Source organism: Tepidimonas sp. HKU77, assembly GCF_049728535.1.
Classification (GTDB): Bacteria; Pseudomonadota; Gammaproteobacteria; order Burkholderiales; family Burkholderiaceae_C; genus Tepidimonas.
Window position 1 is genome coordinate 2,681,342 of the sequence record NZ_CP187300.1, and the last position, 112,412, is coordinate 2,793,753.

Consider the following 112,412-nt stretch of genomic DNA (forward strand, 5'->3'; position numbering starts at 1 on the left):
ACGCGCGCCATTCTCGCTTTCGGGACGTGCTGGCGTTGCTCAAATAAAAATTGCTAATCATGTAACCTTGACCTTGCCCCTGGAAACCGGATCCCTTGCTGAGTGGTTGAATACAGGCAAGGAGAACGGAAGTGACGAAGGCAACGAGAGCGCGCTACACGCTGGAGTTCAAGCTGGAAGCGGTCAGGCTGGTCAAGGCTGGCCAGAGCATGGCGGCGACGGCGAAGATCCTGGGCATTGCGCAACAGACGCTGCACAACTGGATCCGTGCGGACCGAGACGGTCGTCTGGCGGGGGCTGGAAGCAAGCCGGTGAGCCCAGAGCAGATGGAGATCGCCAGGCTGCGCGCGGAGCTGGCGCGGGTCAAGATGGAGCGCGACATCCTGGGAAAAGCGACGGCGTACTTCGCGAAGGAGCGGGGGTGAAGTACGCCTGGATCGAGCGTAACCGCAAGCGCTGGCCCGTGTCGGTGGCGTGCGCAGTTCTGGGGGTGAGCCCCAGTGGGTACCACGACCACCGTGTGCGCCAGGCACGACCACGACGTGGGATCAGCAACGATGCTCTGCTGGTTCATATCCGAGCGATCCATGCCGAAACGCGTGGCGAGTACGGCTGGCCGCGGATCTGGAAGGAACTGCTGGCACGCGGCATTCGGGTGGGTAAGGAGCGCGTTCGCAAGCTCATGAGCCTGCACGGCATCCGCGCCCGAGGCAAGCGCAAGTTCAAGGCTACGACCGACAGCAACCACAAGCTGCCGGTGGCGCCGAACCTTGTGGATCGGCAGTTCAAGCCGGCCACGCCGAACGCCGTGTGGACGAGCGACATCACGTATGTGGCCACCGACGAGGGCTGGCTGTACCTGGCGGTGATCATCGACCTGTTCAGCCGCCAGGTCGTGGGCTGGTCGATGCAGCCGCACATGCGGCGCGAGCTGGTGATTGACGCGTTGCACATGGCCTGGTTCCGCCGCCATCCGCCGCCGGGACTGATATGCCACAGCGATCGCGGCAGCCAATACTGCAGTGCCGACTTCCAGAAGGCGCTGACCGGCTACGGCATGCGCAGCTCGATGAGTCGCAAGGGGAACTGCTGGGACAATGCGCCCACGGAAAGCCTGTGGGGCTCGCTCAAGGTGGGCAGGCTGCACGGCAAACGCTTCAAGACCCGGCGCGACGCCATGGACGAGATCGTCGACTGGCTGACGTTCTACAACCACCGGCGGCTTCATTCGTCGTTGGGCTATGTCAGTCCGATGCAATTCGAACGGGCTTGGCTTGCCGCCCAGAAAAGGCAGGCTGCGTAACGGTCTCAGCTATGGGATCCGGAACTCGCGGGCAAGGTCACCTGGACACCCCGCGCGTGGCGGGCGTCCATTCATTGATGGTGACTATCGTTGGTCATCAATATTTTTATATTTAGGGTTTTCGCGGATGGTCGCCGGGTTTGACATGGATCAAACTATGTCGCGTCGGGTGCGTGTGCGTTGACAGGCTCGCGTTCGAATCGAAGTCGTTCTGTCAGGAGTAATGAAAATGGGTATGCCAACCAACCGACGTGCCGTGCTCAAGACCGGCACAGCGCTGGCGACGCTGGTGTCGCTGGGGATCGTGACGGCCGAGCAGGCGCTGGCGGCCAACCGCGACGCGTTTGCGGCCAAGAGCCTGGCCGATGCGCTCAAGGCCGTGGGTGGGCAGCCGGCCACGAGCGACCAGGTGCAAATCATTTCGCCCGACATCGCCGAAAACGGTGCCGTGGTGCCGGTGGGGGCGGTCAGCAAGATCCCCAACACGAGCGAGATCTACCTGCTGGTGGAGAAGAACCCGACGCCGCTGGCGGCGGCGTTCATGATTCCGGCGGGCACGGAAGCCGACGTGCAGACCCGTCTGAAGATGGGGCAAAGCACCAACGTGCTGGCGGTGGTCAAGGCCGACGGCAAGCTGTACTCGGCGGTCAAGGAAACCAAGGTGACGCTCGGCGGCTGCGGCGGCTGATCGGACACCACGCAAGGACAGACAAGGAGAGCAGACATGGCAGATCCGATGCGCATCCGGGCCAACGAGGCCGGTGGGGTGACGACGGTGCGGGTGCTCATGAGCCACCCGATGGAGCCTGGCACGCGCAAAGACGCGTCGGGCAACTTGGTGCCGGCGCACTACATCACGGACGTGGTGGCCACGCACAACGGCAAAGAAGTGCTCAAGGCGATGTGGAGCGGGGCGGTGTCGCAAAACCCGTTTCTGAGCTTCAAGTTCAAGGGTGGGGCCAAGGGCGACAAGGTCGTCGTCAAGTGGACCGACAACAAGGGCGAGTCGCGCACCGACGAGGCGACCATCGCCTGAACCGGTTTTATCTCCCCAGGAGTTCATGATGAGAAAACGTTATTGGTTGCTCGCGGTTTTGTCATCGCTAGGCATGAGCGCTGGTGCCCAAGGAGTCGATGCTTCCAAGGGCATCGAGGAATACCGCGCCATGCTGCAAGATGGCAACCCCGCCGAGCTGTTCGAGGTCAAGGGCGAGCAACTGTGGAAGCAAAAGCGCGGGCCAAAGAACGCGTCGCTGGAGCAGTGTGATCTGGGCAAAGGCCCCGGGGTCGTCAAGGGTGCCTTCGTCGAGCTGCCACGCTACTTCAAGGATACCGGGCGCGTGCAGGACCTGGAGAGCCGCCTGCTGACCTGCATGGAGACGCTGCAGGGCATCGACGTCAAGAAAGAGGTTTCGCAGCGCAGTTTCGGCAAGGGGGAGACGGCCAACGTCGTGGCGCTGGCCACGTGGATCGCGTCCGAGTCGCGTGACATGCGGTTCAACCTGCCGTTCAACACGCAGGCCGAGCGTGACATGTACGAGATCGGCAAGCGGCTGTTCTTCATGCGCGGTGGGCCGCACGATTTTTCGTGCGCCAGCTGCCACAGCGAAGACGGCAAGCGCATCCGCCTGCAGGAGCTGCCCAACCTGACCAAAAACCCCGGCGACGGCGTCGGTTTTGCCGCATGGCCCGCTTACCGCGTCTCCAACGGTCAGATGTGGAGCATGCAGCACCGCCTGAACGACTGCTACCGGCAGCAGCGTTTCCCCGAGCCCTTGTTTGCCAGCGACGTGACCATCGCGTTGGGGGTGTACATGGGCGTCAACGCGAAGGGCGCCAAGTCGATCGCGCCCGCCATTAAGCGCTGAATCGGAGACCTCGACATGAAATTCCATTGGTTGACCTGGGTGGCCCTCGCCGCTGTTGCTCTGGCTGGATGCGGCGCATCGCCGACAGCCGCCGACTATGACCGCATGACGATGGAGGTCGTCAAAAAATCCTTCGTCGAGCGCGGTATCGCCAAGCTCGATCGGCTCGAGCAAGATGAGGCACGGCTGGTGTGCTGGAAGGCCGAGGTCTCGGGCAAGGACCTCGACGAGAAAACCGCCAAAGCCATCGAGGAAGCGGCTCTGAAGTCCGTCATGTGGCCCAGCGATGGCAAGTTTCTGGGTGACTGGAAAGAGGGTGAGAAAATCGCGCAAAGCGGCCGCGGCTTGACGTGGTCCGACGATGAGAAAACGGTCAACGGGGGCAATTGCTACAACTGCCACCAGATCACGAAAGAAGAAATTTCGTACGGCACGTTGGGCCCCAGCTTGTACCAATACGGCAAGCTGCGCGGGGTGACCAACCCGAACGACCCGGCCGCCAAGCCGATCATCGAGTACACCTGGGCCAAGATCTGGAACTCGCGCGCGTTCAACGCCTGCACCAAGATGCCCAGCGCTGGCCACAGGGGCATCCTGAACGAGCAGCAAATCAAGCACGTGATGGCGTTGCTGCTGGATCCGCAGTCGCCCGTCAACAAGTGATTCCGGTTCGCGGCACCCGCCGCGACGGGTCTTGGGGGGAGGCCACTGGCCTCCTTTTTTTATCCCTGTGCCGCCGCTCGCGCCCGCTAAAATCGCCAGCATTCCCACTGCTGAGCACCACACCGCCGTGAATGCCCCCGTTTCTGCCTTGCACTTGTCGACATTCACCGGGGGGGACGCCCTTGGCCACTTTCGAGCGGGACAGTTGCTGGCGCGACTGCAGGGGGTGGACGAGCGCATCGTGGGCATCGCGGCGCGCTTCGTACACCTGGTGGCGACCGACGCCCCGCTGGACGACGCCAGCCGCCAGCGGTGGGCGGCGCTGCTGACGTATGGCGAGCCCTACCGCGGCCCCACGGAGGGTGTGCGCATCGTCGTCACGCCGCGCTTGGGCACGGTCTCGCCCTGGGCGTCCAAGGCCACGGACATCGCGCGCAACTGCGGCCTGAGCGCGCGGCGCGTCGAGCGTGTCGTCGAATATTGGCTCACCCTGCAAGCGCCCGGCTTGGGGGCCTTTCGCAAACGGCCTGCGGCGCTGGATGACGCCCAGTGGCACGCCTGCGCCGCGTTGCTGCACGACCGTATGACGGAGAGCGTGCTGCGCGACCTGGAGCAAGCCCGGGCCCTGTTCGTGCCGTTGGCCCCGCAGCCCTTGCAACGCGTCGATGTGCTCGGCCGCGGACGGGTGGCGCTGCAGGAGGCCAATGTCGCCTGGGGGTTGGCGCTGGCGGACGATGAGATCGATTACCTCGTCGACGCGTTCACACGTCTGGAGCGCAATCCCAGCGATGTGGAACTCATGATGTTCGCGCAGGCCAACAGCGAGCACTGCCGGCACAAGATTTTCAATGCCCAGTTCGTCATCGACGGGGTGGAGCAGCCGCACACGCTGTTTGGCATGATCCGCCACACGCACCAGACGGCGCCGCAGCACACCGTCGTGGCCTATGCGGACAACGCCGCGGTGATGGAAGGGCACACGCTCGAGCGCTTCGTGGCCGTGCCCGATGGCCAGGGCAGTCCTACCTATCGCCGCCGCCAGGCGCAGCACCATATCCTGATGAAGGTGGAGACGCACAACCACCCGACGGCCATTTCGCCGTTTCCAGGTGCAGCCACGGGCGCGGGTGGCGAGATCCGCGACGAGGGGGCCACGGGTCGTGGCGCGCGACCCAAGGCGGGGCTCACGGGGTTTTCGGTGTCGCGCCTGTGGGGTGGCTGGGCCGACGAGCCCGACGGCAAGCCCGCGCACATCGCCAGTCCGTTGCAAATCATGATCGAGGGCCCGCTGGGCGGTGCGGCGTTCAACAACGAGTTCGGTCGCCCCAACCTGCTGGGGTATTTCCGTGCGTACGAGCAGCGTGTCGCGTCAGACGTGGACGTGGTCAATCGCGGCTACCACAAGCCGATCATGATCGCGGGTGGCCTGGGTCAGATCGACGCCGCCCAGACGCACAAGGTGACGTTCCCGGCCGGTACGTTGCTGGTGCAGCTGGGCGGCCCGGGCATGCGTATCGGCATGGGGGGCGGTGCGGCCAGCTCGATGGCCAGCGGCGCCAATGCCGCGGAGCTGGACTTCGATTCGGTGCAGCGCGGCAATCCCGAGATCCAGCGCCGCGCGCAGGAGGTGATCAACCACTGCTGGGCGCTGGGCGCGGACAACCCGATTCTGGCCATCCATGACGTGGGCGCCGGGGGGCTGTCCAACGCGTTCCCGGAGCTGGTCAACGACGCCGGGCGCGGCGCGCGTTTCGACCTGCGCGCGATTCCGCTGGAGGAGTCGGGCCTGGCACCGAAGGAAATCTGGTGCAACGAGAGCCAGGAACGCTACGTGCTGGCCATTGCCCCCGACGCGCTGCCGCGCCTGGCCCAGTTGTGCGAGCGCGAGCGCTGTCCGTACGCCGTGGTCGGCGTCTCTACCGAGGAGCGGCAGCTCGTCGTCGAGGACGGGCAAGCTGCCGATGCACAAGCAGCCCGCCCGGTCGATATGCCGATGGACGTGCTGTTGGGCAAGCCACCGCGCATGCGGCGCGAGGTCACGCGCATCGCGCGCCGTTTCGCCGACTTCGACGGCACAGGGGTGGATCTACAGCAAGCGATCATTGGCGTGCTGGCGCACCCGACGGTGGCGAGCAAGCGGTTTTTGATCACGATCGGGGACCGCACGGTGGGCGGCCTGACGCACCGCGACCAGATGGTGGGGCCGTGGCAAGTGCCAGTGGCGGACTGTGCGGTCACGCTGGCGGACTTCTCGAGCCTGGCTGGCGAAGCGATGGCCATGGGTGAGCGCACGCCGATCGCGGCGCTCGACGCCCCCGCAGCGGGCCGCATGGCCGTGGCGGAGGCGATCACCAACTTGCTGGCCGCACCGATCGAGCTGTCGCGTGTCAAGCTCTCGGCCAACTGGATGGCCGCCTGCGGCGAGCCCGGTGAGGACGCGGCGCTGTACGACACGGTCAAGGCGGTGGGGCTGGAGCTGTGCCCGCAGCTGGGCATCGGTATTCCCGTGGGCAAGGACAGCCTGTCGATGCGCACGCAGTGGCGCGGCACGGACGGGCAGACGCACAAGGTGGTGGCGCCAGTCAGTTTGATCGTCAGCGCGTTTGCCACGCTGCCCGACGTGCGCGGCACGCTCACCCCGCAGCTCGACGCGCAAGAAGACACGACGCTGATTTTGATCGACCTCGGCCGAGGTCGCCATCGCATGGGCGGCTCGATCCTGGCGCAGGTGCTGGAGCAACCGGGCGGTGCGGCGCCCGATCTCGATGACCCGCAGGATCTGGTGCGGCTGGTGGCGGCGGTCAACGCCCTGCGCGCCGAAGGCCGCCTGCTGGCTTACCACGACCGCAGCGACGGCGGCTTGCTGGCCTGCGTGGCCGAAATGGCGTTTGCCGGCCACGTGGGCGTGACGCTCAACGTCGATTTGTTGGTCACCGAGGGCGACGGCATTCACGACAGCCGAGCCGACGTGGGCGATGCCAAAAACTGGGCCGCGCAGGTGAGCGCCCGCCGCGACGAACTCACGCTCAAAGGACTGTTCAGCGAGGAGCTGGGCGTGGTGCTGCAGGTGCGCAGCACCGAGCGCGACGCCGTGCTGCAAACCCTGCGCGCGCACGGGCTGTCCGCGTGCAGCCACGTGGTGGGCAAGACCCGTCCCGCCAGCAGCCCCATCGACGCGGGCAAGGGCGAGCTGCAGATCTGGCGCGACGCCCAGTGCATCTTCAGCGCCAAACTGCAAGACCTGCACCAGGTGTGGGACAGCGTGAGCTGGAAGATCTGCCAGTTGCGCGACAACCCGGCCTGCGCCGATGCGGAACACGCCGCCGCTGGGCAGTGCGACGACCCCGGCCTGCACGTGGCGTTGACCTTCGACCCCGCGCAGGACATCGCCGCCCCCTACGTGAACCGGCAGCGTCCGCGCGTGGCCATTTTGCGCGAGCAGGGCGTCAACTCCCACGTCGAGATGGCGTACGCGTTCGACAGCGCCGGCTTCGAGGCGGTGGACGTGCACATGACGGATCTGCTCACCGGCCGCACGCGCCTGAGCGATTTTCAGGGACTGGTCGCCTGTGGTGGATTCAGCTACGGCGACACGCTGGGTGCAGGCATCGGCTGGGCGCGCTCGATCACGTTCCACCCCAGCCTCGCCGAGCAGTTTCAAGCGTTCTTCCAGCGCGGCGACACCTTTGGTCTGGGCGTGTGCAACGGCTGCCAAATGTTTGCCGAGTTGGCCGCCATCATCCCTGGTGCCGAACATTGGCCGCGTTTTACCACCAACGTCAGCGAGCGCTTCGAGGCGCGCCTGTCGCTGGTGGAAATCACCGACTCCCCCAGCCTGTTCTTCCAAGGCATGGCTGGCAGCCGCCTGCCGATTGCCGTGGCGCATGGCGAAGGCTATGCCAACTTCGGCCAGCGGGGCAATATCGACGCGGTGGCGGTGGCCATGCGCTACGTGGACCACCACGGCCAGCCGACCGAGGCCTACCCGTTCAACCCCAACGGCAGTCCGCGCGGCATCACCGCCGTCACTACGCCCGACGGGCGCTTCACCGCCATGATGCCGCACCCGGAGCGGGTGTTTCGCAATGCGCAAATGAGCTGGACCGACCTGGCCGCCACTGGTGGCATCGCGGCCTTCAGCCCCTGGATGCGCATGTTTCGCAACGCGCGCCGCTGGGTTGGCTAGGTGCGCTCGGTACGCTCATGGGGCCGCGTGCGGTAAAACTGCAGCGGCGCTTCGCTCGCCTGGCGCTCGGCCGCGCGCACGACGTGGCGTTTGATGCGTCCGACGACGTGCATCTCGCACGGTTTGCAGTCGAAGCGCAGCGTGAGCCGCTCGTCGCCATGCACCAGCACCAGCGGCTCGGCGCGGATCGTGCCCTGCACGCCCGTCACCCCCTTGGCTTGCTTGGGGCACAGGCTCAGGCTGTAGCGCACACAGTGCTTGGTGATCATGAGGCTGGCCTCGCCCAGCGTTTCGTGGCTCTCGTAGGCGGCTTCGATCACGCGCACCCCATGGCGGGCGTAGAAATCGCGCGCCTTGTGGTTGTAGACGTTGGCCAGGTAGGTCAGCACGTCTTCGGGGTAGGGCACGGGCGGCTCCACGGCGGGCGCACGCATGGGCCGCGGGCGGGCGGCTTCGCGCCCCGTCATCAGCGCCGCGACGGCCTCGCGCCGCAGGGCGTTGACGCGTGAGGCGGGCAGGAACCAGGGCTGTGGCAGCGCCACGTCCACCGAAACGGGTTCGAACACCGTGTCGCCCAGGCGGCTGAGCCCCTCGACCAGCTTGGCCTCGTTGGCGCGCGCGTCACGCGCAACCTCGAACGGGCCCGCCACGGTGGCGGTGCCGGTGCAGCCGTCGGCGTCGGTCAGGGTCAGCTGCAGGGCGTCGCCCTGCGCGCGCAACTGCACCCACAGCGGGATGCGCCGCTGCGCCGAGGGGCGTTCCAGCAGCCGCACCCAGGCCATGCTGCGGTTGCGGTTGACCGTCGTGCCGGGCCGCAAATCCTTGAGCGTGGCCATCGGGTCTTTGGGGAAGACGCGCCAGCGCACACCGCCGTCCGTGCCCGGCCCCAGTCGCTCGACACGGTTGGTTTGCAGGCCAACCAGGTTGTTCTGCAGGTCTAGGTAGCACAGGCCATCGCCATTGGCCAGCTCGGTGCTGGGATCGTGGGTTTCCAGCTCGAGGTGGTCGGCCGCGGTGCGCACCACCCAGCCGATCGGGCGACCGGGATTTTTGGGGCTGTCGAAGGCGCCGATGTCGATCTGGCGTCCGTTGACGAAGTAATCGGTGAAGTCGCGGTTGAAGTTCTGCTCGGGGTCGGGGGTGAAGGTGTAGGTGCAACGGCCGCTGGAGGAGGGCGCCAGATCTGGGCGCTCATCCAGGATGGCATCGAGCAGACGGCGGTAGTGGGCGGTGATGTTTTTCACATAGCCCATGTCCTTGTAGCGGCCTTCGATCTTGAAGCTGCGCACGCCCGCGTCGATGAGCGCGCGCAGGTTCGCGCTTTGGTTGTTGTCCTTCATGGACAGCACGTGCTTGTCGTGCGCAAGGATGCGGCCTTGCGCGTCGAGCACCTGATAAGGCAGGCGACACGCCTGCGAGCAGTCACCCCGGTTGGCGCTGCGGCCGGTGTGGGCGTGGCTGATGTAGCACTGGCCGCTGTAGGCCACGCACAGCGCGCCGTGAACGAAGAACTCCAGCACCGCTCGCCCCGGCGCGTCGCGCGGGCCCAGCGCGGCGTCCACCGCCGCGATTTGTTCCAGCGTCAGCTCGCGCGCCAGCACCACCTGCGAAAAACCCACGTCCTGCAAAAAACGCGCCTTTTCGGGGGTGCGGATGTCGCATTGCGTGCTGGCGTGCAGCTGGATCGGCGGCAAATCCAGCTCGAGCAGGCCCATGTCTTGCACGATGAGCGCGTCCACGCCAATGTCATAGAGCTGGTGCACGAGCCGACGCGCCGGCTCGAGCTCGTCGTCCCGCAAGATGGTGTTGAGCGTGACGAAGACGCGCGCGTGGTAGCGGTGCGCGTGGCGCACCAGGCGCTCGATGGCGCTGACCGGATTGGCGGCGTGGGCGCGCGCCCCGAAGCCAGGCCCGCCGATGTAGACCGCATCCGCCCCGTGGTTGACGGCCTCGATGCCGATGTCGGCATCGCGCGCGGGTGACAGGAGTTCGAGCTGGTGGGGCCGCATAATCGATTGATTTCGTCCAAAACGCTCGATTGTCCCAAATCCCGCCATGAAACGCCATGAATTCCGCTGCTTGCACCGCCTGCGCGTGCGCTGGGCCGAGGTGGACATGCAAGGCATCGTGTTCAATGCCCACTACCTGATGTACTTCGACGTCGGCATGACCGAATATTGGCGGGCGCTGGCCTTGCCCTATGCGGAGGCGATGCAGGCGCTGGGTGGTGAGCTTTATGTCCGCAAAGCGACGCTGGAGTTTGTGGCCAGCGCGCGCATGGATGACGAGGTAGACGTGGCACTGCGCTGCGAGCGCATCGGCCACACGTCGATGACCATGACCGGCGCCATTTTTCGGGGAGAGCGGGCGCTGGTGGGGGCCGAGATCGTCTATGTTTTCGCCGATCCGGCCACGCAGACCGCGCGCCCGGTACCCGCTGCGTTGCGTGAGTTGATCCAACGCTACGAGGCGGGGCAGGAGGTGCTGCGCGTGGTCACTGGCCGGTGGAGCGCGCTGGAGCGTGATGCGGCACCGCTGCGGCGGGCGGTGTTCGTGGGTGAGCAGGGCATCCCGGAGTCCGAGGAGTGGGATGCGGCCGACGCGACGGCGCTGCATGCGGTGGCGATCAATGCCCTGGGGCAGGCCGTGGGCACGGGTCGGCTTCTGGCGGCGGAACCCGGCGTGGGCAAAATCGGCCGCATGGCGGTACACCGCGCGCTGCGCGGCACGGGCGTCGGTGCGCGCGTGTTGGCGGCGTTGATCGAGGCGGCGCGCACGCGCGGCGACCACACCCTGCGCTTGAGCGCGCAGCGCACGGCGATGGGCTTCTATCAGCGGCAGGGCTGGCAGTGCGTGGGCGAGCCGTACGACGAGGTCGGGATCCCGCACCAGACGATGGAGCGGCGTTTGTGAGCGCCCGCGGCCGCGGTCCGAGTCGCGGCACGATCGGCCAGCGTTAGGCGGCAGGCCCCAGCGTATCGATGCGGTCGGTGATGATGCCGTCCAGCCCCCAGTCCAGCAGAGTGGCGGCGCGCGCGGCGTCGTTGACGGTGTAGGTGAGCAAGCGCCAACCCTCGCTGCGGCAGTACGCGATCAGGGCTTCGTCCCACAACGTGTGGTTGAGCACCACCGCGCTGCAGCCCAGTTGGTGTGCCACGGTCCAGCAGTCCGGCCACAATGTATCGAGCAGCAGGCCCCGGGGCAGGTGCGGGCATGTCTGTTGGGCGGCTTGGAGCGCGACCGGTTGAAACGAGGTCAGCAGCGGCCAGGCGGGCCCCTGCGGCTGACCGGCGCCGTAGGTGCGCCAGAGATTGTCCACTGCCTCGGCCACCGAGCGCCCGGTCTCTGGCTCGGTGCCTGGCGTGGGTTTGATCTCCAGGTTGAGCCATGCGCCGCGCGGCAGCGCCCAATGCGCGAGCGTGTCCAGGCGCAGCAACCGCTCACCCGCGTAGGCTGGGCTGTGCCAGCTACCTGCATCCAGCGCCGCCAGTGTCGACCAAGGCAGATCGCCGGCGCGTCCGCGCCCGTTCGTCGTGCGCTCCAGCGTCGCATCGTGCAGCAAAAAGGGCACCCCATCGGCGGAGAGCTTGACGTCGCACTCGAACGCGCGCCAACCGTGCTGCCAGCCCAGCTCGAAGGCTGCCAGCGTATTTTCCGGCGCGAGCTTGCCCGCACCGCGGTGCGCGATCCAGCGCGGAATGGGGGTGGAGGGCACATCGGTCATGGGGAGCCTCCGCAGGATTCAGCCGATGCGCTGGCCGCTGTCCGGGTCGAAGGCGTGCAGCCGATCGTCCATGGGACGCACGTGCACGGTGTCGCCCACCCCGGGGTGGCAAGGGTCGGACTCGGCGATGCGCACCGTGATGGGCTGGCCGTGGGTTTGCCCGTGGATCAGGCGCTCGGCGCCCAGCAGCTCGACTGCCTCCACCTGCACCGCCCAGCCCTGGCCCGACTCGACCACCCGCAGGTGTTCGGGCCGAATGCCGAGTAGGGTGCCGGGGCGCGCCCCGGGCACGTCGCGCAACAGGTTCATCGACGGCGAGCCGATGAAGGTGGCCACGAACGTGGTGGCCGGCCGGTGATAGACCTCCTCCGGTGTGCCGAATTGCTCCATGCGCCCGGCATTCATCACCATCACGCGCTGGGCGAGCGTCATGGCCTCGACTTGGTCGTGGGTCACGAACAGGCTGGTGATGCCCAGGTCCCGGTGCAGCTTTTGAATTTCCAGCCGGGTTTGCACGCGCAGCTTGGCGTCGAGGTTGGACAGCGGCTCGTCGAACAGAAACACTTGCGGCTGGCGCACGATGGCGCGCCCCATGGCGACGCGCTGGCGCTGCCCGCCCGAGAGCTGGCGCGGCTTGCGCTGCAGCAGGTGGCCTAACTCCAGAATGCTGGCGGCCTGTTCCACGCGGCGGCGAATTTCCTCCTTGGGCACGCCGTGCAGCTTGAGCCCATACGCCATGTTGTCGAACACCGTCATGTGGGGGTACAGCGCGTAGTTCTGAAACACCATGGCGATGTCGCGGCGCGCGGGCTCCAGGTGGTTGACGACGCGCTCGCCGATGCGGATGGTGCCATCGCTGATCGTCTCCAGCCCCGCCACCATACGCAACAGGGTGGACTTGCCACAGCCCGACGGGCCGACGATGACCACGAACTCGCCGTCGCCGACGTCGGCGCTCAAGCCATGAATGGCAGTGACGGGCTCGCGCGCCCCCTCGTAGCGCTTGACGACACGTTCGAAATGCAAAGAAGCCATGCAGAGATATCCTTCGAAGACTCAACCAAAGGGATTTATTTCTCGGTATCGACCAGTCCCTTGACGAACCATTTTTGCATCGCCAGAACCACCACGGCGGGTGGTAGCATCGCCAGCATGGCTGTCGCCATCACCACGTTCCATTCGGTATAGGCTTCGCCTGCGATCAAACGCTTGATGCCCAGCACGATGGGATACATCGATTCGTCGGTCGTGACCAGCAACGGCCAAAGATACTGGTTCCAGCCGTAGATGAACTGGATCACGAATAGCGCGGCGATGCTGGTGCGCGACATCGGCAGCAGCACGTCCCAGAAAAAGCGCATCGGCCCGGCGCCGTCCACCCGGGCGGCTTCTACCAATTCGTCCGGTACGGTCAGAAAAAACTGCCGAAACAAGAACGTGGCGGTGGCCGAGGCGATCAGTGGCACGGTCAGCCCTGCATAGGTGTTGAGCATGCCCAGGTTGGCAATGACTTCGTAGGTGGGGCCGATACGCACCTCCACCGGCAGCATCAGCGTCACGAAGATCATCCAAAACACCAGATTACGCAGCGGAAAGCGGAAATACACGATGGCAAAAGCCGACAAGAGCGAAATGATGATCTTGCCGATCGCAATCGTCAGCGCCATGACCAGGCTGACCCACAACATCGGCAGGCCTGGTGCGAAGCGGCTGCCGGCACTGGTTTCGCCACCGAATAGGGCCAAGCGATAGTTTTCCCAGCCATGCGAGCCGGGTATCAGGGACAGGGGGGCGCTGCTCGCGATATCCTGCGCGCTTTGGGTAGAGGCCACCAGCGTCAGGTAGACGGGAAAGGCGACGATGGCAACGCCCACGATCAAAATGAGGTGGGACAGCGCATCCAGCCAAGGGCGACGTTCGACCATGGTATGAGGGGCCTCCGGTTCAGTATTGCACTTTGCGCTCGATGTAGCGGAATTGCACCACGGTCAGCGCGATCACGATGGCCATGAGAATGACCGACTGCGCCGCCGAGCCGCCCATGTCCAACGCCTTGAACCCGTCGTAGTACACCTTATAGACCAAGATGGCCGTGTCTTTGCCCGGACCGCCCTGGGTGGTGGCGTCGATGATGGCAAAGGTATCGAAGAAGGCGTACACCACGTTGATCACGAGCAAAAAAAACGTGGTGGGCGACAGCAGGGGAAATACGATGGTCCAGAAACGCCGCCAGGGTGTGGCGCCATCGATCGTGGCGGCCTCGATCAGCGAGCGGGGGATCGATTGCAGCCCGGCGAGGAAAAACAAAAAGTTGTATGAAATCTGCTTCCACACCGCAGCCAGCACGACCAGCGTCAGCGCATGTTGGCTATTGAGGCGGTGGTTCCAGTCCACGCCCACGTGCTGCAACGCCCAGGCCACCACACCCATGGGCGAGGCGAACATGAACATCCACAGCACTCCAGCCACCGCCGGGGCCACGGCGTAGGGCCAAATGAGCAGCGTTTTGTACCAGCGCGCACCACGCACCACGCGGTCGGCCATCACGGCCAGCAACAGCGATACCGCCAGCCCGATGACGGCCACCAGCAGTGAAAATACCGCCGTCACACGAAACGACTGCAGGTAGGTGGCGTCGTTGAACAGACGCTCGAAATTGGCCCAGCCGACGAATTCGACGTGGCCGCCGAAGGCGTCTTGCTCCATGACGCTTTGCACGAGCGCCTGACCCGCTGGCCAGAAAAAGAAAACCGTCACGATGGCCAGCTGTGGGGCGACCAACAGCCAGGGTAGCCAAGCGGATGCAAAACGGACACGTTTTTCCATGACGTCAGATCGGTCGAAAAAGACAAGCCGCCCACAGCCGTGCGGCCGGGCGGCGTCGCCTGGAGCGCCGCTACCGATTGGGGAAGCGGCGTCAGGCACGGGGAGTCACCGCGTCACAGACGCCCCTGATTGGCGCGCTGGAAGCGCTCGAGCTGCTCGTTGCCGCGGCGCACCGCGTCGTCGAGGCCCTGCTTGGCGGTCTTCTTGCCAGCCCAGACTTGCTCCATTTCCTCGTCGATGATGGTGCGAATTTGGACGAAGTTGCCCAAACGGATGCCGCGCGATTTGTCGGTGGTCTTGCGGATCATTTGTTCGACCGAGACATCGGTACCAGGATTTTGCTTGTAGAAACCCGACTTCTCGGTCAATTCGTAGGCGGCCTTGGTCACGGGCAAGTAACCGGTGCGCTGATGGCTCTTGGCCGCCACGTCGGGTTTGGACAGATGGGCAAAGAACTGCGCCACACCTTTGTATTCGTTGTCTTTCTTGCCGGCCATCACCCACAGGCTGGCACCGCCGATAATGGTATTTTGCGGCGCACCAGGTACATCGGGGTAGTAGGGCAGGGTGGAGATGCCGAAGTCGAACTTGGCGTTGCGCTTGACGTTGCCGTACAGAGCCGAGCTGCCGGTCATCATCGCGCACTCACCCGAGACGTAGGTGGCATCCGCCGCGTTGCCGCGACCTTTGTAGACGAATAGGCCTTGCTGGGCCATGTTGGCCAGGTTTTCAATGTGGCGCACGTGCAGTGGCGAGTTGAACGCCAAACGCGCGTCCAGGCCCCCAAAGCCGTTGTTTTTGGTGGCGAACTCGACATTGTGCCAGGCCGAGAAGCTCTCGAGCTGCGTCCAGCTCTGCCAGCTGGTGGTGAAGGGGCACTTGTGACCAGACGCCTTGAGCTTGGCCGCCGCCAGCGCTACCTCGGGCCAGCTTTTGGGCGGCTTGTTGGGATCGAGCCCGGCGGCCTTGAAGGCATCTTTGTTGTAGTGCAGCACCGTGGTGGAGCTGTTGAACGGGAAGCTCAGCATCTGACCATTGGGCGCGGTGTAGTAGCCTTTGACCGCGTCCACGTAGGCATTGGGGTCGAACGTCACGCCTGCCTTTTTCATGACCTCGGCGACGGGCACGATGGCGTTGCGGCTGGCCATCATCGTGGCGGTACCGACCTCGAACACTTGCAGGATGTGGGGAGCGTTGCCGGCGCGGAAAGCGGCAATCGCAGCCGTCATCGACTCGTCATAGCTGCCCTTGAACACGGGCACGACCTTGTAGTCCTTTTGGCTGGCGTTGAACTCGTTGGCCAGGTCGTTGACCCACTCGCCCAACGCGCCACCCATGGAGTGCCACCAGACGATTTCGGTCTGGGCGTGGGCGCTGGCCACGCCGGCAGCCAAGACGGTGGCAGCGAACAGGTGCTTGAGGGGTTTGCTCATCGTGACTCCTTGGGGTCGGGGTTGTTGCGAAAACAGACGAAAGCGCCCGATAGTTTCCGAATGCAATGTGAAAGTTTAGTGACAAAATGCCCCGATGGGCGAACACCTAGGGTTTGCCCGCGTGCGCGGGTGTCGCGCTGGCGTCGTGCGGCACAATTGCCGCATGAACGAATCCACGCCCACGCGTCGGCGCCGCGCCCTCAACCCCCGCCAGAGCGATCTGCTGGCCGCCGTGCGGCAGGCGGGCACGCTGCGCATCGAGGATCTGGCGCAGCGCTTTGGCGTCACGCTGCAAACCGTGCGGCGCGACGTGCGGCAACTGGAGCAGATGGGATTGCTGGCGCGCTACCACGGGGGCGTGCGGACCCCCGTGTCTACCGTCGAAAACCTGGCCTACACGCAGCGTCAGACGCTCAATGCGCAGGCCAAGGCCGCCATCGCGCAGGCCGTGGCGCGCGACGTGCCGGCGGGCTGCTCGCTCATCCTCAACATCGGCACCACCACCGAGGCGGTGGCGCGCGCGCTGCTGCAACATCGGGGCTTGCGCGTCATCACCAACAACCTCAACGTGGCGGCCATCCTGTCGGACAACCCGGACTGCGAGGTCATCATCACCGGAGGGGTGGTGCGCCCGCGCGACCGCGGCATCGTCGGCGAGGCGTCGCTGGATTTTCTGCGCCAGTTCCGGGTCGACATCGCGCTCATCGGTATCTCGGGCATCGAGACCGACGGCACGCTGCGCGACTACGACGTGCGCGAGGTGCGCGCCGCGCGCACCATCATCGAGCACGCCCGCCAGGTGTGGTTGTGTGCCGATGCCAGTAAGTTTGGCCGCCCGGCAATGGTGGAAGTCGGGCACATCGCCGAGCTCACCCGCGTCTACACCGACCGCGCGCCGCCTGCGCCGTTCGATGCGATGCTGCGCGATGCCGACGTCGCCTGCGTGGTGGCCAACCCGGCGGGTTGATCGTTGACGCATGGCTGCCCACCCCAGTTGGGCAGCCGTCCCCAACGGGGTGTCGCAGCGGTGGCGGCTGTCGGCCCCTGCTGCGGCGCATAGATCCATTCGCCGACGTGCAGGCTGCCGTCGGCCGACCAGCGTGCGATCAGGCTGCTGCGGGTACCATAGCGGCGCTGGGCCAGATAGACGTAGGGGCTGGACTCGAGGTGCGCCCGCTCGTCGTCATGGGGCACGTGGCGTTGCAGCGCTTGCAACAGCCGATCGGTCGCCGAATCCGCGTCGGGTGCAGCCAGCGCCTGGGTCAGGGCATCGCGCAGCGCCACCACTTTGGGCCAGGGGGTGTCCAGCGCGGCGTTGGACAGTCCGTAGACGCCCGGGGGCAGCTCGCCGCCCCACCAGCCCCCGACGCGTACCACGGGCATGGTGGCCGCCCGGTGGGGGGTGGGGTCGCGGTTGGTCAACCAGGCCCAGCAGCCGCGGCGCACGTCGCCCAGCACCAGGTTGCAGCCGTTGTAGTCGTGCGCCGCGTGGTGGCGGGCCATCTCCTGCCACGTCGTGGGCGCCTGGCGGAGCAGCCAGCGCGTGACGAGCTCGCCACGGCTGCGCGCGGCCGCCGCCTCCGGTGGCCAGGCGCGCACATTGGTCAGCATAGCCACGCGCCCTTGTTCGCCGAAGGCCAACCACGAGCCCCCGGCCAGCCCATCGCGGCCACCCAGGATCGTGGTGCCGTCCGACGAGTGCCAGACATCCAACGCCAGCGTGGGGCGATCCCACTGTTCGTCGCGGTTGGCGGCCACCCACAGGGGGTGTTCGGTCGATTGACCGATGGCCCAGGCCATCAGGCACATGGCGTCAGATGTCCTGCCGCAGCTCGTAGGGCAGGGGACGCAGATGCAAGGCTGGCCCGTCCATTGACCCGGCTCGCAATGGCTGCCCATCGACTGCAGAGGTTTGCAGTGCCACGATGGCGTCCCAGCCTGCCTGCGGGTTGGGCGCAGCCTGGGCGATCACGCCCACTGGCTGTTCGGGATCGGACGGGTGAAACACCTCTTGTCCTGCGGCCAATGGGCCGTCGGCATGGGCCAAGTGGCCGCGGCGCTTGAGCGTGCCGCGAAACTGGCTGCGCGCGACCACCTCCTGCCCGGGGTAGCAGCCCTTCTTGAAGTTGACGCCCCCGACCGATTCGTAATTGAGCATTTGCGGCACAAAAGCTTCGGCCACGGCGTCGCTCACCTGCGCGACGCCGCTCATGACGTCGAGCCACCGCCAATGTTCCTGGGGCAGGGTGTCGCCGGCGGGGGCGGGCGCACCGGCCGGCTGAATCAGCAGGGCCCGCTCCACGCCGGCTCCGGGCGGCAGACGCACCCAGGCGCGGTCCGCATCGCGCCAAAGTCGCCACCACTCGGTGCTCAGGGTGCCAGGCACCGACGGTCCCGCGACCCCCCAGATGTCCCACTGGTCGGATGCGTCGGCCAGCCGCACCTTGGCGCGCAGCACGAACATCGACAAGCGCTTGAGCATGGGCGCGATGCGCTCGCGCAGCGTGCACACCAGCACGCCACCCTCGGCGCGCAGCGCCAAGCCAGTCATCAACATGCGCCCCTTGGGGTTGCAATAGGCGGCCAGCCGCGCCTCATCGTCGCGCAAGCTCAAGACATCTTGCGTCAGTTGCCCGTGCAGGAAGGCAGCGGCGTCGTCCCCCGTGGCCCACAGCACGCCCCAGTCGTGCAGGCGCGTGCAACCCACCACGACGGGGGTGGGCAGAGCATGGTCGGCAGTGGTGTCTGATGCAGGTGTCATGGCTGTGACGGCTATCATGTCGGCCTCTATTGTCTGTCAGGCGGAGGAGACAATCCCCCGCGGCCCCCATTGTCCGTGAGCCGATCATTGCCTTCTTCCCTTGCCCGTTGGTCTTTATGGGTCGCGCTGGCGGTTCTCGCGGCCGCCACTGCCGTGGCGCTGTGGCTGCATCGTCCGCTGCCCCTGCGGCTCGCCGGGCAACCCTACGTGGACGTCGTGATCCAGCCGGGCATGTCCGCCCGCCAAATTGCCGAGCACTTGGTCGAGGCGGGGGTGGACACCTCAGCTTGGGGCCTGTTCGCTTGGTTTCGCCTGTCTGGACAGGCGCACCTGCTCAAGGCCGGCAGCTACGAAATCGAGCCGGGCACCACCCCCCGTGCGCTACTCGAACAGTTGGTGCGCGGCCGCCAAGCCGTGCGGCGCCTGACGCTGGTGGAGGGCTGGAATCTACGTCAGGTGCTGCAGGCGGTGCGGACGGCCGAATACTTGGTCGATGATTTGCCCCCTGGGGACGACCCGGTGGCGCTGGCGCGGCATCTGGGGTTGCCCAGCGGCCATGCCGAAGGCCGATTTTTCCCGGACACCTATATTTACCCCAAGCGCTCGACCGCCTCGCGCGTGCTGCAGCAGGCCGCCGCGGCCATGGACGAGCGGCTGGCGCAGGCGTGGGCGCAGCGCCAGCCCAACCTGCCGCTGCGTTCGCCCGAGGAGGCGCTGATCCTGGCCAGCATTGTCGAGAAAGAAACCGGCGACGGATCCGATCGCCCGCTGATCGCCGGTGTCTTCATCAACCGATTGCGCATCGGCATGCGGCTGCAGAGCGACCCCACGGTCATTTACGGCCTGGGCGAGCGCTTCGATGGCAATCTGCGTCGGCGCGACCTGCTGACCGACACACCCTACAACACGTATACCCGAGCGGGGCTGCCGCCCACCCCGATTGCGATGCCCGGTTGGGATGCGCTGCTGGCCACGGTGCAGCCCGCCTCGACGCGCGCGCTGTATTTCGTGGCCCGGGGTGATGGCACCAGCGCCTTCAGCCAAAGCCTGGAGGAGCACAACCGAGCCGTGCGGCGGTATCAGTTGGGGCGGTGACATCCATGATGGCGTTTCGATGGTGGGCCTTGGGAGTCGCGCTGCTGTACGGCGGCTGGGCGGCTGCGCGCGGCTGGGGCATCGCGGGTCTGGAGTGGGACGAAGCCGAGCAGGTGCTGCACGCGCAGCGCCTGCAGTGGGGATATGGCCCGCAGCCACCGTTGATGGAGTGGCTGGTCTGGGCGTTGCGGCAAATCGTGCCTGTCTCCCCCTTGGTCGCCTTGCTCGCGATCAAGGCGGCTTTGCTGTGGGGGCTTGCCGTTATCGCGGCATGGACGGTCGCACGAGCGGTGCGGGATGACCGCTGGGGTGTCGCCAGTGGGACGTGGTTGCTGACGTTGACCCCGTTGCTGTGGGATGGCCCGCGGTCACTGACCCACAGCCTGTTGGCAGCGACCGCCATCGGGGCGGTACTCGCGGCCGCTATGCCGCTGATGACACACCCCCTGCAGTCCATGTCGGCCCGCCGTTGGGTGGCCCTGGGGTTGGCCTGCTCGGCCGCCTTGCTGGCCAAGTACAACACGGTGCTCGTGTTGGCGGCGTTGATCGTGACGTGGATGGCGGTGCTGTGGCGCGCCACCGGCGGGTTTCGCAATAGTGCGCGACAGGGTTGGCAGCAGCATGGACGGGGCCTGGGGTGGATGGTGTTGGGGTTGATGCCCGTCGTGCCGCATGCGTTGTGGTTGTGGGGGCATCGAATGGACGTCGCGGCGGAGCTGCAGACTAAGATGCAGGGCGTCACCGGGCGCGAGTCCACCGCGTTGGAGGTGCTGATCGCATGGGCGGCGACGGCTGGGGTGTCCGTGCTGATCTGGGTGTTGGCCCGGGCGATGACGGGCCGGCAACGGGTGGCCACGAATCCTGCCGCGAGCGGCGAGCCACCCGGCTGGCCCTGGCGTACGCTCGCCTACGGCGCGGCGATCGCGGTTCTGTTGCTGTTTTTGGTCGCATCGGGGGCCTTGCAAGACGTCCAGCAACGCTGGATCCTGCCCATGGCGGTGCCGGCGCTCGTGTTGTTCGCGGTCGATCGCGGCCCCCGAGATTGGACCATGGCGCGGGCCATGACCATCGGGTCGCTCGCGCTCGTGGTGCTGGGACTCGCGCTGTTGCTGGCGCGCCCCGTCGTGCTCGAACGCCTGGGGCGCCCGTCGTGGAGTCAGTTGCCGGCGCGCGATATCGCGCACTGGGTCGATTCGATGGCGGGGCCGCAGACGGTGGCGGTCGTGCAACCGATTCACGTGGCGGGTGCGATCGCCCTGCACACGTCGGCCGTGCGCTGGGTCGCATATCCGGGATCTTCAAAACTGGCCGTTCCCACCGACGTGGACGCCTGTGACGTGCTTTGGGTGAGCGCCCGAGCCCCCAAACCCGGACCGGCCATCGCCACCGAACTCGGCTACCGCGCAGAAGGGGCACTGCAGAGCTACCGCTGGCATGCCGCGTCATCGGCATCTAGTGGGGGCACGCTCTACGCCCAGCGCTGGGTGACCGATGCGCGGCCGTGCCCGTCCTTGCGCAGCGTGTACGATCGACTGCCATGAGCGATCGACCGCAGCCCCTTTTCATCACCTTCGAAGGCATCGACGGCGCCGGCAAATCGACCCACATCGCCACGCTGGCCGAGCGGCTGCGCCACCAGGGGCGTGCGGTGACGGTGACCCGCGAGCCCGGCGGCACCGCGCTGGCCGAGGCGCTGCGCGAGAACCTGCTGCGCACGTCCATGGATGCCCTGACCGAGGCGCTGCTGGTGTTTGCCGCCCGGCGCGACCACCTGCGGCACGTCATCGAGCCGGCGCTGGCGGCGGGGCAGGTGGTGCTGTGCGACCGCTTCACGGACGCCACGTTTGCCTACCAAGGGTACGGGCGGGGCTTCGATCTCGACGTGTTGCGCACCCTCGAGCGCTGGGTGCAGTCGGGCCCGGCCGGCTGGCGACAGCCCGATCTGACCTTGTGGTTCGACGTGCCGCCCGAGGTGGCGGCAGCGCGACTGGCGCAGGCGAGGGCACCCGACCGGTTCGAGGCGCAGCCGCAGGCGTTCTTCGAGCGCGTGGCGGCCGGTTACGCCGCGCGCGCAGCCGAGGCGCCACAGCGGATCGTTCGCATCGACGCGCGGGCAGAAGTGTCCGCTGTCTGGCAACAGGTGGAGGCCGCCTGTCGCGCGCGGGGGGTGCTGCCATGACGCTTGCGCCGTGGCTGCAGCGCCAACTGCGGTCGTTGCTCGCGCTGCGGGGACACGCCGTGTTGCTGGCCGGCCCGGCGGGGCTGGGTCAGTTCGAACTGGCGCTGGCGCTGGCGCGCGCCTGGCTGTGCGAGCGGCCGAACGAGCAGGGCGCCTGCGGCACCTGTCCGTCGTGCCACGCAATCGACGTGCGCACCCATGCCGACTTGTTCGCGCTGATGCCGGAGCAGCAGGCGATCGAACTGGGCTGGCCGCTCGATCCGCTCACGCAGGAGCGCATCGAGCGCAAGGAGATCAAACCCAGCCGCCAGATTCGAGTCGAGGCGACGCGCGCCGCGGTGGCGTTCACCCAGGTCACCCATGCGCGCGAGCCCGGCAAAGTGGTGCTGATCCATCCGGCCGAAGCCCTCAATCCCGAGTCGGCCAACACGTTGCTCAAGACCCTGGAAGAACCGCCGGGCCGGGTGCGCTTCGTGCTGGCCACCGAAGCCGCCCATCAATTGCTGCCCACCATCCGCAGCCGCTGCCTAACGCATGCCATGCGCTGGCCCGACGAGCACGAGGGCCGGGCGTGGCTGAGCCGGGTGGCGGCGACCGACTACCCGGCGTTGGGCGAGGACGACTGGGCTGCCTGCTGGCGGGCGGCAGGGGCGCGCCCGCAAGAAGCGCTGAACTGGGCCAGCCTGGGCCTGACGGCGCGCTTGTGGGCGGAATTACCGCAGCGGCTGGCGCACGGGGACTGGACACCGATCGCCGACTGGCCGCTGGCGCGCCAGTTACAAGTGGCGATGATGCTGTGCCACGACGCCATGGCGCAGGCAGCGGGGGCTGCGCCGCGCTACTTTGCGGCCGATGCGCTGCCCACGGCACCCCCGCAGCGCTTAGGCGGTTTGTGGCGGGCCTTGCAGCAGGCCCGGCGCACCGTGGAGCACCCGGTTCAGGCGGGGCTGTGGACGGAAGCCTGGGCACAACGCATGCGCACGGCCTTTGCGACCGCGCGGCCGTCACGGGCGGCCGCGGCGCTACACTCGCGGGCATGAGCACGGGCCCGTCTGCGGGGGATGCGGCCAACCATCCGCGTCCCACCGTCATCCAACTGTCGATCAAGGAAAAAGGCGCGCTCTACGCCGCCTACATCCCGCTGTTTGCCGAGGGCGGCATCTTCGTGCCGTCCACGCGGGAGTATGCCTTGGGCCAAGACGTGTACGTGCTGCTGACGCTGCCCGATGATCCGCAGCGGTACCCGGTCGCGGGCAAGGTCGCGTGGATCACGCCCGCTGGCGCCACTGGCTCGCGCACGCAGGGCATCGGGGTGCGATTTCCGGCCGATGACAAATCGCGCGCGCTCAAAGCCCGGATCGAGGAAATCCTGGGCTCACACCTGGCCTCGGATCGCCCGACACAAACGATTTGACGATGCTGGCGCTGGGCCCAGCATGCCACACGAACCGACCTCATGTATACCGATTCCCATTGTCACCTCGACTTTCCGGAGCTGCAGCAAAACGTCGCGGAGGTGTTGGCCGCGATGCGAGCCGCCCGCGTCGATCGCGCGCTGTGTATCTGCACCACGCTGGAAGGGTTCGATGCGGTGCACCGCTTGGCCCTGCAAGGCGCGCAGCCCACGCCGCCGTGGTTGTGGGCGACGGTGGGCGTGCACCCGGACAACGAAGGCGTGCGCGAGCCTACGGTGGCCGATTTGACCGAGCGCGCGGCGCTCGCGCGCGTCGTGGCCATTGGCGAGACCGGGCTCGATTACTACCGCCTGGGCGAGCGCACCGTGGCCGACATGGAGTGGCAGCGGCAGCGCTTTCGCGTCCACATCCGCGCGGCGCGGCAGACGGGCTTGCCGCTCGTGATCCACACCCGCAGCGCGTCTGACGACACGCTCGCCATCCTGCGCGAGGAGGGGGGATTCACCTCGGCCGCGGCCGGGGATGGTCGTGGCAGCGTCACGGGCGTGTTTCATTGCTTCACCGAGACGCGGGAGGTCGCGCGCGCGGCGCTCGACATGGGTTTTTATATTTCGTTTTCGGGGATTCTGACGTTCAAGAACGCGGCAGACCTGCGCGATGTCGCTCGCTACGTGCCGCTGGAGCGCTGCTTGATCGAAACCGACAGCCCTTATCTGGCGCCGGTGCCGCACCGGGGCAAGACCAATACCCCCGCGTTCGTGCCGCTGGTGGCCGCCCAGTTGGCCGAGCTCAAAGGCGTACCGGTGGAAGCGGTTGCGGCCGCGACGAGCGACAACTTCGAGCGGCTTTTTCTGCAGCCGGTGTCGACGCCGATCATCGAGCAAAGCTCAGACGCGACATGAAAAACGTCACGCAATGGCTTGTCGTAACGGTGCTTTCCGTATACTGCGGATTGGCATTCGGGCAGCGCTCGTACGACCAGTTCATCACCGCCGTGGTGCGCGACGATGTGGCCACCGTGCGGCAGCTGCACGCGCGCGGGTTCGACCTCGACACCCCCGACCCCGACCTGAATCCGGCCCTGGTGTTGGCGCTGCAGCGTGATGCGCTGGCCGTGGCCCGCTACTTGGTCGATCAACCCAGCGTCAATATCGAAGCGCTCAACGCGGCTGGCGAAAATGCCCTGATGATGGCAGCACTGCGAGATCACTTGGACATTGTGCAACGTTTGCTCGCGCGCGGCGCACAGGTCAACCGCCCGGGTTGGGCGCCCCTGCACTATGCCGCTGCCAACAAGGGGGCGCACGCGCTGGCCATCACGCGCCTGCTGTTGGAGCACCACGCCTACATCGATGCCGAGTCGCCCAACCGCACGACCCCTCTTATGATGGCGGCCCGCTACGGCCGCGAGGAAGTGGTGCGCCTATTGCTGGACGAGGGGGCGGACCCGACGTTGCGCAACCAGCAAGGGCTGGATGCGATGGACTTTGCCCGCCAGGTCGGACGCCAAACCGTGGTGGATATGATCGCGGCCTCCATTCGCGCCCGCCAGCCGCGCGGGCAATGGTGAACGACCAGAACCAGGTTTGACCGAACGAGGATGCGAGATGACCAATCCGCAACAGGCAACGAGACGTGATGCCCACGATCTGCTGGGCGGGCTGCTGATGGCCATCCTGGGCTTTGCGGCGGCATGGTACGCCCACGGCCACTATGAGCTGGGTACCCCCCGCAACATGGGGCCGGGGTTTTTTCCGTTTTGGCTTGGGCTTTTGCTGGGCGTGTTAGGCGTGCTCATTGCGCTGCCGGCGCTGGTGCGCCCCGGTGTGCGCATCGCCGTGGCATGGCGTACGCTGGCGTGTGTCATCGGCTCTCTTGTGCTGTTTGCCGCGGCGCTCAAGCCCGCGGGCCTGGTCTTGGCCACGGCGGCTTCCGTGCTGCTGGCGTCGCTCGCCGATCGCAGCATGGCGTGGCGCACGCGCCTGATCGCCGCTGCCGTCATCGCGGCCTTGTGCTGGCTGGTCTTCAGCCTGGCGCTGGGCATGGTGCTGCCAGTCTGGCCGTGGAGCGCCTGATAGCGGACATCGAGGACACCCAACCATGGATATCGCACAAGGACTCTGGCTCGGGCTGCAGCAAGCCATGCAGCCGATGATGCTGCTGTATTGCTTCATCGGCGTCTTCATCGGTACCCTGATCGGTGTGCTGCCCGGCATCGGGGCGATGGCCACGATCTCGCTGCTGCTGCCAGTCACCTATCACATTCCCCCGACCGCGGCCATCATCATGCTGGCCGGGGTCTACTATGGCGCGCAGTACGGGGGCTCCACCGCATCCATCCTGCTCAATCTACCGGGTACTCCGTCCTCGGCGGTGACTTGTCTGGACGGATATCCGATGTCGAAACAGGGTAGGGCGGGCGTCGCGCTTTTCATGACGACCTTCGCGTCTTTCGTGGGCTCGATGTTGGGCATCGTGATACTGGCCGGTTTTGCACCGGCCATCGCCGAGATTGGACTGAAGTTTGGTCCGGCGGAGTATTTCGCGATGATGCTGCTGGGCCTGATCGCGGCGTCCACGCTGGCGTCGGGATCGCCCGTCAAGGGCTTGGCCATGGTCGTGCTCGGGCTGTTGCTGGGCACGGTGGGCACCGATGTCAACTCGGGGCAGGCGCGCTACGACTTCGGCATCCCCGAGCTGATGGATGGCATCAACATCGTGGCATTGGCGATGGGGCTGTTTGGTATCGCCGAAGTGGTGAGCTCCGTCAACCAGCCGCGCGAGGGCCAGATCAACGACCGCATCACGTGGCGCTCGATGTTGCCAACCCCGGCCGACTGGAAGGCGTCGATCATGCCCATGCTGCGCGGCACCGGTATCGGCAGTTTTTTCGGGGCGCTGCCCGGCACGGGTGCGTCGATCGCGTCGTTCATGGCCTATGCCACCGAAAAGAAGCTGGCGCGCGACCCGTCGCGCTTTGGCAAAGGCGCCATCGAAGGGGTGACCGCCCCTGAGGCCGCCAACAACGCCGCTGCACAGACGGCGTTCGTGCCCACGCTGTCGCTGGGCATCCCGGGCGACGCCGTCATGGCGCTGATGCTAGGCGCCCTCATCATCCACGGCATCCAGCCCGGGCCGCTGCTCATGACGAACCAGCCCGACCTGTTCTGGGGTCTGATCGTGAGCTTTGGCATCGGCAACCTCATGCTGATGATCCTGAATCTGCCGCTGGTGGGCATGTGGGTGGCGATCCTGCGCATTCCGTATAGCGTGCTATATCCGGCCATCCTCGTTTTCATCGCGCTGGGCACCTACAGCGTCAACAACAACGTGTTCGACATCTACATGGTGGCGATCATCGGGCTGCTGGGCTATGCGCTGGCCGTGCTGCGCTTCGAAGCGGCGCCGCTGATGCTCGGCTTCGTGCTCGGGCCGTTGATGGAGGAAAACCTGCGACGTGCGTTGCTGCTGTCACGCGGCGACGCGATGGTCTTCATCGAGCGCCCGATCAGCTTGGGCTTCATGCTGGCCTGTGGCGCGCTGCTGGCCTGGTCGCTGTGGGGTGCGCTGCGCCAGGCGCTGCGGGCGCGTGAGCGCGCCCGGGAATCGTGATTCAAAAGTTCTACAATTTGTATTATGTTAAGTCATCAGTCAGGGAGCTCCGCGGGTAAACCATAGCCGGCCTTCACTCTTGGTAGCCCCTACAATGCTCGGTATGTTCAACTACCCTGGTGACATCTTCATGAACCGTCGTCACGTTCTGCACGCCATTGGGCTTGCCGCAGCCTTGGCCACGGGTACTGTCCAGGCCCAGAGCAACGAGCTCAAGGTCGCCATCGATCCCACCTACGAGCCCTTCACCTACAAAACCCCCGATGGCAAGCCCACGGGCTTCGACGTCGACATCGCCGAAGCCATCTGCGCCAAGCTCAACCGCAAGTGCGTCTATGTCGAGCAGGTGTGGGACGGCATGATCCCCGGTCTGATGGCGCGCAAGTACGACGTCATCATCAGCTCGATGTCGATCACCGACGAGCGCAAAAAGGTGGTCGACTTCTCGGACAAGTATTACAACACCCCCAGCGGCATCGTCGTCAAGGAAGGCACGCCTTACAGCGGTCCCGCGTCGCTCAAGGGCAAGAAAATCGGTGTGCTCAAGGGCAGCACGCAAGAGAAATACGCCATGGGCGAGCTCAAACCCGCCGGTGTGCAGGTCATCCCCTACGAGGCTCAAGACCAGGTCTACCTCGACATCAAAGCCGGACGCCTGGATGGCACGGTCGCCGACAAGGTCGAGGTACAGGGTGGCTTCCTGCGCAAACCCGAGGGCAAGGGCTACGGCTTCGTTGGTCCCGAGCTGTACGATCCGAAATACTTCGGCTATGGGGCCGGTGTGGCGATGCGCAAGGGCCAAGACAAGCTCAAGGCCGATATCAATGCCGCGATCAAGGCGATCCGCGCCGACGGTACCTATGACAAGATCGCCAAGAAATACTTCGACTTCGATCCGTACGGCAAATAATCGAACGGAGTGAAGGGCGCGTCGCCCGGTGTCGAACCGGTGCGGCGCGTTTTTCGTTGCACCGATGCTCGACTATATTCCTCGCATCTTGGAGGGGGCGCTGCTCACCGTGGCGGTGTCTCTGTTGTCCCTGGCTGTCTCGATCGTTTTGGGGTTGCTGGGGGCGTCGGCCAAATTGTCTGGACATCCTGTTCTCTCGGCGTTGGCCACGGTGTACACCACTGTGGTGCGTGGCGTCCCAGAACTGGTGCTGATGCTGCTCGTTTTCTACGGCGGCACCATCGGCCTGACGCATTTGCTCGAGACGCTGGGCCACACTGAAGCCGTCGACATCAACCCCTTCGTCGCGGGCGTGGGCACCATCGGCTTCATCTATGGCGCATACATGACGGAAACCTTTCGCGGCGCGATGCTGGCGATTCCACGTGGCCAAATGGAGGCCGCGTGGGCATTCGGCATGGGGCGGCTGCAAACATTTTTCCGCATCACGCTGCCGCAAATGGTGCGCTACGCCCTGCCCGGCTTCACCAACAATTGGCTGGTGCTCATCAAGAGCACGGCATTGGTCAGCCTCATCGGTCTGCAAGACATGACGTATTTGGCCAAGCAGGCCTCAGCTGCGACGCGTGAGCCGATCTTTTTCTTCGTGTTCGTGGCTGCACTGTTTTTGGTGTACACGTCGGCGTCGCTGTGGGTGCTGCGGCGGCTCGATGAACGGTTCAGCCTCGGGGTGCGCCGCGCCACCTCGTGGCAGAGCTGATTTGGCCGAAAGATCCCGCCGTGAATTGGTCCGTCATTTTCGAGCCCGCCCAGCTCCAGCTTTACGCTGAAGGGCTGCTCACGACCCTGAAGCTGTTGCTGTCGTCGTTGGCGGTGGGTGGGGTGCTGGCGCTGTTTCTGGCGCTGGCGCTCAATAGCCGCTATCGCTGGTTGCGCTGGCTGGTGGGCAGCTACACCTACGTGATCCGCGGCACGCCGTTGTTGATCCAGGTCTATCTGATTTACTACGGCATCGCCCAACTGGAATGGGTACAGGCGCGTTGGGATGCCGTCTGGCCGTGGACCTGGTTCAAGGACGCGTTTTTCTGTGCCCTGCTGGCGTTTGCGCTCAACACCGCTGGCTACACCGCCGAGATGCTGGCCGGCGCCATCCGCGAAACCCCCGCCGGCGAAATCGAGGCCGCACGTGCCATGGGCATGTCGCCGCGGCAGGTGCTCTGGCGCATCGTCATGCCCAGCGCCCTGCGGCGAACGCTACCCGCGTACAGCAATGAAGTCGTCATGATGCTGCACAGCACCAGCTTGGCGAGTACGGTACCGGCGATGCTGGACCTGACGGCGGCGGCCAGCCGCGTGTATTCCGATTTTTATTTGCCGTTCGAGGCCTACCTGTTCGCGGCGGCCATCTATCTCTCGATCACTTTCATGCTGGTGGGCTTGTTCAAGTGGGCCGAACGACGCTTTTTGGCCCATTTGGCGCCCCGCCGAACCTGAATGGACGCCCGTCACCATACCCTGCCCTGCACCAGCCTCGGTAGCACGCGCACGCTGACCAGCCTGCATTACGGCGTGGCAGCAGCGCGCCCCAAGGTGTATATCCAGGCCAGCCTGCATGCGGATGAGCTGCCAGGGATGCTGGTCGCGCACCACTTGCGTGAGCGCCTGACGAAGGCTGAGCGATCCGGGCAGGTGTTGGGGCAGGTGGTGCTGGTGCCGGTGGCCAACCCGATCGGGCTGGCCCAGCGCATCGATCACCGGCCCATGGGGCGGTTCGAGCTCAACACCTCCGAGAATTTCAACCGGTCCTACCCCGATCTGGCGCAAGTGGCGTTCGAGCGAGTGGGTCGCGAGCTGGGCTCGGACCTCGACAAGAACGTGGCCATGGTGCGCGCTGCGGTGCTCGATTGGTTGTCCGAGCAGACGCCGCTGACCGAACTCGAAGGCTTGCGGCTGACGCTGTATCGCCTGGCGGCCGATGCCGACGTCGTGCTCGATTTGCACTGCGACGCCGAGGCCGTGCTGCACCTGTACAGCGAAACCGCGTGCTGGCCGGCGCTCGAACCACTGGCCTGCTGGCTGGGCGCGCAGACCGTGCTGGTGGCCGACTACGGAGCGGGTGGCCAGCCGTTCGACGAGCAGCTCTCCGGGCTGTGGTCACAGTTGGCGGCGCGGTTAGCGGCGCACGGCATCGAGGTGCCGTTGCCGCAGGCTTGCGCCAGCGCGACGGTCGAGCTGCGCGGCGAAGCGGACGTCGGCCACGCCTGGGCCGAGCGCGACGCCGACGCCATCTGGCGCTACCTGCAGCATCTCGGCATCATCGCGGGTGACCCCGGCCCGGTTCCCGAGCCTCGCTTCGTCCCCACGCCGCTGGCGGGATCGGAGCCTCTCAAGGCCCCCTGCCCCGGCGTGATCGCTTTCCATGCCGACGTGGGGGCGGTGCTGCCCCCCGACGCGCTGGTCGCCGAGATCATTGACCCCCTCTCTGGCCATACGGTCCCCTTGCGTACCGCGCAGGGTGGCGTACTGTACGCCCGTACGCGAGAACGCTACGCCCCCGCCGGTTTGACGGTGGCCAAAGTGGCGGGCCACCGGCCGGTGCGCACCGGCAATCTGTTGTCCGAGTGATGCGACGACCCACGATCGAACGATTTCCATGAGCAACGCCCCCATCAAACTCCAGGTCGAAGATATCCACAAGCGCTATGGCAGCCACGAGGTGCTCAAAGGGGTGTCGCTGACGGCGCGCGCCGGCGACGTCATCAGCATCATTGGCAGCTCCGGGTCTGGCAAGAGCACCTTTTTGCGCTGCATCAACCTGCTGGAAAAGCCCCATGCGGGGCGCATCGTCGTCGCGGGCGAGGAGCTACGCCTCAAGCCCGCGGCGGACGGCGAGTTACAGGCGGCCGATCCTGTCCAACTGCAGCGGCTGCGTACCCGGCTGGCCATGGTGTTCCAGAACTTCAACCTCTGGAGTCACATGACCGTGCTGCAAAACATCATCGAGGTGCCGGTGCATGTGCTCAAGGTGCCGCGCGATCAGGCGGTGGCCAACGCGCGCAAGTATCTCGAGCGGGTGGGTCTCAACGGCGTGGAAGACCGCTATCCCGCGCACATGAGCGGCGGGCAGCAGCAGCGTGTGGCCATTGCCCGGGCGCTGGCGGTCGAACCTGAGGTGATGCTGTTCGACGAACCCACCAGCGCGCTCGACCCGGAGCTGGTGCAAGAGGTGCTGCGCGTGATGCAGGGCCTGGCCGAGGAGCACCGCACCATGGTCGTCGTGACGCACGAAATGGGCTTTGCGCGTGAGGTCTCCAACCACGTCGTCTTTTTGCACCAAGGGCGCATCGAAGAGGAAGGCGACCCCAAGCAGGTGTTGACCTCGCCGCGCAGTGAGCGGCTGCAGCAGTTCCTCAGCGGCAACTTGAAATGACGCGAGACCTTGGGATGGGATCTGAGGGTTGCGTTCCTGATCCTTCCCGCTGCCCCCTATGCGGCCAGCCCAACGGCTGTGCAATGGTGCGGGAACGCACAAGCGGTGAGCCGCAGCCGCCCTGCTGGTGCACCCGCGCCACCTTCAGCGCCGAGCTGCTCGCGCGCATTCCCGCCGCCGCGCGCGGCAAGGCTTGTGTCTGTGCCGCGTGTGTCGGCACCGCAATGTCTGGCGCCGACGGCGAGCGCCGGGGATGAGGGGCGCGCGCCACGGGATGACTCATAAAAAGCGGTCGAGCAACCGCCGGCTGTGCCGGTCCAGCTCCTGCGGGCGGCGAATCAGATACTGCACCCCATGGCTGTCCTGGATCAGCAAGACGTCGCGGGACAGTCGTCGGATATCCTCTTCGCCTTTGAGCACAAAGCGCGTCACGCCGCGGTCGGTCTGCACGGTCCAGGTGCTCGGGGTGGCAAAGCTGCTGACCTCCAGCAGCCGCTGGATGACGGGGGTGAATTCGCGCTCTTGGAGTGCTTGCTCGACGAGCGCTCGCGTCGCCGCATCGAGCGTGTCCAGGCTGTCGATGAAGGCCACCTCACGGCCGTCGGGGCCCATGAGCGCAATGTGGTGCCGCGGCGCTTGAATCGGAAACGCCCGCACGGCGACCACGCCGCTGACCCATTGGCCGCTGGGGTCGCGCCATTCCAGCCGGCCGGCGGCATTGCGCCGCAATACGGGCTGGCTCGTTGGGGATGGGGTCGTCGTCATGGGTTTACTCCCGCAGCCAGTCGCGTTCGGCTTCCGCCTGGCGCGCCTGCGCCTGGTACAGCCGCCAATAGGCCCCCTGGCGCGCCATCAGCTCGTCGTGGGTGCCCTCTTCCACTTTGCGGCCCTTGTCCATCACCACCAACCGATCGGCGCGGCGCAGGGTGGACAGGCGGTGCGCGATGGCGATCGTCGTGCGCCCGCGCACCAAATTGTCCAGCGCCTTCTGGATTTCTTTTTCGGTCTCGGTGTCCACGCTAGAGGTGGCTTCGTCCAGAATCAGAATGCGCGGGTCGATCAGCAGTGCGCGCGCGATGCTGATGCGCTGGCGCTCGCCGCCCGACAGGCCTTGCCCGCGCTCGCCCACGAGTGAGTCATAGCCTTGGGGCAAGCGCAAAATGAACTCGTGCGCATGGGCAGCGCGGGCGGCGGCGATGATCTCCTCGCGTGTGGCGTCGGGCTTGCCGTAGGCGATGTTTTCCGCGATCGTGCCAAAGAACAAGAACGGCTCTTGCAGCACCAGCCCGATGTGGCGCCGATAGTCCGCCACGCGCAACTGCCGGATGTCCACGCCATCGACCAGGATTTGCCCTTCGGCCACGTCGTAGAAGCGGCAGATGAGGTTCACCAACGTACTCTTGCCCGAGCCGCTGTGGCCGACCAGGCCGATCATCTCGCCCGGCCGCACCTCCAGGTCGAGCCCCTGGATGACGGCGCGGTTGCCATAGCGAAAGCCGACCCCGCGCAGCTCGATGCGCCCCTGCACCGACGGCAGCGACACCGGCTGGGCCGGTTCGGGCACACTCGAGACGTGATCCAAGATGTCGAAGATGCGCTTGGCGCCCGCCGCCGCTTTTTGCGTGACCGAGACGATGCGGCTCATCGAGTCGAGCCGCGTGTAAAAACGCCCGATGTAGGCCAGAAACGCCGTCAGTACCCCCACCGTCACCGAACCCCGCGCCACCAGCCAGATGCCAAAGCCCCACACCACCAGCAGGCCGATCTCGGTCAGCAGCGACACTGTGGGTGAAAACAGCGACCACAGCCGGTTGAGCCGGTCGTTGACCTCCAGGTTGTGCCGGTTGGCGTCGCGAAAGCGTTGTGCCTCGCGCCCCTCCTGGGCAAAGGCTTTGACGACACGGATGCCCGGAATCGTGTCGGCCAGCACATTGGTGACCTCGGCCCAGACGCGGTCGATCTTCTCGAAGCCGGTGCGCAGCCGGTCACGCACGACATGAATGAGCCAGCCGATCAGCGGCAGCGGCAGCAGCGTGGCCAGCGCCAGTGTGGGGCTGATGGAAAACAAAATCACCGCCGTCATCGCGATCATGATCACGTCGGTGGCGAAGTCCAGCAGGTGCAGGGACAGAAAGATGTTGATGCGATCCGTCTCCGAGCCGATGCGCGCCATCAGGTCACCGGTGCGGCGGTTGCCGAAGTACTCCAGCGACAGGCCCAGCAGGTGCTCGTAGGTCGTGGTGCGCAGATCGGCACCGATGCGCTCCGATACCAGCGCCAGGATATACGTCTTGGCCCAACCCAGCCCCCACGCCAGCAGCGAGGCGGCCAGCAGCCCGCTCAGCAGCCAAGCGACCAAAGTCCAGTCGACCGGCGTGCCGTTTTGGTATGGAATCAGCACGTCGTCCATCAACGGGATGGTCAGGTACGGCGCCACCAAACTGGCCGCCGTGGACGCCAGCGTGAGCAGAAAGCCCGCCAGCAGCTGCCAGCGATAGGGGCGCGCAAAGCGCCACAAGCGCAACAGCGTCCGCGTCGACGGCGGTGTGTGTACCACCTGCGCACACACCGCGCACTCGTCGTCCTCCGGCTCCATCGGCGCGTGGCACACCGGGCAGTGCAGCGCGGCGGGAGCCATCGGGGGTGTCGCGCCCTCTGGGCTGTCGCGCAGCGCCTCGAAGCGCTCGATCAGGCGTTGCGCTGCCAGCTGCCGCCCCAGGGTGTAGCGCCACACCGCCAGCCGCTGCGGCTCATCGCCCGCCCTCCCCTCACGCATCAGCTCCAGCGTGGCCACGCCGTTGTGGTCGTGGCTCCACAGGGACAGACCGGGCTCTATCGACCAGCTTTGAACCGCTGCCTGTGGCGTTGCCACCCAGCACAATTGACGCCCTGCAATCCACAGCAGCCCTTCACGAAAACGCAGCTGCTCATCAAGGTCGGTCAACAACCAGACGGTATGGTCCTCGCCCCTACCCGCGGTGGCCCTCACGGCTTCGCGCCAGACGGCAGGCAGCCCTGACAACCCGGGCACAGGTGGACTCGGATACGACATGTTGCAATTTCGTTTCGAAGCTGGGGGATGGCTCGGTTCACAATACCACGTTGCGTCATCCAAGCATCCCGTTCGAAAATCGCGCATTCTACGGCTGTCATCTCCACGCTCTTCGCATCCCATGCCGCACTCGACCATCCAGATCCGCCGCATGCACTACTTGCGCGGCCCCAACCTCTGGACCTACCGTCCAGCGATCGAGGCCCTGATCGACATCGGCGAACTCGAAGACCACCCCTCCAACACCATTCCCGGCCTGTATGAACGACTGACCGATTGGCTGCCGGGACTGGTGGAACACCACTGCGGCGTGGGCGAGCGCGGCGGTTTTTTGCAGCGGCTACGCGAGGGGACCTGGCCCGGGCACATCATGGAGCACGTCGCCATCGAGCTGCTCAACCTGGCGGGTATGTCCACCAGTTTTGGTCAAACTCGCTCGACCGACGAGCGGGGTGTATACAAGCTGGTCATCCGCGCCCGCGAGGAGCACGTCGCGCGCCAAGCGCTGTTGGATGCGCGTGATCTGCTCATGGCGGCGATCGAGGACCGCCCGTTCGATGTGCCCGCCGCCGTCAAAGGCCTCAAGGCGCTGATCGACCGCCATGCGCTGGGCCCCAGCACGGCCGCCATCGTCGATGCCGCGACGGCGCGCCGCATCCCCCATATCCGTCTGACCGAGGGCAACCTGGTGCAACTGGGTTACGGCGTCAACCAACGCCGTATTTGGACCGCGGAGACCGATCGCACGAGCGCCATCGCCGAGACGATCTCGCGCGACAAGGACCTCACCAAGCGGCTGTTGGCCGAGTGCGGCGTTCCGGTCCCGGAGGGCCGCGTCGTCACCTGCGCCGAGGACGCGTGGGAAGCCGCGCTGGAGATTGGCCTGCCCGTGGTCGTGAAACCGGTCGACGCCAACCATGCGCGAGGGGTGTCGCTGGACGTGCGCACGCGCGAGGAGATCGAGGCGGCCTACACGCTGGCGCAACGCGAAGGCTCCGAGGTGATGGTCGAGCGCTTCATCCGAGGCCACGAGCACCGCGTGTTGGTCATCGGCAGCCGGGTTGTGGCGGCTTCTCGCGGTGAGCGCGCGGTGATCATCGGCGACGGGGTGCATACCGTGCGCGAGCTCATCGAGCGCGACATCAACAGCGACCCGCGCCGTGGTGAGGAAGAAGAGTTTCCGCTCGACACCATCCGCCTGCCGGAGAACCGCGACGTGATGCTGGAGCTGCGTCGCCAAGGCTTGACGCCCGACAGCGTGCCCGAGGCAGGGCGTGAGGTGCTGGTGCAACGCACGGGGTTGCTCACCGATGACGTGACCGACCAAGTCCACCCAGACGTGGCCGAGCTGGCCGCGCTGGCGGCGCGCATCGTGGGGCTGGATATCGCCGGCATCGACCTGGTGGTGGAGGACATCGGCCAGCCCCTGGCCGCGCAGGGTGGCGCCATCGTCGAGGTCAATGCTGGCCCTGGCCTGCTGCCACACCTCAAGCCTGCACGCGGGCAGCCTCGTCCCGTGGGCGAGGCCATCGTCGCGCATTTGTTTCCCGGACGAGACAACGGCCGCATTCCGGTGGTGGGCATTACGGGGACGCGCGAGACCGCGCCACTGGCGTTGCTGGTGGGGCTGTTGTTGCAGCTGTCAGACCACACGGTGGGCGTTTCATGCGGCGGACGGCTCTACTTACAGATGCAGCCCATCGACGCCAGCCCGCCGTCGGACTGGGAGGCGGGCCAGCGCATCTTGATGAATCGCAGCGTCGATGCGGCCGTCATCGAGAGCTCGCCACGCACCATGCTGGACGAGGGCTTGCCCTATGACCGCTGCCAGGTCGGCATCGTCACCGATGTACCCGATCCCGTGGGACTGGAAGACCACTACATCACCACACGCGAGCACCTGCGCAAGGTGTTGCGCACGCAGGTCGACGTGGTGCTGCCGCAGGGCTGCGCCGTGCTCAATGCCGACTGCGAGGTCAGTGCGGGTTTGGCCGAGCTGTGCGATGGCGACGTACTGCTGTACAGCACCGATCCGCGCCATGCCCGGCGCGAAGCCCATGTCGCCGATGGCCGGCGCTTCGTCACCGTCGACGGACGCCAGGTGGTGTTGATACAGGCCAGCGGCGCCACCGGCACGCTCGACCTCGATCACCCGGGCATCGTGGCCCTGTTGCAGCACATCGAGCTGCCCACGTTGCTGGCGGCCATCGGCGCGGGGGTTGCGCTGGGCCTGTCACCGGGCTTGATTCGCGCAGGTATGGAAACCGCCACCACCACCCTCCGCACGCTGCTGACGGATATCTAACCAACGCTGCATCGCCACCATGAACGTCACCCGTTTGCGGGCCCTGCGGGGCCCCAACCTCTGGAGCCGCTACACGGCCATCGAAGCCACCGTGCAATGCACCCCCGACGAGGTGGACTTGCGGCGCATGCCGGGTTTCGAGGAGCGACTGCGGCAGCGGTTTCCCGAACTGGGCATGCTGCCCGAGCCAACGGCTGAGGGCGTGCTGTCGATGGCGCATGCGCTGGAAATCACTGTCCTGGCCCTGCAAACCCATGCGGGTTGCCCTGTCAGCTTCAGCCGCACGGTCGCCGCAGCCGACCCCGGCGCCTATCAGGTCGTGGTCGAGTACAGCGTCGAAGACGTGGGGCGGCTCGCTTTCGATCGGGCGCTGGCGTTGCTGCAAGCCGCCGGTGACGATCAACCCTTCGATGTCGCCAGCACCATTGCTGAGCTCAAGGAACTGGACGAGGATTTGCGCCTGGGGCCCTCGACCGGCGCGATCGTCGAGGCCGCGGTCGCCCGTGGCATTCCGTACCGGCGCCTAACCAGCGGCAGTTTGGTGCAGTTTGGCTGGGGCAGCAAACAGCGGCGCATCCAAGCGGCCGAGTGCGACACCACCAGCGCCATCGCCGAATCGATCGCCCAAGATAAAGAGCTGACCAAGCAATTGCTGCACGCAGCGGGCGTGCCGGTGCCGCTCGGGCGCCCCGTGCGCGACGCCGAGGATGCCTGGCGCGCCGCGCAAGAGCTGGGCGGTGCCGTCGTCGTCAAGCCGCGCGATGGTAATCAAGGCAAGGGTGTCACCGTCAACATCCGCACACGCGAACAGGTGATGGCCGCGTACGAAGTCGCCAGCCGCTACGGCAGCGAGGTCATGGTCGAGCGCTATCTGCCCGGCATCGACTTTCGGCTGCTGGTCGTCGGGCGCAAACTGGTGGCCGCGGCGCGGCGCGATCCCCCGTTGGTGGTGGGCGATGGCGTGCATACCGTACGCCAACTGGTGGACGCCGTCAACGCCGATCCCCGGCGCGGCGACGGCCACGCCACACCGCTGACGCGCATCCGGCTCGACGACATTGCGTTGGAACGGCTGGCACAGCAGGGCTTGACGCCCGACGACGTCCCACCCCGCGGCATGCGCGTCGTGCTGCGTAACAACGCCAACCTCTCCACCGGAGGGACGGCGACTGATGTAACGGACGAGGTCCATCCGCTGGTGGCCCAGCGCGCCGTGGCCGCGGCGGTGACCGTCGGGTTGGACGTGTGCGGGGTGGACGTGGTGTGCCAAAGCGTGGTCGAGCCGCTGGAAGCGCAAAGCGGGGGGATCGTCGAGGTCAACGCCGCCCCGGGTCTGCGCATGCACTTGAGCCCCTCTTATGGCAAGGGGCGCAACGTCGGGCAGGCCATCATCGACCACATGTTTACGCCGGGTGAGGACGGGCGCATCCCCGTCATCGCCGTCACGGGTACCAACGGCAAAACCACCACGGTGCGCCTGACGGCGCACCTGCTGCGCCAGCGCGGTTGGCGCGTGGGCTTTACCGACACCAACGGCGTCTATGTCAACGGCCGACAAATCGACAGCGGCGATTGCAGCGGCCCCAAGAGCGCCCGCCGCGTGCTGGCCCATCCGGACGTGGACGCGGCCGTATTGGAGACCGCGCGTGGCGGCATTTTGCGTGAGGGACTGGCGTTCGATCGTTGTCAGGTCGCCATCGTCACCAACATCGGCACGGGCGACCACCTCGGTCTCCACTACATCACCACCGTCGAAGACCTCTCGGTTCTCAAGCGCGTCATCGTGCAGAACGTGGCCGATCATGGCACGGCCGTGCTCAACGCGGCGGATCCCCACTGTGTCGCCATGGCCGATTTCTGTCCCGGGCAGGTGACCTACTTTGGCCCATCGGCGCACCATCCAGTCATTGCGACGCATCGGGCCCTGGGGCGGCGTGTCGTGTTCGTCGACGGTGACAACATCGTCGCTGCCGAGGGCCAATGGCAAGTGCGCATCCCGCTGGCGCAAATCCCGCTGACCGAGGGGGGGGCGCTGGCCTTCCAGGTCGACAACACCATGGCTGCGATCGCCGCGGCCTGGGCCGTGGGCGTGCCGTGGGATGCCATCGTGCGAGGGCTGGAGAGCTTCACGTCCGATGCGGCCACGGTGCCCGGGCGGTTCAACCGCTTCGCCTACCGCGGGGCCACGGTCATCGCCGACTACGGGCACAACCCCGATGCGATCGCGGCGTTGTGTCAGGCGGCGCAGCGGCTGCCGGCGGGCAAGCGGGTGGTCGTCATCAGTGCGGCGGGTGACCGGCGCGACCAGGACATCGTGGCGCAAGCGAGGCTGATCGGCGAGGTTTTCGACGAGGTCGTGCTGTTCGAGGACGCCTGCCAGCGCGGCCGCGCCGATGGCGAGGTGATCGCGCTGCTCGAGCAAGGCCTGCGCAATGCCACCAAGACCCGGTGGCAAACCGCGGTACGGGGTGAGTTCGCTGCCATCGACATCGCGCTGGCCCGCCTGCAGCCTGGCGATCTGTGCCTGATCCTGGTCGATCAAGTGGAGGAGGCGCTGGCGCACATCGCGCGCCGCGTGGCGGAGAGCGAGCAGCCCGCCACTGCGTGAGCCAGTCCCGTCTGAATCAGCCCCAAAACAGCAGCGCGTCGCGGCCCTCCACGAGGAGATCGACGCGCCGTCCCACCGGCAGCACGACCTTGGTAGGCACATGCCCGAACGGCAACCCGGTGAGCACCGGCACGCCCGGTAACTGTGTACGCAACCACGCGACCACGCTCTCGAGGCGAAAGCCGCGGTCGTGCGGCGTGAGGGTATAGCGGTTGAACGCCCCCAGCAAGATGGCGCGCTGGCGCGGCAACACGCCAGCCAGCAGCAACTGCGTCAACATCCGCTCGACCCGGTAAGGGTGCTCGCCCACGTCTTCCAGAAACAGCAGCCCGCCCTCCACCTCGGGCAGGTAAGGCGTGCCGACCAGCCCCGTCAGTATCGACAGGTTGCCGCCCCAAAGGGTGGCGTTTTCTACCCGCCAACCGTCGGCCAGCGCAGGATGCGCGCGCACGTCGCCCGAGGGCAGCCGCCAGCCGCTGCCCTCCCCCACACCCTGCACCAAATCGTCGAAGCAGGCAGTGGTGATCTCATCGAGCGGCTCGTCTGTCCAGTCCTCCATCAGCGCGGGGCCTGCCCAAGTGACCGTACCACGCTGGGCCAGTACCGCCAGATGAAACGCCGTGAAGTCGCTCAGCCCTACCCAGGCCATCCCGCGTTGGGCGGCGCTGTCGATCGCGTCGTAGGGCAACCACGTGAGTAGCCGCGTCAAGCCGTACCCGCCACGGGTGGTCAACGCCACATCGGCCCCGCTGGCCGCCGCGCGCTCGATCGCCGCCAAGCGGGTCGCGTCGTCCCCCGCAAAGCGCTGATGGCGCGACAGGGCGTCTGGGTCGATCTCGACCTCGTAGCCGGCGGCCTGCAAGCGGCGCACGGCGCGCCGGAACGCAGCGCGATCCTGCACTGCCCCGCTGGGAGAGTAGAGGTACACACGTGGCATGGGCACCATTATCGGGCCGCTGCGGCCCAGGCCCGCTGTCCTGCGCGGTGCCCCGGATCTGGAAACGGCGCATCGACCCACTCGGGCTGCTCGGGCATCAAGTCCGCGTCTGCCACTGACAGCGTGGCCCGGATCCGCGCCCCCAGCACGGCGTACAAGGCAGGCAGCAGCCATTGCGCCCCAGGCGCCCACGCCAGCCGACAGTCAGACACATCCAGCGCGTCCAACCAGGCCCGCAGAATCTCGGCATGACGCTCGGGCGAGTGCCACGATGCTTTTTTGGGTTTGTCGCTCTGACCAAAGCCGATCAGATCTGGCACCAACACGCGCTCGCCCGCCTGCAGCCGCGCCGTCACCCAGGGCAGCCACTGCGGCCACCAGCCGCGTGGGCCGTGCAGACAGACCCAAGGCGGCGTCGATTCTGCGGGCCCCACATCCAGCCAATGCAGGCGCAGGCCCTCCAGCTCAGGCAAGTCTTGCCGCGCATGCGAATGCTGCGGGGAAATCCCCCAACGGGCGGCTTGTGCCCAGATGGCCTCGAACGCCTGCGCTGGCGCGCGCAGCGCATCGTCGCGCAGCGGCTGCGCTTGCGCGCGCTGCTCGGCGCGGCGCCGGACGAAAAACTCGCGCATCAACGACGCCGCTTCATCTGCCCGCACGCCGGCGAGCACTGCCGTATGCGCGTTGAGCGCGGGCTGCGCAAACAGATCGACCACCGACCCCGCCGCGCCCATGCGGGGCTCGGGCGCCCCATACACCACGCGCGCCAAGCGCGCGTGCAGCGCTGCCTGGGCGCACATCGCGCACGGCTCCACCGTCACGTATAGGGTGCAACCCTCCAGTCGATAGTTGCCCAGTGTCTGCGCCGCCTCGCGCAGTGCGACGACCTCGGCATGCGCCGTCGGGTCATGGGCGGTGATCGAGCGGTTGTGACCGCGCCCGACGATGCGCCCGTCGCAGACCACGACGGCGCCCACCGGCACCTCGCCCGCCCCGGCCGCCTGCCGTGCCAGCGCGAGCGCTTCGGCCATGTACTTGTCGTCGGTTTCGACGATGGCACCCTGCTCCATGCACTGCTTTCGTGTCGGGGGCGGTTTGGTGCTGGGCTGTGGCAGCCAAGCGTTCTCTGCAACGCTGGGGGATTGTAAAAGGCCTTTCAAGTCATGACTGCCAGCGCGACTTGCCCCGCGTCACCCGGGCCTTGCTGGACTGCTGCGCCACGATCTTGACGCGGCCGCCTCCCAGCAAAGCCCTTGTTCCTCTTGCACCACGAGCGCATGTCCGCCTAGACTCTGGAGCAGTCATCGAAACCCTGCGCCATCCCATGGACGACCACGCCATCGTTGCGGCCTGCGCCAAGGGCGATAGCCACGCTTTGCGAAGCCTGCATGAGCGACATGCCCGTGCGGCATATACGTTTGCACTGCGCCTGCTTGGAAACCCGGCGGACGCCGACGATGCCGTGGCCGAGGCGTTTTACGAGGTTTGGCGATCGGCCTCGAAGTTCGCCAACCGCTCCAGCGTGCGAACCTGGATTTTGGGCATCGTCCGCCACAAGGCCCTGGACCTCCTGCGTGCCCGAGGTGCACGCGCGGAGGAGGCCATCGAAGACGCGCTCACCGATACCCTGGTCGATCCCGGCCCCACGCCATTTGAATGGTTGGCCGAGCACCAGACTTGGGAAATGGTCGATCGGTGCATGCAGGCTTTGCCCGTCCCCCAGCGGGAGAGTTTGCACCTGTTCCTGCTCGAAGGTCTGTCTTTGCAGCAAATCGCCCAGCTCCAAGGGGTGCCGGACAACACCGTCGCCACACGAATTCATCACGCCAAGCGCAAGCTGAAGCTGTGCCTGACCGAAGCCCTCGGATTGAAGAAAGCCAGCCCAAAAGCCGACTCAGTGTTATGACGAACACTCCCTCTCAACCCACGGGTGAGCGGCCCAGCGCCAGTCCCGGAGAAATCCAGTGGCTCGATCGCATTCGGCAGCAGCTCGAAGTCGCGGCACCCCCGTTCGATCACGAGCGTAACTGGCAACGCGTGGCCGCCCGGATCGACGCGGAGCGCGAATGGGATCGTGCCCAAAACCGCCGCTCCCAAGGGCGAAGGCCATGGTGGTGGGCGCTGATGGCCTATGGCATGGGTGCTGCAACGGCCGCGATCCTCATGACCGTCGTCGCTCCCGAGCCCTGGCGTGCCGATACGGCCGTAGTGCCTTTGGGCGCCGAAGAAAGCACCGCCAAGGCCGCCGCACGCGTGCGGCTCCAAGTGGTGTTCTCCGATCAGGCCACCCTCGCGCAGGTGCGGGCGGCGCTGTCGCCCATCGACGCCGAGATCATCGCGGGCCCAGGGCGTCTGGGCGTCTGGACCATCGCTGTGCCCGCATCCAGCGCCGACGAAGCAGAAAAGGTTTTGCGCGCCCTGCCGATTGTCGAAAGTGTCTCGCGATGAAACGGGTCGTCACCGCGCTCCTGTTGGGGGCGAGTCTTTGCGGAACCGCGATCGGGCAGGTCGAGCCGCCGAAAGGCCAGCCCTCGCGCGGTGGTTCAGCGGGTGTCGGCATTGGCATCCAAGTCGACCTGAGAAGTCTCGTCAGCGGCGTCGCCGCGTTGCTCGGGCGTGCTACGTCCGACACGGTCTCGAACGTCGTCGCGGGCCAAGTCGTCGCCGTTTGGGCTGAAGACGAAGTCGCGCTCGCGCCGGAAGAAGTTGCGCGGGCCATGCAAGCTCGGGTCTTGGCAGACCATCCGCTGTCCTCGCTCGGGTTGCGGCTCGTCCTGTTTGCGGTGGACGAAGAGGATGCAGACAAGCTCCTGGCACAGGCCCGCCAGTCTTTTCCCCAAATTTCCTTCGCACGCAACAGCTACGTCGATACGCTCCAGACCGAGCACACAGCAGCCAGCCCGGGCGCGGCAGGCCGGCAGTACGCGCACGAACTGGTTCGCGCAACGGCCGTGCAGCGCTTGCCTCAACCCGTGCGCATCGGTGTCATCGATGGCGCACCCGACGCCAACGCCCCCTTGGACGCGGCGTCGTTCGATCTGCAGCGCTTTACGGACACCGGTCAAAGTCCGCACGCCAGCGCCATCGCCTGTGAACTGGCTTGCCGGCCCGAGACGGGCTTCCCCGGTCTGGCGCGGGGTGCCGAGTTGGTGTGGGCGGCCATTCTTTCGCCACACCAGAATGGCCATGAACGCAGCGACTTGGTGACATTGGCCCGCGCGCTCGATGGGCTGGTCAAGCGCCGCGCCGAAGTCATCCTCACAAGTCTCGGCACACCCCCCAATCCTGTCCTCACCCGCGTGCTCGACCGCGTGCTGCCGAAGGTGCGGGCTTTCGTCGCTGCTGCAGGCAATGGCGGACCCAATGGCACCGTGCCCCTGCCGGCAGCGCACCCTGGCGTCGTTGCCGTGGCCGCCGTCGATGCCGCTGCCCAACCCTGGCCGCAGGGGAGTCGCGGCCAGGCCATCCTCGTCGCTGCGCCTGGCGTGGATCTGTGGCTCCCTGTCGGTGGTGGCCGGTATTTCACCGGCACTTCATATGCCGCGCCGTTCGCCGCAGCTTGGATCGCACAGCGGCTCGCACGCGGCCAGCCCGCCGATGCTGCTGCCTTGTGCGCGACGGCTCAGGACCAGCCGCCCGCTGGGCGTGACGACGCCACAGGCTGCGGGCTGCTGCGTTGGTCGCCCTAGTGAGAGCACCATTGAAGAAAAGTGTCGGAACTGCCGACTCAGAGGTACCCCATCAACCTGAGGAGCCCCAACATGACTGTCTTCCGTCTTCTGACCGCAACCCTCATCCTCGGCGTGACCCTGTCCGCCGCGCACGCTGCTGAACGCGACGCCGCCATCGCCAGTGGTGCCAAGCTGACCAAGGCCGACGCGGCGCGGACCGCACCCGGCGGAGCGGGAACGGGCGACGCCACCGGCGCCATCGCACCCGACGCCGGGGCGCGCGGCATCGAGAAAAAGGACATCCGGCGCGGCATGGTGATCGCCAAACCCACCTCCGCACATGCTCGGGACGCCCATCAAGCACCGGGCGAATGCCCACCCTGCGGCACTTTGCCACGGACATCCAAACCGGTGCCACACGATTGAAGAATTCGCGGCAACCCTCCGACTCAGTATCGGGAGTCCGGCAACGCCGGCTGCCGATTCGATTCAAATCCTACCGAAAAGGAGATCATCATGAAAATGCAGCCCAAACTCATCGCCAGCGCCATCACTGTTGCGCTGTTGGCGGGTGCCGTTCATGCGGCCGAGAACGCCGGCGGCGGCCAACCGACATCTACGCCGACCCACACTGTGCCGGTCAAGCCGACACTCAAAGGAGAAACCGAAGACGAAACGACCGGCGCTGTGCCAGGCAGGCCGACAGACCGGCTGACGATCAAAACCAAGAGTTCACCGCCTGTTGCGCCGCCGATCGAGGACAAAAAGGTGACCCCGACTATGGGCAGTAACGCTAACGCGGGCGAATCGGCAATAAAACCCCCAACAGGGGTAGGCCATATCAACATAGGCGGGAACCCGGGTAATTCTTGGGACCCGGTCGGCCAGTGCTACGTCGGCAAGCCCCCTGCCAATTACCGATGCCCGCCTGGTCAGAAGATAGTTGACCTCGACCCATCTCCTAAGGTGTGCTGGCGCTGCGAGTTTCCAAAAGATTAATTCGGCCATCTTTCACCGAGGATCCGTGCTCGCATAACCGTAGATCAGGATTCCGTGCGGTTCAAATGGGCTGCACGGAAAGTTTAACAAATCAAGAATCCCGCTTTTGGCGGGTTGACCAAGAAAGAGAGGAGATCGCGTCATGAATCGAGTCCAATTCAAACACCGAGCTCCGCCTATGATCATCGGGACATTGCTCTGTGCTGCTGCAGCGCAAGCACAGGCGGTGCCGACCATCGTCTCTATCACCCACAGCGGCCCAGTTCCCGGCACCCCGACCATCACAGGGCAAATCCAGTGCACGTCCAACAACGTGATGCTGACTTCCTACTATCAGAAGCAGATCGCGAGCGGCTGGGGGCCGACCACCTACATCGACAGGTTCTACTGTAAGCCGCCGGCCAACACGGGGGCAGTCATTACCGTGACCAAGAGCAAACCCTTCATCCCGGTCAGTCCTGGGGAGAAATTCCGCTTCATGGTGCAACAGGGTGGCGCGATGTCGCCTTGGGTCGTGTATCAGTTTTAAGGGAGCGCAACGATGCGGAAAGGGGCTTCGCTGTACCTTGCCTGCGCGGCTATTCTGACAGGCTGTTCCACTGCGCCCATCCTGGGCGGAGATGACCCGATCGCCAAAGGCGCGGCGAGCGGCCAACAGGCGGTTGCGGCAACCGAGCAACTCGAGCGTTGTACGGAACCCTTGGGCACCGTCGGTTTTGCTGAAGCGGCGGATGATCCGTATGTGCCCATCGTGCAAATGCTGGTGCAGCAGTCCAACTGCTTCATCGTGGTCGAGCGCGGGCGCGCATACAACCAGATCGACCTGGAGCGGCAGCTCAAAGAGGCAGGGCTCACCGGACAAGCCGGTGCGGCGAATCGCAAAATGCTGGCGGCCGATTACACGATGGTGCCAACGGTAACCTTTGCAGAGCCCTCGGGATTTGGCTTGAGTACGGGCCTGGGTGGTTTGTTCGGCCGGCGCGGCAGCAACCTCGATACATCAGCGCAAGTTCAAGCCCTGGGCGCCTCCACCACATTGCGTCTCATCGACAACGCCAGTGGCGCGCAAATCGTGGCGGCCCAAGGCAGCGCCAAGAATTACAACCTGGGAGCGGGCATTGGCATCCTCGGCGGCCTGGTGGCCGGGGTCAACGCCTATGCGAGCACGCCGCAGGGAAAGATTGTCGCCGCCGCCTTCCTCGACGCCTACAACAAACTGGTTCAGGCCGCTCGTCAATATAAACCCCAGCAAACCCGCGGCGGCGCAGGGCAAGGCGGACGGCTACAAGGGCCTCAGTAGTCGTCCCTGAAAAATTCATTTTCACGCCGCCCTTAGCCGCAGCTGGGCAGGGTTGGCGCCACTGGTCTCGGTTGGCCGCCGCTGGGCGAGCCACCGGCCGATGAGGCGCACGGCCGCAATGAGGCGCAAAAAAGCTCGCCTCAAGAAGGGCACGCCCTTCTTCGTGATCATGCGCAGCAGCCAGCGGATGTTGTAGCCCGCCGCGCACAGCACCGCGTGCAGCCGGTCACCCTGCTCGCCCTTGAGATGGCACCTGTCCATGCGGTGATCCTGCTTCAAGTGCCCGATGACCGGCTCGATGGCCTGGCGGCGCTTGAGCAGCTTGCGCTCCTGCTGCGTCAGGCGCTTGATCTTGCCGCGGTGCACCAGGCGCACATCCGCGATGTCGGCTTCCACCCCGCGGTAGCCCAGATCGGCAAACGCTGTGCTGGGCTTGATGCCAGTGTCCTGCATCAGGATCGTGGCCTGCTCCAGCTGCGCTTGCAGCGTGTGCCCGTCGTAGGGGTTGCCATGGAAGGCCCGGGCTCCGACGATGAGGCTGTGCTTCAGGGTGCTGGCAATGCCGACCTTGACGCCGAACTCGTAAGGGCAGCGGGCCTTGCCCTTGTTGATGCACTCCACCTCCGGCGCGTGCCAGGCGTAGAGCTTTCGAGTCCCGTCGGCGGTCTTTCGGTTGGCAGTCTGCGCCACCAGACGCGCCGCCTTGTTGAGGGTGTGGCCAAGAGCGCTCTGGATGGCCTGCCCCAGGCGGCTGGCCTTGCGCTCGATCTCCCGCTGCAGCCTGGCCACGATCGTGCGCTGGCGCTTGATGACCCGGCGCATGCGCGCAAACTGCCGCGCGTGCGCATAGCGCCCAGCCTTGCGGGCCAGCTCCTTGCCTTCCTTGGCAAAGGTCTGCTTCAGTGCAATGCCGGCTTGCTTGGCTGCTTGCACCAGCTTGGTGCGCGCGGTCTCGAGCAAGCGGCTGTCGGTGGGGTGCGCCACCGCCTTGGGTTGTACGGTGGTGTCCACCACCACGCGCTTGAGTTCCTGCGGCTTGATGAGTCCGGTTTCCACCGCCACGTTGATCGTCTGCGCCAGGAGTTCTTCCACCCCCTCCTCGCCCAGCAGCCGGCGAAACTTCACCAGCGTCGTGGCGTCACACGGCAGCCGGTCCTCGTAGTAGGCCAGACCCGAGAAGTACTGCCAGCGCGGCGTGTCGCGCCAACGCTCCACCACCCCTTCGTCCGACTCGTTGAAGGCGTGCTTCAGATACAGCAGCGCGATCATCACGCGCAGCGGCACGCGGGGTCGGCCTGCGTTGGACGCCCGAGCTGCGCGCACCGGAGATTCGCCAAAGAGGTCCAGATCGGGCATCGCGACACCTGCGCGCGCTTTGCGCATGAACAGGTGCGACAGCCTTGCTTCCAACTCCTGCCACGGCATGCGTGAGGACAACACCGCCAGCGGATGGCGCAGGTCGATCATCTGATCGAGCCGGGCGCGGAAGAAGTCCTCGGTGGCAGGGCAGGCAAACATCGCAAAACTCCCAGAAAACGGCGCATCAGACCATCAAATCTGGGGGAAATTGTACTCGCAAACAGACAATAACACAAGAAAAATCATGAGGTTATGAATATTTCAGGGGCGACTCAGTAACGCCCCCCGCTTTTGTTTGTTGCCGTGCTCTGCGCTTCCGGTTTTCTATCGGCGACGACCAGATACCCGAATCGCACATGCCCGGCAATTGCCTTTACTCACTCCCACTCACTCATCAATTAGTCGTCCCTGAAAAATTCATTTTCACGCCGCCCTTAGGGAAGGTCTGCAAAACCTTCCTGCCAGACTGCCGGGATGGGACAATAGCGACATGAAGCAGATGAGTCTGGAGGCGCCGATGTATACGGGCTTTGAGCTGCGCGCCAAGCGCACCCGCAAGCGTGCGTTTTTGGAGCAGATGGACCGTGTGGTGCCGTGGGCAGAGTTGGTCGCACTCATCGAGCCGTATGCGCCGAAGGCGGGTCCCAAGGGTGGGCGGCCACCCTTTGCGGTAGAGAAGCTGCTGAGGATTCATTTTTTGCAGCAGTGGTTTGGTCTGTCGGACCCGGCGGTGGAGGAAGCCTTGTACGACACGCCGCTGCTGGCGAGCTTTGTTGGTCTGGACCTGGGGGTGGATGTCGTGCCGGATGAGAGCACCATCCTGCGCTTTCGCCACCTGCTGGAGCAACACGGCCTGAGCCAGCGTATCCTCGAGACGGTCAATCGCATCCTGACCGAGCGTGGCCTCATGCTCAAGAGCGGCACCATCGTGGATGCCACGCTCATTGCTGCTCCCAGCTCGACCAAGAACGCCCGCCGTGAGCGCGACCCTGAGATGCACCAGACGAAGAAGGGCAACCAGTGGTACTTCGGCATGAAAGCGCACGTTGGGGTCGACGCCGAGACAGGGCTGGTACACACGGTGGTGGCCACCGCTGCCAACGTCTCGGATGTGACGCAGGCGCATCGGCTCTTGCACGGGCAAGAGACCGACGTCTTTGCCGATGCGGGCTATCAGGGAGTGGACAAGCGAGCGGAAAACCAGGGCAAGCAAGTCGCTTGGCACGTGGCCATGCGGCCGGGCAAGCGCCGGGCATTGGACAAGCGCACTTTTCTTGGCCAGGTGATGGATGCCTTGGAACGCACCAAGGCGCGCATTCGTGCCAAGGGTGAGCATCCGTTTCGGGTACTCAAATGCCAGTTTGGCTACCGCAAGACGCCCTATCGAGGCTTGGCCAAGAACGGCGCGCAGCTCAACGTCCTGTTTGCGCTGGTCAATCTGTGGCTGGCGCGCAAAGCCTTGCTGGCTGCGACGGGATAAGTGCGCCCGCAGTGGGCTCACTGGGGCCGGATGAGGCTGCAGAGGGCCCACGAAGGGGCTTGCTGGAGCCCAAGAACCGTTCAGCATCTGTTTCGATCCCATCCTACGAAACGATATTGACCCTGAACTCGTCGCCACGAACGAGTGGGCGGGGTAGTGCAGAGGTTCCTTAGCCGCAGCTGGGCAGGGTTGGCGCCACTGGTCTCGGTTGGCCGCCGCTGGGCGAGCCACCGGCCGATGAGGCGCACGGCCGCAATGAGGCGCAAAAAAGCTCGCCTCAAGAAGGGCACGCCCTTGTTGGCGATCATGCGCAGCAGCCAGGGAACCTCTGCACTACCCCGCCCACTCGTTCGTGGCGACGAGTTCAGGGTCAATATCGTTTCGTAGGATGGGATCGAAACAGATGCTGAACGGTTCTTGGGCTCCAGCAAGCCCCTTCGTGGGCCCTCTGCAGCCTCATCCGGCCCCAGTGAGCCCACTGCGGGCGCACTTATCCCGTCGCAGCCAGCAAGGCTTTGCGCGCCAGCCACAGATTGACCAGCGCAAACAGGACGTTGAGCTGCGCGCCGTTCTTGGCCAAGCCTCGATAGGGCGTCTTGCGGTAGCCAAACTGGCATTTGAGTACCCGAAACGGATGCTCACCCTTGGCACGAATGCGCGCCTTGGTGCGTTCCAAGGCATCCATCACCTGGCCAAGAAAAGTGCGCTTGTCCAATGCCCGGCGCTTGCCCGGCCGCATGGCCACGTGCCAAGCGACTTGCTTGCCCTGGTTTTCCGCTCGCTTGTCCACTCCCTGATAGCCCGCATCGGCAAAGACGTCGGTCTCTTGCCCGTGCAAGAGCCGATGCGCCTGCGTCACATCCGAGACGTTGGCAGCGGTGGCCACCACCGTGTGTACCAGCCCTGTCTCGGCGTCGACCCCAACGTGCGCTTTCATGCCGAAGTACCACTGGTTGCCCTTCTTCGTCTGGTGCATCTCAGGGTCGCGCTCACGGCGGGCGTTCTTGGTCGAGCTGGGAGCAGCAATGAGCGTGGCATCCACGATGGTGCCGCTCTTGAGCATGAGGCCACGCTCGGTCAGGATGCGATTGACCGTCTCGAGGATACGCTGGCTCAGGCCGTGTTGCTCCAGCAGGTGGCGAAAGCGCAGGATGGTGCTCTCATCCGGCACGACATCCACCCCCAGGTCCAGACCAACAAAGCTCGCCAGCAGCGGCGTGTCGTACAAGGCTTCCTCCACCGCCGGGTCCGACAGACCAAACCACTGCTGCAAAAAATGAATCCTCAGCAGCTTCTCTACCGCAAAGGGTGGCCGCCCACCCTTGGGACCCGCCTTCGGCGCATACGGCTCGATGAGTGCGACCAACTCTGCCCACGGCACCACACGGTCCATCTGCTCCAAAAACGCACGCTTGCGGGTGCGCTTGGCGCGCAGCTCAAAGCCCGTATACATCGGCGCCTCCAGACTCATCTGCTTCATGTCGCTATTGTCCCATCCCGGCAGTCTGGCAGGAAGGTTTTGCAGACCTTCCCCAGCGGATGTTGTAGCCCGCCGCGCACAGCACCGCGTGCAGCCGGTCACCCTGCTCGCCCTTGAGATGGCACCTGTCCATGCGGTGATCCTGCTTCAAGTGCCCGATGACCGGCTCGATGGCCTGGCGGCGCTTGAGCAGCTTGCGCTCCTGCTGCGTCAGGCGCTTGATCTTGCCGCGGTGCACCAGGCGCACATCCGCGATGTCGGCTTCCACCCCGCGGTAGCCCAGATCGGCAAACGCTGTGCTGGGCTTGATGCCAGTGTCCTGCATCAGGATCGTGGCCTGCTCCAGCTGCGCTTGCAGCGTGTGCCCGTCGTAGGGGTTGCCATGGAAGGCCCGGGCTCCGACGATGAGGCTGTGCTTCAGGGTGCTGGCAATGCCGACCTTGACGCCGAACTCGTAAGGGCAGCGGGCCTTGCCCTTGTTGATGCACTCCACCTCCGGCGCGTGCCAGGCGTAGAGCTTTCGAGTCCCGTCGGCGGTCTTTCGGTTGGCAGTCTGCGCCACCAGACGCGCCGCCTTGTTGAGGGTGTGGCCAAGAGCGCTCTGGATGGCCTGCCCCAGGCGGCTGGCCTTGCGCTCGATCTCCCGCTGCAGCCTGGCCACGATCGTGCGCTGGCGCTTGATGACCCGGCGCATGCGCGCAAACTGCCGCGCGTGCGCATAGCGCCCAGCCTTGCGGGCCAGCTCCTTGCCTTCCTTGGCAAAGGTCTGCTTCAGTGCAATGCCGGCTTGCTTGGCTGCTTGCACCAGCTTGGTGCGCGCGGTCTCGAGCAAGCGGCTGTCGGTGGGGTGCGCCACCGCCTTGGGTTGTACGGTGGTGTCCACCACCACGCGCTTGAGTTCCTGCGGCTTGATGAGTCCGGTTTCCACCGCCACGTTGATCGTCTGCGCCAGGAGTTCTTCCACCCCCTCCTCGCCCAGCAGCCGGCGAAACTTCACCAGCGTCGTGGCGTCGCACGGCCGGCGATGTTCAAAGTACGCCCGCCCCGAGAAGAACTGCCATGTGGGGGTTTCGCCCCAGCGCTCGACCACCCCTTCGTCCGACTCGTTGAAGGCGTGCTTCAGATACAGCAGCGCGATCATCACGCGCAGCGGCACGCGGGGTCGGCCTGCGTTGGACGCCCGAGCTGCGCGCACCGGAGATTCGCCAAAGAGGTCCAGATCGGGCATCGCGACACCTGCGCGCGCTTTGCGCATGAACAGGTGCGACAGCCTTGCTTCCAACTCCTGCCACGGCATGCGTGAGGACAACACCGCCAGCGGATGGCGCAGGTCGATCATCTGATCGAGCCGGGCGCGGAAGAAGTCCTCGGTGGCGGGGCAGGCAAACATCGCAAAACTCCCAGAAAACGGCGCATCAGACCATCAAATCTGGGGGAAATTGTACTCGCAAACAGACAATAACACAAGAAAAATCATGCTGTTATGAATATTTCAGGGGCGACTCATGCCGGTTCAGCCTTCGGAAATGGGGTTATGCGAAGCGCCCTGCGCGGCGCCCAGCGCATGGCCGAGATCGGCGCCGGGGCCGATGCCGCCTGGAACGTGGGCGCCCTCGAGACCTTGCGCGAAGCGGTCGCCGCCCAGGGGCAGCGATCGGGCGCCCGCTGGGCCGATGCTCTGTCGAGCAGCGTTCGCCCAGTCATCACGTATTGGTTCATGGCGCTGTACTGCGCTGCAAAAACGGCCGCCTTCGTTGCTGCCATTGAGGGCGGTGCCGACTGGGGCGTCGCCATCGTCCACGCATGGACCGATGCCGACCAAGCCCTGTGGGCCGGCGTGCTGAACTTCTGGTTCCTCGGGCGCGTGTTCGACCGGGTGCGACCGTGATCGACGTACCACAAACAGCCATCGAGCTGGCCAAGCGCTTCGAGGGATTCGAACGCAGGGTCAAGCGTGGAGTCGAGATCGCCGCCGTCCCCTACATCTGCCCCGCAGGTTTCTGGACGATTGGGTACGGCCATCTCTGCGATCCAAAGCATCCCCCGATCACGGAGGCTGAAGCCGAGGTCTATCTGGTCCGCGACCTCCAATCGGCACTCGCCGCCACGCTGCGCTACTGCCCGGTGCTGGCCACCGAACCCGAGAGCAGGCTCGCCGCCATCGTGGACTTCACGTTCAACCTCGGCGCGGGGCGGCTGCAGACGTCGACGCTACGGAGGCGAGTCAATCAGCGCGACTGGCCCAGCGCCGCAACCGAGCTGCGGCGCTGGGTCTTTGGCGGTGGCAAGGTGCTGCCGGGGCTTGTCACGCGGCGGGAGGCCGAGGCGACTTGCCTGCTCCGCGCCGCCTGATAGACCGGGTCGACTCGATCAAATCCCCGGTTGCAGCTCCACACGCACTTCGCGCGTTTTGCCGGCCCGTTCCACTGACAAGACCACCACATCGCCGACCTTCCTGTCGTCTAGCCGCGCGAGCAGCTTAGCCACATCGTCTGTCGCCTTGCCATCAACACCGATGATGCGGTCGCCGGGCACGATGCCTTGCGGCGTGACTTCGACACCCGCGAGGCCGGCCTTGTGCGCTGCCGAACCAGGGGTAACACGCAGCACGAACACGCCCTTGCCTCCAGTCAGCGCCAGCAGGCGCTGATTGAGTTGTTCGTCCACCTCAATGCCCAGCGCCGGACGGATGTACTTACCAGTCTTGATGAGTTGCGGGACTACGCGCATGACGGTGTCCACCGGCACGGCGAACCCAATCCCGGCCGAGGCGCCGGAGGGGCTGTAGATCGCCGTGTTGATGCCGATAAGCCGACCGGCCGAATCGAGCAGGGGGCCGCCCGAGTTGCCGGGGTTAATGGCGGCGTCGGTCTGAATCAGGTGATCAATGGCCGGGCCGCCCGCTTCTCCCGGTAACGAGCGGTCGAGCGCGGAGACGATGCCGGTGGTGAGCGTCCAGTCCAGGCCAAAGGGGTTGCCGATAGCAAACACCTTCTGTCCCACCTTGAGGTCGGCGCTGGTGCCGACCGGCACGGCAGGCGGGCGTTTGAAGCCGACGCCGATTTTGAGTACGGCGATGTCGTGTGCTGGGCTGGCCCCCACCAGCGCGGCCTGGTAGTCGCGGCCATCGGCGAGTTTGACGGTGGCTTCGGACGCGCCCTGGATGACGTGGAAGTTGGTGACGACGTGGCCGGCGTCGTCCCAGATGAAGCCCGATCCCGTGCCACGGGGCACGGAGAAGACATTGCGCGTCCAGACGTCGCGCACCAGCTGCGCGGTGGTGATGTAGACCACCGAGGCGCGTGATTTTTCGAACAGTTCGATGGTGGCCTTTTCGTCCGCCGCCAAGTCGCCGCGCGCCGTCACGGTGCGCTCTGCCGCCTCGCGCGGACTGAACCATGCCTCGATGGCGGGCAGGAACTGCCACAGCAGCATGAGCGCAGCAATGCAGGCGGTGATGAAGAGCCAGCGCCGGATGAAGGGATCCGGTGCGGGGCGTGGGTACGGGTCAGGGTAGGCCATGAGAAGTCTCCTGTTGATAGACAATCAGCGCCATAGCCCGCTCGGGCGCCAGCGCGGCGGGCGCGGCGTCACAGCGGATTCCGGCAAGAAATGGGGCGCGTGAAACGGCAAGGCTGTTGCTGGTCCAGGCGCCAACGTCAGCAGGCGTGAGATGCGATCTTGCGTTGCCGGATGCGTGCGCAACCAGGAAGGCTCGGGATTGCCCCATCCCGGCCACAGCCAGGCACGCCAGGAGCGGCTGACCCGCTCGATTTTCGCCAGCGCGGACGCCAGCCCTTGCGGGTCGCCGGTCAGTTCCGCCGCGAGGCGGTCAGCGTCGAACTCACGCACGCGAGACAAGCCGAGCTGTGCGAGCAGGGCCAGCTGGGGCGAGGCGGCCAGCAGAAGCAGTCCAGGCCAATTGACCGCCACCGCGCCGGCCAGCAGTGCGGGCAAGCTGAACACAATAGCGATCTGTCCGACCATAGCCAGCAGGCTCGTGAGGCGACTGACGGAATCCGCCAGCCCCATGACACGCATATCCTCATTAGTCGTCCCTGAAAAATTCATTTTCACGCCGCCCTTAGCCGCAGCTGGGCAGGGTTGGCGCCACTGGTCTCGGTTGGCCGCCGCTGGGCGAGCCACCGGCCGATGAGGCGCACGGCCGCAATGAGGCGCAAAAAAGCTCGCCTCAAGAAGGGCACGCCCTTCTTCGTGATCATGCGCAGCAGCCAGCGGATGTTGTAGCCCGCCGCGCACAGCACCGCGTGCAGCCGGTCACCCTGCTCGCCCTTGAGATGGCACCTGTCCATGCGGTGATCCTGCTTCAAGTGCCCGATGACCGGCTCGATGGCCTGGCGGCGCTTGAGCAGCTTGCGCTCCTGCTGCGTCAGGCGCTTGATCTTGCCGCGGTGCACCAGGCGCACATCCGCGATGTCGGCTTCCACCCCGCGGTAGCCCAGATCGGCAAACGCTGTGCTGGGCTTGATGCCAGTGTCCTGCATCAGGATCGTGGCCTGCTCCAGCTGCGCTTGCAGCGTGTGCCCGTCGTAGGGGTTGCCATGGAAGGCCCGGGCTCCGACGATGAGGCTGTGCTTCAGGGTGCTGGCAATGCCGACCTTGACGCCGAACTCGTAAGGGCAGCGGGCCTTGCCCTTGTTGATGCACTCCACCTCCGGCGCGTGCCAGGCGTAGAGCTTTCGAGTCCCGTCGGCGGTCTTTCGGTTGGCAGTCTGCGCCACCAGACGCGCCGCCTTGTTGAGGGTGTGGCCAAGAGCGCTCTGGATGGCCTGCCCCAGGCGGCTGGCCTTGCGCTCGATCTCCCGCTGCAGCCTGGCCACGATCGTGCGCTGGCGCTTGATGACCCGGCGCATGCGCGCAAACTGCCGCGCGTGCGCATAGCGCCCAGCCTTGCGGGCCAGCTCCTTGCCTTCCTTGGCAAAGGTCTGCTTCAGTGCAATGCCGGCTTGCTTGGCTGCTTGCACCAGCTTGGTGCGCGCGGTCTCGAGCAAGCGGCTGTCGGTGGGGTGCGCCACCGCCTTGGGTTGTACGGTGGTGTCCACCACCACGCGCTTGAGTTCCTGCGGCTTGATGAGTCCGGTTTCCACCGCCACGTTGATCGTCTGCGCCAGGAGTTCTTCCACCCCCTCCTCGCCCAGCAGCCGGCGAAACTTCACCAGCGTCGTGGCGTCACACGGCAGCCGGTCCTCGTAGTAGGCCAGACCCGAGAAGTACTGCCAGCGCGGCGTGTCGCGCCAACGCTCCACCACCCCTTCGTCCGACTCGTTGAAGGCGTGCTTCAGATACAGCAGCGCGATCATCACGCGCAGCGGCACGCGGGGTCGGCCTGCGTTGGACGCCCGAGCTGCGCGCACCGGAGATTCGCCAAAGAGGTCCAGATCGGGCATCGCGACACCTGCGCGCGCTTTGCGCATGAACAGGTGCGACAGCCTTGCTTCCAACTCCTGCCACGGCATGCGTGAGGACAACACCGCCAGCGGATGGCGCAGGTCGATCATCTGATCGAGCCGGGCGCGGAAGAAGTCCTCGGTGGCGGGGCAGGCAAACATCGCAAAACTCCCAGAAAACGGCGCATCAGACCATCAAATCTGGGGGAAATTGTACTCGCAAACAGACAATAACACAAGAAAAATCATGAGGTTATGAATATTTCAGGGGCGACTCATTAGCGATGTGCGCGACCTCGTGCGCTAGCACACCCGCCAGTTCGCGCGGACTCAGGTTGCGCAGCAGGCCATCGGTGAGGGCGATCGATGCATGCTGCTTCGAGCCGGTGGCGAAGGCGTTGACGACGGCACTGGGCACGTAGTGCGGCACCGGCGTGGCGGGCAAACCGGCACGGGCGGACAGCTCGCGCAACAGGGCCCAAATTTCCGGGGCTTCGTGCGGGCGCAAAGCCCGTGCGCGGTACAGGCGCAAGGTCAAGGCGGATGCGGCTGCCGGTTCCAGCAACAACGTGCCTGCAACTGCAAACAGCGCGAGCCACAGGCCGCTTTCCCCGAACAGCAGGCTTCCTGCGGTGGCTGCGATCCCGATCAGGGTCAGGACCAACAGCCCGGTCTGCAGGCGGTTGAGCCAGCGGTGTTGCAACAACGCCGCGCGGGTCACCGGGATGATGACGGGTCATGCTCAGATGTCTCGGCGACACGGTCGTCGCGCTCGCGCATCAGCCAGTAAGTGGCACCGAGCGCCAGTGTGGCTCCTGCAAGCGCGGCGATCTTGCCAGGGCTCGCCTCGGCGTCGAGGATCACGAACTTGCGCGCCAGCGCGATCAGGCCGATGAGGATCACGGTCTTGACCTGGATGATGCTGTCCCGACGCAGCGCCACGCGCACGATGGAATGCTTGAACTCCATCGCGATCAAGAGCGTCATGATCATGCCGAACACACTCTGGAATACCTTGTGATCCAGGGGATTGAAGGCATCGAGGACCAGCAGCGTGAAGACGATGGCGATGAGCTGGAACAGCGACACCACGATGATGACGGCAATTACCGCCGACAGAACGAGGGCGACGACCTGCTCGAAGCGCTCGTAAACTGTCATCAACCGCCACTGGGAGCGCATCTCGTCAAAGGCCGTGTGGCCAGATTCTTTATGCATAAGCGTTGCGCTCCCTCTTTCAATGAAACGTTAATGGAACGGGGAGTCCGAGAAAACGACTCGATTGCACCTGAATCATCGGGGCAATTGCGAAGCCACCCAGCGCATAATGTCCTGCGCGCCCATGGCGCCCGCCTGACGTGCAACCTCATGTCCCCCTCGGAACAAAATCAGGGTTGGAATGCTGCGGATGCCGAACTGCGCGGCCAGGTGGGGTTCTGCCTCGGTATTGACCTTGGCCAGCCTGACCCTGGGTTCGAGCTGGCGCGCCGCTTGCTGGAACTGCGGGGCCATCATCTTGCACGGCCCGCACCAAGGTGCCCAGAAATCGACCAACAGTGGCAGGTCGCTGCGCTCCACGTGGCGCGAGAACGTCGCCGTGGTCAACTCGATGGGTTCGCCCGTGAACAAGGGCTGCTGGCAGCGGCCGCAGTTGGGATGTTCCGATAGTTTCGCAGTCGGTACGCGGTTGATGGACTGGCAATGCGGACAGACGAGGTGAAGATCATTCTTCATGGTTCGCCTCCTTGGACCACAGTGAGGCTGCCGCGCTTCGGGTCACAGACAATGCCGACCAATCAACGCCTTGGAGCCAATCGTTCCCGTCTTTGCTTACTCCGGCCTCTTCCAAATGAGCAGCGATGAACGCTTCGGCCTGCATGAGCCACCTTTGGACAGTATCTTCCTTACTAGGCATCAGCAGGATTTCAGAGACGCTGCTGGCATCCAGCCCATCCACACGGATAAGCAGAAAAATGCGCCGCCACAAACGCGGCATGTCCTTCAGCAGGTCGAATGCAAAAGCGAACTCGCTCGACCGATCAACTAGCTCCTCCTGTTCCGCGATCGTTGCGGCGTCGGGATGCTGACTGTCAGCGATGATATCGGCCAGCCTGAGTGTGTCGTCGGGCTGATAAAATTCGAAGACTTCCTCTTCCACCATGGCCTCGGCCACGTCCAGGGCATCGGCTTCGACCTGCGCGTCCAGAGAAACGAATTCGCCAAATTGCCGGCTGTTTGCCACTTCGTTATCCAGGATGGCGAACAGATGCTTCAGAAGACCGGTGTAAGCCGCTTTTTCTTCCGGCACGGATTGCCATTCCACCTCAGCTCGGACAATCGCTTCATCCACCACGTCGCGCAGCGTCGGATAATCGCGCGGTAAATCGCCGACGGCCCGCAGATAAGCCAGCTCACGCCTTGCGACAGCCTCAAGTTTCGACAGTAGAGGCATTCGGGTCACCTCGGCCTCATGGGCGGCTGACGCGGGTTTTGCGGCAATCCGCACCTTGAGCTCGCGCAAGCGCTCGCGTCGTGCTTTGCGCTTGATTTGGTCCTGAGCAAGCAGCCGGTCAAAATGCTTCTTGGCCTGACGGAACAACGACTGTGCGAGCATCTGCGCGAGGGGCGTCAGCTCGTCATGTGATGCAGTGACGCTGACAATCTTTTTGCCGGGCAGGTGCATATAGCCACTGGCCAGAAATTGCCGCTTGATCTTGTCGCGATCAAGGACGATTTGAAGTCGCACTGAATCTTTAGTGTGTTTGTCGAGCAATGGCTTGAGGTCGCGCTCGATCACATTTCCCAAAGCTCTCTGCCATGGCTCATGAAACTCTTTGTCGACAGCTCGAAAGCTATATTGAATCTGCATGCATGACTCCTTTGATGTCATTCCTATGGAGGCACGAACCGAAAATGCTCATATCCATAGAATTTAGTTTGACCTGCCCTTACCCCTGGCGCGTTTTGCGAAGACGCCAACTCAAGAACAAAAGCGTGACACCATAGACTGCCGCATAGAAGCCCAACAGCCAGCCTGCGGCCAGGAATGACTCGACCGGACGGGTAAAAAATATCCACAAGACGATAGCACCAAGGATAATCGAGAGCAGTCCACTGAGGGCAAGCCAGATTTCACCCTTGATTTCTTGACGCAGCCGAACGGCGGCGGATATCTCCAGCACACCGGTGAAAATCGCCCAGAAGCCCACGCTAGCCCATAAAAAAGAAGCCAAGACTATCGTGGCGACCCAAGGAGCAACCAGGACGACGACGCCCGTAAGTATGCCGACAATGCCGCTGAACAGCAGCCAGCCCCAGCGCTCTTTTTTCTGGATATGGCGCACCGCTGCAACCAAGTTGAAAGCGCCATTGACCAAGGAAAATGCGCCGAACATGATGGTCATGGCCAACAGAGCCGATTGTGGCATCCAGAACGCAAGGGCTGCGAAAATCAATGCCAAGACACCGCGCAGCGCAAAAAGCCACCAATTCTGGCTCAGCGAACACAGTGCTTTGGTGGGGTCATCCGCATTGGAATTGGCGATGGTGTCTGTGTTCATGCAATATCTCCTAAAGATCTATACGAAATGAAAAATCAAACACTCATGGGACAAGAGAGGGGGCGCTATGCGCCCCCTCTCCAGGGGTTTCAGAACAACTTGGACAGTTTTGCCTTGACTTCATCGAGCCAGCCTTTTCCGCCGCCTCCCCCAGCCGTCTTTTGCTTGACTTTCTTGAGTTCAGCATACAGGGGCTCAAAGTCCTTCTTCTTTCCATAGCCCAGCAGTTCTGCCATTTCCAACTGCTGCCGCGCTTCGTTCAATAATGTCGCCAGGCGCTCATTGGACGCTTCGCTACGCTGACCATCTTCTACCAAGGGCTCGGCGCGCTTCAGGAGCAGCTTCGCACGCAGGACGGGCAGCGGAAGCACGCTGCGCTCCTCGACCAGCGTGCTGAGCGCTGACTGCAGCGCGGCTTTGGCTTCTTCGATCTTGCCCTGATCGATCAGCGGCACGACTGCCTTCACGGCTGCGGGATAGGACGCCAGAGGGATGTTGGTGACCACGATCACGATTTCACTGGCCAGCAAAGCCAGCACGTGACGTGCCTGTTGCACCTCGCCATGTTTGAGGGCATCCAGCGCCTCGTCGATCATCGCCTCAATGGTTTCCGTGTTGGCGAACAAGTCGTGCACGATGGTGCGCACATCAACGGGGGCCAGGGCGAGCGTGGGTTCGCGCGCGACGATCAGCTCCAGCTTTCCCGTCACTTCGGCCAGCATTGCCACTGCGCGTGCAGTGTCCTTGCCGTCAAGTGCGGCCAGCGCTGATTTGGTCAGCGCCAAGGCCGAGACGGCCTCATCGAGGACTTGTTTACGTTTGTCTGCCGCCTGCGAGTCCGTTTCCTTCTGAACCTCAGGCTGTACCTCCGTGACGACTTCAGGCTTGGCCTCTGGACTGACAGGAAGGCTGCTTACCGCGGCCTGTTCGTTTATTTCTTTGTTCGTCGCATTGGGATTCGATGTTTGCTCATTCATGGTGATATGCCTCGTATGAGTTAGTGAAAATAGGTGTAGGGTTCCGGACGATTGCATAGATCCTTCGCGTCGTGCACTCTTCGTTAGTCGCGCAGTGATGCGAGAGCTGATCGACAACCTCCGGAGCGCTCAACCATGATTATTCGCCTACACAAAAACGCCACCACAACCCCCGCCACCCGCGCCTACATGTCAGGTCCCGGACGATTACGTGGTTTGAAGATGAAAAGATCGGGGCGTTGAGCGTACCACTTTTTCAAGGCCTCCAGAGGTGTTATGTGTCCGATTGCCTTCTGGGGTAAATGATGGTTGTACAGCCAAACATAACGGGTCAAGGTAGTCTCGAGGTCCTCGGCGCTGTTGAAGTGATGGGTGGCAAGGACCTCGGCAATACGGCCGTTGAAGCGTTCGACCATGCCATTGGTCTGAGGGTGTCTGGGCTTGGTGAGGCGATGCTCGATGCCAAGGGCCTGGCAGAGCTGATCGAACTCGTGCTTCCCGGACGGTGCGCGCGCGCCTGAGGCGAAGAGGCGATCCGTGAACTCCTTGCCGTTGTCGGTGAGGATGTGCGTGATTCTGACCGGGCAGGTCTTGTGCAAGGCCTTCAGGAAGCTTCTGGCCGCGGCTGCGGTCTTGTTTGGCTTAATCTGGATGAAGACCCAACGGGTGGCGCGGTCAATGGCGACGAAGAGATAACGCCTCTGATGTTCGTCGGGCATCTGCGGCAGGTACTTGACGTCGATGTGCAGGTAGCCCGGCATGTAGGTCTTGAATGGCTTGGAAGCAGGCGCATCCTTGGCTTCACTGGGCAGTTGGGATAGGCCATGGCGCTTGAGCAGACGATACAGCCCAGAACGTGAGGCCCGGGGGTTGATGAACTCCCGTGTGACCACCAGCAGATCGTCAAGGGGTAGCTGGAGGGTCTTGCGCAGCTCCACCACCAAAAGCTCCTGCGCCGGGGTGAGCGTCGTCTGCAAACGATGCGCGGTATGCGGGCGATCTTCCACAAAGTCCCGACGCTTCCAGCGGCGGATGGTGTCTTCGGATACGCCCAACTCGGCTGCCAAGGCCGCAACCGACAAGGACGAGGACTGGATGTAGGCGCGGGTGGCGGGGGTTGTGGTGGCGTTTTTGTGTAGGCGAATAATCATGGTTGAGCGCTCCGGAGGTTGTCGATCAGCTCTCGCATCACTGCGCGACTAACGAAGAGTGCACGACGCGAAGGATCTATGCAATCGTCCGGAACCCTACACCTACATCCAGTCCTCGTCCTTGTCGGTTGCGGCCTTGGCAGCCGAGTTGGGCGTATCCGAAGACACCATCCGCCGCTGGAAGCGTCGGGACTTTGTGGAAGATCGCCCGCATACCGCGCATCGTTTGCAGACGACGCTCACCCCGGCGCAGGAGCTTTTGGTGGTGGAGCTGCGCAAGACCCTCCAGCTACCCCTTGACGATCTGCTGGTGGTCACACGGGAGTTCATCAACCCCCGGGCCTCACGTTCTGGGCTGTATCGTCTGCTCAAGCGCCATGGCCTATCCCAACTGCCCAGTGAAGCCAAGGATGCGCCTGCTTCCAAGCCATTCAAGACCTACATGCCGGGCTACCTGCACATCGACGTCAAGTACCTGCCGCAGATGCCCGACGAACATCAGAGGCGTTATCTCTTCGTCGCCATTGACCGCGCCACCCGTTGGGTCTTCATCCAGATTAAGCCAAACAAGACCGCAGCCGCGGCCAGAAGCTTCCTGAAGGCCTTGCACAAGACCTGCCCGGTCAGAATCACGCACATCCTCACCGACAACGGCAAGGAGTTCACGGATCGCCTCTTCGCCTCAGGCGCGCGCGCACCGTCCGGGAAGCACGAGTTCGATCAGCTCTGCCAGGCCCTTGGCATCGAGCATCGCCTCACCAAGCCCAGACACCCTCAGACCAATGGCATGGTCGAACGCTTCAACGGCCGTATTGCCGAGGTCCTTGCCACCCATCACTTCAACAGCGCCGAGGACCTCGAGACTACCTTGACCCGTTATGTTTGGCTGTACAACCATCATTTACCCCAGAAGGCAATCGGACACATAACACCTCTGGAGGCCTTGAAAAAGTGGTACGCTCAACGCCCCGATCTTTTCATCTTCAAACCACGTAATCGTCCGGGACCTGACAAATAGGCGAATCTATTGGGGCTGACTGCGAACATCGGGAGACTGACCGACCGAACAGTCGGCCCCTTCATCACCTCAAAACAGCTTTTGGAGGCGCGTCTTCAACTCGTCGAACCATCCCTTGCCGCTTTTGCCACCAGCCGACTTTTGCTCAATGGACTTCAGCTGATCGAAGATGGGCTTGAAGTCCGCCTTCTTGCCATAACCCAGGATCTGCGCCATCTCGAGCTCCGTGCGCACGTACGCAAGCAAGGTGCTGAGCTCCTCGTTCTGCTTGGCATCGCGCTTGTCGGTCTCGGCCAGCTTTTCAGCTTTTGCTATCGCGGCTTCGGCCCGTAGCACGGGCAGAGGGAGTACAACTTGGGTGACCACCAGCGTGTTCAGTGCTCGGGCGAGCTCTGCTTTGGCTTCGTCGATCTTGCCGCTGTCGATGAGCCGTGCGGCCGACTTGATCGCTGCCGGGTACGTTGCCATCGGCAGGTTGTCGGTTTCGATCACGATTTCGCTGGCCAGATTGGCGACGATGGGCCGGGCCTTTTGCACCTCGCCATCACCCAACAATTCCCGAGACAACTTGACCGCTTTCTTCACCGATTCCACGTTGGCGTGGATATCGTGGGTGATGACGCGTACATTGACCGGCGCCAAAGCAAGTTTGGCGTCGCGTGCCAATACCAGTTCCAGCTTTCCGCTGGCCAGTTCCAGCGCAGCGAGCGCGTCCTTGGTCTTCTTTGCATCAAGGAGGATCAATGCCTCATGGGTCTTGGCCAGCGCAGTGATTGCATCTTGGGAGAGTTCGGCGCGCTTTTTCGCGGCTTCCCGGGCGACCTTGTCATCTACCTGTGGCTGCGCCGCCTTGGATGCGGCAGAGGGTGCTGCAGCACCTGGGCTAGAACCTGCCGCTGATTGGGCCAGAGCCGGTCCGCTCAGTCCGACGACGACCGCCAGGGCAAGTGCGGAGAAGATGTATTTTGGCTGTTTGATATTCATGATCTTGGGCTCCTAATTAAAGTTAGTTGACTGAGATTTCAATCTGTTTCGGTTTGGCTTGCTCGGCCTTGACAAGCCGCACTTCCAGCACGCCGTCTTTCATGGAAGCCGTCACCTTGGTCGGATCAACGTTGTCAGGCAAGACAAAGCTGCGCACAAAGCGGCCATACGCACGTTCGATGCGGTGGAACTTCTTGCCCTGCTCCTCTTTCTCCAGTTTGCGCTCGCCGCTGATGGTGAGCACACCGTTTTCCGCGCTGACGCGCACGGCATCCTTGGGGACCTCCGGCAGATCCAGTTTGAGGATGAATGCGTTCTCATCCTCGCTGATGTCCACCATTGGTGCCCAGTCCGCCGTGGTCATGGCTTCGTTGCCGGTACGGGCGCCCTGTCGCTGGGGTATTCGTCCGAACATCGTCGCCAGGCGGTTTTGCAATTCATCCAGTTCCCGGAAGGGGTCCCACGGAGTCAATGCAGACATATCGGTTCTCCTTGAACAATGCCGACGAATTGGATGACGCACCGAACAGAGCCGTCGGTTTACTCTGAATGGCACCTACTACTGTTTTCAGTTCCGAACAAGTCCTTGAGTCAATTGACGGATATCGCTTTCGTCGAGCGTTTCCCGCGCCAGCAGCTCGCGCGCGCAGCGCTCCAGCACTTCTCGGTTAATTTCGAGAATTCGGTATGCACGATCAAACACACCCATCACGATGTCACGGATGGCTTGGTCGATGCGTGTCTGAGTCGATTCGGCCACCCGGCAACCGCCGTGGGCCAGTTCAGGTGTATCGAGAAAGCGGGGCCGCTGCGCCTCGAAGGCGATGTAGCCCAGGCCCTCGTCCATGCCAAAGCGGGTGATCATGTCACGGGCGATGTCGGTGGCTCGCGCCAGATCGTCCGCCGCCCCGGTAGACAACTCGCCGAACACCAGCTTTTCGGCGGCACGCCCGCCCAGCAGTACGGCGATCTTGTGCTCGAGATCGGTACGCGTCATCAGGAAGCGGTCTTCGGTGGGGCGCTGCAAGGTGTAGCCCAGCGCGCCGATGCCGCGCGGGATGATCGATATCTTGTGCACGGGGTCGGTGCCGGGCAGCGCCAGCGCCACCAGCGCATGGCCCATCTCGTGATAGGCCACGGTTTCCCGCTCCTTGGGATTGAGCACGCGGTTCTTCTTCTCCAGGCCCGCCACGATGCGCTCGATGGCGGCGGTGAAATCCTGCAACTCCACGGCGGATGCTTTGCGCCGGGTCGCGGCCAGCGCGGCCTCGTTGACCAGGTTCGCGAGGTCTGCACCCGAAAAGCCCGTGGTCAGCGCGGCTACCTGTTCGAGGTCTACATCCTGGGCCAGCGTCACCTTCTTGACATGAACCTTCAGGATGTCCAGCCGCCCCTTCTTGTCGGGCCGGTCCACCAGCACCTGACGGTCGAAGCGGCCGGCGCGCAGCAGCGCCTGGTCGAGGATTTCGGGGCGGTTGGTGGCGGCGAGGATGATCAGCCCGACCGAGCTGTCGAAGCCGTCCATCTCCGTGAGCAGTTGGTTGAGGGTCTGCTCGCGCTCGTCGTGGCCGCCGATGGGGCCGCCGACGCCGCGCGCGCGGCCCAGCGCATCGAGCTCGTCGATGAAGATGATGGCCGGCGCCTGCCCGCGGGCCTGCTCGAACAGGTCGCGCACCCGCGCTGCACCCACGCCGACGAACATCTCGACGAACTCCGAGCCGGAGATGGAGAAGAACGGTACCCCGGCCTCGCCCGCCACGGCCTTGGCCAGCAATGTCTTGCCGGTGCCCGGTGGGCCGACCAGCAACACGCCCTTGGGAATGCGCGCCCCGAGCCGTCCATACTCCTGCGGATTCTTGAGGAAATCGACGATCTCAACCAACTCCGCCTTGGCTTCATCGACGCCAGCGACATCGGCAAAGGTCACGCCAGTGTTCTTCTCCATGAATACCTTGGCACGGCTCTTGCCGATGCTCAGGAAGCCACCCATGCCCTGCTTCTCGGCGAAGCGGCGGAACAGGAAGAACCAGACGCCGAAGAAGGCCACCGCCGGCAGAATCCAGGAGAGCACATCACGTAGCCAGGTGTTTTCCACCACCCGCGCGTAAGGCACGTCGTACTTGGACAGCCGCTCGGCCAGGTCGGGTTCGACGCGAGTGGCCACGATGGTGGTCTTGCCCTGGCTGTCCGGCGATTTCAGGCGCCCGGTGACCGTGCGGTCCGACACCAGCACTTCGGCGATGCGCCCCTCGGCCAGCGCCTTCTCGAATTCGCTGTAGGGCACGGGCTCGACGGTCTTGGCCGCCTGCCAGTAGTTCTGCAGCGTCAGCAGCAACAGGCCGGCGACGATCCAGTAGCCGATGTTCCATTGATCTTTCTTTTCCATGGGCAATGTTCCTCGCAAGTCGTGTCGCTAGAGAATGGGGGTGAACAGACGGGCCACCCCGTCGCGCAAGCGGATGGCCAGAGGGCGGGCGCGCAACGCCTTCGCCGATATCTCGCCCGACGCATCACGGGCGGCATCAAAAAGGGATTCCAGCCGCGTAGACAGCGCGGTGTCGTACACCTCCACATTAAACTCGAAGTTGAGGCGCAGGCTGCGCGCATCCCAATTGGCCGAACCCAGGCAGCACCACTGGCCGTCTATCAGCATCAGCTTGCTGTGGTCGAACGGGCCAGGCCGTTCGAAGATGCGCACACCGTGCTCCAGCACCTGCCAGTAGTGGGCGCGCGCGGCCCATTGCACCGTGGGATGGTCGCCGTTTGCGGGCGTCAGCACCTCGACGCGCACGCCGCGCAACGCGGCCGTGCTCAGCGCTGCGATCATCGGCTGATCGGGCACGAAGTAAGGTGTCCAGATGCGCACCGAATGCTTCGCCGCGCTCAAAGCGCCCATGAAGGTCCAGCGCATCCTGTCCAGGGCCTCATCGGGACCGGCCTCGATGCCGCGCGCCCAAGAGGTTCCTTGCTCATCAGCCGTTGCGGGCGGTTCGCCCCAGAAACCCTTGCTGAGCCGCTCGCCCGTGGTATCGCACCAATCGTCGGTGAAGCACCGCATCAGATGCGCAACCACCGGCCCGCGCAGACGAAAGTGCAAATCGTGACAGGCCTGCTCCGGCGCATCGGGCCGCCAATACGGGCTGAAGATGTTCATGCCGCCGGTGAAACCCGTCTCGCCATCGATCACCAGCAGCTTGCGGTGATTGCGCAGATGCGCGGCATGCAGGCGCGCGGGAATCAACGTCGGGTTGAACGCCGCCGCCGGAACACCGGCGCGTTGCAAGGCGCGGTAGGCGCTGCGGAGCCTCCAGCGGGCATAGACGTCGTCGATCAGCACCCGCACTTGCACGCCGCGCTCATGAGCCCGGCGCAGCGCATCGACGAACTGCGCCCCGATGCCTTGGCTGTCGAAGATGTACGAAGCCAGCGCGACGCTGTGCCGCGCCGACTCGATGGCAGCGAGCATGGCCGGGTAGGCCTGCTCGCCATCGACGAGCGGCTCGATGCGGTTGCCGCTGGTCAGCGACTGGCCGGTGGCGCGTCCCACCAGGTGGGCCAGACCGGCAAGCGGCGGCGATACAGCCTCGGGCATCGTGGGCGCGAGGTCCTGCCGAACAGCAGGATCTGCCCCCGGGAAGAGCCGCCGCGCGCGCCGCTGGTAACGGTTGATGCCGAACAGCCCATACAGCAGCGAACCGCCCAGCGGCAACAGCGCGATCAGCAGCACCCACAGCGTGGCCGAGCGCGGGTCACGCTTGTAGATGACCGCGTGCCCCGCTGTGGGGATAGCGACCGCCAGCGACACGAGGGTGGCTGCCCATGTCAGCCCGTTGGGGTCGGACACGACAGCCTCCCCATGACTCAAGATTCGCCGCCCGCTGACTTCTTCTTGCGCGCAGGCTTGCTCGCGTCGCTCGGCAGCGCCTCGGCCACTTTCGCGGCATCGGGCTTCTCAGGCTCGACCGGCTTCACTGGTGGCTCCTTGCGCTCGAAAACCACCCGCTCGGCCTTGTCATCCCAGCGGGCGCTGACGTGATCGCCCTTGCCGATACCGCCACCCAGCATCTCGCGCGCCAGCGCGGTTTCCAGCTCGCTGCGGATCAGCCGCTTGAGCTCGCGCGCGCCGAACTCGGGTTTGTAGCCTTCCTCCGCGAAGTGGTCGATCAAGGTCTGGTCGAAGGTCAACGTCACGCCCTGGCTGGCGGCGTTGCGGGCCACACGATCGAGCTGCAGGCCGACGATATGGCGGATCTCCTCCTTGCCCAGCGCATGGAAGACGATGATCTCGTCGATGCGGTTGAGGAACTCGGGGCGGAAGTGTCCGCGCAGCACGTCCATCACCTCGGCCTTGGTCTTCTCGTATTCCTCGCCGGCGGCGCCACGGGCCTTCAGCCGACGCTGGATGATGTCCGAGCCCAAGTTCGAGGTGGCGATGATGATGGTATTGGTGAAATCCACCACCCGGCCCTTGCCGTCGGTGAGCCGCCCGTCGTCGAATACCTGCAGCAGGATGTTGTAGACGTCGGGGTGCGCTTTTTCGATCTCATCGAGCAACAACACGCTGTAGGGTTTGCGCCGCACTTTCTCGGTGAGCTGGCCGCCCTCGTCATAGCCCACATAACCCGGAGGCGCGCCCACCAGGCGTGCCACGGTATGGCGTTCCCCGTACTCGGACATGTCGATGCGCAGCAGCGCACCTTCATCGCCATAGATGGACTCGGCCAGCGCCTTGGCGAGCTCGGTCTTGCCCACGCCGGTCGGCCCGAGGAACAGAAAAGTCGCCACCGGCTTGCTGCCTTCGCGCAGGCCCGCGCGCGACAACCGCACGGCATCGGCCACCGCGCGCACCGCTTCGTCCTGGCCCACCACGCGCTCGTGCAGCCGCTGCTCCAGATGCAGCAGCTTCTCGCGTTCTTCCACCGTCAGCTCGTTGACCGGAATGCCGGTCAGGCGCGAGACGATCTGTGCGACATGCTCGGCCTTGACTTCGGCGCTGCCCGAGGCGCGCTCGCGTTCCCATTCCTCGACGAGCTTCTTGAGTTCGGCTTCCTTGGCCTCGATGCGCTTGCCAAGTTCAGCAGCCTTGTCGTACTGCTTGCGTGCCGCCACATAGTCCTGCTCACGCCGCAGCTGGTGCAGTTCGGACTCCAGCTCTTGCACCGCCACCGGGCGGGCCGTGGCCGACAGCTTCACGCGTGCGGCCGCCTGGTCGAGCAGGTCGATGGCCTTGTCAGGCAAAAAGCGCGCGGTGATGTAGCGGTCGGACAACTCGGCGGCGGCAATGATCGCGTCCTCGGTAATGCTGACCTTGTGGTGCGCCTCGAAGGTGTCGCGCAGGCCGCGCAGGATCATAATGGTCTGCGCCACGGTCGGCTCGGGCACCATCACCGGCTGGAAGCGACGCTCCAGCGCGGCGTCCTTCTCGATGTACTTCTGATACTCGTTGAGCGTGGTGGCGCCGATCAGGTTCAGTTCGCCGCGCGCCATCATCGGCTTGAACACGTTGGCCACGTCCAGCCCGCCTTCGCCGCCACCCTGGCCGGCACCGACGATGGTGTGCACCTCGTCGATGAAGAGAATCAGCTCACCCTGGTGCTCGGTCACTTCCTTGAGCACCTTCTGCACGCGCTCCTCGAACTCGCCGCGGTACTTGGCGCCGGCCACCATGGCATTGATGTTGAGTTCCACCAGGCGCTTGTCGCGCAGCGTCTCGGGCACTTCGCCGGCGACCATGCGCTGCGCCAGCCCTTCGACGATGGCGGTCTTGCCGACGCCGGGCTCGCCGATCAGCACCGGATTGTTTTTCTTGCGCCGGGCCAGCACCTCGATGGTGGTCTCGATCTCCTGCGCGCGGCCGATGACCGGATCGAGCTTGCCCTCGCGCGCCATTTTGGTGAGATCTCGCGAGTATTTATCCAGCTCGGGCGTGTTGGTCGGCGTCTCGGCGCGGCCATCCTCGGCACCTTTGCCGACCACCTTGCTTACCTGCTGGCGCAGCGCTTGCGGCGTGAGGCCGTAACGGCGCAGCAGGTTGGCCGCCAAACCTTCGCCTTCCTCGGCGAGCCCGATCAGGAAATGCTCCGGCCCGACATAAGAGTGGCCGAGTTCGTTGGAGGCCACGAAAGCACGGCTGAGCGCGTCCTTGACCCGGGGCGACACGCCGATCTCGCCCTCGAACGGCTTATCGCCGCGCTTGGCTTCGGATTCGATCTGGCGCTTGAGGTCATCGACCTTGATCTTGAACTGCCCCAGGATGGTCTTGACCACGTCGCTGTCGGATAGCGCCAGCAGCAGGTGTTCGGTATCGACTTCGGCGCGCCCGAACTCTGCAGCGTGTCGGGCGGCCTCCTGCAATAGGGCCTCGGACTGTTCGCTGATACGGCTGGCGAGCCCACTGCCGCGACGGCGCGCGGTGCCCGTACCGGCCGGGGCGGGTTCGCCGAACGAGGCATCGACCACCTCGTCGGTATCGGCCGCCATGGACGGTGCGTCGTCACCGATGCGGAAGAAGTCGCTGCCAAGGAAGTCTTCGAACAGCCCGCTGCGCAAGCCGAACAAGGCTTCCAGCGGTGAGACGGTGCGCTTTTGCTGGCGCACCAGTTGGCGATAGTGATCGTCACACAACAGCATGGTGCTGTGGCGACCATTGAGATTGGCTTCCACCCGCACCGTGGCGGGCTGGCCGCAGACTTGGCATGAGGGTGTCAGGATTTTTGTGTGAGGGGCCTACCATGACGACTTCCAGGAGCCCCCATGCCACGCAAGAAGACCACCCCCGCCGCGAAGCCGGACGCCATTCTTCCCGACGAGCTGCTTGAGAAGCTGATCCCCGGACCGATGGACGCCGCCGGCGTCGAGGCCGTGTTCCAGAAGCTGAAGAAGGCCGTGATCGAGCGCGCCTTGGGGGCTGAGCTGGGCGTGCACTTGGCCAGCCCCGAGGGCGGCTGCGGGAACCATCGCAACGGCCGCAGCGGCAAGACCGTGCTGACCGACGGCGGGCCGCTGCGGATCGAGGTGCCCCGCGACCGGGCCGGCAGCTTCGAACCGCAGCTGATCCCGAAGCATGAGCGCCGGTTTGCCGGCTTTGACGACCGGATCATCTCGATGTATGCCCGCGGCATGTCGGTGCGCGAGATTCAGGGCCATCTGGCCGAGATGTACGCCATCGAGGTGTCAGCGGAGTTCATCAGCGCCGTCACCGACGCGGTGATGGCCGAGGTGGGGGCCTGGCAGGCCCGGCCGCTGGAGCCGATGTACCCGGTGGTGTTCTTCGATGCCCTGCGGGTGAAGATCCGCGAGGACGGCGTGGTGCGCAACAAGGCGGTGTATCTGGCCTTGGGCGTGCTGCCGGACGGGACCCGCGACATTCTGGGGCTTTGGATCGAGAACACCGAAGGCGCGAAGTTCTGGATGAAGGTGTTCAACGATCTCAAGACCCGCGGGGTCACGGACCTGCTGATCGGCGTGGCCGACGGCCTGAAGGGCCTGCCGGAGGCACTGGAGGCGGTGTTTCCGGCCACGACCCTGCAGACCTGCATCGTGCACCTGATCCGCAACAGCCTCGACTATGCGAGCTGGAAGGACCGTAAGGCGCTGGCCGCGGCGATCAAGCCGATCTACACCGCACCGAGCGCGGAGGCCGCCGAGCGCGCGCTGGACGCGTTCGAGGCAGGGCCGTGGGGCCAGCGCTTCCCGACCGTGGTCGCGGCCTGGCGGCGGGCGTGGAGCCGGGTGATCCCGTTCTTCGCGTTCCCGCCCGAAGTGCGGCGGATCATCTACACCACCAACGCCATCGAGAGCGTGCATTCGCGGTTACGCAAGATCATCAAGAGCCGCGGGCACTTCCCAAGCGACGAGGCGGCCACCAAGCTGATCTGGCTGGCCTTGCGCAACATCACCGCGGACTGGAAGCGGGCGAGCAAGGAGTGGAAATCGGCGATGAACCAGTTCGCGATACTATACGGCGACCGCTTCACCCTCGCACCACGCTGAACGACACGAGGACAGATTCAGAAACCGCCCCACACACAAAAAACAGGACATCCCCCTTGGCATTGTTTTCTGGCCATGCTGATGCTCCTGAGAGGGTTAACTGGGCGAGGCACCGCAGATCACGGTGCCTCATCTCTTTGTGGTTTTTGAGAAAAACGCGCTGCCCCGCGTCAGCCGTTGATCGGGATCGAGCGCCCCTGCTTGGGCGCACTGGCCTCGCGCTTGTCCATCGTGATCGTGAGCACGCCGTTCTTGAAAGCGGCCTTGATCGTGTCCTGGTTGGCATCGGCCGGCAGGTTCAGAATGCGCTGAAAGCTGCCGTAGGAGCGCTCCACCCGGTGGAAACCACCGTCTTTCGTTTCCTGCTCCTGACGCTTTTCACCGCGCACCAGCAGCACGTCGTTGTCGAGCGTGATCTGGATGTCTTTTTCCTCGACGCCGGGCAGTTCCAGGGCGATCTTGTACTGCTTGTCGGTCTCCTGGATGTCCAGCGCCGGTTTCAGCAGGCCCGGCCACTCCGACGGCCAGCGTGGCATGGCCAGCGTCGGGAAACCGAAGCCTCGAAACGCGTCGTCGAACAGGCGATCGATCTCGCGATGCAATTGCAGGATGGGGCTGACCGGCCCACCCGCCACCGGCAGGTCATTGCGCTGCACCGGCAGCGAGGCAGTGCTCTGTTGTTCTTCCTGCTCTTTCTTGAACCAGTTCCAGGGAGCCAACTTCTTGAAATCAATGTCCATGTCACACCTCCAGAAGAAAAATTGAAGAATCTCGCTCACTCCGTTTGCCTGCGGCCATGGATAGCGCGCCCTGGCGACACGGAGTGTTCCGCTGACTTTGGCTGCTTATCTGTGCGTATCACCTCCTTCTTTCTGCCTGCTTGGATCTGATCATTGATCCATTGATCGATTTCACTTTGACGAAACCGCCACGTCCCGCCGACCTTGAAGGCTGGAATTTCCCCGTGCGCGGCGAGCCGGTAGAGCGTCCGCTTGCCGACTTTCAAGTAGGCAGCCAACTCGTCGAGTGTGAAGATCGCCTGCTGGCGCGCTGTCATACCACCCCCACAAGTTCCGTCGTCACGCGGCCTCGCTCGAGGAAGTTCTTGCAAGACTTTGCAAGATATTGCGCCTAAACATGCCGAAAGTCAAGAGTCAACATCCAGCGACCTGCTGGCCGATTGATGTGACTCAAGGGCACTTCTCGAAACCTCCCTAACCGTTGTCGCCAGTGAGCCGGCATGATGTCGCCCATGATCACCCCGCGCATCAAGCCCTCGTCCTTCTGGCGCTCTCAGCCCGGCGCTGACCTGTTCGTGCAAGACCAACGCCAAGCCAAGCTCGGCGGCTTCATCGCCAACCTGGCAGCAATGGACGAACTGATCGACTTCGCGGCCATTGCCGCCCGGGTCGACACCGCCTGCCCTCGCGCTGACCGTAGCAAAGGCGGGCGCCCGCCGTACCCCACCGAGGTGATGGTGCGGCTGCTGTTCATCCAGTCGCTGTACAACCTCAGCGACGAGGACTGCGAGTACCAGGTGCTGGACCGCATGAGCTTGCCGCACTTCTGCCGCCTGGACGCAGCACTGCACATCCCCGATGCGCGCACGCTGTGGAGTTTCAAGCAGCGCTTGGCCCAAGGCGGTCTGGGCGGCCGCGCCATCTTCGAGGCGGTGAGCCTGCAGTTGCAGCAGCACGGCTACATCCCGCGCGGCGGGCAGATCGTGGATGCCAGCATCGTGCAGGCACCGCTCACCCAGGCGAACAAGGACGAGCGCGAAGCGCTCAACGAAGGCCGCAGGCCCGAGGGCTGGAATGCCAAGCGGCTGCAGCACACCGACCGCGACGCGCGCTGGACCAAGAAGCACGGCAAGAGCTTCTACGGCTACAAGGTGCACGCCAACGCGGACGCGCGCTACAAGCTGATCCGCCGGGTCAAGGTCACGCCGGCCAATGTCGATGACGGCCAGACGCTCAAGGAGGTGCTGGACCGCGCCAACACCGGCGCGCGGCTGCTGGCCGACCGAGGCTACGACGCGCAGACCAACCGCCAGTTGCTGCAGGCCCACGGGCTGCGCGACGGCATCGCGCGGCGTGCCAAGCCCGGGCAGGAGCGGCGCGTGCGACTGGACGCGCGCAACAAGGCGATCAACCGCGTCCGCGCCAGAGGCGAACATGTGTTCGCCGGCCTCGAGCAGTTGGGCGGCAAGTGCGTGCGGGCGATGACGCTGGCGAGAAACGAACTGGCGATCCTGCTGAAGTGCGCGGCGTACAACGCCAAGCGGCTGGTCTGGCTGGTGCGCCATGACCCGTGCGGGTGTGCGCGATGAAGGCAGAGGTGCGCCCGCTGCAGCCTGCAAACGCCGTTTTGCAGGGCCTCGGGCGCCCGCCAAGGCTGCGATGACGGGGCCTGAGCGGCACCGAGAACCCCGAACTGAACGACGCGAGCGCCCTCATGCCGGTTCAGCCTTCGGAAATGGGGTTATGCGAAGTGCCCGTAGGGCTGTGTGACCCCCATCCTGCAGCGTGACCTGATGGCTCTTCGTCATTTCGTGTGGAACACAACACTCACAATGCTCCCCTGGTTGTTGAGCCCGGTGGGCATGTGTGCAGGCCGCTGGCCGGCCTGTGCACATGTCCACCGGGCGGGTTTGATCAGGAGGATGAGTCCATGGGCATTGCCGTAGAAGCTCTGTTCACCAGCGCGCTGGGCTTGCAGCCGCCGTGGGTCGTCGATGACGTCAGGCTCGACACCACCAAGCGGCGTATCGACTTCGAGATCGGCTGCCACACCAGCAGGCTCGCCTGCCCGGCATGCGGTGCGGCCACGCAACCGGTGCACGACCGGCTGCGCCGATCCTGGCGGCACCTGGACTTCTTCCAGTTCGAGGCCTGGCTGCACTGCGACGTGCCGCGCGTGGCCTGCGGTGCCTGCGGCAAGACCACGCAGGTGGCCGTGCCCTGGGCGCGTCCGGGCTCGGGCTTCACCGCGGCGTTCGAAGCGCTGGCGCTGACCTTGTGCCTGGACCTGCCGGTGCGCCAGGCCGCCGAGTTGCTGCGCTGCAAGGACAAGCGGCTGTGGCGGCGCATCGAGTTCTACGTCGCGCAGGCGCGTGCGCTGGAAGACTTCTCCGGCGTACGCACGGTGGGCATCGACGAGACCAGCCTGCGGCGCGGGCAGCACTACATCACCGTCGTGCACGACCTGGATCGCAAGCGGCTGCTGTTCGCCACCGAGGGGCGCGAGCACCGCACGGTGGTGGAGTTCGCCGAGGATCTGAAGGCCCATGGCGGCGATCCCGCCCAGGTGCGGCACGTGTGCATGGACATGAGCGCAGCCTACGCCAAGGGCGTGGCGCTGGCGCTGCCCGAGGCGCAGATCAGCTACGACCGCTTTCACGTCGTCTCGATGGCCATCGAGGCGATGGACCAGGTGCGCCGCGCGGAGATGGCTACCGACGCGCAGGCGGTGCGAGCCGCGCTGGGCGCTGGCCAGCGTAAGACGCTCAGGCAGCTGCTGTGGGGCATGCGGCGCAACCCCAGCACCTGGAGCGCCCGCCAGCTCGATGCCATGCACTGGCTGCAGCGCTCGACGCTCAAGAGCGCGCGGGCGTGGCGGCTGAACTCGGCGGCCTGGCGCACCGGCAGGTCCAGGCACAAGGTCAGCGCCAGCGCTTCGAACGCCGCGGTGAAGCCCGAGCCCGGGCGCGCCCAGGGCACGGCCACCTGCGTGGTCTTGCCGCAGGCACCGCAGGCCACGCGCGGCACGTCGCAATGCAGCCAGGCCTCGAACTGGAAGAAGTCCAGGTGCCGCCAGGATCGGCGCAGCCGGTCGTGCACCGGTTGCGTGGCCGCACCGCATGCCGGGCAGGCGAGCCTGCTGGTGTGGCAGCCGATCTCGAAGTCGATACGCCGCTTGGCCGTGTCGAGCCTGACGTCATCGACGACCCACGGCGGCTGCAAGCCCAGCGCGCTGGTGAACAGAGCTTCTACGGCAATGCCCATGGACTCATCCTCCTGCTCAAACCCGCCCGGTGGACATGTGCACAGGCCGGCCAGCGGCCTGCACACATGCCCACCGGGCTCGACGACCAGGAGTCATTGTGACTGTTGGGTTCCACACGAAATGACGAAGAGCCCCTGCGCCGCGCCTGGCTCAAGGATGACCACGCCCGCGTCGCCCAGCGCGTCGGCGCGCTGGACCGCTACGTCAAGTTCGGCGGCAAGGTGCTGGAAAAGGGCATAGAGATGTACCGCGACCCCACGCTCGGCATGGTGCTGGCGCGCGAGGGCAGCGAGATCGTGCGCGAGCTGGCCGGCGCGCTCAGCCTGTCCGACGATCCGCCGACCGTGCTCAAGGGCCGGCTGGGCGTGAGCAAGCGCGTGGCCTGGGCCGAGCCGCTCGCACTGGAAGAGGTGAAGGCCGTCGGCCGGGCTTGCGGCTGCACCGTCAACGACGTGCTGCTTGCCTCCGCGGCCGGTGCGCTGCGCGGCTATCTCATCGACCGTGGCGAAGCCGTGGACGGCCTCACCCTGCGCGCCACCGTGCCGGTGAACCTGCGGCCGCTCGAGCATGCGAAGAAGCTCGGCAACCACTTCGGCCTGGTCTTCCTCGAACTGCCGGTGGGCGAGGCCAATCCGGTGCGCCGGCTCGAGCGCGTGGCCGCCAGCATGCGCCGGCTCAAGAAGGGCCGCCAGGCCGCCGCCACCTTCGGCGCCCTGGCCGCCGTGGGCATGGCGCCGGCCGGTGTGCAGTCCCTGGCGCTGGACCTGTTCAGCCGCAAGGCCTCCGCCGTCGCCACCAACGTGCCCGGTCCGCAGATGCCGCTGTACCTGGGTGGCAGCGAGATCCGCGAAATGATGTTCTGGGTGCCGCAGACCGGCTCGATCGGCCTGGGGTTGTCGATCCTCAGTTACAACGGCCGTGTCCATTTCGGCCTGATCGGCGACGCCCGCCTGCTGCCCGACCCGGACGCCGTCATCGGCCGCTTCCGCCCCGAGTTCGAAAAGCTGCTGTACCTGGCGCTGATGGCCGACTGGCAGCATCCGGTCGGCGCGCCCGATGCCGAGGCGCTGCTCGACGACGACGTCGCGGCCTGACCGCGGCTGAACGGCGGGGCGGTTTCGCGCACCCTTGGCTGTGGTATCCTTGCGGGACCCGGGGCGTGGAAATCTTCTCCATCCAGGGCCGCCGGCCCGGCGCAGCGCTTCCGCCGGCGATGCCGCGCCCCCGAGGAGCCCACACCGACCCGAGGATCCGACCACGACCATGACCCACTGCGACCTTGCCGGCAGCGCACTGCGCGTCGCCCCCGACCATCTCCCCGATCCGCCACTCGACATCCCGGCCACCGCCACGCCGCAGCAGGCCGTGCTCGCCGGCGGCTGCTTCTGGTGCGTCGAGGCCGTCTACCGCCGCCTCGACGGCGTGCTCGACGTGCGCTCCGGCTACGCCGGCGGCAGCGCCGACAGCGCCAACTACGACGCCGTTTGCACGGGCCGCACCGGCCACGCCGAGGCCGTGCTGATCCGCTTCGACCCCGCGCGCATCAGCTACGGTCAGCTACTCAAGGTGTTCTTTGGCGTCGTCCACGACCCGACCCAGCACAACCGACAAGGCAACGACATCGGCTCGCAGTACCGCTCGGCAGTCTTCTACGCCGACGACGCACAGCGCCGCGTCGCCGAGAGCTACATCGCGCAACTGGACGCGGCTGGCGTATACAACGCGCCCATCGCCACCACCCTCGAACCGCTGCAGGCATTCCACGAGGCCGAGGCGTACCATCAGGACTACGCCGCGCGTCACCCGACCCAGCCCTACATCGTCCACGTCGCCGCGCCGAAGGTGGAAAAACTGCAACGCCACTTCCGCGACCGCTTGCGCAACGACAGGAGCGACGTCACATGAGCGCTCATGCCCCGCGCCGCTCGGCCAGCGGCCACGACCTCACCCCGCCGGACCCGCAGACCCGCGAGCGGCTGATTGCCGCTCTCAGCCCCGAGGCGCGCCGCATCCTGCTCGACCATGGCACCGAGCGCGCCTTCTGCGGCGGTCTGCTGCACGGCCAGGGGCCCGGCACCTACCACTGCCGCCTCTGCCACCTGCCGTTGTTCCGCGCCGAGGACAAGTTCGACTCCGGCACCGGCTGGCCCAGCTTCACGCAGCCCTTCGACCCCGAACACATCGCCGAATACCGCGACAGCAGCCACGGCATGATCCGTATCGAAATCCGCTGCGCCCGCTGCGACGGCCACCTCGGCCACGTCTTCCCCGACGGCCCGCCACCCACCGGCCTGCGCTACTGCCTCAACTCCGCGGCGATGGCCTTCGTGCCGGCGGGCGGGTAGGCCTCGGGGTATAGGAAGTTCAACCGCCCTTTTTTGCGAGTCTGGCGGGTAGGAAGCGGCCGCGCAAGCGCCGCTTTGGGCACAGATCGGGCACAGATCGGGGGTTCATGCGTGGGTTTTCGACATCGCGGGGCCACGCAGCGGCTCAGTGCGTAGCCATTTCTCACCGAATCCCGGCACAGGGCCGAGCGCAGCCCTGCGGGGTCGTGGCCGCATTGGATCGGACTCTGGCTTGGCTGCCGGCTGTGTGGCCGGCGCCTCATCACGCGGCGGGCGGCGGGGCGCGCGCTGCGGGCCGGTAGTGCGCTTGCTCCAGCGCGCCGTGTTTCTCGAAGTGGGCGAGGATGGCGCGAATGGCCTTGGGGTCTTCGATGCTGGCGACGATCCGCACCGCGCCGCCGCAGTGGGCGCAGGTGGTGACGTCGATGGAAAAGACCCGCTTGAGCCGTTGCGCCCAGCTCATCGCACGGCGCTTCTGCTCGGGGCTGCGCGGTTCGTCGTGGGCGCTGACGTCCACCGGCACTGCATCGCTCGCAGGCCGCTTGCCGCGCCCCGAGGGCGTCAGCTGCGCGCGCAGGTTTGCATTCGGGGCGAATACGCCGTGGAAGCGGGTGAGATGCGCGCGAGGTGGCGGGACCAGTGCCGCCAGCTTGGCGATGAAGTCAACCGCATCCCATTCGACATGCGTGGTCCCATTGCGCCAGCTGCGCCAGACTGACTGGAAGACCCCACACCGGAAAGTCCCATGGACAGCTACCGACCAATCGACTGCCATCTGCACGACTACCTGGAGATCGCCTGCCTGTACCGTTACCGACTGCTGCTCGAACTGGTTGACGGCGGGCGACTCGAAGCCGATGCCATCAGCACCGAGACGCGCCCCAGCAAGGAGGAATTCCTGCTTGTGGCAAGCGAAAGCGGCCAGCAGGCCCTGCGCCTGGATCTGCTGCTGGCCATTACCCCGCTCACACCCGGTGCGCGCTTCGGCCGGGTACTGTTGGGCAACCGCCCGAAAACCTGAAAGAACCGCCCCTCCGGCGCAGACAAAAAACCGGGCAATGCCCGGTTCTTTCCTACCACATCAGGTCGTCAGGAACCTGATAGGCGGCGTACGGATCATCGGCATCCGGGGGTATAGGAAGTTCAACCGCCCTTTTTTGCGAGTCTGGCGGGTAGGAAGCGGCCGCGCAAGCGCCGCTTTGGGCACAGATCGGGCACAGATCGGGGGTTCATGCGTGGGTTTTCGACATCGCGGGGCCACGCAGCGGCTCAGTGCGTAGCCATTTCTCACCGAATCCCGGCACAGGGCCGAGCGCAGCCCTGCGGGGTCGTGGCCGCATTGGATCGGATTCTGCTTTCGCTTCCGGTTGAGTGGCCGGCACCTCGTCACGCGGCCGGCGGCGGGGCGCGCGCTGCGGGCCGGCAGTGCGCTTGCTCCAGCGCGCCGTGTTTCTCGAAGTGGGCGAGGATGGCGCGGATGGCGGTGGGTTCCTCGATGCTGGCGACGATCCGTACCGCGCCGCCGCAGTGGGCGCAGGTGGTGATGTCGATGGAAAAGACCCGCTTGAGCCGTTGCGCCCAGCTCATCGCACGGCGCTTCTGCTCGGGGCTGCGCGGCTCGTCGTGGGCGCTGACGTCCACTGGCGCCGCATCGCCCGCAGGCCGCTTGCCGCCCCCCGATGGCGTCACCTGCGCGCGCAGGTTTGCATTCGGGGCGAATACGCCGTGGAAGCGGGTGAGATGCGCGCGAGGTGGCGGGACCAGTGCCGCCAGCTTGGCGATGAAGTCCACCGCATCCCATTCGACATGCGTGGTGCCATTTCGCCACGGCGTCTTGAGCTGATACCGCACCCTACCCTGCGGTGAGATCGACAGCCGCTGCTCGCTGATCGCCGGGCGCGTGATGTAGCGGCACAGCTTTTCGAGCTTGTGGCTCTCGTGTGCTTCCGCGGCCACGCCGGCATGCAGCGAGAAGCCGCCGACCTTGCCGGCGTCGCCGTCCAGAGAACCCGCATCACCGGGTAGCGTTTTCAGGGTGACGACCTTGCGGCCAGCGTCGCGACCGGTGGCGATGCGGTAGGTGATCGAACTCATCCGCAGCGCGTCCATGCCGTCGTCGCTACCCGCGCTGTCGGACAGAAACACGGATTCGTCCTCGCCTTCCAGCCAGCCTTTGCGCGTCAGGTGCCGGCACACGCGATGCGCGATGGTGCCGGCCAGTTCCGTCAGTTGCGCCGATGTGGGCCGCTGACCATCCCCCTGTCCCCAAGAACGGCGAGCCGCGTGCTCGCCGTTTTGGCATGGACGCGTGCGGATTGGCGAACCCGAAGTTTGCGCGTGGTTCGCCATTGCGTCCCTCGTATGTTCGCCACCCGAAGCCTGCAATGACACCTGTTCCTCAACAGCGTCATAGGAGGCTTCCATGCCGACAACGGCAAGCACCATCACCCGGTCGCCGGTCGATGCGATCAACGGTCTGTCTCCCGGCGATCGTCGGGTCCTCAACGAGAACGAGCTCGCGCAGCGCTGGGGCCTGAGCCCCAAGACCCTGCAGCGCTGGCGCAGCGAAGGGCGTGGCCCGCGCTACCTGAAGCTGTCCAAGCGCGTCAGCTACCCCCTGGAGTCGGTCATCGAGTTCGAGCGTGGTGCCCTGCACGACTCGACCTCCGAGCGCGCGGCGCGCTGAAGGGGGATGCGATGAGCGATTTGACCCTCTACCCCGCCGACATCGCCGCGATGTCCGTCGGCCAGCTGGCTCAACTTCCGCCCGCCCAGAAGGCCGAGATCAGCCGCCACCTGGACGAAGCGCTCGCCTGGCTCAAGCAGGCCCGCGCCAAGTTCGACGCTGCGCTGGAGGCCGCCTACGGCGAGCAGGCCCGTGCTGCCCGCCTCGAGGCGGGCAAGGACTTCGGCGTCGTGCACCTGAAGGACGGGCTGCTTCGCGTGACGATCGATGTCCCGAAGCGCGTGTCCTGGGACCAGGCGCAACTGGCCGCCATCGCCCGGCGCATCGCCGCCGCCGGCGAGAAGGTCGAGGACTACCTGGACGTCGAGTACTCCGTCTCGGAATCGCGCTTCTCCAACTGGCCGCCGGCACTGCGCGCCGGGTTCGAGGCCGCCCGCACCGTCAAGCCCGGCAAGCCCACGTTCCGGCTGGCCCTCGTCTCGGAGGAGTGATCCATGAGCACCGAACTGATCCCGTTTGATTTCGAAGGCCGTCCGGTCCGGGTCGTCACGGATGCCCAAGGCGAACCGTGGTTCGTCGCGGCGGATGTGTGCGCGGTTCTTGAACTGCCGAACACCACCCGCGCCCTGGCGCGACTGGACCCTGACGAGCAAGCCCTGATCTCAATTCAGGGCATCTCGCGCGGCAATGACCAGGTCAACGTCGTCAACGAGCCCGGCCTCTACAGCCTGGTGCTGGGTAGCCGCAAGCGCGAGGCCAAGCACTTCAAGCGCTGGGTGACACACGAGGTGTTGCCGGCGATCCGCAAGACGGGCAGCTACACGGCGCCAAGTGCACGCCCGACCCTGCCGGCACCCACCCAGGACCGCATCGCCGCTCTGCTGCTGATCGGCGAGGCCGTGGCCAAGGTGCCGGGGGTCAAACCCGGCATCGCGATGGCGGCCACGCTCACCTGCATCCAGGAGAACACGGGCCTGGCGGTCGAGACGCTGCGCCGCGCCCTTCCTGCCAGGGACACTGCGGCGAACGAGGCGATCTGCTCGCTCAACGCCACCCAGCTCGGCAGGCTGCTGGGCCTGTCGGCCAAGGCCACCAACCAGCGTCTGGCCGCGCACGGCCTGCAGTTGCGCAACGAACGCGACGAGTGGGAACTGACCGAGGCCGGCGAGGCCTGGGCCGAGGCGATGCCGTACTCCCGCAACGGGCACAGCGGCTACCAGATCCTCTGGAACCCCGCCGTCGCTGAAGTGCTGAAGGAGGTGGCGTGATGGCCCTTCCCATCATCACCGCCGATGAGCGCCTCGCCGAGAAGCAGGGCGTCAAGCTCGTGCTTCTAGGCAAGAGCGGCATCGGCAAGACCAGCCAGCTCAAGACGCTGCCGGAAGGATCGACCCTGTTCGTCGACCTCGAGGCTGGCGACTTGGCCGTCAAGGACTGGCGCGGCGACTGCGTGCGCCCGAGCACCTGGCCGGAGTTCCGCGATCTCGTGGTGTTCCTCGCCGGCCCGAACCCGGCGTTGCCGGCGGATGCGCCGTACTCCGAGGCGCATTACCGGCATGTGTGCGAGCGCTACGGCGATCCCGCGCAACTGGCCAAGTACGACACCTACTTCGTCGACTCGATCACCGTGCTCGCGCGCCTCGCCCTGATCTGGGCCAAGACCCAGCCGCAGGCCTACAGCGAGCGCACTGGCAAGCCCGACACCCGGGGCGCCTACGGCCTGCTCGGCTCGGAACTGATCGGGGCGCTGACCCATCTGCAGCACGCGCGCGGCAAGCACGTCGTGTTCGTGGCCATCCTCGACGAGCGCTTGGACGACTTCAACCGCAAGGTCTTCGTGCCGCAGATCGAGGGCGCCAAGACCGCGGCGGAACTGCCCGGCATCGTCGACGAGGTGGTCACCTTGGCCGAGATCAAGGCCGAGGACGGATCAATCTACCGCGCCTTCGTCTGCCACACGCTGAACCCCTACGGCGCCCCGGCCAAGGACCGCTCCGGCCAGCTCGAGTTGCTGGAGCCGCCGAACCTGCGCGCGCTGATCGACAAGTGCGCCGCCGCCACCCGCCTTCCGCCATCCGCTACCGCCTTCGAGGAGTGATCCATGACCGCCTGGAACGACTTCAACGACGCCGAACAACAGACCAGCTTCGACCTCATCCCCAAGGGCACGCTCGCCCGCGTGCGCATGACCCTCAAGCCCGGGGGCTTTGATGACCCGGCCCAGGGGTGGACCGGCGGCTACGCCACGCAGAGCTTTGAGACCGGCTCGGTGTATCTCGCGGCCGAGTTCGTCGTGCTGGAGGGCGAGTACGCCCGGCGCAAGCTCTGGAGCAACATCGGCCTGCATTCCCCGAAGGGCCCGGCTTGGGGCCAGATGGGCCGCAGCTTCGTGCGCGCGATCCTCAACAGCGCCCGCAACGTCCATCCCCAGGACAACGGGCCGCAGGCCGCCGCCGCGCGGCGCATCCAGGGCTTCCACGAGCTCGACGGCATCGAGTTCCTCGCCCGCATCGACGTCGAGAAGGACGGTCGCGGCGAGTTGAAGAACGTCGTCAAGAGCGCCGTCGAGCCCGACCACCCGGAGTATGCCCGCCTGATGGGCGTGCCGCCGAAGAACCCTGGCAGCGGCTCCAGCGGTGCGCCGGCGGCGCTCACCCCGCCCCGTGCGATGTCTGCGCCAGCCGCCCCGCAACCCCCCGCCGTGCCGGGTAAGCCCGCCTGGGCGCAGTGAGAGGAGGGCCAGTGAAGTGCTGGGTCTGCAAACGACAGGCGCGCGGCTACGGCCACTCGGACCTTCGGCATCCGGTGGGCGATGCCCGGCGCTATCCGATCGACTGGGTGTTCTGCTCGCGGCGTTGCCAGCAGGCGTTTCACGCGCTCTACGGCCAGTGGCTGCGCGTGCAGGAAGGACGCACGTCCAAAACGGAGGTGGCCATGATCGATCCGTCTGACGTCGAACTGGCCGCGATGAGGAAGTGCCTCAAGGCCTTCGGCGCGGCGGCAGAAAGCATCGGCTTCGACAAGCCGCTGGGCGAGTATTCCGAGGCCGAGGCGCTCCAGGTGATCGACGCCATCGTCACCTGCTACACGGACGCGATGGTCGAGCACCACGAGGCGACCAAGTACCCGCCGGTGCGCGGGCTGAAGCGCCCGGTGTCCGATCCCTTCGCCGATCTGGAAGACGACCTGCCGTGGGAGGAGCCGAAGGCTCAAGCGCAGACGGCACGCACGGCAGCACCCAAGGAGGCGCGGCGATGATGGACTTCAACGCCTCCAAGAGCCTGTCGGGTCAGATCACGGCGCTGATCGACGCCGGGCTGCAGCAGTCTCGCGCGGCGCAGCCTCGCCGCACCTACCTGGGCGCCTCGCGCCTCGGGGTCGCCTGCGAGCGCGCGCTGCAGTACGAGTTTGCCGACGCCCCGGTCGATCCGGGTCGCGAGACCGACGGCCGCCTGCTGCGCGTCTTCGATCGCGGCCACGTGATCGAGGACTGCATGGTCGGATGGCTGCGCGCGGCGGGCTTCGATCTGCGCACGCGTAACGACGCGGGAGAGCAGTTCGGCTTCTCGGCGCTGGAAGGGCGCCTGCAGGGCCACGTCGATGGGGTGCTCGTCGCCGGGCCCGACCTGGGGTTCGGTTCCGGCTACCCGGCGCTGTGGGAGAACAAGTGCCTGGGCGCCAAATCGTGGCGCGAGTTGGAGAGACATCGCCTCGCGGTCGCCAAGCCCGTCTACGCCGCCCAGGTCGCGCTCTACCAGGCCTATCTCGAACTGCACGCGCACCCGGCCCTGTTCACGGCGGTGAACGCCGACACCATGGAGATCCACGCCGAGCTGGTGCCGTTCGACGCCCATCTGGCGCAGCGCATGTCCGACCGGGCGGTCAAGGTCATCACGGCCACCAAGGCGGGCGAACTGCTTCCACGCGCCTTCGCCGATCCCACCCATGTCGAGTGCCGGATGTGCCCGTGGCAGGACCGGTGCTGGAGGGCTGCGGCATGAACGAGACACCACTGCACCCGGTGCTCGGGGAGCGCCTGATCGACGCACGCGAGGCGGCACTGGCGCTCAATCTGCCGCACTACTGGCTCACGCACGCGAAGGAGCGCCGGCGTCTGCGCCTGCCGCACTACCGGGTGGGCAAGCTGCTGCGTTTCAAGCTCTCCGAACTGATGGCGTGGATGGAGGAACGTCAAGCCCTGCTCACGGCCGACGCAGTGCACGAGGAGGAGGCGGATGCTGGACTTCAATGACACCGCGCCCGTGCCCGAGATCCCGGCGTCCGAGCGCCGCGAGGCCCTGCGCGCCGCGCTGCTCGCGAGGCTGGAAGCGGTGCTGTTCTCGCTGTTCCCCGCCGGTCGGACGCGCCGCGGCAAGTTCGTCATCGGCGACGTGCTCGGCAGCCCGGGCGACAGCCTGGAGGTCGTGCTCGACGGCGACAAGGCGGGGCTCTGGACCGACCGTGCCACCGGCGACGGCGGCGATGTGTTCCACCTCATCGGCGCTCACTTCGGCGTGGACGTGCACGGCGACTTCGCCCGCGTCCTCGACCTGGCCGAGGACCTCGTCGGCCGAGCGCCCACGGCGCCGCCGCGCAAGGCGGCCAAGAAGACCCCGGTCGACGACCTCGGCCCGGCCACCGCCAAGTGGGACTACCTCGACGCACAAGGGCAGCTCATCGCCGTCGTCTACCGCTACGACCCGCCCGGGCGCAAGAAGGAATTCCGGCCCTGGGACGCGCGCCGCCGCAAGATGGCTCCGCCCGAGCCGCGGCCGCTCTACAACCAGCCCGGGATCCACAACGCCGCCCAGGTCGTGCTGGTCGAGGGCGAGAAGTGCGCCCAGGCCTTGATCGAGCTCGGGATCGTGGCCACCACCGCGATGCACGGGGCGAATGCGCCCGTGGACAAGACCGACTGGTCGCCGCTGGCGGGCAAGGCCGTCCTCCTCTGGCCCGATCGCGACAAACCCGGCTGGGACTACGCGATGGCCGCGGCGCAGGCCGCACTCGCCGCCGGCGCCGCCTCCTGCGACGTGCTGCTGCCGCCCGACGACAAGCCCGAGGGGTGGGACGCGGCCGACGCCGTCGCCCAAGGCTTCGACGTCGCCGCCTTCATCGCCTCGGGCCCGCGGATGAGCATCAAGCCAGCACTTGGGCAGCCCACGCAGGAGCCTTCCGTCTGGGCCACCGACGACGCGCTGGCGCTGAGCTTCACCAGCCGCTACAGCGAAGACTGGCGCTACTGCGCCGCCTGGGGCAAGTGGCTGGTGTGGGACGGACGGCGCTGGCAGGCGGACGAGACGCTGTTGGTGCACCACCTCATCCGCGCGATCTGCCGCGAGGCCGCGCTCAAGGCCGACTCCCACCGGCTGGCGGCCAAGCTCGCCGCGAGCAGCACGGTCGGCGGCGTGGAGCGGCTGGCACGCACCGACCGGCGGCACGCCTCCACCTCGCAGGAGTGGGACGCGGATCTGTTCGCGCTCAACACGCCGGGCGGGGTGGTCGACCTGCGCAGCGGGCGGCTGCGCCTGCACGACCGCGCCGACCGCATGACCAAGCTCGCCACCGCCACGCCCCGCGGCGACTGCCCCCGCTGGCGGGCGTTCCTGGCCGACGTCACCGGGGGCGATGCCGACCTGCAGGCCTACCTGCAGCGCATGGTGGGCTACTGCCTCACCGGCTCGACGGCGGCGCACGCGCTGTTCTTCCTCTACGGCACCGGCGCCAACGGCAAGTCGGTGTTCGTGAACACCTTGGCCACGATCCTCGGCGACTACGCCACCAGCGCGCCGATGGACACCTTCATGGAGGCGCGCGGCGACCGGCATCCGACCGATCTGGCGGGCCTGCGCGGGGCGCGCTTCGTCTCCTCCATCGAGACCGAGCAAGGCCGGCGCTGGAACGAGTCCAAGGTCAAGGCCATCACCGGCGGCGACAAGGTCTCGGCGCGCTTCATGCGCCAGGACTTCTTCGAGTACACGCCCCAGTTCAAGCTGGTCATCGCCGGCAACCACAAGCCCGCGATCCGCAACGTGGACGAGGCGATGAAGCGCCGGCTGCACCTGATCCCCTTCACCGTGACCATCCCGCCCGAGCGGCGCGACGCCATGCTGACCGACAAGCTCCTGGCCGAGCGCGACGGGATCCTCGCGTGGGCGGTCGAGGGGTGTCTGGCCTGGCAGCGCGAGGGGCTCCAGCCCCCGGCCAGCGTGGTGTCGGCCACCGCCGAGTACTTCGACGAGGAGGACGCCGTCGGCGACTTCCTGGACGAGGAGGCCCAGCGCCACCCGCAGGCCCGCGTGGCCGTGGCCGACGTGTTCCAGCGCTGGCAGGACTGGGCCGGCCGGCGCGGCGAGTACGTGGGCACGAGCCGCTGGCTCGCGCAACAACTGGCCAACCGCGGCTTCGAGCGCACGCGCATCCACGGCGGCGTCAAGGCCCTGGCGGGCCTGTCGCTCAAGCCCAAGGACTACGGCGTACGGCTCCCGTACCGCGACGACTGACCACCCACGGTGACCGAAGGTGACTGGCCCAAGGATTGAGTCTCTTTACGCGCGTACGCGCGCGCGGGCGGAAGGACGATTCCCCATGGCGGTCACCTTCGGTCACCCGATGCTGACAAGGACCGACACGATGCACACCACCCTCCTCGCCCTCGACCTGGGCACCACCACCGGCTGGGCGCTGCGCGGCAGCGACGGCCACATTACCAGCGGCGCCGAGAGCTTTCGGCCGCAGCGCTTCGAAGGCGGCGGCATGCGCTTCCTGCGCTTTCGGCGCTGGATTTCTGAAATTCAGCAATCCGTTTCTGAAATTCAGTTTTTGTACTTCGAGGAGGTACGCCGACACGCTGGCGTCGATGCCGCGCACGCCTACGGCGGGTTCCTGGCCACGCTCACGGCCTGGTGCGAGCACCACGGCATCCCCTACCAGGGCGTGCCGGTGGGCACGATCAAGAAGCACGCCACAGGCCGTGGCAACGCGCGCAAGGACGAGATGCTGGCCGCCGCCCGCGCTCGCGGCCACAGCCCCGCCGACGACAACGAGGCCGATGCGCTGGCCTTGCTGCATTGGGCGATCGAGCGCCACGACGCGGCGCAGGAGGTCTGACATGCACATCCCGACCCCTCGCTACCGTGGCCCGCTGGCACGCCTGCAGCCCGAGCCGATGGACGTGGAAGCCGTCAAGCGCCAAGGCTGGCGCGAGCAACGCCTGCTCGTCGTCTCCCTCGACGACGACCGGCTCGACTGGATGGAACGCGAGTTGATCCGCCGAATCGGCGAGCGGCTCTACGGTGCACGGGAGGCGCGCCATGGCTGAGTGGACCGTCGAGCGTGTGGCCGAACGCTTCCGGGAGGCGGCCATCACCGCCCACCGCTTGCCGTCCGTGCGCGTGCAGGGCTACTTCAACACCTGGCCCGCGATCCGGCGCATGCCCTGGGAGACGCTGGGGGCCGAACCCACGATCCGGCGCTTCCCACCCAGCCCTGAGGCTATCGAGCGCATGCTCGAGACCATGCGCTGGGTCTTGTGGCTGGAGGAAGAGGAACGGCATCTCGTGTGGATGCGCGCCGAGCGCCACCGCTGGCGCGACATCTGCGCCCGCTTTGGCTGCGACCGGACCACCGCCTGGCGGCGGTGGCAGCGGGCGTTGCAGACTGTCGCGAACCACCTAAACACCACGCAACAAGGTGCCAGCGCAGCGGCAGGACGAAGCACCACTCCCAAAGCCATGCGCAACGCCGATTAACGCCGCACTCGGTTGCTCGCGGCGATGTCCCGTTCGCTGTTGAACGAGACCGTGTGACGGCTCCTCATTCGTGATGCTACGCGGCTTTGAGTTCGGCGGGCTGCGTGGCGGCGATGCGCTTGTCCAACGCGGCGATCAAGTGCTTCATGTCGCGGTGCCCGCGCAGCTTGCGGAAGCGATCCTTGGCGTCGCTGAGTGCGCTGGCGACCCAGCGCAACGTCATCTGTCCGTCCCGCCATCGCTTGACGTTGCGCGTGTAGTGCGCGATCGAGCCGTTGAGGTTCTCGATCGGGTTGGTGGTGCGCAGCGTGCGGTACAGCGCGCCCGTGATGCCCAGAGCCTGCACGGTGAGCGTCTCCTCGAGTCCCTCGCGCAGACTGGCCGCAGCGCCGGGATGCTTGGACTGCAGCGACGTAGCCAGGCGCTGCAGCTGCTTCTTGACCAGCTCGGCGTTGGCGCTGTCCCAGGCGTCGCGCATCGCGCGGCCCACGCTGGCGTGCAGCTCTTCGGGCAGGTGCTCGATGACGTTGCGCCGCTTGTGCTCCTGGCAGCGCTGGATCAGCGCCGTGGCCCCGAAGGTCTCGACGATCGCCTTGCGCAGCGCCTTGCCACCATCGATCACCCACAGCCGTGCGCGGTCGGCATCGAGACCGCGCTCGATCAGATCGCTCAGCAGCGAGCGCACGACCCGCGTGCTCTCGGTGGAGCCTTCGCGCAGCCCCAGCACGTGCTTGTTCCCCTGGGCATCAATGCCCAGCGCCAGCAGGATGACGCGGTCTCGGAAGTGGATGCCGTCGACCATCACGACCGGCAGGTCCAGCTTGCCCAGCGAGCGCGACAGCCACTGCAGCAGTTGCTCTTCGCTCAGCGCCACGAAGCGCCGCGAGGTCGCGCTCTTGGACACCGACAGCGCTTGCTCGGGCGGCGGCAATTCCTCCAGCGTGCTGGCGTAGCGGCGCATGGACACGCCCGCAGCAATGGCGGCCATCGTCGCGGTGTCCAGCGGGTCGGTGCCGGCGGCCCAGGCGAAGCTGGGCAGCTCCAGCTCGCCCGCATCGACGCCGCGTGCACGTGGCCGCTTGATGCCGATGCGCTGCCCGCCGAGAACAACGGCGCTGCGCGTGCTGCCGCCACGTACCGCGCGGCGATCGGCATCGGGCACGCCCTTGGGGCCGCACAGTGCGATCCTGTCGGCCTCCATCATGGCTGCCAGCACCTGCTTGCCGGCGTTGATGCACAGCCCATAGAACGCGTGCTTCACGTCCTGCAGCACGCCCTGGATCGGCAACGTCAGCTGCACCTGCGCAGCCGGAACAACCCGCAGCGCGGGCTTCGTGCGAGACTTCATGTCGGTGGCTCCTTTGGTTGCTTGCTAGGCAACCCGCATGGTCACATGCGGGTCAAAGGAGCCGCCACCTTAGCTCACCCGTTCAACAATCCGCGGGACATCGCCGGGCCAACCCTCCCTTCTCGTCGCAGAAAACCAGCGCGCCCGCCAAGGCCAACGCGGTGGTTTCTCGGTCGCTTCACAAAAGGCCCAGGCATCCGGCCGAGGGCTGGTCACGGTGCCGATGTTCCTGCTCGTCCCCCAAGTGACCCTGAAGAAGAAATTCGATATCGACCGCAGCGCGCGTCGCTGGATCAGCACGCTGACAGCCGACTGCGTGAGGAAGAGCTGCGTGGCCGCGGCACTGAGCTTGCGCAGCTGGTACACGGCCACAAAGGCGCGCAGCTGCTTGAGCGTGGGGGAGAAGTGGCGTTCGCTATTCATTAGTCGTCCCTGAAAAATTCATTTTCACGCCGCCCTTAGCCGCAGCTGGGCAGGGTTGGCGCCACTGGTCTCGGTTGGCCGCCGCTGGGCGAGCCACCGGCCGATGAGGCGCACGGCCGCAATGAGGCGCAAAAAAGCTCGCCTCAAGAAGGGCACGCCCTTCTTCGTGATCATGCGCAGCAGCCAGCGGATGTTGTAGCCCGCCGCGCACAGCACCGCGTGCAGCCGGTCACCCTGCTCGCCCTTGAGATGGCACCTGTCCATGCGGTGATCCTGCTTCAAGTGCCCGATGACCGGCTCGATGGCCTGGCGGCGCTTGAGCAGCTTGCGCTCCTGCTGCGTCAGGCGCTTGATCTTGCCGCGGTGCACCAGGCGCACATCCGCGATGTCGGCTTCCACCCCGCGGTAGCCCAGATCGGCAAACGCTGTGCTGGGCTTGATGCCAGTGTCCTGCATCAGGATCGTGGCCTGCTCCAGCTGCGCTTGCAGCGTGTGCCCGTCGTAGGGGTTGCCATGGAAGGCCCGGGCTCCGACGATGAGGCTGTGCTTCAGGGTGCTGGCAATGCCGACCTTGACGCCGAACTCGTAAGGGCAGCGGGCCTTGCCCTTGTTGATGCACTCCACCTCCGGCGCGTGCCAGGCGTAGAGCTTTCGAGTCCCGTCGGCGGTCTTTCGGTTGGCAGTCTGCGCCACCAGACGCGCCGCCTTGTTGAGGGTGTGGCCAAGAGCGCTCTGGATGGCCTGCCCCAGGCGGCTGGCCTTGCGCTCGATCTCCCGCTGCAGCCTGGCCACGATCGTGCGCTGGCGCTTGATGACCCGGCGCATGCGCGCAAACTGCCGCGCGTGCGCATAGCGCCCAGCCTTGCGGGCCAGCTCCTTGCCTTCCTTGGCAAAGGTCTGCTTCAGTGCAATGCCGGCTTGCTTGGCTGCTTGCACCAGCTTGGTGCGCGCGGTCTCGAGCAAGCGGCTGTCGGTGGGGTGCGCCACCGCCTTGGGTTGTACGGTGGTGTCCACCACCACGCGCTTGAGTTCCTGCGGCTTGATGAGTCCGGTTTCCACCGCCACGTTGATCGTCTGCGCCAGGAGTTCTTCCACCCCCTCCTCGCCCAGCAGCCGGCGAAACTTCACCAGCGTCGTGGCGTCGCACGGCCGGCGATGTTCAAAGTACGCCCGCCCCGAGAAGAACTGCCATGTGGGGGTTTCGCCCCAGCGCTCGACCACCCCTTCGTCCGACTCGTTGAAGGCGTGCTTCAGATACAGCAGCGCGATCATCACGCGCAGCGGCACGCGGGGTCGGCCTGCGTTGGACGCCCGAGCTGCGCGCACCGGAGATTCGCCAAAGAGGTCCAGATCGGGCATCGCGACACCTGCGCGCGCTTTGCGCATGAACAGGTGCGACAGCCTTGCTTCCAACTCCTGCCACGGCATGCGTGAGGACAACACCGCCAGCGGATGGCGCAGGTCGATCATCTGATCGAGCCGGGCGCGGAAGAAGTCCTCGGTGGCGGGGCAGGCAAACATCGCAAAACTCCCAGAAAACGGCGCATCAGACCATCAAATCTGGGGGAAATTGTACTCGCAAACAGACAATAACACAAGAAAAATCATGAGGTTATGAATATTTCAGGGGCGACTCATTAAGAAAAATCATATTTGATTCTGAAAATTTCGATTTACGCAAGAATCAGATTTGATTCAAATCAAAACGACGCGGGCATCCGACCCACGCATCCAACGAGGAGACACCATGACATTCGCAACACGACGCATCGCCGTGCTGGGCGCGCTGCTGGCCACCCTGCTGCCGGCCGCCGGCTGGGCCCAGAAATCCGATTACCCCAACAAACCCATCCGCGTGGTGGTGACCTTCCCGCCCGGCGGCAGCTCGGACGCCATGCTGCGCCTGCTGGCGCCGCGGGTGGGCGAGAAGCTGGGACAGCAGATCGTGGTGGAGAACAAACCGGGGGCCGGCGGCAACATCGGCCTGACGCAGGTGGCCAAGGCACCGGCCGACGGTTACACCCTGGGCCTGGGTGCTGCCGGGGCGCTGGCGGCCAATGCCAGCCTCTATCCGCAGATGCCCTTTGATGTGCTCAAGGATTTCCAGCCCATCACCATGGTGGCGGCCATCCCCTTCGTCATCGTCGGTTCGCCCAACCTGCCGGCCAAGACCCTGCAACAGGTGATTGCGCAGGCCAAGGCGCAGCCGGGCCAGCTGTCGATGGGACATGGCGGCAACGGCACGGCCATGCACCTGTCCACGGCGCTGTTCGAGCAGATGGCTGACATCAAGCTGGTGCAGGTGCCCTACCGCGGCACCGGGCCGGCAACGCTGGATGTGCTGGCCGGCCAGGTGCCGCTGGCCATGTCGGATCTGCCGGCTGCGCTGCAGCACATCAAGGCAGGCAAGCTGGTGGCCTATGCCGTGACCACCCCGCAGCGCCTGCCCATGCTGCCCGACGTGCCGACCGTGGCCGAGGCCGGGCTGCCGGGCTACGACTCCACCGGCTGGTTCGGCCTGGTGGCACCGGCGGGCACGCCGACTGCCATCGTGGCGCGACTCAATGCGGAGTTCGGTGCCGCGCTGCGCGACCCCACCATCCAGGCCACGATCCGCGGCATGGGCATGGAGCCGGTGCCGGGCACGGTGGAGAGCTTCGACGCCTACATCCGCAGCGAGACGCGCAAGTGGGCCGGCGTGATCCGCAAGGCCAACATCAAGCTGGACTGAGAGAGGCAAGCCCCATGACCACTTCCTACGACACCCAGGTGCTGATCGCCGGCGCCGGCCCGGTGGGCCTGACCATGGCCATCGACCTGTCGGGGCGCGGCATCCCGGTGACGGTGATCGAGCAGCGCCGCTACGCCGAGCCGCCGCCGGTGAAATGCAACCACGTGTCTTCACGCACCATGGAGCAGTTCCGCCGCCTGGGCGTGGCCCACAAGCTGCGCGCCGCCGGCCTGCCCGAGGACTACCCGAACGACGTCGTGTTCCGCACCAGCATGACGGGCATCGAGCTCACGCGCATTCCCATTCCCTGCCGTCGCGACCGCTACACCGCCACCGACGGGCCGGACACCTGGTGGCCCACGGCCGAGCCGCCGCACCGCATCAACCAGATCTACCTGGAGCCGATCCTGCTGCACCATGCGGCAGCGCTGCCCGGTGTGACGCTGCGCAACCGCACCGAGCTGCTGCGCTTCGAACAAGACGCAGACGGGGTGCAGGTCTGGCTGCGGGACCTCGACACTGGCGCCGAGTTCACGCTGCGTACGCGCTACCTGATCGGCGCGGACGGCGGCAGCTCCACGGTGCGCAAGCAGATGGGCGCGCAACTGGAGGGCACGCCCGTCATCCAGCGCGTGCAGTCCACCCACATCCGCGCGCCCGGCCTCAGGGCCCTGATGCCGGGCAAGCCGGCGTGGTGCTACTACTCGGTCAACCCGCGCCGCTGCGGCACGGTGTTTGCCATCGACGGCCAGGAGAGCTGGCTGGTGCACAACCACCTCAACGCCGAGGAGCCGGACTTCGACTCCGTCGACCGCGACGCCTCGATCCGCCACATCCTGGGGGTGGGCGACGACTTCGAATACACCGTGATCTCGAAAGAAGACTGGGTGGGCCGGCGTCTGGTGGCCAACCGCTTCCGCAACGGCAATGTCTTCATCGCCGGCGATGCCGCCCACCTGTGGGTGCCGTACGCAGGCTATGGCATGAACGCCGGCATTGCCGACGGGCTGAACCTGACCTGGCTGCTGGCGGCGCACCTGCAAGGCTGGGCGGATGCGTCCATCCTGGACGCCTACGAGGCCGAGCGCCAGCCCATCACCGAGCAGGTGTCGCATTTCGTGATGAACCATGCGCAGAAGATGATCAAGGCGCGCCGAGCCGTGCCTCCCAACCTGGAGGCCGCGGACGATGCCGGCGCTGCCGCGCGCGCGCTGATCGGCCAGGAGGCCTACGAGCTCAACGTGCAGCAGTTCTGCTGCGCCGGGCTGAACTACGGCTACTTCTACCAGGGATCGCCCATCATCGCGGCGGACAGCGAGACGCCACCGTCCTACACCATGGGCAGCTTCACACCCTCCACGGTGCCGGGCTGCCGCGTGCCCCACTTCCGGCTGGCCGACGGGCGCTCGCTCTACGACGCCTTCGGCCCGGGCTACACCCTGCTGCGGCTGGATGCACGCGTTGACGTGACCCCCCTGCTCGACGCCGCGCACGCACGTGGCATGCCCGTCGAACTGCTGGACCTGCAGGACCAGCCCGACCTGCCCGGGGCCTACCGCCACGCGCTGGTGCTGTGCCGCAGCGACCAGCACGTCGTCTGGCGCGGCCAGGTCTTGCCGGGCGACTTGCAGGCGCTGGTGGCCATGCTGTGCGGGGTGCGCCGCACGGTGCCGTCACGCCAGCCGGTCGCTGCCTGAACCCGGCTGCCGGGCACCGGGGGGCCCCTTACTCGCCAAGCCAGAAGCGTTCGCTGCGGTCGAGGAAGTCGTGCACGTGGACGGTGACGGTCTCTTCACCCAGCAGCACCACGCCGTACTGTGGCGGCTCGTGGCTGCCGCCGATCTTGGGCGTGTCATCCAGACGCAGCGCCACCTGGTGGTTGGTGCCGCGCAACGTGGAGTACGGGATGCCGAGCCAGGAGCCGAAGATGGGCCGGTGCACGTGGCCGAAGAACAGGTGGCGGATGCGCTGCTCCTGCCCCTGCAGGGCGCGCCGCAGCGGCGCGGGGTCGAGCAGGGCGATGCGGTCCATGGACGGGATGCCGAGCGCGAAGGCCGGGTGGTGCATGAAGAGGAGCACCGGCTCGTCGCTCTGCGCCAGCCGCTCGGCCAGCCACTGCGCGCGCTGTTCGCACAGCACGCCGTGACTCACGCCGGGTTCGTTGGTGTCGAGGAAGAGGCCGCGGTAGCCACCGATGGCCACCTCGTACTGCACGAAGCCGTTGGCGTCCACCGGCACCTGCGGGAAGTGCGCGCGAAAGCGCTCGCGGCTGTCGTGGTTGCCCAAGATGGGGAACACCGGCATGGGCAGGCGGCCGAGCTGCTGCGCGAGCTGGCGGTAAGCGTCCGGGTGGCCGGTGTCGGCCAGGTCGCCGGTGACAACACACAGCGCGGCGTCGCCATGCTCTGCGATCACGCTGTCAATGCAGCGGGCCAGGCGGCGGTACGGGTCGAGCCCGTAGAGTGCCTGCCCCTGCGCCACCAGGTGCGTGTCGGTGATGTGGATGAACTTGAACACGGTGAGGTTTCTCCAGTTCAGCGCGGCAAGAGGGCCTGCACGTCGCGCGTCATGTTGGCCAGCGCCTGATCCGGCGTCACGTCCTTGGCAACCACGGTCTGGATGTGGTCCTTGATGACGTCGGTAATCTTCAGGCCGTTCTCGCCCGGAAACGCATACCAGCCGGTCAGCACCGGCAGCTGCTTGATGGCCGTGAGGTGGTTGGGATTCTGCTCGTAGAAGGGCTTGAGCAGGGTTGGATCGTTAGCCGGCAAGGTGTTGGCCGGGAAGTAACCGGTGGCCTTGACCATGGCGGTGGCACCCTGCGGGCCGGTGGCGTACTTGATGTATTCCCACGCGGCCTTCTGCTTGGCAGGATCCTTGGCAAACATCATGGCCACGTTGCCGCCAGCGGGCAGGCGGCCGTTCTTCTCGATCGGCATGCGTGCGGTGCGCAGGTCGAAGCGCTTGCCGACCTGCTTCGTGATCAGGCCCAGGCGCGCGGTGGAGGTCACTAGGACGGCCAGGTTGCCGGAGATGAAATCCTGATTGGCGCTGTTGAACGAGACATTGCGCATCTCGCCGTCACTCACGGCCTTGGCGAGGGTCTGCATGGCGGTCTTGCCGGCGGCGCCGTCGAAGGCCACCTTCTTCTCGTCAGGCGTCAGCATGGTGCCGCCGTTGGAGAAGACCAGTGCCTGCCACATCCAGTTGCCGGTGATCTCCCAGTCCATGTGCAGGCTGTGGGTGCCGGGGTTGGCGGCCTTCGCTTTCTTCGCCAGCTCAATGATGCCGTCCCAGGTGGCGGGGAACTGCTCGGGAGTGACGCCGGCCTTGCGCACCAGGTCGGCATTGAAGTAGACGATGGGGGTGGAGAGCGAGAAGCCGATACCGACCTGCTTGCTGCCGATCTGGCCCAGCGACAGCAGCGCCTTGTCGTAGCCCATCTTGCCCCAGTCCTTCTCGGCCTGGATGAACGGGGTCATGTCGACGGCGATGCCGCGGTCGACGAACACGCGCTGGCGGTTCAGGCCCTGGTAGGACACGTCGGGCAGCTGGTTGGTGACAGCCTGGCGCAACGCCTGCTGCGTGGCTTCCTCATAGTCCGGGGTGGGCGCACGGAAGACCACCTTGTACTGCGGATACTTCGCCATGAAATCCTTGGCAATCTTTTCGTGCACTTCCTTGAAGATGGCCGGATAGGGGTAGTCGACGACGATTTCGAGCGGTTGCTGCGCGTAGCTCCAACCGCAAGCCAGCAGCACGCCGGCTGCGATGGATTTCAGGACAACTCGTTTCATGGGATGCACTCCTTGGAGGATGAGGAAAGTGGAAAGGGAAGCGGAACGGATCAGCCCTTGACGCCTGTCAACGTCACGCCTTCGATGAAGCGTTTCTGGGCGGCAATGAAGAGCAACAGCAGCGGCGCGGTGATCAACACGGTGCCGGCCATGAGCGGGCCGTAGTTGATGCCGGCCTCCTCGTTGCGGAAGAACATGATGCCCAGCGGCGGCGTGGCCAACTCGGGCGAAGAGATGACCAGCAGCGGCCAGAAGTAGTCGTTCCAGTGCCAGACGACCGAGAAGATGGCAAAGGCAAACAGCGCCGGCATGGCGGTGGGGAGCATCACGCGCCAGACCAGCTCAAACTCGCCCATGCCGTCCAGGCGCGCGGCGTGCACCAGATCGTCAGGCACCGTGCGGAAGAACTGTCGCATCAGGAAGATGCCGAAGGCCGAGATGGAGAACGGCACGATCAGCGCCGACAGCGTGTTGAGCAGGCCCAGGTGATGCAACAGCACATAGGTGGGGATGGCTGTCGCTTGATGCGGAATCATCAGCGCCAGCAATACCAGCCGCCAGGCCCAGGTCTTGCCGCGGAACTGCAGCTTGGCAAAGGCATAGGCCGCCGGCAACAGCACCACGATCTGCAGCACCAGGATGGCGGCGCAGACCAGCAGGCCGTTCCACAGATAGCGCAGCAGGGGCACGCGGGTCAGCGCCTCGGTGTAGTTCTCCACCAAGGCCAGCCGCGTGGGCAGCAGCGACAGTTCGCGCGTGAACACCTCGTCCACCGGCTTGAGCGAGGTCAGCACCATCCAGATGAAAGGCGCCAGAAAGACCAGTGCGCCAGCCATCAGCAGCAGATGGCGCAGGGCGCGGAAGAGGATGGCGCGCGTGAGGCGGGAGGACAACATCATGCGTTTCTCAGGCGTAGTGGGTCTTGCGTTCCATGGCGCCGTGCTGCACCTGGGTCAGGAAGAAGATGCCGGCGATGAAAACCACCGTCATGGCGCTGGCATAGCCCATGCGGAAGAAGCTGAAGCCCTCGGCGTAGATGGTGTGCAGCAGCACCTCGGTTGCCTTGTTGGGCCCGCCACGCGTAAGTACGTGCACGGTATCGAACACCTGTAGCGCGCGGATCGCGCAGACCGTGACGACAAACAGCGTCGTCGGCCCGAGCAGCGGCCAGGTGATGCGGCGGAAACGCTCCCACGGGTGGGTTACACCGTCGAGCGCCGCCGCGTCGCGCACGTCCTGCGGAATACTCTTGAGGCCGGCGAGGAAGAGCACCATGGCCAGACCGGCCATCTGCCACACGCCGATAGCTGCCAGCGAATACAGCGCCAGCCGGCGGTTATTGAGCCAGTCCTGCGGCTCCAGACCGACCCACTGCAGCATGTGGTTTACCAGCCCGGCACTCGGGTGCAGCAGGAACTGCCAGACCACGGCCATGGCAATCAGTGTCGACGCCACCGGCATGAAAAAAGCCGTGCGGTAGAAGCCGCGCAACTGGGTATCGGCTTCGATGAGCAGTGCCGCTCCGAGGCCAATGACCACGGAGCCTACGGTCACCAGCACCAGGTAGAGCAGCGTGTTGGCAAGCGACTGGCGGAACACCGGATCACGCCAGAGTTCGGCGTAGTTGGCCAGGCCGACCCAGTTCAGCGTGGCGGAGCCAAACTGCCAGTCAGTCAGCGACAGTACGGCCACAACAACCACCGGGCCGAGCAGGAACACGAGCAGCAGTACCGTCGCGGGGGAAAGCAACAGCAAGGCATGGAACGAATGCGCGCGCATGACCCGTCCTCAAGCAGCCGCGTCCAGCTGCGCCGTGCGGGGCTGGAACGCCAGACGCTGGCCATCGGCCCCAAACACATGGAGTTGCGCCAGCGGAACTGATATCTCCAGCGGCTCACCGACGCGCAGGCCGGCTTGCTGCGCGGGCAGGCAGATGGTGACCTGCTCCTGTGTCTGCGCCAGCTTGACGGTAACGATCATGTCGGCGCCCGTGTATTCCACGCCACTGATGCGCCCGTGCAGTGCCAGCCCCTCGCTCTTGTCTCGCAAGCCCACCTGCGGCCGGAAGCCAACCAGACAGGTAGCGACCTCCTGGCCCTGCGCCACGCGGCCAATCTGCCAGCCCTGCACCCAGACGCCGGTGCCACGGATCTCGGCCTGCAACAGGTTGATGCGCGGCGCGCCAACAAAGCGCGCCACCTCCACGTGCGCCGGTTGGCTGTAGATCTCATCCGGCGTACCCAGCTGCAACACGCGACCTTCGCGCATGACGGCCACGCGGTCAGACATGGACATGGCCTCGTGCTGGTCGTGCGTGACGTAGATGAAAGTAACGCCCAGCTGGTCGTGCAACTGCCGGATCTCGGCGCGCAGCGCCTGGCGCAGATTGGCGTCGAGGTTGGACAGCGGTTCGTCGAACAGAAACACCGCCGGGTGCCGCACCATGGCACGCGCCAAGGCCACACGCTGGCGCTGGCCACCCGACAGTTGCGCAGGCTTGCGCGCCCACAAGGCATCGATGCCCAGGCTCTGTGCCACCTTGCGCGCGGTGGCCGAGGCCAGCGCGTGCTGGCGACGCACTGCCGGCGACAGCCATCGCATGCCTGGCAGGCGTTGCCAGAAATTCAGACCGCGCATCAGCAGGGGCGTGCAGATGTTCTCGCCCACGGTCATGTGGGGGTACAGGGCATAGCTCTGGAACACCATGGCACAGTCGCGCTCGCCCGGCGACAGCGGCAGCAGGTCGCGCTCGCCCAGGTGGATGGTGCCGGCGTCGGGCTGGTCCAGCCCGGCGATCAGGCGCAGCAGTGTGGACTTGCCGCAGCCCGAAGGGCCGAGCAGGGTGAGAAACTCGCCGTCACGCACAGTGAGGTCCAGACCCTCGAGCACGTGGGTGGCGCCAAACTGTTTGCTCAGGCCGTGGATGCGAATGTCAGGCATGGCAGGTCTCCGGTGAAGGGGACAGGCGGTTAGACAGTTGGCTGAGCAGCCAAGGGGCGAACTCGTCGTAGCGATCGAAGCCCGTTACCTGGGGCCAGAGGTCGCCCGGCTGGCTGGCATAGCCCATACGGTGGGCCGCGAAGCGCACGCCAGCGGCTTCGGCACAGCACGCGTCCATCGCCGAGTCGCCCACGAAAAGCACCTGCGATGCCGGTATGCCAAGCTGCTGCAGCACGCGCAGCAGCGGGTCCGGCGCCGGCTTGGGCCGCGCAGCATCACCCAAGCCGACCACGGCGTCGAAGCCGATGTCGAGCCCCGTGCAGGCCAACAGGGCCTCGATGGAAGGTCGGTCGCGGTTGCTGCACAGGCCAAGCAGCAAGCCCTGTGACTTGAGTTCCACCAACAGGGCCGGCACACCGGCGTAAGGTGCAGCTTGAGCCAACCAGTGCTGCGCATAGCGGGTGAAGTAGCTGGCCTCCAGGGCTTTGCCTCGGTCGGCCGCAGACGCTTCGGTCTGCAGGGCTAATGCATATTGGAACATCGGCCCCAACCCCTCGCTGAGCGCCGACCGAAGCCGGTCCGCCGGCACCGCGCACAGCCCGGCTTCGGCCAGCACCTCATTGGCAGCCGCGGCCAGAGAAGGCAGGGTGTCCAGCAGCGTGCCATCGACATCAAAGACGACTGCTCGAATATGATCGTTTCTGTTCATGAAATCGATGTTATCAACAGAAAGTGTCATTTTGATGACTTGGTCTGAACCTATAGTCGCTGAACGCCTGTGTGCTTCTCGTCTGATTTGCCCTGCCGCCCATGCTCAAAGCCGCCCGTCACAAGGAGATCGTCGCCCTGGTTCAGGGCGGCGGCATCGTCGAAGTCAACGCCTTGGCGCAGCGTTTCCAGACCTCGCCCATCACCATCCGGCGCGACCTGATCGAGCTGCAGGAACGGGGACTGCTCGAGCGCACCCGTGGTGGCGCCGTCTCGGGCGAGGTGATCGCCGAGGGTTGGGCGCGTTATGAGAGCATCAGCTACGCGGAACGCGAGCGCGAGCAGTATCGCGAGAAGCGCGCCATTGCCGAACTGGCGGCGCAGTTGGTGTCAGACGGCGACTGCATCCTGGTCAACGGTGGCACCACCTCGCGCCACCTGGCCGAGGCGCTGCGCGGCCACCAGAACCTGCACATCGTCACCAACGGCCTGACGGTCGCGATGGAGTTCGCGCGCAGCCAGAACGCGGCGGTGTACCTGCTGCCGGGCATGGTGGACTTCAGGAAGATGGCCTCGGTCAGCCGACCGGCGCCCGGCAGCCTGGATGACATCACAGTACGAGCCGCGTTTCTCGGCGTGCACGGCATCTCACCCGCCGGCATCGGCATGCTGTCGCCGGAGGAAGCAGCCATGAATCGCGCCTTCATCGATGCCGCACAGACCGTGAACGTGCTGGTGGATTCGTCCAAGTTCAATTCGCAGGCCATCTTCCGCATCTGTGAAATGAACCGCGTCACGCGCGTCGTGACCGACACCGGCCTCGCGCCGGAGGTGCGTCAGGCGCTGGAGGCGCAGGGGGTGGAAGTGCTGCTGGCCTCGCCGGAAGAAGCCGCGGGCTGACGCCGGCACCGCCGCACAATGGCGCCATGACGCGCCCGCTGATCCTCTTCGGTGCCTTTGACCGCCACAACCTCGGCGACCTGCTGTTTGCCCCCGTCGCTGCCGCGCTGCTGCCGGGGCGTGCGCTGATCTACGCCGGGCTGGCAGCGCGCGACCTGCGCGCCCATGGCGGCCATGCGGTGCGCGCTTTGAACGAGGTGCGCGCCACACTCGGCGAGCAGCCGGTGGACCTGCTGCACGTGGGTGGCGAGATCCTGACCACCACCGCCTGGCAGGCGGCGGTGATGCTGCTGCCGCCTGAAGAAGTACACACCACGCTGGCCTACCTGCATGACCGCCCCACCGAGCAGGCGACCTGGGTGCAGCGCATGGTGGGCAGCACCGCCGCTGCGCCCTATCTGGCCGATCGTGCCGCGTGGCCGGCGCTGCGCTTTGTGGTCCACACCGGCGTGGGCGGGGCGCAGCTGGCTGCAACCAGCCCGGCGCTGCGCACCGAGGTGCTGGCCCAGCTGCGGGGAGCCGATGCACTGGCCGTACGCGAAGCGCGTACGCAGCGGCAGCTGCAGGCCGCCGGCATTCGAAGCACGCTGCTGCCCGACCCGGCGGTGCTGGTCGCCGAGCTGTTTGGCGAGCGCATCGCCCAACACGGCACAGCCGGCGAGGTGGCGCAGCTGCGCCAAGCCTTTGCGCACGGCTATCTGGCGGTGCAGTGCAGCGCCGAGTTCGGCGACGACGTGACTCTGGATGCCCTGGCCGCGCAACTTCGGACAGTGGCCACCGCACACAAGCCGTTCACGAAACGGCGCGCGACCTGCATCGCCTGGGCTTCATCGACAAGCGCAAGATGCGCAAGTACGACGCGCTGTGCCTGGAGCCGGTGCATGAATACGACGCTGAGAAAGTGCGCGCCTTGCGCGAACGCCTGCACTTGAGTCAGGCCGTGCTGGCATCGGTCCTCAACACCAGCGTCTCGACCGTGCGCAAGTGGGAAGTGGGCGACAAGAAGCCCAGCGGTCCCTCGCAGAAGCTGCTCGACCTCATCGAACGCAAGGGGCTGGAGGCGGTGCTCTGATGGGGTAGCTCTTCCAAACCCATGCGCAACGTTGATGAACGCAGGGCGCGCTGACAGACAGTTTCGGACTGGATGCAAATCCGGGGTCGTTCAGGGGTGCAACAAAGCAGGCCGATCAGGGGTAGTATCTCGGCTAACTTCTGGACAGCGGTGACGGTCGAGGAAGCCGCCCGGCCATTCACGGGTCCTTCCTGGCGACCCAGCCATGCGGGGGGCGCGAGCGCGGCGCTTCGATAGCGTCAGGGTGCAAACCGAGGTTTGCAGGGTTTGCGGTTTGCAGGCCAGCGCTGCCGCCACGGCCAGCGACCGGAAGGACGGCCAGGGTACGCAGGTCGTGCGTACCCCAAGGGCCGGACCTGAACTCCGACCCCTTGCGGCGCGGCTGACCGTCAGCCGATGCGGTCACCCGCTCTCCGGCTGCGTTGTGCGTCAGCACCACGTTCAGGCCCAGGCGCTTGCGCAGCAGGCCCGAGATCGCGCCGCGCACGGAATGCGGCTGCCAGCCGGTCGCCAGCATCAGTTGCAGACTGGTTGCCCCCTGCGGGCGGCGCAGCGCTACCACCAGCGCGGCGAGTTTGGTGCCAGGGCGCACCGGGATGCCCTCCAGAAGTTGGAGGCCGTCGGTGGTGTCGCACTTCGCGACGCCATCCGGCGGCACAGGCCGCTGTTGGCCGATGGCCGCGTAGCCCGCGTCGGTCAGCACGTGGTCGCCGTCGGCGGGCTCGATCCAGCCACGATCGAGCAGCGCAGTCAGCACCTTGACCCGTGCGCCACCGCGCAGCGTCTCAGGCGGAATCACTTGTCCATCGGCGCGGTGGGCGGCAGTGCGTAGCAGCAGGGTTTGAGTCGGGGTGAGCTTGGGGGTCGTGTCCATGGGGGCCTCCGGAGTGATCGCTACGCCCCGATTCACGCGCAGCTCCGCCCCGAAGCCAAGCTTGGGAGCGCATTTCCCAGCTGATAGACTTTCATCCGGTTTCATCCATTCGAGTCGCTTCCAGTGGGCAAGCGCGGGCACCATGACTACTACAGAACCCTGGGTTTCCGTCGAGCAGGTCGCGCAACATCTGGGCGTGGCCAAGGACACCGTTTACCGCTGGCGCGAGCACCGCGGGCTGCCCGCGCACCGCGTGGGGCGGCTGTGGAAGTTCAAGCTGCCCGAGGTGGATGAGTGGGTGCGAGCCGGGGGGGCGGATGAAGGTTCATCCTCGGAAGGGGGCGGGGGAGCCGACGCATGACGGCGACAGAAGCGCAAACCAGACAACAACGCATCGATGCCGACCTGGCTCGCGCAGGCTGGGCCGGTCGTCGCCGCAACCTTCAGGAAGAGGTGCTGCTTCGCGTCGCAGAGCCCACACCTGAATACGGGGGCGTCGGATTCGCCGACTACGTGCTGCTGGATGCCTCTGGCAAACCCATCGCGGTGGTCGAGGCCAAGCGCAGCGCGCGCGATGAGTTGGCAGGGAAACGCCAGGCCGCTGAGTACGCGGACGCCATTCGAATCAAGACGGGCACCGACCCGTTCATTTACCTGACCAACGGCCGTGACATCCAGTTCTGGGATCGCGAGCGCTACCCGCCGCGCAAAGTGGCTGGCTTTCACTCACCCGAAGACCTCGAAAGGCTGCTTCACCAACGGCGCTATGCGCAGCCGCTCGATGCGGTGACCATCGATGCGCGCATCGCCGGGCGCGACTACCAGGCCGAGGCGATTCGCCGCGTGGCCGAGGGAATCCAGTCCGCCAAGCGCCGCTTCCTGCTGGTCATGGCCACCGGTACTGGCAAGACTCGCACCACGATCGCCCTGGTCGACTTGCTGCTGCGTGCCAAACGGGTGCAACGCGTGCTGTTCCTGGCCGACCGGCGCGAGCTGGTGCGCCAGGCCATGACCGAGTTCAAGAACCATCTGCCCAACGAGAGCTTGGCCCGGATCGAGAGCGGCGAGGCCCCGTCTGCGCGCATCCACTTCGCCACCTACCCCAGCATGATGCAGGTGTACGAGCGGCTGTCGGTCGGGCATTACGACCTGATCATTGCCGACGAAAGCCACCGCTCCATCTATCAGCGCTACAAGGCGCTGCTCGATCACTTCGACGCCTTGGTGCTGGGCCTGACGGCGACGCCGACCGACTACATCGACCACAACACCTTCCAGCTCTTCAGCTGCGACGATGGCGTGCCCACCTACCTGTACAGCTATGAGCAGGCAGTGGCGGATGGCAACCTCGTCAACTACCGCGTGCTCGATGCCCAGACGCAGTTCCAGATCCAAGGCATCCAGGGTGACAGCCTGCCCGAGCCGCTGCAGCAGTTGGCCCGTGATCAGGGCGTCGATCTCGAGGAGCTGGATTTCGAAGGCACTGACCTCGAAAAGTCCGTCGTCAACCAAGGCACCAACGACGCCATCGTGCGTGAGTTCATGGGCCGTTGCCGCAAGGACGCCCAAGGCCTGCCGCACAAGACCATCGTCTTTGCCGTCAGCCATGCGCACGCCAAGCGGCTGTACGAGAGCTTCAATCGCCTGTACCCCGAGCTGCAACGGCAGGGCATGGCGGAGATCATCGACAGCCACATGGAGCGCGCCGACGCCGTGCTCGACGACTTCAAGTTCAAGGCCATGCCTCGTGTGGCCATATCGGTGGACATGCTCGACACCGGCGTCGATGTGCCGGCCATCCAGAACCTGGTGTTTGCCAAGCCGGTGTTCTCAAGGGTCAAGTTCTGGCAGATGATCGGTCGCGGCACGCGGCTATACACCGACCCGCGCACCGGCGAGAGCAAGCGCGACTTTCTGATCATCGACCACTGGAAAAACTTCGCTTACTTTCAGCTCCATCCCGAGGGCGAGATCGATCGGCCCAGCGAACCCTTGCCGGTGCGCCTGTTCCGCGACCGGCTCACCCGCTGGCAGCTCGAAGTGGCGCAGGCGCGGCCGACAGAGACCACGGTGCGCCGCCTGCAGGCCATGCTGGCCGCCTTACCGCGCCAAAGCATCGACGTGCGGCCGCATCTGGAGCTGCTGGACCAACTCGCCCAGTCCTGGCCAGCCCCCGATGCGCCCCACATCGAACGCCTGTCGCACACCCTGGCGCCCTTGCTGCGCCTGGTGCCCGGGCAGAGCCTGGATGAGCTGCAGTGGCGCCTCTGGTGTGAACGCACCGCGCTGGCGCTCTTGCAGGGCGATGCCGAGCAAGGGCAGCGGCTGCAAGCGCGCATTCAGGACGCCTTGCGCCGCCTGCCCGAAGCCATCCCGGAAGTGCGGGCCCAGCGCGACGCCTTGGCCTTTGCCCTCTCGCCCGGTTTCTGGCAGCACCTGGACCTTCCCCGGCTGGACGACCTGCAAGAGCGCTTCGCGCCGCTGATGCGCTTTCGGGTGCGCGAGGGCGGCCAGCCCATCGAAATCAACCTGCCCGACCGCATCGCCCAGCGCCACTGGATCATCTACGGCCCCACGGGCGAAGGCGCGTTTGCCGAGAGCTACCGCGAGCAGGTCGAGGCCTGGGTGCGCCGTCTCGCCGACGACCACCCGGTGCTGGCCAAGCTCAAGCGCGGCGAGCCGGTCAGTGACGCCGAACTCGATGCCGTGTCGGCCACGCTCAACCAGGCCGATCTGTTCGTCACCGCCGACACCCTGCGGCAAGCCTTCGACGCCCCGCAGGCCTCGCTGCTCGAGCTGCTGCGCCACATCCTGCGGCAAGACGCCCGCCTGCCCGACCGTGAGGCGCGCGTGCAGCAAGCCTTCGATGCCTTCATCGCCGCCCATCCGCGCCTGCGCGCCAACCAGCTCGCCTTTTTGCGCGCCGTCAAAGCCGCGGTATTGCGCCATGGCCGCATCAGCCGCGCGGCGCTGTCACAACCACCCCTGGCCCATGTCGGCAAGGTCGAGGCGCTGTTTGCGCCGCAAGACATCGACGAACTGCTCGCCTTGACCGAAAAGCTCGACGAGCGCGCCGCCTGAATACCCACGAGGACACCCCATGCTCGCCCCCCATTTGCGCAAGAACGTCGACAAGCTCTGGGATCGCTTCTGGTCCGCCGGCCTCACCAATCCCTTGGTGGCCGTGGAGCAGATCACCTATCTGCTGTTTCTCAAACGGCTGGAAGACCTGGACTGCGACCGCGTGGCCACCGGCAAGCCTTCGGTCTATGAACGCTGCTTGCCGGACGACGCCGAGCGTTTCGACGGCAACACCTGCCGCTGGAGCTACATCCGCCAGCAAAGCACCGACACCAAGCACCTGATCGAAGTCGTCTTTCCCTGGCTGCGCACGCTGGACCGGCGCCTGTCCGACCACGAGGAGGGCACCGAGCTCGCCGGCCTCAACGGTCGCATGGCCGACGCCTACTTCCAGCTCGACCCCAACAAGGGGCAGGTGCTGCACGACGCCATCGACCTCATCGACAAGCTCTTTGCCCAAGCGGGCGACGGCAGCGCCGCGCAGGACCTGATGGGCGACATCTTCGAGTACCTGCTCTCCGAAGTGGCCACCGCCGGCAAGAACGGCCAGTTCCGCACCCCCCGGCACCTGATCCGCTTCATGGTCGAACTGCTGGCCCCCCGGCCTGGCGAGCGGCTCATCGACCCGGCCGCCGGCACCGGCGGCTTCCTGTTCAGCGCCCAGCAATACCTGCGCCGGCAGGGCTCCACGCCAGAGAACATCCGCCTCGAATGGGACGGCGCCCCGCACCGGCTCGATCTTGTGAAGGCCACCGAGCAGGAGCGCGCGCTCATCGAAGACGGCGCCTGCTTCGTCGGCATCGACAACGACCGCACCATGGCCCGCATCGGCTGGATGAACCTGGTGCTGCACCACATTCACAACCCCCGGCTGATGCAGGGCGATTCGCTCTCCAAGCGCGAAGGCAAGCCCGAACTGGCGCCGCTGCTGGCCAGCGAAAGCTACCGCTACGTGCTGGCCAACCCGCCCTTCACCGGCACCGTGGACACCGCCGACCTGGAGCGCGACAGCCTGCTCTTTCCCCGCGCAGGCACCAAGGGCAAGAAGAAGGAAGAGGTGCTCACCAACAAGAGCGAGCTGCTCTTCGTCTGGCTGATGCTGGACCTGTTGCAGGTGGGCGGGCGCTGCGCCGTCATCGTTCCCGAGGGCGTGCTGTTCGGCAACACCGACGCCCACGTCAAGCTGCGCCGCGAACTGCTCACCGAGCACTGCGTGGAGGCGGTCATTTCGCTGCCGGGCGGTGTGTTCCAGCCCTATACCGGCGTCAAGACCTCCATCCTCGTCTTCCGCAAGGAAACTCCACGCGCAGCCAAGACCACCTTCGAGAAGAACGCCCCCCGCACCGACCAGGTGTGGTTCTACGAGGTGGCCACCGACGGCTACAGCCTCGACGCCAAGCGCACCCCCCGCCCCGGGCAGGACAACGACCTGTGGGACGCGCTCGTCCAGTTCCGCCGCTGGCTGCAACAAGGCCGCGCCGCCACCGAAGGCGAGCCCGCCTACCACCAGCCGCGCTACTGGCGCGAGCGCTGGCGCCAGGCCAGCCTGCGCGATGCCAGCGGCCAGCTCACCCCGGCCGGCTTTGCCTTTGCCGACGACCCTGAGGCCGCCCCCGCCTTCGACGGCAAGACCTGGGCCATCCATGAGCTCTTCCCCGAGCTGCTGCGCGAAGGGGAGGAGACCATCGACCCTCAAGAGGCCGAGGCCCGCGTGCGCGAGCGCGTCGCCCCCCGCCTGGCGGAGCTGGCCAGCCGCCACTTCGCCCACGCCGACACAAGAACCGCCACCACCGAATGGAACCGCGCCGCGCGCGAACTGCATTCTTTTTTTGAAGACGAAGGCCCGGCGCTGGCGCTGTGGAAACAGCTCACCGCCGCCGCGCGCGACCAGGTGCCCGATGAGCCGCAGGGCGAGCGCGTGGCGGACCTCGTCGAGGCGCTGCGGCCCCTGGCCCGTGAAGTGGCCCAGGTGGACGGCTATGACCTGTGGCTGCGCAGCCTCGCCATCGACCACACCCGCCCGGCCAGCGCGCGCAAATGCTGGGCCGTGCCGCTGCGTGCCTGGGCGCCCGACCCCGAATGGCGCTCGGCCGACGGCACGCTGCAAGGCTCGCACGACGCCACCGGGCGGGTGCGGCCCGAATACGTGGCCGAGAAGCTGCCCAACCTCTACGACGGCGACACGCTCAACGCCGCGCTGCTCGACCCCGACTGCATCGAAGCGCGCGACTGGAACCTCTCGGCCGGCCAGTACAAGCCCTTCGACTTCGCGGCCATGGACAGCCAGGTCTCGGTTACCGCGTTGATCGACGAGCTGCGCCAGCTCGAGCGCGGCATCCTCGACGGCCTGGACCGCCTGCAGGCCATGGTGGAGGGCCGAGCATGAAGTGGCCGCAGGGGTGGCGGGAGGTTTTTCTTTCTGACGTCATCGAGTCTGCGCAGCCGGGCTTCGCCCAGCGCCCAGGCGAGGAGGACGAAGGCACTACGCCGCAGATTCGCACGCATAACGTATCGCCAGACGGGCGTATCACGCTTGAAGGCATCAAGCACGTCACGGTGGCCGATGGCGACCTTGAGCGCTATCGCCTGCTGCCTGGCGATGTCGTGTTCAACAACACCAACAGCGAAGAGTGGGTAGGTGTAGGGTTCCGGACGATTGCATAGATCCTTCGCGTCGTGCACTCTTCGTTAGTCGCGCAGTGATGCGAGAGCTGATCGACAACCTCCGGAGCGCTCAACCATGATTATTCGCCTACACAAAAACGCCACCACAACCCCCGCCACCCGCGCCTACATCCAGTCCTCGTCCTTGTCGGTTGCGGCCTTGGCAGCCGAGTTGGGCGTATCCGAAGACACCATCCGCCGCTGGAAGCGTCGGGACTTTGTGGAAGATCGCCCGCATACCGCGCATCGTTTGCAGACGACGCTCACCCCGGCGCAGGAGCTTTTGGTGGTGGAGCTGCGCAAGACCCTCCAGCTACCCCTTGACGATCTGCTGGTGGTCACACGGGAGTTCATCAACCCCCGGGCCTCACGTTCTGGGCTGTATCGTCTGCTCAAGCGCCATGGCCTATCCCAACTGCCCAGTGAAGCCAAGGATGCGCCTGCTTCCAAGCCATTCAAGACCTACATGCCGGGCTACCTGCACATCGACGTCAAGTACCTGCCGCAGATGCCCGACGAACATCAGAGGCGTTATCTCTTCGTCGCCATTGACCGCGCCACCCGTTGGGTCTTCATCCAGATTAAGCCAAACAAGACCGCAGCCGCGGCCAGAAGCTTCCTGAAGGCCTTGCACAAGACCTGCCCGGTCAGAATCACGCACATCCTCACCGACAACGGCAAGGAGTTCACGGATCGCCTCTTCGCCTCAGGCGCGCGCGCACCGTCCGGGAAGCACGAGTTCGATCAGCTCTGCCAGGCCCTTGGCATCGAGCATCGCCTCACCAAGCCCAGACACCCTCAGACCAATGGCATGGTCGAACGCTTCAACGGCCGTATTGCCGAGGTCCTTGCCACCCATCACTTCAACAGCGCCGAGGACCTCGAGACTACCTTGACCCGTTATGTTTGGCTGTACAACCATCATTTACCCCAGAAGGCAATCGGACACATAACACCTCTGGAGGCCTTGAAAAAGTGGTACGCTCAACGCCCCGATCTTTTCATCTTCAAACCACGTAATCGTCCGGGACCTGACAGGTAGGCAAGACGGCCGTTTTCGATCAGCACGATGGCGTTTTCGTCTATTCCAACCACATGACCCGAATCCGGGTCAGGCGTGAGCTGGTGCTGCCGGAGTTTTTGGCGGCCTTTCTGCACTACCTTTGGTCGGCTGGCTATGCCCGCAATCGTGCAAAGCGCTGGGTCAGCCAGGCGGCTATCGACGGGCCGACACTGGTCAAGTTCAAGCTGCCCCTCCCGCCCCTACCCGAACAGCAGCGCATCGTCGAGGTGCTTCAAGCGGCCGATCTAAAGCCGTTTCGCGACGCTGCAGACAAGGCGAGACAGTTGCATGCAGCCTTGGTTGGAGCCGCTTTCGGACGAAAGATAGCGTCGTCGTGGCGCGAACAGAATGCTGATCTGTTGAGGATCGCAGCGCATCGCAGGGATGAACTGCTCGGAATCAAGAAAGAACTATCAAGTGCCATTCAAGCTTGGCGGGAGGTTTTTCTTTCTGACGTCATCGAGTCTGCGCAGCCGGGCTTCGCCCAGCGCCCAGGCGAGGAGGACGAAGGCACTACGCCGCAGATTCGCACGCATAACGTATCGCCAGACGGGCGTATCACGCTTGAAGGCATCAAGCACGTCACGGTGGCCGATGGCGACCTTGAGCGCTATCGCCTGCTGCCTGGCGATGTCGTGTTCAACAACACCAACAGCGAAGAGTGGGTAGGCAAGACGGCCGTTTTCGATCAGCACGATGGCGTTTTCGTCTATTCCAACCACATGACCCGAATCCGGGTCAGGCGTGAGCTGGTGCTGCCGGAGTTTTTGGCGGCCTTTCTGCACTACCTTTGGTCGGCTGGCTATGCCCGCAATCGTGCAAAGCGCTGGGTCAGCCAGGCGGCTATCGACGGGCCGACACTGGTCAAGTTCAAGCTGCCCCTCCCGCCCCTACCCGAACAGCAGCGCATCGTCGAGGTGCTGCAAATAGCCGACTTTCAGCCCACTCTCGGGAGAATCGACCAAGCAAAACGCCTGCAATCCGCCCTGATCACCGAAGCCCTCTCCGGCCGCCTCACCGCCGCTTGGCGCGAGCAGCACGCGCAGGCTTTGGCCGAGGCCGCCCGTGAGCGCGACGCGCGGCTCGGGGCACCGGCGCCCCAGGTCACGGTGCGCATCACCGAACACGCCCCCACCGAGCGCCGCACCGACCTGGCCCGCCCGCGACGGCAGGCGGTGATCGAGCAGCTTTCCAGCTTCCAGCACGAAGTATGGAACACGCTGCGCTTCGAGTGGCGGGGTGCGGTGCTGGCCGACGACCCGTTGGCGTTTGAAGAGTTTTGCACCAGCCCGCAAACCGCCTGGCGCCTGGAGGGCTTTGCCGCCGGGCGCGAGGCGGTGCGGCGTGCCCTGGAGCAACTGGCCGCGATGGGCCTGATCCGCAAGATGAGTCTGCCGCGCCCCAACCCCAACACCGGCCGCACCGAGTACCTGACCGCCTTCCGCCCGCTGCGCGAGGCCGAGGACGGCAGCCGCCCCGAAGAAGACACGGCGCTGGCCGATGCCGAGCGGCTGGGGCGCGAGCTCGAGCGCCGCCGGGCGCCGGAGGCGCGTTGAATGCGGCTGCGCTACCTGCACCTGTCGCACTACCCGCCGCTGGCCGATCTGGCGGTGGCCTTCAGCCCGCGCGCACCCTGGGCCGCGTTCGAACCGCGGGGCGCGCCGGCCCGGCTGGCCATCCACTTCGTCATCGGGCAGAACGGCAGTGGGAAGAGCCACCTGCTGCGGGCGCTGGCTGAGAGCTTTCTCGCCCTGGCCGACGAGCGCCTGCCGCTCAGCCCGCTGAGCCTGATCTACGAACTGGGCCGCCCGGGCGAGCCGGGGCACCGCACGCTGATCTTCGACTGCCCCGGCGAAGCCCACGCAACCACGCTGTGGCAGGCGGAGGGCTGGGCCTTCCCCGACACGACGGACCGCGAGGCCTTCGCCCAGGCGATCACTTACTTGCGCACCGTCGAGCACGCGCCGGCGGGCACGCTGGCCGTGTTCAAGCGCCGCATCGCCCGCGGCGACTACCCGCAAAGCGTGCCCGATGCGCTGCCGCGCGCGCTGCTGGCCTACACCTCGGGCTGGATGGACCCGTGGCGCGCGGCCTGGCAGCCGCCCGTGAATGCCGAGGCGCTAGATGTGGTGACGCAGTCGCCCGATCACGACATCAGCCAGGAGCGCCCACCCGGCTGGACGGAGGAGGACGAGGCCAGCGTCGTGATCGAAGGCGGCACGTTCGGTGACGAGGCCACCCGCACCGGGGCTCCGGCCGAAGCGGACACCGCGCCCGCCGACCTGTTCCGCCGCCCGCTGCTGCTGGAACCGGTGATGCTGACCGCCGCGCTGCTTGC

Annotated in this window: 105 protein-coding genes and 10 pseudogenes (2 of these 115 running past the window's edge); 69 read left to right on the forward strand and 46 right to left on the reverse strand. The window is 65.7% G+C overall.

All coding sequences use genetic code 11. The features are described 5' to 3' along the window. The 7 genes from ACPP3B_RS13000 to purL form a co-directional block, all read left to right on the forward strand. Positions 1-47: the end of an isochorismatase family protein gene (locus tag ACPP3B_RS13000; RefSeq protein WP_299018395.1), read on the forward strand. Its footprint begins 547 nt before the window's first position; 47 of the gene's 594 nt are visible here — the last part of the coding sequence; its start codon lies off the left edge, out of view; it ends in the stop codon at positions 45-47. A gap of 84 nt (positions 48-131) precedes the next feature. Then, positions 132-1,303, forward strand: a protein-coding gene (locus ACPP3B_RS13005; protein WP_424859250.1) for an IS3 family transposase whose coding sequence is annotated in 2 segments (ribosomal slippage) — positions 132-387 and positions 387-1,303 — 1,173 coding nt in all. Because the reading frame shifts where the segments join, the coding sequence is not laid out codon by codon here. Between the two features lie 235 nt (positions 1,304-1,538). Then, the gene (gene soxY, locus ACPP3B_RS13010) at positions 1,539-1,991 is read left to right on the forward strand and encodes a thiosulfate oxidation carrier protein SoxY (RefSeq protein WP_424860197.1); all 453 of its coding nucleotides are present in this window, start codon (positions 1,539-1,541) and stop codon (positions 1,989-1,991) included. A gap of 36 nt (positions 1,992-2,027) precedes the next feature. Beyond that, positions 2,028-2,339, forward strand: a complete 312-nt coding sequence (soxZ, locus tag ACPP3B_RS13015; protein ID WP_424859258.1) for a thiosulfate oxidation carrier complex protein SoxZ — start codon at positions 2,028-2,030, stop codon at positions 2,337-2,339. A 73-nt stretch (positions 2,340-2,412) separates the two neighbouring features. After that, entirely contained in the window at positions 2,413-3,171 is a 759-nt protein-coding gene (gene soxA, locus ACPP3B_RS13020; RefSeq protein WP_424859259.1) for a sulfur oxidation c-type cytochrome SoxA, read from the forward strand. Positions 3,172-3,186: 15 nt separating this feature from the next. Next, positions 3,187-3,834: a sulfur oxidation c-type cytochrome SoxX gene (gene soxX, locus ACPP3B_RS13025; protein WP_299018589.1), complete on the forward strand. Its 648-nt coding sequence runs from the start codon at positions 3,187-3,189 to the stop codon at positions 3,832-3,834. Positions 3,835-3,961: 127 nt separating this feature from the next. Further along, entirely contained in the window at positions 3,962-8,020 is a 4,059-nt protein-coding gene (gene purL / locus ACPP3B_RS13030) for a phosphoribosylformylglycinamidine synthase (protein ID WP_424859260.1), read from the forward strand. Here the strand turns inward: purL and ACPP3B_RS13035 are convergent. After that, positions 8,017-10,029, reverse strand: a complete 2,013-nt coding sequence (locus ACPP3B_RS13035; protein ID WP_424859261.1) for a peptidase U32 family protein — start codon at positions 10,027-10,029, stop codon at positions 8,017-8,019. The two genes, purL and ACPP3B_RS13035, sit on opposite strands and share 4 nt — an antisense overlap. A 46-nt stretch (positions 10,030-10,075) precedes the next feature. On the opposite strand from ACPP3B_RS13035, the gene ACPP3B_RS13040 reads away from it, so the two are divergent. Continuing rightward, a complete protein-coding gene (locus ACPP3B_RS13040) occupies positions 10,076-10,933 on the forward strand; it encodes a YbgC/FadM family acyl-CoA thioesterase (RefSeq protein ID WP_424859262.1) in 858 nt (285 codons plus the stop codon). A 43-nt stretch (positions 10,934-10,976) separates the two neighbouring features. Here ACPP3B_RS13040 and ugpQ read toward each other — a convergent pair whose 3' ends face one another. The 5 genes from ugpQ to ugpB all read right to left on the reverse strand — a co-directional run bounded on the left by ugpQ (position 10,977) and on the right by ugpB (position 16,003). Then, complete coding sequence (gene ugpQ, locus ACPP3B_RS13045; RefSeq protein WP_424859263.1) at positions 10,977-11,744, reverse strand: glycerophosphodiester phosphodiesterase; 768 nt, start codon at positions 11,742-11,744, stop codon at positions 10,977-10,979. Between the two features lie 18 nt (positions 11,745-11,762). Beyond that, positions 11,763-12,779, reverse strand: coding sequence for a sn-glycerol-3-phosphate ABC transporter ATP-binding protein UgpC (ugpC, locus tag ACPP3B_RS13050; protein ID WP_299018599.1), 1,017 nt, complete (start codon positions 12,777-12,779; stop codon positions 11,763-11,765). Positions 12,780-12,814: 35 nt separating this feature from the next. Continuing rightward, entirely contained in the window at positions 12,815-13,669 is an 855-nt protein-coding gene (gene ugpE / locus ACPP3B_RS13055; RefSeq protein WP_299018601.1) for a sn-glycerol-3-phosphate ABC transporter permease UgpE, read from the reverse strand. 19 nt (positions 13,670-13,688) lie between these two features. Next, positions 13,689-14,570, reverse strand: a complete 882-nt coding sequence (gene ugpA, locus ACPP3B_RS13060; protein ID WP_299018603.1) for a sn-glycerol-3-phosphate ABC transporter permease UgpA — start codon at positions 14,568-14,570, stop codon at positions 13,689-13,691. 113 nt (positions 14,571-14,683) lie between these two features. After that, entirely contained in the window at positions 14,684-16,003 is a 1,320-nt protein-coding gene (ugpB, locus tag ACPP3B_RS13065) for a sn-glycerol-3-phosphate ABC transporter substrate-binding protein UgpB (protein ID WP_424859264.1), read from the reverse strand. Positions 16,004-16,166: 163 nt separating this feature from the next. On the opposite strand from ugpB, the gene ACPP3B_RS13070 reads away from it, so the two are divergent. After that, the gene (locus tag ACPP3B_RS13070; protein ID WP_299018607.1) at positions 16,167-16,970 is read left to right on the forward strand and encodes a DeoR/GlpR family DNA-binding transcription regulator; all 804 of its coding nucleotides are present in this window, start codon (positions 16,167-16,169) and stop codon (positions 16,968-16,970) included. On the opposite strand, the gene ACPP3B_RS13075 is transcribed toward ACPP3B_RS13070, so the two are convergent. Continuing rightward, positions 16,883-17,812, reverse strand: coding sequence for an NRDE family protein (locus ACPP3B_RS13075; protein ID WP_424859265.1), 930 nt, complete (start codon positions 17,810-17,812; stop codon positions 16,883-16,885). The two genes, ACPP3B_RS13070 and ACPP3B_RS13075, sit on opposite strands and share 88 nt — an antisense overlap. 4 nt (positions 17,813-17,816) lie before the next feature. Further along, the gene (locus tag ACPP3B_RS13080; protein WP_424859266.1) at positions 17,817-18,764 is read right to left on the reverse strand and encodes a YgfZ/GcvT domain-containing protein; all 948 of its coding nucleotides are present in this window, start codon (positions 18,762-18,764) and stop codon (positions 17,817-17,819) included. 75 nt (positions 18,765-18,839) lie between these two features. Between ACPP3B_RS13080 and mltG the strand changes: the two genes are divergently transcribed. From mltG to ACPP3B_RS13155, 15 genes are all read left to right on the forward strand, one after another. Then, complete coding sequence (gene mltG / locus ACPP3B_RS13085; RefSeq protein WP_424859267.1) at positions 18,840-19,859, forward strand: endolytic transglycosylase MltG; 1,020 nt, start codon at positions 18,840-18,842, stop codon at positions 19,857-19,859. Positions 19,860-19,864: 5 nt separating this feature from the next. Continuing rightward, complete coding sequence (locus tag ACPP3B_RS13090; RefSeq protein ID WP_424859268.1) at positions 19,865-21,400, forward strand: hypothetical protein; 1,536 nt, start codon at positions 19,865-19,867, stop codon at positions 21,398-21,400. Continuing rightward, positions 21,397-22,038 (forward strand): dTMP kinase, encoded by a 642-nt coding sequence (tmk, locus tag ACPP3B_RS13095; RefSeq protein ID WP_299021742.1) that lies wholly within the window; start codon positions 21,397-21,399, stop codon positions 22,036-22,038. The genes ACPP3B_RS13090 and tmk overlap by 4 nt, the downstream gene beginning before the upstream one ends. Beyond that, positions 22,035-23,078 (forward strand): DNA polymerase III subunit delta', encoded by a 1,044-nt coding sequence (locus ACPP3B_RS13100; protein ID WP_424859269.1) that lies wholly within the window; start codon positions 22,035-22,037, stop codon positions 23,076-23,078. The genes tmk and ACPP3B_RS13100 overlap by 4 nt, the downstream gene beginning before the upstream one ends. Then, on the forward strand, positions 23,075-23,452 hold the full coding sequence (locus ACPP3B_RS13105; RefSeq protein WP_424859270.1) for a PilZ domain-containing protein: 378 nt from the start codon (positions 23,075-23,077) through the stop codon (positions 23,450-23,452). Before ACPP3B_RS13100 ends, ACPP3B_RS13105 begins: the two co-directional genes overlap by 4 nt. Positions 23,453-23,494: 42 nt before the next feature. Continuing rightward, a complete protein-coding gene (locus ACPP3B_RS13110) occupies positions 23,495-24,355 on the forward strand; it encodes a TatD family hydrolase (protein ID WP_424859271.1) in 861 nt (286 codons plus the stop codon). Continuing rightward, positions 24,352-25,023, forward strand: a complete 672-nt coding sequence (locus tag ACPP3B_RS13115; RefSeq protein WP_424859272.1) for an ankyrin repeat domain-containing protein — start codon at positions 24,352-24,354, stop codon at positions 25,021-25,023. Before ACPP3B_RS13110 ends, ACPP3B_RS13115 begins: the two co-directional genes overlap by 4 nt. A gap of 37 nt (positions 25,024-25,060) precedes the next feature. Beyond that, positions 25,061-25,528, forward strand: coding sequence for a tripartite tricarboxylate transporter TctB family protein (locus ACPP3B_RS13120; RefSeq protein WP_424859273.1), 468 nt, complete (start codon positions 25,061-25,063; stop codon positions 25,526-25,528). A 25-nt stretch (positions 25,529-25,553) separates the two neighbouring features. Further along, positions 25,554-27,065, forward strand: a complete 1,512-nt coding sequence (locus tag ACPP3B_RS13125; protein WP_424859274.1) for a tripartite tricarboxylate transporter permease — start codon at positions 25,554-25,556, stop codon at positions 27,063-27,065. Between the two features lie 103 nt (positions 27,066-27,168). Then, complete coding sequence (locus ACPP3B_RS13130; protein ID WP_424859275.1) at positions 27,169-27,975, forward strand: ABC transporter substrate-binding protein; 807 nt, start codon at positions 27,169-27,171, stop codon at positions 27,973-27,975. Positions 27,976-28,039: 64 nt separating this feature from the next. Beyond that, the gene (locus ACPP3B_RS13135; RefSeq protein ID WP_424859276.1) at positions 28,040-28,735 is read left to right on the forward strand and encodes an ABC transporter permease; all 696 of its coding nucleotides are present in this window, start codon (positions 28,040-28,042) and stop codon (positions 28,733-28,735) included. 20 nt (positions 28,736-28,755) lie between these two features. Then, a complete protein-coding gene (locus ACPP3B_RS13140) occupies positions 28,756-29,469 on the forward strand; it encodes an ABC transporter permease (protein ID WP_424859277.1) in 714 nt (237 codons plus the stop codon). Next, positions 29,470-30,600 (forward strand): succinylglutamate desuccinylase, encoded by a 1,131-nt coding sequence (locus tag ACPP3B_RS13145; protein WP_424859278.1) that lies wholly within the window; start codon positions 29,470-29,472, stop codon positions 30,598-30,600. It abuts the gene before it with no gap. Positions 30,601-30,628: 28 nt separating this feature from the next. Further along, on the forward strand, positions 30,629-31,405 hold the full coding sequence (locus ACPP3B_RS13150; protein ID WP_424859279.1) for an ABC transporter ATP-binding protein: 777 nt from the start codon (positions 30,629-30,631) through the stop codon (positions 31,403-31,405). 14 nt (positions 31,406-31,419) lie between these two features. Then, complete coding sequence (locus ACPP3B_RS13155) at positions 31,420-31,662, forward strand: cysteine-rich CWC family protein (protein ID WP_299018660.1); 243 nt, start codon at positions 31,420-31,422, stop codon at positions 31,660-31,662. 22 nt (positions 31,663-31,684) lie between these two features. Here the strand turns inward: ACPP3B_RS13155 and ACPP3B_RS13160 are convergent, their stop codons facing one another. Continuing rightward, positions 31,685-32,170: a DUF1854 domain-containing protein gene (locus ACPP3B_RS13160; RefSeq protein WP_424859280.1), complete on the reverse strand. Its 486-nt coding sequence runs from the start codon at positions 32,168-32,170 to the stop codon at positions 31,685-31,687. Positions 32,171-32,174: 4 nt separating this feature from the next. After that, positions 32,175-34,457: an ABC transporter ATP-binding protein gene (locus ACPP3B_RS13165; protein ID WP_299018628.1), complete on the reverse strand. Its 2,283-nt coding sequence runs from the start codon at positions 34,455-34,457 to the stop codon at positions 32,175-32,177. A gap of 121 nt (positions 34,458-34,578) precedes the next feature. On the opposite strand from ACPP3B_RS13165, the gene cphA (ACPP3B_RS13170) reads away from it, so the two are divergent. Then, positions 34,579-36,762 carry a cyanophycin synthetase gene (gene cphA, locus ACPP3B_RS13170; protein WP_424859281.1) on the forward strand — a complete coding sequence of 728 codons (2,184 nt, stop codon included), beginning with the start codon at positions 34,579-34,581 and terminating at the stop codon, positions 36,760-36,762. A 19-nt stretch (positions 36,763-36,781) separates the two neighbouring features. Then, positions 36,782-39,370 (forward strand): cyanophycin synthetase, encoded by a 2,589-nt coding sequence (cphA, locus tag ACPP3B_RS13175; RefSeq protein ID WP_424859282.1) that lies wholly within the window; start codon positions 36,782-36,784, stop codon positions 39,368-39,370. A gap of 16 nt (positions 39,371-39,386) precedes the next feature. Here the strand turns inward: cphA (ACPP3B_RS13175) and ACPP3B_RS13180 are convergent, their stop codons facing one another. Next, positions 39,387-40,307 (reverse strand): LD-carboxypeptidase, encoded by a 921-nt coding sequence (locus ACPP3B_RS13180; RefSeq protein ID WP_424859283.1) that lies wholly within the window; start codon positions 40,305-40,307, stop codon positions 39,387-39,389. Between the two features lie 8 nt (positions 40,308-40,315). After that, entirely contained in the window at positions 40,316-41,377 is a 1,062-nt protein-coding gene (gene tadA / locus ACPP3B_RS13185) for a tRNA adenosine(34) deaminase TadA (protein WP_424859284.1), read from the reverse strand. Between the two features lie 254 nt (positions 41,378-41,631). On the opposite strand from tadA, the gene ACPP3B_RS13190 reads away from it, so the two are divergent. From ACPP3B_RS13190 to ACPP3B_RS13220, 7 genes are all read left to right on the forward strand, one after another. Beyond that, positions 41,632-42,213 (forward strand): RNA polymerase sigma factor, encoded by a 582-nt coding sequence (locus tag ACPP3B_RS13190; RefSeq protein WP_299018638.1) that lies wholly within the window; start codon positions 41,632-41,634, stop codon positions 42,211-42,213. A 131-nt stretch (positions 42,214-42,344) separates the two neighbouring features. After that, positions 42,345-42,755 carry a hypothetical protein gene (locus ACPP3B_RS13195; RefSeq protein ID WP_424859285.1) on the forward strand — a complete coding sequence of 137 codons (411 nt, stop codon included), beginning with the start codon at positions 42,345-42,347 and terminating at the stop codon, positions 42,753-42,755. Beyond that, complete coding sequence (locus ACPP3B_RS13200; protein WP_424859286.1) at positions 42,752-43,996, forward strand: S8 family serine peptidase; 1,245 nt, start codon at positions 42,752-42,754, stop codon at positions 43,994-43,996. The genes ACPP3B_RS13195 and ACPP3B_RS13200 overlap by 4 nt, the downstream gene beginning before the upstream one ends. A 72-nt stretch (positions 43,997-44,068) precedes the next feature. Next, positions 44,069-44,404: a hypothetical protein gene (locus tag ACPP3B_RS13205; protein WP_424859287.1), complete on the forward strand. Its 336-nt coding sequence runs from the start codon at positions 44,069-44,071 to the stop codon at positions 44,402-44,404. 90 nt (positions 44,405-44,494) lie between these two features. Further along, a complete protein-coding gene (locus tag ACPP3B_RS13210) occupies positions 44,495-44,977 on the forward strand; it encodes a hypothetical protein (protein ID WP_132962607.1) in 483 nt (160 codons plus the stop codon). 178 nt (positions 44,978-45,155) lie between these two features. Then, a complete protein-coding gene (locus tag ACPP3B_RS13215; protein WP_185971182.1) occupies positions 45,156-45,506 on the forward strand; it encodes a hypothetical protein in 351 nt (116 codons plus the stop codon). Between the two features lie 12 nt (positions 45,507-45,518). Beyond that, positions 45,519-46,277, forward strand: a complete 759-nt coding sequence (locus tag ACPP3B_RS13220) for a CsgG/HfaB family protein (RefSeq protein WP_132962609.1) — start codon at positions 45,519-45,521, stop codon at positions 46,275-46,277. Between the two features lie 21 nt (positions 46,278-46,298). Here the strand turns inward: ACPP3B_RS13220 and ACPP3B_RS13225 are convergent, their stop codons facing one another. Next, the gene (locus tag ACPP3B_RS13225) at positions 46,299-47,795 is read right to left on the reverse strand and encodes an IS5 family transposase (protein ID WP_424859174.1); all 1,497 of its coding nucleotides are present in this window, start codon (positions 47,793-47,795) and stop codon (positions 46,299-46,301) included. Between the two features lie 331 nt (positions 47,796-48,126). Between ACPP3B_RS13225 and ACPP3B_RS13230 the strand changes: the two genes are divergently transcribed. After that, positions 48,127-49,116 carry an IS5 family transposase gene (locus tag ACPP3B_RS13230; RefSeq protein WP_066708478.1) on the forward strand — a complete coding sequence of 330 codons (990 nt, stop codon included), beginning with the start codon at positions 48,127-48,129 and terminating at the stop codon, positions 49,114-49,116. Positions 49,117-49,606: 490 nt separating this feature from the next. Here the strand turns inward: ACPP3B_RS13230 and ACPP3B_RS13235 are convergent, their stop codons facing one another. Continuing rightward, positions 49,607-50,596: an IS5 family transposase gene (locus tag ACPP3B_RS13235; protein ID WP_066708478.1), complete on the reverse strand. Its 990-nt coding sequence runs from the start codon at positions 50,594-50,596 to the stop codon at positions 49,607-49,609. 52 nt (positions 50,597-50,648) lie between these two features. Beyond that, positions 50,649-51,986: pseudogene (locus ACPP3B_RS13240) on the reverse strand (IS5 family transposase); the annotation flags it as partial. A gap of 156 nt (positions 51,987-52,142) precedes the next feature. Here ACPP3B_RS13240 and ACPP3B_RS13245 point away from each other — a divergent pair. Both ACPP3B_RS13245 and ACPP3B_RS13250 read left to right on the forward strand, forming a co-directional pair. Then, positions 52,143-52,484: pseudogene (locus tag ACPP3B_RS13245) on the forward strand (hypothetical protein); the annotation flags it as partial. Further along, positions 52,481-52,948: a lysozyme gene (locus ACPP3B_RS13250; RefSeq protein WP_395141924.1), complete on the forward strand. Its 468-nt coding sequence runs from the start codon at positions 52,481-52,483 to the stop codon at positions 52,946-52,948. The pseudogene ACPP3B_RS13245 and the gene ACPP3B_RS13250, both read left to right, overlap by 4 nt. A gap of 18 nt (positions 52,949-52,966) precedes the next feature. On the opposite strand, the gene ACPP3B_RS13255 is transcribed toward ACPP3B_RS13250, so the two are convergent. The 10 genes and pseudogenes from ACPP3B_RS13255 to ACPP3B_RS13300 form a co-directional block, all read right to left on the reverse strand. Next, positions 52,967-54,118 (reverse strand): S1C family serine protease, encoded by a 1,152-nt coding sequence (locus ACPP3B_RS13255; protein WP_395141922.1) that lies wholly within the window; start codon positions 54,116-54,118, stop codon positions 52,967-52,969. A gap of 24 nt (positions 54,119-54,142) precedes the next feature. Continuing rightward, a pseudogene (locus tag ACPP3B_RS13260) lies at positions 54,143-54,649 on the reverse strand (M48 family metalloprotease); the annotation flags it as partial. A gap of 20 nt (positions 54,650-54,669) precedes the next feature. Continuing rightward, entirely contained in the window at positions 54,670-56,166 is a 1,497-nt protein-coding gene (locus ACPP3B_RS13265) for an IS5 family transposase (RefSeq protein WP_424859174.1), read from the reverse strand. A 112-nt stretch (positions 56,167-56,278) separates the two neighbouring features. Further along, positions 56,279-56,744: pseudogene (locus tag ACPP3B_RS13270) on the reverse strand (M48 family metalloprotease); the annotation flags it as partial. Then, positions 56,722-57,222 (reverse strand): phosphate-starvation-inducible PsiE family protein, encoded by a 501-nt coding sequence (locus ACPP3B_RS13275; RefSeq protein WP_424859288.1) that lies wholly within the window; start codon positions 57,220-57,222, stop codon positions 56,722-56,724. The pseudogene ACPP3B_RS13270 and the gene ACPP3B_RS13275, both read right to left, overlap by 23 nt. A gap of 75 nt (positions 57,223-57,297) precedes the next feature. Beyond that, positions 57,298-57,738, reverse strand: a complete 441-nt coding sequence (gene trx-GI, locus ACPP3B_RS13280; RefSeq protein WP_424859289.1) for a heat resistance system thioredoxin Trx-GI — start codon at positions 57,736-57,738, stop codon at positions 57,298-57,300. Beyond that, a complete protein-coding gene (locus ACPP3B_RS13285) occupies positions 57,728-58,873 on the reverse strand; it encodes a hypothetical protein (protein ID WP_424859290.1) in 1,146 nt (381 codons plus the stop codon). The genes trx-GI and ACPP3B_RS13285 overlap by 11 nt, the downstream gene beginning before the upstream one ends. A 79-nt stretch (positions 58,874-58,952) precedes the next feature. Then, positions 58,953-59,564 (reverse strand): heat resistance membrane protein HdeD-GI, encoded by a 612-nt coding sequence (gene hdeD-GI, locus ACPP3B_RS13290; protein WP_424859291.1) that lies wholly within the window; start codon positions 59,562-59,564, stop codon positions 58,953-58,955. Positions 59,565-59,653: 89 nt separating this feature from the next. Beyond that, positions 59,654-60,541 carry a heat resistance protein YfdX2 gene (yfdX2, locus tag ACPP3B_RS13295; protein ID WP_045785184.1) on the reverse strand — a complete coding sequence of 296 codons (888 nt, stop codon included), beginning with the start codon at positions 60,539-60,541 and terminating at the stop codon, positions 59,654-59,656. A gap of 185 nt (positions 60,542-60,726) precedes the next feature. Further along, a complete protein-coding gene (locus ACPP3B_RS13300; RefSeq protein ID WP_424859292.1) occupies positions 60,727-61,692 on the reverse strand; it encodes an IS481 family transposase in 966 nt (321 codons plus the stop codon). Positions 61,693-61,750: 58 nt separating this feature from the next. Between ACPP3B_RS13300 and ACPP3B_RS13305 the strand changes: the two genes are divergently transcribed. Continuing rightward, positions 61,751-62,710 (forward strand): IS481 family transposase, encoded by a 960-nt coding sequence (locus tag ACPP3B_RS13305; RefSeq protein ID WP_424859293.1) that lies wholly within the window; start codon positions 61,751-61,753, stop codon positions 62,708-62,710. A 69-nt stretch (positions 62,711-62,779) separates the two neighbouring features. Here the strand turns inward: ACPP3B_RS13305 and yfdX1 are convergent, their stop codons facing one another. From yfdX1 to clpK, 5 genes are all read right to left on the reverse strand, one after another. Continuing rightward, a complete protein-coding gene (yfdX1, locus tag ACPP3B_RS13310; protein ID WP_424859294.1) occupies positions 62,780-63,694 on the reverse strand; it encodes a heat resistance protein YfdX1 in 915 nt (304 codons plus the stop codon). 22 nt (positions 63,695-63,716) lie between these two features. After that, on the reverse strand, positions 63,717-64,175 hold the full coding sequence (gene hsp20-GI, locus ACPP3B_RS13315; RefSeq protein WP_395141910.1) for a small heat shock protein sHSP20-GI: 459 nt from the start codon (positions 64,173-64,175) through the stop codon (positions 63,717-63,719). Positions 64,176-64,262: 87 nt separating this feature from the next. After that, positions 64,263-66,080 (reverse strand): ATP-dependent zinc metalloprotease FtsH, encoded by a 1,818-nt coding sequence (ftsH, locus tag ACPP3B_RS13320; protein WP_424859295.1) that lies wholly within the window; start codon positions 66,078-66,080, stop codon positions 64,263-64,265. Between the two features lie 27 nt (positions 66,081-66,107). Next, entirely contained in the window at positions 66,108-67,538 is a 1,431-nt protein-coding gene (gene cls / locus ACPP3B_RS13325; protein WP_424859296.1) for a cardiolipin synthase, read from the reverse strand. Between the two features lie 17 nt (positions 67,539-67,555). After that, positions 67,556-70,402, reverse strand: a complete 2,847-nt coding sequence (gene clpK, locus ACPP3B_RS13330; RefSeq protein WP_424860198.1) for a heat shock survival AAA family ATPase ClpK — start codon at positions 70,400-70,402, stop codon at positions 67,556-67,558. 45 nt (positions 70,403-70,447) lie between these two features. Here clpK and ACPP3B_RS13335 point away from each other — a divergent pair, with 45 nt between their 5' ends. Then, positions 70,448-71,686 (forward strand): IS256 family transposase, encoded by a 1,239-nt coding sequence (locus ACPP3B_RS13335; RefSeq protein WP_132963481.1) that lies wholly within the window; start codon positions 70,448-70,450, stop codon positions 71,684-71,686. 170 nt (positions 71,687-71,856) lie between these two features. Here ACPP3B_RS13335 and ACPP3B_RS13340 read toward each other — a convergent pair whose 3' ends face one another. Both ACPP3B_RS13340 and ACPP3B_RS13345 read right to left on the reverse strand, forming a co-directional pair. Then, the gene (locus tag ACPP3B_RS13340; RefSeq protein ID WP_058616820.1) at positions 71,857-72,426 is read right to left on the reverse strand and encodes an Hsp20/alpha crystallin family protein; all 570 of its coding nucleotides are present in this window, start codon (positions 72,424-72,426) and stop codon (positions 71,857-71,859) included. Between the two features lie 35 nt (positions 72,427-72,461). Continuing rightward, a complete protein-coding gene (locus tag ACPP3B_RS13345) occupies positions 72,462-72,743 on the reverse strand; it encodes a helix-turn-helix transcriptional regulator (protein ID WP_424859297.1) in 282 nt (93 codons plus the stop codon). A gap of 195 nt (positions 72,744-72,938) precedes the next feature. On the opposite strand from ACPP3B_RS13345, the gene ACPP3B_RS13350 reads away from it, so the two are divergent. Then, a complete protein-coding gene (locus ACPP3B_RS13350) occupies positions 72,939-74,015 on the forward strand; it encodes an IS5 family transposase (RefSeq protein WP_424859298.1) in 1,077 nt (358 codons plus the stop codon). A 341-nt stretch (positions 74,016-74,356) separates the two neighbouring features. Beyond that, a pseudogene (locus ACPP3B_RS13355) lies at positions 74,357-75,316 on the forward strand (ISL3 family transposase); the annotation flags it as partial. A gap of 41 nt (positions 75,317-75,357) precedes the next feature. On the opposite strand, the pseudogene ACPP3B_RS13360 reads toward ACPP3B_RS13355, so the two are convergent. Beyond that, positions 75,358-75,690: pseudogene (locus ACPP3B_RS13360) on the reverse strand (transposase family protein); the annotation flags it as partial. Positions 75,691-75,795: 105 nt separating this feature from the next. Here ACPP3B_RS13360 and ACPP3B_RS13365 point away from each other — a divergent pair. From ACPP3B_RS13365 to msrB, 3 genes are all read left to right on the forward strand, one after another. Next, positions 75,796-76,785, forward strand: coding sequence for a WS/DGAT domain-containing protein (locus tag ACPP3B_RS13365; protein WP_424859299.1), 990 nt, complete (start codon positions 75,796-75,798; stop codon positions 76,783-76,785). 169 nt (positions 76,786-76,954) lie between these two features. Further along, complete coding sequence (msrA, locus tag ACPP3B_RS13370) at positions 76,955-77,596, forward strand: peptide-methionine (S)-S-oxide reductase MsrA (RefSeq protein WP_143969927.1); 642 nt, start codon at positions 76,955-76,957, stop codon at positions 77,594-77,596. After that, the gene (gene msrB / locus ACPP3B_RS13375; RefSeq protein WP_143969928.1) at positions 77,593-78,036 is read left to right on the forward strand and encodes a peptide-methionine (R)-S-oxide reductase MsrB; all 444 of its coding nucleotides are present in this window, start codon (positions 77,593-77,595) and stop codon (positions 78,034-78,036) included. Before msrA ends, msrB begins: the two co-directional genes overlap by 4 nt. Positions 78,037-78,298: 262 nt before the next feature. Here msrB and ACPP3B_RS13380 read toward each other — a convergent pair. After that, positions 78,299-78,742, reverse strand: a pseudogene (locus ACPP3B_RS13380) (transposase); the annotation flags it as partial. Between the two features lie 39 nt (positions 78,743-78,781). Here ACPP3B_RS13380 and ACPP3B_RS13385 point away from each other — a divergent pair. Further along, a complete protein-coding gene (locus ACPP3B_RS13385) occupies positions 78,782-79,057 on the forward strand; it encodes a Rho-binding antiterminator (protein WP_143969938.1) in 276 nt (91 codons plus the stop codon). Between the two features lie 52 nt (positions 79,058-79,109). On the opposite strand, the gene ACPP3B_RS13390 is transcribed toward ACPP3B_RS13385, so the two are convergent. Both ACPP3B_RS13390 and ACPP3B_RS13395 read right to left on the reverse strand, forming a co-directional pair. Continuing rightward, positions 79,110-79,256: a DUF2058 family protein gene (locus ACPP3B_RS13390; RefSeq protein WP_143969939.1), complete on the reverse strand. Its 147-nt coding sequence runs from the start codon at positions 79,254-79,256 to the stop codon at positions 79,110-79,112. Between the two features lie 166 nt (positions 79,257-79,422). Further along, positions 79,423-80,280, reverse strand: a pseudogene (locus tag ACPP3B_RS13395) (transposase); the annotation flags it as partial. Between the two features lie 178 nt (positions 80,281-80,458). Between ACPP3B_RS13395 and ACPP3B_RS13400 the strand changes: the two are divergent. The 12 genes from ACPP3B_RS13400 to ACPP3B_RS13455 all read left to right on the forward strand — a co-directional run bounded on the left by ACPP3B_RS13400 (position 80,459) and on the right by ACPP3B_RS13455 (position 88,473). Next, positions 80,459-80,722 carry a helix-turn-helix transcriptional regulator gene (locus ACPP3B_RS13400; RefSeq protein WP_008648927.1) on the forward strand — a complete coding sequence of 88 codons (264 nt, stop codon included), beginning with the start codon at positions 80,459-80,461 and terminating at the stop codon, positions 80,720-80,722. 11 nt (positions 80,723-80,733) lie between these two features. After that, complete coding sequence (locus tag ACPP3B_RS13405) at positions 80,734-81,213, forward strand: hypothetical protein (protein WP_424859300.1); 480 nt, start codon at positions 80,734-80,736, stop codon at positions 81,211-81,213. 3 nt (positions 81,214-81,216) lie between these two features. After that, positions 81,217-81,990: a BRO-N domain-containing protein gene (locus ACPP3B_RS13410; RefSeq protein WP_424859301.1), complete on the forward strand. Its 774-nt coding sequence runs from the start codon at positions 81,217-81,219 to the stop codon at positions 81,988-81,990. Further along, positions 81,990-82,820 (forward strand): ATP-binding protein, encoded by an 831-nt coding sequence (locus ACPP3B_RS13415; RefSeq protein ID WP_424859302.1) that lies wholly within the window; start codon positions 81,990-81,992, stop codon positions 82,818-82,820. The genes ACPP3B_RS13410 and ACPP3B_RS13415 overlap by 1 nt, the downstream gene beginning before the upstream one ends. A gap of 3 nt (positions 82,821-82,823) precedes the next feature. Next, complete coding sequence (locus tag ACPP3B_RS13420) at positions 82,824-83,453, forward strand: hypothetical protein (protein ID WP_126539528.1); 630 nt, start codon at positions 82,824-82,826, stop codon at positions 83,451-83,453. Between the two features lie 11 nt (positions 83,454-83,464). Further along, on the forward strand, positions 83,465-83,980 hold the full coding sequence (locus tag ACPP3B_RS13425) for a DUF6511 domain-containing protein (protein ID WP_126539530.1): 516 nt from the start codon (positions 83,465-83,467) through the stop codon (positions 83,978-83,980). Next, positions 83,977-84,723: a hypothetical protein gene (locus ACPP3B_RS13430; RefSeq protein WP_424859303.1), complete on the forward strand. Its 747-nt coding sequence runs from the start codon at positions 83,977-83,979 to the stop codon at positions 84,721-84,723. Before ACPP3B_RS13425 ends, ACPP3B_RS13430 begins: the two co-directional genes overlap by 4 nt. Beyond that, positions 84,720-84,974 (forward strand): helix-turn-helix domain-containing protein, encoded by a 255-nt coding sequence (locus ACPP3B_RS13435; RefSeq protein WP_126539534.1) that lies wholly within the window; start codon positions 84,720-84,722, stop codon positions 84,972-84,974. The genes ACPP3B_RS13430 and ACPP3B_RS13435 overlap by 4 nt, the downstream gene beginning before the upstream one ends. Beyond that, a complete protein-coding gene (locus ACPP3B_RS13440) occupies positions 84,958-87,225 on the forward strand; it encodes a phage/plasmid primase, P4 family (protein ID WP_424859304.1) in 2,268 nt (755 codons plus the stop codon). The genes ACPP3B_RS13435 and ACPP3B_RS13440 overlap by 17 nt, the downstream gene beginning before the upstream one ends. Positions 87,226-87,355: 130 nt before the next feature. After that, complete coding sequence (locus ACPP3B_RS13445) at positions 87,356-87,832, forward strand: crossover junction endodeoxyribonuclease RuvC (protein ID WP_424859305.1); 477 nt, start codon at positions 87,356-87,358, stop codon at positions 87,830-87,832. 1 nt (position 87,833) lies between these two features. Then, positions 87,834-88,043: a hypothetical protein gene (locus ACPP3B_RS13450; RefSeq protein ID WP_424859306.1), complete on the forward strand. Its 210-nt coding sequence runs from the start codon at positions 87,834-87,836 to the stop codon at positions 88,041-88,043. Next, complete coding sequence (locus ACPP3B_RS13455) at positions 88,036-88,473, forward strand: DUF6362 family protein (RefSeq protein ID WP_424859307.1); 438 nt, start codon at positions 88,036-88,038, stop codon at positions 88,471-88,473. The genes ACPP3B_RS13450 and ACPP3B_RS13455 overlap by 8 nt, the downstream gene beginning before the upstream one ends. A gap of 76 nt (positions 88,474-88,549) precedes the next feature. Here the strand turns inward: ACPP3B_RS13455 and ACPP3B_RS13460 are convergent, their stop codons facing one another. After that, entirely contained in the window at positions 88,550-89,821 is a 1,272-nt protein-coding gene (locus ACPP3B_RS13460; RefSeq protein WP_133598508.1) for an IS256 family transposase, read from the reverse strand. Between the two features lie 88 nt (positions 89,822-89,909). Between ACPP3B_RS13460 and ACPP3B_RS13465 the strand changes: the two are divergent. Continuing rightward, positions 89,910-90,077: pseudogene (locus ACPP3B_RS13465) on the forward strand (DUF6441 family protein); the annotation flags it as partial. 80 nt (positions 90,078-90,157) lie between these two features. Here ACPP3B_RS13465 and ACPP3B_RS13470 read toward each other — a convergent pair. Together ACPP3B_RS13470 and ACPP3B_RS13475 are read right to left on the reverse strand one after the other, a co-directional pair. Continuing rightward, positions 90,158-90,244: pseudogene (locus ACPP3B_RS13470) on the reverse strand (hypothetical protein); the annotation flags it as partial. 24 nt (positions 90,245-90,268) lie between these two features. Beyond that, complete coding sequence (locus ACPP3B_RS13475) at positions 90,269-91,765, reverse strand: IS5 family transposase (RefSeq protein WP_424859308.1); 1,497 nt, start codon at positions 91,763-91,765, stop codon at positions 90,269-90,271. 226 nt (positions 91,766-91,991) lie between these two features. Here ACPP3B_RS13475 and ACPP3B_RS13480 point away from each other — a divergent pair, with 226 nt between their 5' ends. Continuing rightward, complete coding sequence (locus ACPP3B_RS13480; RefSeq protein ID WP_424859309.1) at positions 91,992-92,975, forward strand: Bug family tripartite tricarboxylate transporter substrate binding protein; 984 nt, start codon at positions 91,992-91,994, stop codon at positions 92,973-92,975. Positions 92,976-92,989: 14 nt separating this feature from the next. Beyond that, the gene (locus tag ACPP3B_RS13485; RefSeq protein WP_424859310.1) at positions 92,990-94,672 is read left to right on the forward strand and encodes an FAD-dependent oxidoreductase; all 1,683 of its coding nucleotides are present in this window, start codon (positions 92,990-92,992) and stop codon (positions 94,670-94,672) included. A 28-nt stretch (positions 94,673-94,700) separates the two neighbouring features. Here the strand turns inward: ACPP3B_RS13485 and ACPP3B_RS13490 are convergent, their stop codons facing one another. From ACPP3B_RS13490 to ACPP3B_RS13515, 6 genes are read right to left on the reverse strand one after another with little or no spacing between them, the layout of a single operon-like run. Then, entirely contained in the window at positions 94,701-95,492 is a 792-nt protein-coding gene (locus tag ACPP3B_RS13490) for a phosphodiesterase (protein ID WP_424859311.1), read from the reverse strand. A gap of 17 nt (positions 95,493-95,509) precedes the next feature. Beyond that, positions 95,510-96,772, reverse strand: a complete 1,263-nt coding sequence (locus ACPP3B_RS13495; RefSeq protein WP_424859312.1) for an ABC transporter substrate-binding protein — start codon at positions 96,770-96,772, stop codon at positions 95,510-95,512. A gap of 50 nt (positions 96,773-96,822) precedes the next feature. Continuing rightward, entirely contained in the window at positions 96,823-97,671 is an 849-nt protein-coding gene (locus tag ACPP3B_RS13500; RefSeq protein WP_424859313.1) for a carbohydrate ABC transporter permease, read from the reverse strand. A gap of 7 nt (positions 97,672-97,678) precedes the next feature. Further along, positions 97,679-98,551: a carbohydrate ABC transporter permease gene (locus ACPP3B_RS13505; RefSeq protein ID WP_424859314.1), complete on the reverse strand. Its 873-nt coding sequence runs from the start codon at positions 98,549-98,551 to the stop codon at positions 97,679-97,681. Positions 98,552-98,560: 9 nt separating this feature from the next. Continuing rightward, entirely contained in the window at positions 98,561-99,712 is a 1,152-nt protein-coding gene (locus ACPP3B_RS13510; RefSeq protein WP_424859315.1) for an ABC transporter ATP-binding protein, read from the reverse strand. Further along, a complete protein-coding gene (locus ACPP3B_RS13515) occupies positions 99,705-100,421 on the reverse strand; it encodes an HAD family hydrolase (protein WP_424859316.1) in 717 nt (238 codons plus the stop codon). Before ACPP3B_RS13515 ends, ACPP3B_RS13510 begins: the two co-directional genes overlap by 8 nt. Before the next feature lie 101 nt (positions 100,422-100,522). Between ACPP3B_RS13515 and ACPP3B_RS13520 the strand changes: the two genes are divergently transcribed. From ACPP3B_RS13520 to ACPP3B_RS13530, 3 genes are read left to right on the forward strand one after another with little or no spacing between them, the layout of a single operon-like run. Continuing rightward, positions 100,523-101,320 carry a DeoR/GlpR family DNA-binding transcription regulator gene (locus ACPP3B_RS13520; RefSeq protein ID WP_424859317.1) on the forward strand — a complete coding sequence of 266 codons (798 nt, stop codon included), beginning with the start codon at positions 100,523-100,525 and terminating at the stop codon, positions 101,318-101,320. A gap of 26 nt (positions 101,321-101,346) precedes the next feature. Next, entirely contained in the window at positions 101,347-102,252 is a 906-nt protein-coding gene (locus tag ACPP3B_RS13525; protein ID WP_424859318.1) for a hypothetical protein, read from the forward strand. An 8-nt stretch (positions 102,253-102,260) separates the two neighbouring features. Further along, positions 102,261-102,392, forward strand: coding sequence for a helix-turn-helix domain-containing protein (locus ACPP3B_RS13530; protein WP_242002941.1), 132 nt, complete (start codon positions 102,261-102,263; stop codon positions 102,390-102,392). Between the two features lie 178 nt (positions 102,393-102,570). Here ACPP3B_RS13530 and ACPP3B_RS13535 read toward each other — a convergent pair whose 3' ends face one another. Next, positions 102,571-103,266 (reverse strand): DUF3489 domain-containing protein, encoded by a 696-nt coding sequence (locus tag ACPP3B_RS13535; protein WP_424859319.1) that lies wholly within the window; start codon positions 103,264-103,266, stop codon positions 102,571-102,573. A 142-nt stretch (positions 103,267-103,408) separates the two neighbouring features. Between ACPP3B_RS13535 and ACPP3B_RS13540 the strand changes: the two genes are divergently transcribed. From ACPP3B_RS13540 to ACPP3B_RS13570, 7 genes are all read left to right on the forward strand, one after another. Further along, positions 103,409-103,627, forward strand: a complete 219-nt coding sequence (locus tag ACPP3B_RS13540) for a helix-turn-helix domain-containing protein (protein WP_424859320.1) — start codon at positions 103,409-103,411, stop codon at positions 103,625-103,627. After that, positions 103,624-106,347, forward strand: a complete 2,724-nt coding sequence (locus tag ACPP3B_RS13545; RefSeq protein WP_019562048.1) for a DEAD/DEAH box helicase family protein — start codon at positions 103,624-103,626, stop codon at positions 106,345-106,347. The genes ACPP3B_RS13540 and ACPP3B_RS13545 overlap by 4 nt, the downstream gene beginning before the upstream one ends. Before the next feature lie 19 nt (positions 106,348-106,366). Further along, entirely contained in the window at positions 106,367-108,733 is a 2,367-nt protein-coding gene (locus ACPP3B_RS13550; protein WP_424859321.1) for a type I restriction-modification system subunit M, read from the forward strand. Further along, entirely contained in the window at positions 108,730-109,011 is a 282-nt protein-coding gene (locus ACPP3B_RS13555; protein WP_424859322.1) for a hypothetical protein, read from the forward strand. Before ACPP3B_RS13550 ends, ACPP3B_RS13555 begins: the two co-directional genes overlap by 4 nt. A gap of 76 nt (positions 109,012-109,087) precedes the next feature. Beyond that, positions 109,088-110,053 carry an IS481 family transposase gene (locus ACPP3B_RS13560; RefSeq protein WP_424859323.1) on the forward strand — a complete coding sequence of 322 codons (966 nt, stop codon included), beginning with the start codon at positions 109,088-109,090 and terminating at the stop codon, positions 110,051-110,053. A 53-nt stretch (positions 110,054-110,106) separates the two neighbouring features. Beyond that, positions 110,107-111,630 carry a restriction endonuclease subunit S gene (locus tag ACPP3B_RS13565; RefSeq protein WP_424859324.1) on the forward strand — a complete coding sequence of 508 codons (1,524 nt, stop codon included), beginning with the start codon at positions 110,107-110,109 and terminating at the stop codon, positions 111,628-111,630. Next, positions 111,631-112,412, forward strand: the beginning of a protein-coding gene (locus ACPP3B_RS13570) for an AAA family ATPase (RefSeq protein ID WP_424859325.1). Its footprint extends 1,126 nt past the window's final position; only the first 782 of its 1,908 coding nucleotides appear in the window; the start codon lies at positions 111,631-111,633; the stop codon falls past the right edge of the window.

Bases quoted from the DNA above. Each gene is read 5' to 3' on its own strand.
- soxY (WP_424860197.1), top strand. From the start codon at position 1,539: ATGCCAACCAACCGACGTGCCGTGCTCAAGACCGGCACAGCGCTGGCG.
- soxZ (WP_424859258.1), top strand. From the start codon at position 2,028: ATGGCAGATCCGATGCGCATCCGGGCCAACGAGGCCGGTGGGGTGACG.
- soxA (WP_424859259.1), top strand. From the start codon at position 2,413: ATGAGCGCTGGTGCCCAAGGAGTCGATGCTTCCAAGGGCATCGAGGAA.
- soxX (WP_299018589.1), top strand. From the start codon at position 3,187: ATGAAATTCCATTGGTTGACCTGGGTGGCCCTCGCCGCTGTTGCTCTG.
- ACPP3B_RS13035 (WP_424859261.1), bottom strand. From the start codon at position 10,029: ATGCGGCCCCACCAGCTCGAACTCCTGTCACCCGCGCGCGATGCCGAC.
- ACPP3B_RS13040 (WP_424859262.1), top strand. From the start codon at position 10,076: ATGAAACGCCATGAATTCCGCTGCTTGCACCGCCTGCGCGTGCGCTGG.
- ugpQ (WP_424859263.1), bottom strand. From the start codon at position 11,744: ATGACCGATGTGCCCTCCACCCCCATTCCGCGCTGGATCGCGCACCGC.
- ugpC (WP_299018599.1), bottom strand. From the start codon at position 12,779: ATGGCTTCTTTGCATTTCGAACGTGTCGTCAAGCGCTACGAGGGGGCG.
- ugpE (WP_299018601.1), bottom strand. From the start codon at position 13,669: ATGGTCGAACGTCGCCCTTGGCTGGATGCGCTGTCCCACCTCATTTTG.
- ugpA (WP_299018603.1), bottom strand. From the start codon at position 14,570: ATGGAAAAACGTGTCCGTTTTGCATCCGCTTGGCTACCCTGGCTGTTG.
- ugpB (WP_424859264.1), bottom strand. From the start codon at position 16,003: ATGAGCAAACCCCTCAAGCACCTGTTCGCTGCCACCGTCTTGGCTGCC.
- ACPP3B_RS13070 (WP_299018607.1), top strand. From the start codon at position 16,167: ATGAACGAATCCACGCCCACGCGTCGGCGCCGCGCCCTCAACCCCCGC.
- ACPP3B_RS13075 (WP_424859265.1), bottom strand. From the start codon at position 17,812: ATGTGCCTGATGGCCTGGGCCATCGGTCAATCGACCGAACACCCCCTG.
- ACPP3B_RS13080 (WP_424859266.1), bottom strand. From the start codon at position 18,764: ATGACACCTGCATCAGACACCACTGCCGACCATGCTCTGCCCACCCCC.
- ACPP3B_RS13090 (WP_424859268.1), top strand. From the start codon at position 19,865: ATGATGGCGTTTCGATGGTGGGCCTTGGGAGTCGCGCTGCTGTACGGC.
- tmk (WP_299021742.1), top strand. From the start codon at position 21,397: ATGAGCGATCGACCGCAGCCCCTTTTCATCACCTTCGAAGGCATCGAC.
- ACPP3B_RS13100 (WP_424859269.1), top strand. From the start codon at position 22,035: ATGACGCTTGCGCCGTGGCTGCAGCGCCAACTGCGGTCGTTGCTCGCG.
- ACPP3B_RS13105 (WP_424859270.1), top strand. From the start codon at position 23,075: ATGAGCACGGGCCCGTCTGCGGGGGATGCGGCCAACCATCCGCGTCCC.
- ACPP3B_RS13110 (WP_424859271.1), top strand. From the start codon at position 23,495: ATGTATACCGATTCCCATTGTCACCTCGACTTTCCGGAGCTGCAGCAA.
- ACPP3B_RS13115 (WP_424859272.1), top strand. From the start codon at position 24,352: ATGAAAAACGTCACGCAATGGCTTGTCGTAACGGTGCTTTCCGTATAC.
- ACPP3B_RS13120 (WP_424859273.1), top strand. From the start codon at position 25,061: ATGACCAATCCGCAACAGGCAACGAGACGTGATGCCCACGATCTGCTG.
- ACPP3B_RS13125 (WP_424859274.1), top strand. From the start codon at position 25,554: ATGGATATCGCACAAGGACTCTGGCTCGGGCTGCAGCAAGCCATGCAG.
- ACPP3B_RS13130 (WP_424859275.1), top strand. From the start codon at position 27,169: ATGTTCAACTACCCTGGTGACATCTTCATGAACCGTCGTCACGTTCTG.
- ACPP3B_RS13135 (WP_424859276.1), top strand. From the start codon at position 28,040: ATGCTCGACTATATTCCTCGCATCTTGGAGGGGGCGCTGCTCACCGTG.
- ACPP3B_RS13145 (WP_424859278.1), top strand. From the start codon at position 29,470: ATGGACGCCCGTCACCATACCCTGCCCTGCACCAGCCTCGGTAGCACG.
- ACPP3B_RS13150 (WP_424859279.1), top strand. From the start codon at position 30,629: ATGAGCAACGCCCCCATCAAACTCCAGGTCGAAGATATCCACAAGCGC.
- ACPP3B_RS13155 (WP_299018660.1), top strand. From the start codon at position 31,420: ATGGGATCTGAGGGTTGCGTTCCTGATCCTTCCCGCTGCCCCCTATGC.
- ACPP3B_RS13160 (WP_424859280.1), bottom strand. From the start codon at position 32,170: ATGACGACGACCCCATCCCCAACGAGCCAGCCCGTATTGCGGCGCAAT.
- ACPP3B_RS13165 (WP_299018628.1), bottom strand. From the start codon at position 34,457: ATGTCGTATCCGAGTCCACCTGTGCCCGGGTTGTCAGGGCTGCCTGCC.
- cphA (WP_424859281.1), top strand. From the start codon at position 34,579: ATGCCGCACTCGACCATCCAGATCCGCCGCATGCACTACTTGCGCGGC.
- cphA (WP_424859282.1), top strand. From the start codon at position 36,782: ATGAACGTCACCCGTTTGCGGGCCCTGCGGGGCCCCAACCTCTGGAGC.
- ACPP3B_RS13180 (WP_424859283.1), bottom strand. From the start codon at position 40,307: ATGCCACGTGTGTACCTCTACTCTCCCAGCGGGGCAGTGCAGGATCGC.
- tadA (WP_424859284.1), bottom strand. From the start codon at position 41,377: ATGGAGCAGGGTGCCATCGTCGAAACCGACGACAAGTACATGGCCGAA.
- ACPP3B_RS13190 (WP_299018638.1), top strand. From the start codon at position 41,632: ATGGACGACCACGCCATCGTTGCGGCCTGCGCCAAGGGCGATAGCCAC.
- ACPP3B_RS13200 (WP_424859286.1), top strand. From the start codon at position 42,752: ATGAAACGGGTCGTCACCGCGCTCCTGTTGGGGGCGAGTCTTTGCGGA.
- ACPP3B_RS13205 (WP_424859287.1), top strand. From the start codon at position 44,069: ATGACTGTCTTCCGTCTTCTGACCGCAACCCTCATCCTCGGCGTGACC.
- ACPP3B_RS13210 (WP_132962607.1), top strand. From the start codon at position 44,495: ATGAAAATGCAGCCCAAACTCATCGCCAGCGCCATCACTGTTGCGCTG.
- ACPP3B_RS13215 (WP_185971182.1), top strand. From the start codon at position 45,156: ATGATCATCGGGACATTGCTCTGTGCTGCTGCAGCGCAAGCACAGGCG.
- ACPP3B_RS13220 (WP_132962609.1), top strand. From the start codon at position 45,519: ATGCGGAAAGGGGCTTCGCTGTACCTTGCCTGCGCGGCTATTCTGACA.
- ACPP3B_RS13225 (WP_424859174.1), bottom strand. From the start codon at position 47,795: ATGTTTGCCTGCCCTGCCACCGAGGACTTCTTCCGCGCCCGGCTCGAT.
- ACPP3B_RS13230 (WP_066708478.1), top strand. From the start codon at position 48,127: ATGAAGCAGATGAGTCTGGAGGCGCCGATGTATACGGGCTTTGAGCTG.
- ACPP3B_RS13235 (WP_066708478.1), bottom strand. From the start codon at position 50,596: ATGAAGCAGATGAGTCTGGAGGCGCCGATGTATACGGGCTTTGAGCTG.
- ACPP3B_RS13255 (WP_395141922.1), bottom strand. From the start codon at position 54,118: ATGGCCTACCCTGACCCGTACCCACGCCCCGCACCGGATCCCTTCATC.
- ACPP3B_RS13265 (WP_424859174.1), bottom strand. From the start codon at position 56,166: ATGTTTGCCTGCCCCGCCACCGAGGACTTCTTCCGCGCCCGGCTCGAT.
- ACPP3B_RS13275 (WP_424859288.1), bottom strand. From the start codon at position 57,222: ATGCATAAAGAATCTGGCCACACGGCCTTTGACGAGATGCGCTCCCAG.
- trx-GI (WP_424859289.1), bottom strand. From the start codon at position 57,738: ATGAAGAATGATCTTCACCTCGTCTGTCCGCATTGCCAGTCCATCAAC.
- ACPP3B_RS13285 (WP_424859290.1), bottom strand. From the start codon at position 58,873: ATGCAGATTCAATATAGCTTTCGAGCTGTCGACAAAGAGTTTCATGAG.
- hdeD-GI (WP_424859291.1), bottom strand. From the start codon at position 59,564: ATGAACACAGACACCATCGCCAATTCCAATGCGGATGACCCCACCAAA.
- yfdX2 (WP_045785184.1), bottom strand. From the start codon at position 60,541: ATGAATGAGCAAACATCGAATCCCAATGCGACGAACAAAGAAATAAAC.
- ACPP3B_RS13300 (WP_424859292.1), bottom strand. From the start codon at position 61,692: ATGATTATTCGCCTACACAAAAACGCCACCACAACCCCCGCCACCCGC.
- yfdX1 (WP_424859294.1), bottom strand. From the start codon at position 63,694: ATGAATATCAAACAGCCAAAATACATCTTCTCCGCACTTGCCCTGGCG.
- hsp20-GI (WP_395141910.1), bottom strand. From the start codon at position 64,175: ATGTCTGCATTGACTCCGTGGGACCCCTTCCGGGAACTGGATGAATTG.
- ftsH (WP_424859295.1), bottom strand. From the start codon at position 66,080: ATGGAAAAGAAAGATCAATGGAACATCGGCTACTGGATCGTCGCCGGC.
- ACPP3B_RS13335 (WP_132963481.1), top strand. From the start codon at position 70,448: ATGCCACGCAAGAAGACCACCCCCGCCGCGAAGCCGGACGCCATTCTT.
- ACPP3B_RS13340 (WP_058616820.1), bottom strand. From the start codon at position 72,426: ATGGACATTGATTTCAAGAAGTTGGCTCCCTGGAACTGGTTCAAGAAA.
- ACPP3B_RS13345 (WP_424859297.1), bottom strand. From the start codon at position 72,743: ATGACAGCGCGCCAGCAGGCGATCTTCACACTCGACGAGTTGGCTGCC.
- ACPP3B_RS13350 (WP_424859298.1), top strand. From the start codon at position 72,939: ATGATCACCCCGCGCATCAAGCCCTCGTCCTTCTGGCGCTCTCAGCCC.
- msrA (WP_143969927.1), top strand. From the start codon at position 76,955: ATGACCCACTGCGACCTTGCCGGCAGCGCACTGCGCGTCGCCCCCGAC.
- msrB (WP_143969928.1), top strand. From the start codon at position 77,593: ATGAGCGCTCATGCCCCGCGCCGCTCGGCCAGCGGCCACGACCTCACC.
- ACPP3B_RS13385 (WP_143969938.1), top strand. From the start codon at position 78,782: ATGGACAGCTACCGACCAATCGACTGCCATCTGCACGACTACCTGGAG.
- ACPP3B_RS13400 (WP_008648927.1), top strand. From the start codon at position 80,459: ATGCCGACAACGGCAAGCACCATCACCCGGTCGCCGGTCGATGCGATC.
- ACPP3B_RS13405 (WP_424859300.1), top strand. From the start codon at position 80,734: ATGAGCGATTTGACCCTCTACCCCGCCGACATCGCCGCGATGTCCGTC.
- ACPP3B_RS13410 (WP_424859301.1), top strand. From the start codon at position 81,217: ATGAGCACCGAACTGATCCCGTTTGATTTCGAAGGCCGTCCGGTCCGG.
- ACPP3B_RS13415 (WP_424859302.1), top strand. From the start codon at position 81,990: ATGGCCCTTCCCATCATCACCGCCGATGAGCGCCTCGCCGAGAAGCAG.
- ACPP3B_RS13420 (WP_126539528.1), top strand. From the start codon at position 82,824: ATGACCGCCTGGAACGACTTCAACGACGCCGAACAACAGACCAGCTTC.
- ACPP3B_RS13430 (WP_424859303.1), top strand. From the start codon at position 83,977: ATGATGGACTTCAACGCCTCCAAGAGCCTGTCGGGTCAGATCACGGCG.
- ACPP3B_RS13435 (WP_126539534.1), top strand. From the start codon at position 84,720: ATGAACGAGACACCACTGCACCCGGTGCTCGGGGAGCGCCTGATCGAC.
- ACPP3B_RS13440 (WP_424859304.1), top strand. From the start codon at position 84,958: ATGCTGGACTTCAATGACACCGCGCCCGTGCCCGAGATCCCGGCGTCC.
- ACPP3B_RS13445 (WP_424859305.1), top strand. From the start codon at position 87,356: ATGCACACCACCCTCCTCGCCCTCGACCTGGGCACCACCACCGGCTGG.
- ACPP3B_RS13450 (WP_424859306.1), top strand. From the start codon at position 87,834: ATGCACATCCCGACCCCTCGCTACCGTGGCCCGCTGGCACGCCTGCAG.
- ACPP3B_RS13455 (WP_424859307.1), top strand. From the start codon at position 88,036: ATGGCTGAGTGGACCGTCGAGCGTGTGGCCGAACGCTTCCGGGAGGCG.
- ACPP3B_RS13460 (WP_133598508.1), bottom strand. From the start codon at position 89,821: ATGAAGTCTCGCACGAAGCCCGCGCTGCGGGTTGTTCCGGCTGCGCAG.
- ACPP3B_RS13475 (WP_424859308.1), bottom strand. From the start codon at position 91,765: ATGTTTGCCTGCCCCGCCACCGAGGACTTCTTCCGCGCCCGGCTCGAT.
- ACPP3B_RS13480 (WP_424859309.1), top strand. From the start codon at position 91,992: ATGACATTCGCAACACGACGCATCGCCGTGCTGGGCGCGCTGCTGGCC.
- ACPP3B_RS13485 (WP_424859310.1), top strand. From the start codon at position 92,990: ATGACCACTTCCTACGACACCCAGGTGCTGATCGCCGGCGCCGGCCCG.
- ACPP3B_RS13495 (WP_424859312.1), bottom strand. From the start codon at position 96,772: ATGAAACGAGTTGTCCTGAAATCCATCGCAGCCGGCGTGCTGCTGGCT.
- ACPP3B_RS13500 (WP_424859313.1), bottom strand. From the start codon at position 97,671: ATGATGTTGTCCTCCCGCCTCACGCGCGCCATCCTCTTCCGCGCCCTG.
- ACPP3B_RS13505 (WP_424859314.1), bottom strand. From the start codon at position 98,551: ATGCGCGCGCATTCGTTCCATGCCTTGCTGTTGCTTTCCCCCGCGACG.
- ACPP3B_RS13510 (WP_424859315.1), bottom strand. From the start codon at position 99,712: ATGCCTGACATTCGCATCCACGGCCTGAGCAAACAGTTTGGCGCCACC.
- ACPP3B_RS13515 (WP_424859316.1), bottom strand. From the start codon at position 100,421: ATGAACAGAAACGATCATATTCGAGCAGTCGTCTTTGATGTCGATGGC.
- ACPP3B_RS13520 (WP_424859317.1), top strand. From the start codon at position 100,523: ATGCTCAAAGCCGCCCGTCACAAGGAGATCGTCGCCCTGGTTCAGGGC.
- ACPP3B_RS13525 (WP_424859318.1), top strand. From the start codon at position 101,347: ATGACGCGCCCGCTGATCCTCTTCGGTGCCTTTGACCGCCACAACCTC.
- ACPP3B_RS13535 (WP_424859319.1), bottom strand. From the start codon at position 103,266: ATGGACACGACCCCCAAGCTCACCCCGACTCAAACCCTGCTGCTACGC.
- ACPP3B_RS13540 (WP_424859320.1), top strand. From the start codon at position 103,409: ATGACTACTACAGAACCCTGGGTTTCCGTCGAGCAGGTCGCGCAACAT.
- ACPP3B_RS13545 (WP_019562048.1), top strand. From the start codon at position 103,624: ATGACGGCGACAGAAGCGCAAACCAGACAACAACGCATCGATGCCGAC.
- ACPP3B_RS13550 (WP_424859321.1), top strand. From the start codon at position 106,367: ATGCTCGCCCCCCATTTGCGCAAGAACGTCGACAAGCTCTGGGATCGC.
- ACPP3B_RS13555 (WP_424859322.1), top strand. From the start codon at position 108,730: ATGAAGTGGCCGCAGGGGTGGCGGGAGGTTTTTCTTTCTGACGTCATC.
- ACPP3B_RS13560 (WP_424859323.1), top strand. From the start codon at position 109,088: ATGATTATTCGCCTACACAAAAACGCCACCACAACCCCCGCCACCCGC.
- ACPP3B_RS13565 (WP_424859324.1), top strand. From the start codon at position 110,107: ATGACCCGAATCCGGGTCAGGCGTGAGCTGGTGCTGCCGGAGTTTTTG.